The 109269-nt window shown below is 54.5% G+C and carries 123 protein-coding genes and 6 tRNA genes (2 of these 129 only partly in view); 55 read left to right on the top strand and 74 right to left on the bottom strand.

The features are described 5' to 3' along the window. Nucleotides 1–958: the 5' portion of an MFS transporter gene (locus tag NUS69_RS06000; RefSeq protein ID WP_258084987.1), read on the bottom strand. 287 nt of this gene lie to the left of the window's left edge; the window shows 958 of its 1245 coding nt (coding positions 1–958); it begins with the start codon at nt 956–958; the stop codon falls past the left edge of the window. A 186-nt stretch (nt 959–1144) separates the two neighbouring features. Between NUS69_RS06000 and NUS69_RS05995 the strand changes: the two genes are divergently transcribed. Genes NUS69_RS05995 through NUS69_RS05985 form a run of 3 tightly spaced genes read left to right on the top strand, consistent with a single transcriptional unit; the run spans nt 1145 to nt 4682 of the window. Next, nucleotides 1145–2587 (top strand): potassium channel family protein, encoded by a 1443-nt coding sequence (locus NUS69_RS05995; RefSeq protein ID WP_258083002.1) that lies wholly within the window; start codon nt 1145–1147, stop codon nt 2585–2587. A gap of 4 nt (nt 2588–2591) precedes the next feature. Next, the gene (locus NUS69_RS05990; RefSeq protein ID WP_258083001.1) at nt 2592–3725 is read left to right on the top strand and encodes an ATP-NAD kinase family protein; all 1134 of its coding nucleotides are present in this window, start codon (nt 2592–2594) and stop codon (nt 3723–3725) included. 57 nt (nt 3726–3782) lie between these two features. Further along, nucleotides 3783–4682 (top strand): hypothetical protein, encoded by a 900-nt coding sequence (locus NUS69_RS05985; RefSeq protein ID WP_258083000.1) that lies wholly within the window; start codon nt 3783–3785, stop codon nt 4680–4682. On the opposite strand, the gene NUS69_RS05980 is transcribed toward NUS69_RS05985, so the two are convergent. From NUS69_RS05980 to NUS69_RS05945, 8 genes are all read right to left on the bottom strand, one after another. Then, nucleotides 4679–5878 carry a cysteine desulfurase gene (locus NUS69_RS05980; protein ID WP_258082999.1) on the bottom strand — a complete coding sequence of 400 codons (1200 nt, stop codon included), beginning with the start codon at nt 5876–5878 and terminating at the stop codon, nt 4679–4681. The two genes, NUS69_RS05985 and NUS69_RS05980, sit on opposite strands and share 4 nt — an antisense overlap. Continuing rightward, a complete protein-coding gene (locus NUS69_RS05975; RefSeq protein WP_055429101.1) occupies nt 5875–6168 on the bottom strand; it encodes a hypothetical protein in 294 nt (97 codons plus the stop codon). Before NUS69_RS05975 ends, NUS69_RS05980 begins: the two co-directional genes overlap by 4 nt. Nucleotides 6169–6246: 78 nt before the next feature. Continuing rightward, nucleotides 6247–7263, bottom strand: a complete 1017-nt coding sequence (gene hypE / locus NUS69_RS05970; RefSeq protein ID WP_258082998.1) for a hydrogenase expression/formation protein HypE — start codon at nt 7261–7263, stop codon at nt 6247–6249. Nucleotides 7264–7265: 2 nt separating this feature from the next. Then, nucleotides 7266–7658 carry a HEPN domain-containing protein gene (locus tag NUS69_RS05965; RefSeq protein ID WP_258082997.1) on the bottom strand — a complete coding sequence of 131 codons (393 nt, stop codon included), beginning with the start codon at nt 7656–7658 and terminating at the stop codon, nt 7266–7268. Further along, the gene (locus NUS69_RS05960; RefSeq protein WP_258082996.1) at nt 7655–7981 is read right to left on the bottom strand and encodes a nucleotidyltransferase domain-containing protein; all 327 of its coding nucleotides are present in this window, start codon (nt 7979–7981) and stop codon (nt 7655–7657) included. Before NUS69_RS05960 ends, NUS69_RS05965 begins: the two co-directional genes overlap by 4 nt. Before the next feature lie 49 nt (nt 7982–8030). Next, complete coding sequence (gene hypF, locus NUS69_RS05955) at nt 8031–10349, bottom strand: carbamoyltransferase HypF (RefSeq protein ID WP_258084986.1); 2319 nt, start codon at nt 10347–10349, stop codon at nt 8031–8033. Between the two features lie 92 nt (nt 10350–10441). After that, nucleotides 10442–11545: a hydrogenase formation protein HypD gene (gene hypD / locus NUS69_RS05950; RefSeq protein WP_258084835.1), complete on the bottom strand. Its 1104-nt coding sequence runs from the start codon at nt 11543–11545 to the stop codon at nt 10442–10444. Between the two features lies 1 nt (nt 11546). Then, the gene (locus NUS69_RS05945) at nt 11547–11792 is read right to left on the bottom strand and encodes a HypC/HybG/HupF family hydrogenase formation chaperone (protein ID WP_055429095.1); all 246 of its coding nucleotides are present in this window, start codon (nt 11790–11792) and stop codon (nt 11547–11549) included. A 231-nt stretch (nt 11793–12023) separates the two neighbouring features. Here NUS69_RS05945 and NUS69_RS05940 point away from each other — a divergent pair, with 231 nt between their 5' ends. The 19 genes from NUS69_RS05940 to mobA all read left to right on the top strand — a co-directional run bounded on the left by NUS69_RS05940 (nt 12024) and on the right by mobA (nt 28506). Further along, complete coding sequence (locus NUS69_RS05940; RefSeq protein WP_258084834.1) at nt 12024–12593, top strand: TetR/AcrR family transcriptional regulator; 570 nt, start codon at nt 12024–12026, stop codon at nt 12591–12593. Between the two features lie 409 nt (nt 12594–13002). Further along, a complete protein-coding gene (gene fdhF / locus NUS69_RS05935) occupies nt 13003–15066 on the top strand; it encodes a formate dehydrogenase subunit alpha (RefSeq protein WP_258084833.1) in 2064 nt (687 codons plus the stop codon). Between the two features lie 5 nt (nt 15067–15071). Beyond that, entirely contained in the window at nt 15072–15569 is a 498-nt protein-coding gene (locus tag NUS69_RS05930) for a 4Fe-4S dicluster domain-containing protein (protein ID WP_258084832.1), read from the top strand. Nucleotides 15570–15582: 13 nt separating this feature from the next. After that, complete coding sequence (locus NUS69_RS05925) at nt 15583–17034, top strand: hydrogenase 4 subunit D (protein ID WP_258084831.1); 1452 nt, start codon at nt 15583–15585, stop codon at nt 17032–17034. A 6-nt stretch (nt 17035–17040) separates the two neighbouring features. Then, complete coding sequence (locus tag NUS69_RS05920) at nt 17041–19020, top strand: complex I subunit 5 family protein (RefSeq protein WP_258084830.1); 1980 nt, start codon at nt 17041–17043, stop codon at nt 19018–19020. Nucleotides 19021–19030: 10 nt separating this feature from the next. Next, entirely contained in the window at nt 19031–19933 is a 903-nt protein-coding gene (locus NUS69_RS05915; protein ID WP_258084985.1) for a respiratory chain complex I subunit 1 family protein, read from the top strand. Between the two features lie 2 nt (nt 19934–19935). Next, nucleotides 19936–21687, top strand: coding sequence for a hydrogenase large subunit (locus NUS69_RS05910; RefSeq protein WP_258084984.1), 1752 nt, complete (start codon nt 19936–19938; stop codon nt 21685–21687). Continuing rightward, the gene (locus NUS69_RS05905; protein ID WP_258084829.1) at nt 21687–22304 is read left to right on the top strand and encodes an NADH-quinone oxidoreductase subunit I; all 618 of its coding nucleotides are present in this window, start codon (nt 21687–21689) and stop codon (nt 22302–22304) included. The genes NUS69_RS05910 and NUS69_RS05905 overlap by 1 nt, the downstream gene beginning before the upstream one ends. Then, a complete protein-coding gene (locus NUS69_RS05900) occupies nt 22301–23101 on the top strand; it encodes an NADH-quinone oxidoreductase subunit B family protein (protein WP_258084828.1) in 801 nt (266 codons plus the stop codon). The genes NUS69_RS05905 and NUS69_RS05900 overlap by 4 nt, the downstream gene beginning before the upstream one ends. Then, complete coding sequence (locus tag NUS69_RS05895; protein WP_258084827.1) at nt 23091–23357, top strand: hypothetical protein; 267 nt, start codon at nt 23091–23093, stop codon at nt 23355–23357. Before NUS69_RS05900 ends, NUS69_RS05895 begins: the two co-directional genes overlap by 11 nt. Before the next feature lie 5 nt (nt 23358–23362). Next, complete coding sequence (locus tag NUS69_RS05890; protein WP_258084826.1) at nt 23363–23647, top strand: monovalent cation/H+ antiporter complex subunit F; 285 nt, start codon at nt 23363–23365, stop codon at nt 23645–23647. After that, nucleotides 23644–24000: a monovalent cation/H(+) antiporter subunit G gene (mnhG, locus tag NUS69_RS05885; protein ID WP_258084825.1), complete on the top strand. Its 357-nt coding sequence runs from the start codon at nt 23644–23646 to the stop codon at nt 23998–24000. The genes NUS69_RS05890 and mnhG overlap by 4 nt, the downstream gene beginning before the upstream one ends. After that, nucleotides 23993–24247 carry a hydrogenase subunit MbhD domain-containing protein gene (locus tag NUS69_RS05880; protein WP_258084824.1) on the top strand — a complete coding sequence of 85 codons (255 nt, stop codon included), beginning with the start codon at nt 23993–23995 and terminating at the stop codon, nt 24245–24247. Before mnhG ends, NUS69_RS05880 begins: the two co-directional genes overlap by 8 nt. Nucleotides 24248–24301: 54 nt before the next feature. Next, the gene (locus tag NUS69_RS05875) at nt 24302–25021 is read left to right on the top strand and encodes an MnhB domain-containing protein (RefSeq protein WP_258084983.1); all 720 of its coding nucleotides are present in this window, start codon (nt 24302–24304) and stop codon (nt 25019–25021) included. Continuing rightward, nucleotides 25018–25410: a sodium:proton antiporter gene (locus NUS69_RS05870; RefSeq protein WP_167895113.1), complete on the top strand. Its 393-nt coding sequence runs from the start codon at nt 25018–25020 to the stop codon at nt 25408–25410. The genes NUS69_RS05875 and NUS69_RS05870 overlap by 4 nt, the downstream gene beginning before the upstream one ends. After that, on the top strand, nt 25407–25892 hold the full coding sequence (locus NUS69_RS05865) for a Na+/H+ antiporter subunit E (protein WP_258084823.1): 486 nt from the start codon (nt 25407–25409) through the stop codon (nt 25890–25892). Before NUS69_RS05870 ends, NUS69_RS05865 begins: the two co-directional genes overlap by 4 nt. Nucleotides 25893–25901: 9 nt before the next feature. Beyond that, nucleotides 25902–27464, top strand: coding sequence for a proton-conducting transporter transmembrane domain-containing protein (locus NUS69_RS05860; protein ID WP_258084822.1), 1563 nt, complete (start codon nt 25902–25904; stop codon nt 27462–27464). Nucleotides 27465–27487: 23 nt separating this feature from the next. Next, on the top strand, nt 27488–27928 hold the full coding sequence (locus tag NUS69_RS05855) for a nucleotidyltransferase (RefSeq protein ID WP_258084821.1): 441 nt from the start codon (nt 27488–27490) through the stop codon (nt 27926–27928). Beyond that, nucleotides 27925–28506 carry a molybdenum cofactor guanylyltransferase MobA gene (gene mobA / locus NUS69_RS05850; RefSeq protein WP_258084820.1) on the top strand — a complete coding sequence of 194 codons (582 nt, stop codon included), beginning with the start codon at nt 27925–27927 and terminating at the stop codon, nt 28504–28506. The genes NUS69_RS05855 and mobA overlap by 4 nt, the downstream gene beginning before the upstream one ends. 142 nt (nt 28507–28648) lie before the next feature. Here the strand turns inward: mobA and NUS69_RS05845 are convergent, their stop codons facing one another. The 6 genes from NUS69_RS05845 to NUS69_RS05820 all read right to left on the bottom strand — a co-directional run bounded on the left by NUS69_RS05845 (nt 28649) and on the right by NUS69_RS05820 (nt 32305). Then, nucleotides 28649–29128 (bottom strand): hydrogenase 3 maturation endopeptidase HyCI, encoded by a 480-nt coding sequence (locus NUS69_RS05845; protein WP_258084819.1) that lies wholly within the window; start codon nt 29126–29128, stop codon nt 28649–28651. A gap of 57 nt (nt 29129–29185) precedes the next feature. Beyond that, on the bottom strand, nt 29186–29911 hold the full coding sequence (locus tag NUS69_RS05840; protein ID WP_407704654.1) for an Mrp/NBP35 family ATP-binding protein: 726 nt from the start codon (nt 29909–29911) through the stop codon (nt 29186–29188). Then, on the bottom strand, nt 29911–30330 hold the full coding sequence (hypA, locus tag NUS69_RS05835; RefSeq protein WP_258084817.1) for a hydrogenase nickel incorporation protein HypA: 420 nt from the start codon (nt 30328–30330) through the stop codon (nt 29911–29913). The genes NUS69_RS05840 and hypA overlap by 1 nt, the downstream gene beginning before the upstream one ends. Nucleotides 30331–30382: 52 nt before the next feature. Further along, nucleotides 30383–30937, bottom strand: a complete 555-nt coding sequence (locus NUS69_RS05830) for a hypothetical protein (RefSeq protein ID WP_258084816.1) — start codon at nt 30935–30937, stop codon at nt 30383–30385. A 69-nt stretch (nt 30938–31006) separates the two neighbouring features. Then, nucleotides 31007–31315, bottom strand: a complete 309-nt coding sequence (locus NUS69_RS05825; RefSeq protein WP_258084815.1) for a hypothetical protein — start codon at nt 31313–31315, stop codon at nt 31007–31009. 30 nt (nt 31316–31345) lie between these two features. Further along, nucleotides 31346–32305, bottom strand: a complete 960-nt coding sequence (locus NUS69_RS05820; RefSeq protein WP_258084814.1) for a tetratricopeptide repeat protein — start codon at nt 32303–32305, stop codon at nt 31346–31348. Nucleotides 32306–32393: 88 nt separating this feature from the next. On the opposite strand from NUS69_RS05820, the gene NUS69_RS05815 reads away from it, so the two are divergent. The 12 genes from NUS69_RS05815 (at nt 32394) to glmM (ending at nt 42328) form a co-directional block, all read left to right on the top strand. Further along, complete coding sequence (locus NUS69_RS05815; protein ID WP_258084813.1) at nt 32394–33338, top strand: ribonuclease Z; 945 nt, start codon at nt 32394–32396, stop codon at nt 33336–33338. After that, nucleotides 33335–34036, top strand: coding sequence for a TraB domain-containing protein (locus tag NUS69_RS05810; RefSeq protein ID WP_258084812.1), 702 nt, complete (start codon nt 33335–33337; stop codon nt 34034–34036). Before NUS69_RS05815 ends, NUS69_RS05810 begins: the two co-directional genes overlap by 4 nt. Beyond that, entirely contained in the window at nt 34036–34212 is a 177-nt protein-coding gene (locus tag NUS69_RS05805; protein ID WP_258084982.1) for a Lar family restriction alleviation protein, read from the top strand. The genes NUS69_RS05810 and NUS69_RS05805 overlap by 1 nt, the downstream gene beginning before the upstream one ends. 49 nt (nt 34213–34261) lie before the next feature. Beyond that, nucleotides 34262–34441 (top strand): KH domain-containing protein, encoded by a 180-nt coding sequence (locus NUS69_RS05800; protein ID WP_139680288.1) that lies wholly within the window; start codon nt 34262–34264, stop codon nt 34439–34441. Between the two features lie 21 nt (nt 34442–34462). Next, nucleotides 34463–35074, top strand: a complete 612-nt coding sequence (locus NUS69_RS05795; RefSeq protein ID WP_258084811.1) for a site-2 protease family protein — start codon at nt 34463–34465, stop codon at nt 35072–35074. 67 nt (nt 35075–35141) lie between these two features. Beyond that, nucleotides 35142–35711, top strand: coding sequence for a glucose-6-phosphate isomerase (pgiA, locus tag NUS69_RS05790; RefSeq protein WP_258084810.1), 570 nt, complete (start codon nt 35142–35144; stop codon nt 35709–35711). A 70-nt stretch (nt 35712–35781) separates the two neighbouring features. Continuing rightward, complete coding sequence (locus NUS69_RS05785; protein WP_258084809.1) at nt 35782–37146, top strand: ADP-specific glucokinase; 1365 nt, start codon at nt 35782–35784, stop codon at nt 37144–37146. Between the two features lie 81 nt (nt 37147–37227). Next, the gene (mpgS, locus tag NUS69_RS05780; protein ID WP_258084808.1) at nt 37228–38409 is read left to right on the top strand and encodes a mannosyl-3-phosphoglycerate synthase; all 1182 of its coding nucleotides are present in this window, start codon (nt 37228–37230) and stop codon (nt 38407–38409) included. Nucleotides 38410–38411: 2 nt separating this feature from the next. Next, nucleotides 38412–39143 (top strand): mannosyl-3-phosphoglycerate phosphatase, encoded by a 732-nt coding sequence (gene mpgP, locus NUS69_RS05775; RefSeq protein ID WP_258084807.1) that lies wholly within the window; start codon nt 38412–38414, stop codon nt 39141–39143. Further along, nucleotides 39140–40522, top strand: a complete 1383-nt coding sequence (locus NUS69_RS05770) for a mannose-1-phosphate guanylyltransferase/mannose-6-phosphate isomerase (RefSeq protein WP_258084806.1) — start codon at nt 39140–39142, stop codon at nt 40520–40522. Before mpgP ends, NUS69_RS05770 begins: the two co-directional genes overlap by 4 nt. Continuing rightward, nucleotides 40522–40947: a hypothetical protein gene (locus NUS69_RS05765; RefSeq protein ID WP_258084805.1), complete on the top strand. Its 426-nt coding sequence runs from the start codon at nt 40522–40524 to the stop codon at nt 40945–40947. The genes NUS69_RS05770 and NUS69_RS05765 overlap by 1 nt, the downstream gene beginning before the upstream one ends. A 10-nt stretch (nt 40948–40957) precedes the next feature. After that, a complete protein-coding gene (glmM, locus tag NUS69_RS05760; protein ID WP_258084804.1) occupies nt 40958–42328 on the top strand; it encodes a phosphoglucosamine mutase in 1371 nt (456 codons plus the stop codon). 72 nt (nt 42329–42400) lie between these two features. Here glmM and NUS69_RS05755 read toward each other — a convergent pair whose 3' ends face one another. The 10 genes from NUS69_RS05755 to NUS69_RS05710 form a co-directional block, all read right to left on the bottom strand. After that, complete coding sequence (locus NUS69_RS05755; RefSeq protein WP_258084981.1) at nt 42401–43726, bottom strand: hypothetical protein; 1326 nt, start codon at nt 43724–43726, stop codon at nt 42401–42403. A gap of 131 nt (nt 43727–43857) precedes the next feature. Beyond that, the gene (locus NUS69_RS05750; RefSeq protein WP_258084803.1) at nt 43858–44652 is read right to left on the bottom strand and encodes an energy-coupling factor ABC transporter ATP-binding protein; all 795 of its coding nucleotides are present in this window, start codon (nt 44650–44652) and stop codon (nt 43858–43860) included. After that, nucleotides 44649–45308, bottom strand: coding sequence for an energy-coupling factor transporter transmembrane component T family protein (locus tag NUS69_RS05745; RefSeq protein WP_258084802.1), 660 nt, complete (start codon nt 45306–45308; stop codon nt 44649–44651). The genes NUS69_RS05750 and NUS69_RS05745 overlap by 4 nt, the downstream gene beginning before the upstream one ends. Before the next feature lies 1 nt (nt 45309). Then, nucleotides 45310–45558, bottom strand: a complete 249-nt coding sequence (locus NUS69_RS05740) for a PDGLE domain-containing protein (protein WP_258084801.1) — start codon at nt 45556–45558, stop codon at nt 45310–45312. Then, entirely contained in the window at nt 45555–46169 is a 615-nt protein-coding gene (locus tag NUS69_RS05735; protein ID WP_258084800.1) for an energy-coupling factor ABC transporter permease, read from the bottom strand. The genes NUS69_RS05740 and NUS69_RS05735 overlap by 4 nt, the downstream gene beginning before the upstream one ends. Nucleotides 46170–46359: 190 nt before the next feature. Next, nucleotides 46360–47160: a proteasome assembly chaperone family protein gene (locus tag NUS69_RS05730; RefSeq protein ID WP_258084799.1), complete on the bottom strand. Its 801-nt coding sequence runs from the start codon at nt 47158–47160 to the stop codon at nt 46360–46362. 1 nt (nt 47161) lies between these two features. Further along, entirely contained in the window at nt 47162–47341 is a 180-nt protein-coding gene (locus tag NUS69_RS05725) for an RNA-protein complex protein Nop10 (RefSeq protein ID WP_258084798.1), read from the bottom strand. Continuing rightward, nucleotides 47338–48165, bottom strand: a complete 828-nt coding sequence (locus NUS69_RS05720) for a translation initiation factor IF-2 subunit alpha (protein WP_258084797.1) — start codon at nt 48163–48165, stop codon at nt 47338–47340. Before NUS69_RS05720 ends, NUS69_RS05725 begins: the two co-directional genes overlap by 4 nt. 92 nt (nt 48166–48257) lie before the next feature. Continuing rightward, entirely contained in the window at nt 48258–48455 is a 198-nt protein-coding gene (locus NUS69_RS05715; protein WP_012571194.1) for a 30S ribosomal protein S27e, read from the bottom strand. 3 nt (nt 48456–48458) lie between these two features. Next, the gene (locus tag NUS69_RS05710; RefSeq protein WP_014012391.1) at nt 48459–48743 is read right to left on the bottom strand and encodes a 50S ribosomal protein L44e; all 285 of its coding nucleotides are present in this window, start codon (nt 48741–48743) and stop codon (nt 48459–48461) included. A gap of 184 nt (nt 48744–48927) precedes the next feature. On the opposite strand from NUS69_RS05710, the gene NUS69_RS05705 reads away from it, so the two are divergent. Then, on the top strand, nt 48928–49503 hold the full coding sequence (locus NUS69_RS05705; RefSeq protein ID WP_258084796.1) for a hypothetical protein: 576 nt from the start codon (nt 48928–48930) through the stop codon (nt 49501–49503). On the opposite strand, the gene NUS69_RS05700 is transcribed toward NUS69_RS05705, so the two are convergent. The 3 genes from NUS69_RS05700 to NUS69_RS05690 form a co-directional block, all read right to left on the bottom strand. Continuing rightward, on the bottom strand, nt 49485–49664 hold the full coding sequence (locus NUS69_RS05700; RefSeq protein WP_167891690.1) for an HTH domain-containing protein: 180 nt from the start codon (nt 49662–49664) through the stop codon (nt 49485–49487). The two genes, NUS69_RS05705 and NUS69_RS05700, sit on opposite strands and share 19 nt — an antisense overlap. Nucleotides 49665–49725: 61 nt before the next feature. Beyond that, on the bottom strand, nt 49726–50307 hold the full coding sequence (locus NUS69_RS05695) for a lysine exporter LysO family protein (protein WP_258084795.1): 582 nt from the start codon (nt 50305–50307) through the stop codon (nt 49726–49728). After that, nucleotides 50304–50549: a LysO family transporter gene (locus NUS69_RS05690; protein ID WP_258084794.1), complete on the bottom strand. Its 246-nt coding sequence runs from the start codon at nt 50547–50549 to the stop codon at nt 50304–50306. Before NUS69_RS05690 ends, NUS69_RS05695 begins: the two co-directional genes overlap by 4 nt. Nucleotides 50550–50737: 188 nt before the next feature. On the opposite strand from NUS69_RS05690, the gene NUS69_RS05685 reads away from it, so the two are divergent. Then, on the top strand, nt 50738–51937 hold the full coding sequence (locus tag NUS69_RS05685) for a pyridoxal phosphate-dependent aminotransferase (protein ID WP_258084980.1): 1200 nt from the start codon (nt 50738–50740) through the stop codon (nt 51935–51937). Between the two features lie 86 nt (nt 51938–52023). Here NUS69_RS05685 and NUS69_RS05680 read toward each other — a convergent pair whose 3' ends face one another. The 3 genes from NUS69_RS05680 to NUS69_RS05670 form a co-directional block, all read right to left on the bottom strand. After that, nucleotides 52024–52227: a MoaD/ThiS family protein gene (locus NUS69_RS05680; protein WP_258084793.1), complete on the bottom strand. Its 204-nt coding sequence runs from the start codon at nt 52225–52227 to the stop codon at nt 52024–52026. A gap of 725 nt (nt 52228–52952) precedes the next feature. Next, nucleotides 52953–53027 (bottom strand) — tRNA-Cys (locus tag NUS69_RS05675). A gap of 21 nt (nt 53028–53048) precedes the next feature. Further along, a tRNA-Ser gene (locus tag NUS69_RS05670) sits at nt 53049–53134 on the bottom strand. 102 nt (nt 53135–53236) lie between these two features. On the opposite strand from NUS69_RS05670, the gene NUS69_RS05665 reads away from it, so the two are divergent. The 4 genes from NUS69_RS05665 to NUS69_RS05650 all read left to right on the top strand — a co-directional run bounded on the left by NUS69_RS05665 (nt 53237) and on the right by NUS69_RS05650 (nt 56219). Continuing rightward, nucleotides 53237–54505 (top strand): Nre family DNA repair protein, encoded by a 1269-nt coding sequence (locus NUS69_RS05665; protein ID WP_258084792.1) that lies wholly within the window; start codon nt 53237–53239, stop codon nt 54503–54505. Between the two features lie 66 nt (nt 54506–54571). Continuing rightward, the gene (locus NUS69_RS05660; RefSeq protein WP_258084791.1) at nt 54572–54769 is read left to right on the top strand and encodes a hypothetical protein; all 198 of its coding nucleotides are present in this window, start codon (nt 54572–54574) and stop codon (nt 54767–54769) included. Next, entirely contained in the window at nt 54766–55101 is a 336-nt protein-coding gene (locus tag NUS69_RS05655) for a type II toxin-antitoxin system PemK/MazF family toxin (protein WP_258084790.1), read from the top strand. Before NUS69_RS05660 ends, NUS69_RS05655 begins: the two co-directional genes overlap by 4 nt. Then, nucleotides 55098–56219, top strand: coding sequence for an alkaline phosphatase family protein (locus NUS69_RS05650; protein WP_258084789.1), 1122 nt, complete (start codon nt 55098–55100; stop codon nt 56217–56219). Before NUS69_RS05655 ends, NUS69_RS05650 begins: the two co-directional genes overlap by 4 nt. On the opposite strand, the gene NUS69_RS05645 is transcribed toward NUS69_RS05650, so the two are convergent. From NUS69_RS05645 to NUS69_RS05580, 14 genes are all read right to left on the bottom strand, one after another. Next, nucleotides 56216–56581 carry a type II toxin-antitoxin system VapC family toxin gene (locus NUS69_RS05645; protein WP_258084788.1) on the bottom strand — a complete coding sequence of 122 codons (366 nt, stop codon included), beginning with the start codon at nt 56579–56581 and terminating at the stop codon, nt 56216–56218. The genes NUS69_RS05650 and NUS69_RS05645 overlap by 4 nt on opposite strands. Beyond that, a complete protein-coding gene (locus tag NUS69_RS05640; RefSeq protein WP_258084787.1) occupies nt 56578–56820 on the bottom strand; it encodes an AbrB/MazE/SpoVT family DNA-binding domain-containing protein in 243 nt (80 codons plus the stop codon). Before NUS69_RS05640 ends, NUS69_RS05645 begins: the two co-directional genes overlap by 4 nt. A gap of 104 nt (nt 56821–56924) precedes the next feature. Beyond that, nucleotides 56925–57329, bottom strand: coding sequence for a type II toxin-antitoxin system VapC family toxin (locus tag NUS69_RS05635; protein ID WP_258084786.1), 405 nt, complete (start codon nt 57327–57329; stop codon nt 56925–56927). Continuing rightward, on the bottom strand, nt 57311–57562 hold the full coding sequence (locus NUS69_RS05630) for an AbrB/MazE/SpoVT family DNA-binding domain-containing protein (protein WP_258084785.1): 252 nt from the start codon (nt 57560–57562) through the stop codon (nt 57311–57313). The genes NUS69_RS05635 and NUS69_RS05630 overlap by 19 nt, the downstream gene beginning before the upstream one ends. 107 nt (nt 57563–57669) lie before the next feature. Next, nucleotides 57670–58317, bottom strand: a complete 648-nt coding sequence (gene rpsG / locus NUS69_RS05625) for a 30S ribosomal protein S7 (RefSeq protein WP_258084784.1) — start codon at nt 58315–58317, stop codon at nt 57670–57672. Nucleotides 58318–58322: 5 nt separating this feature from the next. Beyond that, a complete protein-coding gene (locus tag NUS69_RS05620) occupies nt 58323–58766 on the bottom strand; it encodes a 30S ribosomal protein S12 (protein ID WP_014788295.1) in 444 nt (147 codons plus the stop codon). Between the two features lie 10 nt (nt 58767–58776). Continuing rightward, nucleotides 58777–59214 carry a NusA-like transcription termination signal-binding factor gene (locus NUS69_RS05615; RefSeq protein ID WP_258084783.1) on the bottom strand — a complete coding sequence of 146 codons (438 nt, stop codon included), beginning with the start codon at nt 59212–59214 and terminating at the stop codon, nt 58777–58779. Then, a complete protein-coding gene (locus NUS69_RS05610) occupies nt 59214–59519 on the bottom strand; it encodes a 50S ribosomal protein L30e (RefSeq protein ID WP_055429056.1) in 306 nt (101 codons plus the stop codon). Before NUS69_RS05610 ends, NUS69_RS05615 begins: the two co-directional genes overlap by 1 nt. 13 nt (nt 59520–59532) lie before the next feature. Continuing rightward, the gene (gene rpoA2, locus NUS69_RS05605; protein WP_258084782.1) at nt 59533–60708 is read right to left on the bottom strand and encodes a DNA-directed RNA polymerase subunit A''; all 1176 of its coding nucleotides are present in this window, start codon (nt 60706–60708) and stop codon (nt 59533–59535) included. 5 nt (nt 60709–60713) lie between these two features. Further along, nucleotides 60714–63431: a DNA-directed RNA polymerase subunit A' gene (locus NUS69_RS05600; RefSeq protein WP_258084781.1), complete on the bottom strand. Its 2718-nt coding sequence runs from the start codon at nt 63429–63431 to the stop codon at nt 60714–60716. 5 nt (nt 63432–63436) lie between these two features. Next, nucleotides 63437–66805, bottom strand: coding sequence for a DNA-directed RNA polymerase subunit B (locus NUS69_RS05595; protein ID WP_258084780.1), 3369 nt, complete (start codon nt 66803–66805; stop codon nt 63437–63439). 17 nt (nt 66806–66822) lie between these two features. Then, nucleotides 66823–67071 carry a DNA-directed RNA polymerase subunit H gene (locus NUS69_RS05590; protein ID WP_055429124.1) on the bottom strand — a complete coding sequence of 83 codons (249 nt, stop codon included), beginning with the start codon at nt 67069–67071 and terminating at the stop codon, nt 66823–66825. 601 nt (nt 67072–67672) lie between these two features. Continuing rightward, nucleotides 67673–67750, bottom strand: a tRNA-Ile gene (locus NUS69_RS05585). 5 nt (nt 67751–67755) lie between these two features. Next, a tRNA-Asn gene (locus NUS69_RS05580) sits at nt 67756–67831 on the bottom strand. Between the two features lie 100 nt (nt 67832–67931). Between NUS69_RS05580 and NUS69_RS05575 the strand changes: the two genes are divergently transcribed. After that, nucleotides 67932–68008: transfer RNA gene (locus tag NUS69_RS05575), tRNA-Thr, on the top strand. Nucleotides 68009–68020: 12 nt separating this feature from the next. On the opposite strand, the gene NUS69_RS05570 is transcribed toward NUS69_RS05575, so the two are convergent. The 4 genes from NUS69_RS05570 to NUS69_RS05555 form a co-directional block, all read right to left on the bottom strand. Continuing rightward, nucleotides 68021–68335: a hypothetical protein gene (locus tag NUS69_RS05570; protein ID WP_258084779.1), complete on the bottom strand. Its 315-nt coding sequence runs from the start codon at nt 68333–68335 to the stop codon at nt 68021–68023. Nucleotides 68336–68468: 133 nt separating this feature from the next. Then, the gene (gene gcvPB / locus NUS69_RS05565) at nt 68469–69977 is read right to left on the bottom strand and encodes an aminomethyl-transferring glycine dehydrogenase subunit GcvPB (RefSeq protein WP_258084778.1); all 1509 of its coding nucleotides are present in this window, start codon (nt 69975–69977) and stop codon (nt 68469–68471) included. Then, on the bottom strand, nt 69978–71318 hold the full coding sequence (gene gcvPA / locus NUS69_RS05560) for an aminomethyl-transferring glycine dehydrogenase subunit GcvPA (RefSeq protein WP_258084777.1): 1341 nt from the start codon (nt 71316–71318) through the stop codon (nt 69978–69980). A 134-nt stretch (nt 71319–71452) separates the two neighbouring features. After that, nucleotides 71453–72742 carry a phospholipase C/P1 nuclease family protein gene (locus tag NUS69_RS05555; RefSeq protein ID WP_258084776.1) on the bottom strand — a complete coding sequence of 430 codons (1290 nt, stop codon included), beginning with the start codon at nt 72740–72742 and terminating at the stop codon, nt 71453–71455. A gap of 219 nt (nt 72743–72961) precedes the next feature. Here NUS69_RS05555 and NUS69_RS05550 point away from each other — a divergent pair, with 219 nt between their 5' ends. Beyond that, nucleotides 72962–73639: an HAD family hydrolase gene (locus NUS69_RS05550; RefSeq protein ID WP_258084775.1), complete on the top strand. Its 678-nt coding sequence runs from the start codon at nt 72962–72964 to the stop codon at nt 73637–73639. Here NUS69_RS05550 and NUS69_RS05545 read toward each other — a convergent pair. Then, on the bottom strand, nt 73631–73915 hold the full coding sequence (locus tag NUS69_RS05545; RefSeq protein WP_055429049.1) for a hypothetical protein: 285 nt from the start codon (nt 73913–73915) through the stop codon (nt 73631–73633). The two genes, NUS69_RS05550 and NUS69_RS05545, sit on opposite strands and share 9 nt — an antisense overlap. A gap of 91 nt (nt 73916–74006) precedes the next feature. On the opposite strand from NUS69_RS05545, the gene NUS69_RS05540 reads away from it, so the two are divergent. The 5 genes from NUS69_RS05540 (at nt 74007) to NUS69_RS05520 (ending at nt 77347) form a co-directional block, all read left to right on the top strand. Then, nucleotides 74007–74687 (top strand): metallophosphoesterase, encoded by a 681-nt coding sequence (locus tag NUS69_RS05540; RefSeq protein WP_258084774.1) that lies wholly within the window; start codon nt 74007–74009, stop codon nt 74685–74687. 46 nt (nt 74688–74733) lie between these two features. Next, nucleotides 74734–75486 carry a hypothetical protein gene (locus NUS69_RS05535; RefSeq protein WP_258084773.1) on the top strand — a complete coding sequence of 251 codons (753 nt, stop codon included), beginning with the start codon at nt 74734–74736 and terminating at the stop codon, nt 75484–75486. Between the two features lie 46 nt (nt 75487–75532). Next, entirely contained in the window at nt 75533–76240 is a 708-nt protein-coding gene (locus NUS69_RS05530) for a PrsW family intramembrane metalloprotease (protein WP_258084772.1), read from the top strand. After that, the gene (locus tag NUS69_RS05525; protein WP_258084771.1) at nt 76237–76437 is read left to right on the top strand and encodes a hypothetical protein; all 201 of its coding nucleotides are present in this window, start codon (nt 76237–76239) and stop codon (nt 76435–76437) included. The genes NUS69_RS05530 and NUS69_RS05525 overlap by 4 nt, the downstream gene beginning before the upstream one ends. Before the next feature lie 106 nt (nt 76438–76543). Further along, the gene (locus NUS69_RS05520) at nt 76544–77347 is read left to right on the top strand and encodes a hypothetical protein (RefSeq protein ID WP_258084770.1); all 804 of its coding nucleotides are present in this window, start codon (nt 76544–76546) and stop codon (nt 77345–77347) included. Between the two features lie 12 nt (nt 77348–77359). Here NUS69_RS05520 and NUS69_RS05515 read toward each other — a convergent pair whose 3' ends face one another. The 4 genes from NUS69_RS05515 to NUS69_RS05500 are packed head-to-tail and all read right to left on the bottom strand — an operon-like array spanning nt 77360 to nt 80226. Then, a complete protein-coding gene (locus NUS69_RS05515) occupies nt 77360–78061 on the bottom strand; it encodes a hypothetical protein (RefSeq protein ID WP_258084769.1) in 702 nt (233 codons plus the stop codon). After that, entirely contained in the window at nt 78040–78711 is a 672-nt protein-coding gene (locus tag NUS69_RS05510) for a hypothetical protein (RefSeq protein ID WP_258084768.1), read from the bottom strand. Before NUS69_RS05510 ends, NUS69_RS05515 begins: the two co-directional genes overlap by 22 nt. Before the next feature lie 41 nt (nt 78712–78752). Beyond that, a complete protein-coding gene (locus NUS69_RS05505) occupies nt 78753–79499 on the bottom strand; it encodes a glycerophosphodiester phosphodiesterase family protein (RefSeq protein WP_258084767.1) in 747 nt (248 codons plus the stop codon). Next, on the bottom strand, nt 79483–80226 hold the full coding sequence (locus NUS69_RS05500) for a glycerophosphodiester phosphodiesterase family protein (protein WP_258084766.1): 744 nt from the start codon (nt 80224–80226) through the stop codon (nt 79483–79485). Before NUS69_RS05500 ends, NUS69_RS05505 begins: the two co-directional genes overlap by 17 nt. Before the next feature lie 101 nt (nt 80227–80327). Here NUS69_RS05500 and NUS69_RS05495 point away from each other — a divergent pair, with 101 nt between their 5' ends. From NUS69_RS05495 to NUS69_RS05485, 3 genes are all read left to right on the top strand, one after another. Continuing rightward, complete coding sequence (locus NUS69_RS05495; protein ID WP_258084765.1) at nt 80328–81650, top strand: SLC45 family MFS transporter; 1323 nt, start codon at nt 80328–80330, stop codon at nt 81648–81650. A 92-nt stretch (nt 81651–81742) separates the two neighbouring features. Beyond that, the gene (locus NUS69_RS05490; RefSeq protein ID WP_258084764.1) at nt 81743–83047 is read left to right on the top strand and encodes an MFS transporter; all 1305 of its coding nucleotides are present in this window, start codon (nt 81743–81745) and stop codon (nt 83045–83047) included. Between the two features lie 2 nt (nt 83048–83049). Then, nucleotides 83050–83919, top strand: coding sequence for an alpha/beta hydrolase (locus tag NUS69_RS05485; protein ID WP_258084763.1), 870 nt, complete (start codon nt 83050–83052; stop codon nt 83917–83919). A 13-nt stretch (nt 83920–83932) separates the two neighbouring features. Here NUS69_RS05485 and NUS69_RS05480 read toward each other — a convergent pair whose 3' ends face one another. The 5 genes from NUS69_RS05480 to NUS69_RS05460 all read right to left on the bottom strand — a co-directional run bounded on the left by NUS69_RS05480 (nt 83933) and on the right by NUS69_RS05460 (nt 88816). Beyond that, nucleotides 83933–85162 carry an ABC transporter permease gene (locus tag NUS69_RS05480; protein ID WP_258084762.1) on the bottom strand — a complete coding sequence of 410 codons (1230 nt, stop codon included), beginning with the start codon at nt 85160–85162 and terminating at the stop codon, nt 83933–83935. Then, complete coding sequence (locus NUS69_RS05475) at nt 85159–86049, bottom strand: ABC transporter ATP-binding protein (RefSeq protein WP_258084979.1); 891 nt, start codon at nt 86047–86049, stop codon at nt 85159–85161. Before NUS69_RS05475 ends, NUS69_RS05480 begins: the two co-directional genes overlap by 4 nt. A 238-nt stretch (nt 86050–86287) precedes the next feature. Beyond that, nucleotides 86288–86911, bottom strand: a complete 624-nt coding sequence (tmk, locus tag NUS69_RS05470; protein WP_258084761.1) for a dTMP kinase — start codon at nt 86909–86911, stop codon at nt 86288–86290. 101 nt (nt 86912–87012) lie between these two features. After that, nucleotides 87013–87720, bottom strand: coding sequence for a phosphohexomutase domain-containing protein (locus NUS69_RS05465; RefSeq protein ID WP_258084978.1), 708 nt, complete (start codon nt 87718–87720; stop codon nt 87013–87015). Between the two features lie 10 nt (nt 87721–87730). After that, on the bottom strand, nt 87731–88816 hold the full coding sequence (locus tag NUS69_RS05460) for an NDP-sugar synthase (RefSeq protein ID WP_258084760.1): 1086 nt from the start codon (nt 88814–88816) through the stop codon (nt 87731–87733). Between the two features lie 224 nt (nt 88817–89040). Here NUS69_RS05460 and NUS69_RS05455 point away from each other — a divergent pair, with 224 nt between their 5' ends. The 3 genes from NUS69_RS05455 to NUS69_RS05445 all read left to right on the top strand — a co-directional run bounded on the left by NUS69_RS05455 (nt 89041) and on the right by NUS69_RS05445 (nt 94971). Next, entirely contained in the window at nt 89041–90918 is a 1878-nt protein-coding gene (locus NUS69_RS05455) for a phosphoenolpyruvate carboxykinase (GTP) (protein WP_258084759.1), read from the top strand. Between the two features lie 102 nt (nt 90919–91020). Further along, on the top strand, nt 91021–93519 hold the full coding sequence (malP, locus tag NUS69_RS05450) for a maltodextrin phosphorylase (RefSeq protein ID WP_258084758.1): 2499 nt from the start codon (nt 91021–91023) through the stop codon (nt 93517–93519). Between the two features lie 159 nt (nt 93520–93678). Next, entirely contained in the window at nt 93679–94971 is a 1293-nt protein-coding gene (locus NUS69_RS05445) for a sodium-dependent transporter (RefSeq protein WP_258084757.1), read from the top strand. 73 nt (nt 94972–95044) lie between these two features. On the opposite strand, the gene NUS69_RS05440 is transcribed toward NUS69_RS05445, so the two are convergent. The 6 genes from NUS69_RS05440 to dcd all read right to left on the bottom strand — a co-directional run bounded on the left by NUS69_RS05440 (nt 95045) and on the right by dcd (nt 101045). After that, nucleotides 95045–96760, bottom strand: coding sequence for a glutamate--tRNA ligase (locus NUS69_RS05440; RefSeq protein WP_258084977.1), 1716 nt, complete (start codon nt 96758–96760; stop codon nt 95045–95047). Between the two features lie 76 nt (nt 96761–96836). Next, the gene (gene dnaG, locus NUS69_RS05435) at nt 96837–98222 is read right to left on the bottom strand and encodes a DNA primase DnaG (RefSeq protein WP_258084756.1); all 1386 of its coding nucleotides are present in this window, start codon (nt 98220–98222) and stop codon (nt 96837–96839) included. Further along, complete coding sequence (locus NUS69_RS05430; protein ID WP_258084755.1) at nt 98219–98620, bottom strand: toprim domain-containing protein; 402 nt, start codon at nt 98618–98620, stop codon at nt 98219–98221. The genes dnaG and NUS69_RS05430 overlap by 4 nt, the downstream gene beginning before the upstream one ends. Before the next feature lie 74 nt (nt 98621–98694). Next, complete coding sequence (locus NUS69_RS05425) at nt 98695–99969, bottom strand: TIGR04013 family B12-binding domain/radical SAM domain-containing protein (protein WP_258084754.1); 1275 nt, start codon at nt 99967–99969, stop codon at nt 98695–98697. A 65-nt stretch (nt 99970–100034) separates the two neighbouring features. Next, nucleotides 100035–100238: an archaeal histone HpkA gene (gene hpkA, locus NUS69_RS05420; protein ID WP_258084753.1), complete on the bottom strand. Its 204-nt coding sequence runs from the start codon at nt 100236–100238 to the stop codon at nt 100035–100037. A 336-nt stretch (nt 100239–100574) separates the two neighbouring features. Continuing rightward, the gene (gene dcd / locus NUS69_RS05415) at nt 100575–101045 is read right to left on the bottom strand and encodes a dCTP deaminase (RefSeq protein WP_258084752.1); all 471 of its coding nucleotides are present in this window, start codon (nt 101043–101045) and stop codon (nt 100575–100577) included. A gap of 48 nt (nt 101046–101093) precedes the next feature. Between dcd and NUS69_RS05410 the strand changes: the two genes are divergently transcribed. Beyond that, nucleotides 101094–101169 (top strand) — tRNA-Arg (locus NUS69_RS05410). 711 nt (nt 101170–101880) lie between these two features. On the opposite strand, the gene NUS69_RS05405 is transcribed toward NUS69_RS05410, so the two are convergent. From NUS69_RS05405 to NUS69_RS05365, 9 genes are all read right to left on the bottom strand, one after another. After that, on the bottom strand, nt 101881–102177 hold the full coding sequence (locus tag NUS69_RS05405; RefSeq protein ID WP_258084751.1) for a hypothetical protein: 297 nt from the start codon (nt 102175–102177) through the stop codon (nt 101881–101883). Between the two features lie 97 nt (nt 102178–102274). Continuing rightward, entirely contained in the window at nt 102275–102592 is a 318-nt protein-coding gene (gene rpl12p, locus NUS69_RS05400) for a 50S ribosomal protein P1 (protein ID WP_258084750.1), read from the bottom strand. Nucleotides 102593–102670: 78 nt separating this feature from the next. Then, complete coding sequence (locus NUS69_RS05395) at nt 102671–103690, bottom strand: 50S ribosomal protein L10 (RefSeq protein ID WP_258084749.1); 1020 nt, start codon at nt 103688–103690, stop codon at nt 102671–102673. 5 nt (nt 103691–103695) lie between these two features. Then, the gene (locus NUS69_RS05390; protein ID WP_055429024.1) at nt 103696–104346 is read right to left on the bottom strand and encodes a 50S ribosomal protein L1; all 651 of its coding nucleotides are present in this window, start codon (nt 104344–104346) and stop codon (nt 103696–103698) included. A gap of 79 nt (nt 104347–104425) precedes the next feature. Further along, nucleotides 104426–104917 (bottom strand): 50S ribosomal protein L11, encoded by a 492-nt coding sequence (locus NUS69_RS05385; RefSeq protein WP_258084748.1) that lies wholly within the window; start codon nt 104915–104917, stop codon nt 104426–104428. A gap of 26 nt (nt 104918–104943) precedes the next feature. Further along, nucleotides 104944–105402 carry a transcription elongation factor Spt5 gene (locus NUS69_RS05380; RefSeq protein ID WP_258084747.1) on the bottom strand — a complete coding sequence of 153 codons (459 nt, stop codon included), beginning with the start codon at nt 105400–105402 and terminating at the stop codon, nt 104944–104946. 20 nt (nt 105403–105422) lie between these two features. Next, on the bottom strand, nt 105423–105608 hold the full coding sequence (locus tag NUS69_RS05375) for a protein translocase SEC61 complex subunit gamma (protein WP_088180035.1): 186 nt from the start codon (nt 105606–105608) through the stop codon (nt 105423–105425). 38 nt (nt 105609–105646) lie between these two features. Further along, nucleotides 105647–106768: a cell division protein FtsZ gene (gene ftsZ / locus NUS69_RS05370; RefSeq protein WP_055429021.1), complete on the bottom strand. Its 1122-nt coding sequence runs from the start codon at nt 106766–106768 to the stop codon at nt 105647–105649. A gap of 121 nt (nt 106769–106889) precedes the next feature. Continuing rightward, a complete protein-coding gene (locus NUS69_RS05365; RefSeq protein WP_258084746.1) occupies nt 106890–107708 on the bottom strand; it encodes a D-aminoacyl-tRNA deacylase in 819 nt (272 codons plus the stop codon). Nucleotides 107709–108126: 418 nt separating this feature from the next. Here NUS69_RS05365 and NUS69_RS05360 point away from each other — a divergent pair, with 418 nt between their 5' ends. Then, nucleotides 108127–109269 carry the 5' portion of a KamA family radical SAM protein gene (locus tag NUS69_RS05360; RefSeq protein WP_258084745.1) on the top strand. 771 nt of this gene lie beyond the right edge of the window, so only the first 1143 of its 1914 coding nucleotides appear in the window; the start codon lies at nt 108127–108129; the stop codon falls past the right edge of the window.

Below are 109269 nucleotides of genomic sequence, written 5' to 3'. Positions count from 1 at the left end.
CCATTACCGCAATAAATGCCCCTGTCCGGAGCATGAGGCCTTTCCTCAGGGTGCCTTCCTTGTTCCTCCCCATGCCCGCACCCACGCGGGTATAGTTAAGGGCCGCTATCGCCGAGTTGGCTATCAGAGCCAGGTAAATTATCTCGCGGGAATAACCACTGTCCGAGAGGAGCACGGGCATCTGGGGGAAGTAGAGACCCGCCGCTATCCAGAACAGCAGGAACGCCAGATAGAACCTCCTCAGGCCCTCCGGAAGACTGAAGTTTGTGTGGAGTATAAAGGACGGCATGTATCTGGCCTTTTCGACAACGTAGTTTCCAAACGCCCTGATGGATCTTCTGTTGATGTAGATGGGCACCTCGCGTATCATGCGCTCCCCCATAACGATCGATGGAACTCCCATCAGACCGAAGGTCAGGAACAGCTGGGGTATCGTCATAAACCTGGACAGCCCGAACCCTAGTACAAGGCCGAGAACCCATCCCCATCCGCTTACCTCGTTAAACTTTCCTATGCCGTAGTCCCAGTTGTGCTTTCTGACGCTTCTAAGAACCAGGGCTATCGGTACCGAAAGGGTCGATGCAAGGAAGAACGCGTAGGCAGTGTTTACCGCAATGAGCTGAGCGGGTGTTTTCGCCAGCGACATGAGGGTGAGGAATACCGGAACACTGGCAAAACCCAGCAGTATGAAGGGCTTTCTCCTGAGGGTTCTGTCGCTCAGCCTGCCCCAGAATAAAGCGCCAAGCATAGAAGCTAAGCTCGCAAGGGCAAAGGTCAGGCCAACGGTTGATGCACTGCCACCGAGTTCAAGAAGGTACAGACTAACCAGGGCAGAGCTTCCACCCGTGGCTACCTTGAAGGGTACGAAGGAGTAAAACCACCTCGGCATCTTCGGAATATAGCGGTAGCGGTTTGCCACTGACGCGTTTCTCACAGCGACGGCTACCCTCTGGCTCATTTTTCTCACCTTGAGGCCTTCGGGAGTCGCTTTCGGTTTAAAAAGGTTCCCGATTCAAAAGCGGCTTTAATGTATTTATGTGTCCATTTGACTTGTTCAGAGGCTTTCCCTGCCGGCTGGGGGTTGGTGGAATCCGCAAAGTAGAAAACCTTAATTATTCGGGAAACGAGTTTACCTGGGAGAGCCATGTGTGAGTACACCTACGAGAACGGGCAGAAGTGCAGGCTGAAGGCCCTCGAGGGTTCAAAGTACTGTCCCCTCCATACCCCCTACGATGAGGGGGAGCGGCTTTTGGGTGAGGAGATAAAGAAGGTCAAGGAAGAGGCTTTCCTCAGAAGACTAAAGGCGGGGCAGACTTATTTTGAAGGAGTTTACCTGTACGACGTTAAAATCAGCGATTTCCGTGCCGAAAAGTCCATAGTCTTCAAGAACTCCCGCGTGAAGACGATACTCTTTGACTCGGTGAACGTCCCGGGAATAACCTTCTACAACTCCCGGGTGGGCAGACTCGTTGTCTTCAGGAGTGAGCTGGGGACGTTCCTCCTCCACGGCTCCCACGTCTTTGGCCTGAACCTGCTGAGGGTGAGGTTCTCCAACTCCGTATACGTCAGAAATTCGAGCGTCCGCTACCTCATGATAAATTCCACAGAGTACATCGGCCAGGGTGGGAAAGGGGAGGAGGAATACGGTGAGAAAAGGGCCGTGGGCAGGATAGAGTTGAGCGGCCTGGAGAACGTGAGAAGGATTGGAATTAACGTCCGCTATCCCCTTATGAGGCGCATCCTTGAGGAGCATGGAATAAAGCCCTCGGCATCCTCCGAGAGGAGCGTCAAGGCCACCTCCCTTGTTATGCGCGACGTTCAATTTGACAGGGCGGCCAGGTTCAAGAGGCAGGTGAGGTTGAGCATAAGGCGGTTCCACGGCAACCTCGTCCTTGAGAACCTTGACATCTTCGGGCACGCGGAGATCCTTGCCAGCTGGCTTAAGAATCCGGAGTTCGTTCATACGAGGGTCATGGGCAACATGATATTCCGCAGAGTGTCGTTCAACGGAGACTTCGCTTGGAACTCGACTGTTCTGCCCAACATCCCGGTTGAACTCAACGTCGAGGGATTCGTTGAGGTCGAGGAGTGCAGGTTCAACAGCCACCGCACGGCGGAGGTGCTCTACCGCTTAGCGAGGATAAGCTGGGAGAGGAACGGGGACTTTGAGAGGGCCGACAGGTACTATTACCTGGAGATGGTGGAGAAAAGGCAGTCCCGCCTGGCCGGAAGGAGGAGGGGCATTAAAAAGCTTTTCCTCAAGATGGAGGCACTCTTTGAGTGGCTTTTCGCGGACCTGACCTGCAAATACGGCACTGACTGGAAGAGGCCCATACTGATATGGCTGGCCGCCGTCAACGTCTTCTTCCCCCTGCTCTTCTTCCTGACCAAAAGCGTCGAGGGGCTGTCGGGGAGTATGAGCTTCCTCGACTACGAGTACTTCAGCGTCGTTACCGCAACCACCCTGGGCTACGGTGACTACCACCCGATAGGTGTCGGCAGGGTCATTGCCTCGGTGGAGGCCCTGTTCGGAATGTTCATGTGGGCGGTGTTCCTGACGGTATTCGCGAGGAGGTACATGAGGTGAGAGGATGATAGGCCTTATAATCAACCCCATAGCCGGAATGGGCGGCAAGGTTGCACTCAAAGGCACCGATGGGGTCGTCGAGGAGGCCGTGAGGAGAGGAGCTAAGCCTATTGCCCAGGATCTCGTTAGGCTCTTTCTCTCGGAGCTCTCCCACTATCCGGAGGCCCAGGGGATCAGATTTCTAACAGGGCCGGGTCCTTTGGGGGAGGACGTTCTTAGGGAGTTTGACTTTGAGTTTGAGGTGATACGACACAGGGAAATCGGCTACCGGGAGATCGAGGGAGTCAGGATACCGGACACAACATCAGAAGATACCAGGGAGCTTGCGAGAAGGATGCGTGGGAAGGTTGACCTCCTCCTCTTTGCTGGTGGCGATGGGACGGCCAGGGATGTGGTCGAGGCAATCGATGAGAATCTCCCGATCCTTGGAATCCCAACGGGCGTTAAGATGTACTCGGGGGTTTTTGCATATTCCCCGGAGGACGCCGCGAGGGTTCTGGTGGATTTTCTCCACGGGCGCACTAAGCTGGAGGAGCGTGAGGTAAGGGATATAGATGAAGACGCCTACCGCCACGACGAGGTTAAGGCAAGAACCTACGGGAAGGCCATCGTCCCTGTTGTCGAGACCCTTGTGCAGGGCAGCAAGGAGAGGATTCCCCTCAGCGAGGAAGACGAGCTTGAGGCGATCGCTGAAGCCATCGCCGAGGAAATCCTGGAGAACGATGGAATATACTTCCTTGGCTCCGGTTCGACGGTGAAGAGGATAAAGGAGGGACTGGGAATAGAGGGAACCCTTCTCGGGGTGGACGTTGTTGAGGTGAGGGACGGCAAGGCCAGGCTCGTTGTCAAAGACGCCACCGAGGAGGACCTGCTCCGTTTTGCCGATAGAGAACCCAGGGTGGTTGTCACGGTTATAGGCGGCCTCGGGTTCCTTTTCGGGAGGGGCAATCAGCAGTTCTCGGCCGAGGTGTTGAGGAGGATTCCCCGGGAGAACATAATTGTCGTGGCAACGCCTTCCAAGCTTGAAAACGGCCCGCTCAGGGTTTATACTGGGGATAGGGAGGTAGATAAAAAGCTCAGGGGGTATATCCGTGTTCGCGTTAGCCCCTGGATGGAGAGACTTGTCAAGGTTGTTTAGGCGTTTAAACCAGAAGCCGTTTATAGGGGCATTCCCTATTCTCCACCGGTGGATCCCATGAAGTACAGCCGTATAGCGGTTAGGCTCTTTGAGCGGGAGGGTGAGGACACCTTCTACGACCCCGCTTACCACGGGAGAACCCTCAAGATATTCGGCATGGATGAGTGGCCGGGAAAGGCGCTGAAGTACTTTGCGGACAGATACAGGGAAATTGATTACAGGGTTGTTATCTTTGACACCGAGGGAGACTTCCCTGAGGAAGGATTCGATACCATCATCCGGGTAAGAGACGGCCAGGGAACGGGTCTCGACCCCATAGTTCTAGCTGAGAAAGGCCTTCTCGACGGCTACACCGCGGCAACGATAGTCCAGACGATTTACGGGCTCGACAGAACCCTGACGGAAAGGCTCTACTCAGATTTCCTTGCTGGGAAGGTGAAGAGCGTTCCAGAGGCAGTTAAGTCAGACGGAAAATACGCCGAGGTTATCCGGGAAAGTTACACACCTCTGGACGAGGCCTTCTACTCCGGAAAACCTCCCGAGTTCGGAAAGAACATCCTGGTGGAGCTTGGGGAAACCTACAGCATAACCCTCGCGGGCATAGCTTTCCTAGTGGTGAGTGCGGTGGTCAGGCACAGGAGGAAGACGATGATAGGGGTCAACGACGCAGCGGTCTTAGCCTACACCACAGCCGGCGGTGCCGCAATACCGCTCATAACGAGACCCCTTCGGGCGAGGGTGACGGTTCTCGCGACGCAGTACGCGATAGACTCGATAATGAATCTGGCCGGTCCAAGCTTGGTACTCTATCATGACCCGGACACCCAGAGCGTCATCTACGAGACGAACGGCGTCCCGCCGGGCCCGATGAGGAAGCATGTCCACAAGGGGGAGGCGGCCTTCATCTACCGCACTCCAGAAACGATAAACGTGGAGTGGGGGGAGTTCCTCCCCTAACTCCTCAAACTTTTCATCAGCTCTTCCATGACGCCGAGGAAAGTCTCGACCTCTTCGAGGCTGTTGTAGACGTGGAATGACGCTCTTACGGTGCCGTTTATTCCGAGCCTCTTCATGACGGGCAGAGCACAGTGGTGGCCGGAGCGGACCATGATGTTGTGGTTGTCGAGAACCGCGGCAACGTCGTGGGGGTGAAGGCCGGGGACGTTGAAGCTCACCACACCGGCGTGTTTCTTCAGGTTCCTCGGCCCGTACCACGGGACTTCAAGCTCATCAAGCCCCTCTGTTATCCTCTTGACCAGCTTGTGCTCCTGTCTTTCGATCTTGTCTATCCCTATTTTCTCGATGTACCTTATTCCAGCGGCGAGACCTATCGCACCGCCTATGTTGGGCGTTCCGGCCTCGAACCTTTCCGGAGGCTCGGTCAGCTTGTAACAGCACAGGTCAACATCCTCTATCGTTCCTCCACCTATCAGTGGAGGCTCGAAAGTATCAAAGAACTCCTCGTTGATGTAGAGAACGCCTATGCCAGTTGGTCCCATCGGCCCCTTGTGGCCGGAAAGTCCGAGGAAGTCGGCGTTCATCTTTCTTACATCGACTTCCATGTGGCCAGCGCTCTGGGCGGCATCGACGACGAATATCGCTCCAGCTTCCTTGGCCATCTTGCCAAGCTCCTCGACCTCGTGGATAACTCCGAGGGCATTGGAGACATGCTGAACTGCTACAAGCTTCGCCCCTTTAATCTTCTTCTCGGCGTCGCTCAAATCCAGGTTGCCCTCGTCGTCGCCTTCTATGTACTCAAGCTTGAGGCCGAGCTTTTTCGCTAACCTCTGCCAGGGGAGCAGATCGGAGTGGTGCTCGTAGGGAGTCGTCACTATCCTGTCGCCGGGCTTGAAGAGGTGTTCGAGCCCCAAAGCAACGAGGTTGAGGCTCTCGCTCGTGTTCTTGGTGAAGACTATCTCCTCGAACTTGGCGTTGAGGAAGTCGGCAACCACCTTCCTGCTCTCCTCGTATTTGTGGGTCGCCATCTGGGAGAGCCTGTGTATTCCCCTGTGGACGTTGGCGCGGTACCTGAGGTAGTACTCGTCCATCGCCTCTATAACCGGCTTCGGCGTGAGCGAAGTGGCCGTGTTGTCAAAGTATATTACCTCAGAAGTCAGGGGTATGTCCTTCCTAACATCCTCCGGAATCCTCATGAAACCACCTCCAGAACTCCAGCACAGTCGTATATCACACGGGCGATGGATTCGCCCGTCTTCGAGTCCTCCAGCAGTTTGATTATTATCTTGCCGCTTGGGTAGACGCTGACTTCGTAGCCTTCCATTTCAAGGATCAGCATCATCCCTGGCAGGAGCTTCTTTACCGTGTACCCCCTCTCCCTGAGACACTGTGCGGTTCTGGTCAGATCGACCTTCACCTGGCGCTCCCATGAATAGCCGCTTATGACGATGCCCTTCATCGTTACGCAGGGTTTTGCGATTATCATGCTCTCACCGAGTAGAACTCAGGAGAAGACGATTTATAGCTTTCCCTAACCCAAGGTTAAGGACAAAAATGGGAAAACTCAGCAGACCCTTGGAACCGGGTCTCCCGCGGGAGGCTCAAGGAAGCGTTTTCCTCCTATGCCTGTCTCGACCAGAACTTTGCCCCTGTAGCGGTCTATGACCTCGCCTATTATGGCCGCGTTCTTACCCTTCTCGGTGCGCCTCATAGCTTCCAGCGCTTCCTCCGCGTGCTCCCTTGGGACGACCATGACGACCTTGCCCTCGTTGGCTACATCGAAGGGGCTTATTCCGAGCATGTCGCTCGCTGCCCTGACCTCCGGTCTGACGGGGACATCGTTCTCCCTTATGAGTATGCCGACGTCCGCTTTTCTGGCCATCTCGTTGAGGGCGTTGCTCAGCCCGCCCCTCGTCGGATCCTTCATGGCGTGGATGTTCTCCCAGCCTATTGCTTTGGCTACCGCCTCAACGACCTCCCATATCGGCGCAACGTCGCTCTCCAGCTCGGTCTCGAAAGCTATTCCCTCGCGGTGGCTCATCAGCGCTATCCCGTGGTCGCCAACGGTGCCGCTAACGAGGACGACATCGCCGACCTTCGCCCCCGAATCGGTTACCGGCCTCTCAGCGATTCCGATTCCAGCCGTTATGACGAAGATTCCTATCTCATCCTCGACGACCTTTGTGTCGCCGGTAACGATGGGAACGGGCACCTCTCTGGCGGTTTCGTCCATCGAGTTCAGGATTTTCTTCAGGTCTTCGCCGTCGAACCCCTCGCCGATTATCATGGAGTTGGCCAGAGCGAGGGGCTTTGCTCCCATAACTGCTAGATCGTTCACCGTCCCGCTGACTGAAAGACGGCCGATGTCTCCCCCCGGAAAGAAGAGCGGCCTCACTGTGTGTCCGTCTATTGTAAAGACGAGGTGTTTGTCGCCGAGGGGTATCGTCGCCCCATCGTCGAGGGCATCCAGTCCGATTCCTCCTGCGCTCTTGAGGGTTAGTGTCCTCAGTACGACGTCCCTCAAGAGCTCCTCCATTATTTCTCCACCTGCTCCGTGTTCGAGCTTTATTTTCTTCACCATGCTCATTCCTCCAAAAAGCCTTTAGATGAGAGGTAAGTCCTAGTGAATTCAAGGAACTCCTTGGCACGCCTTATGTTCTCGCGCGCCTCTTCCTCGGTTATCCCGACGACAAAGGAATAATCAGCCGTCTGCCGCAGGTTAAATGCCGTCCGCAGGTGTGTGAAAAACTTATGAGGAACTTCGCCTGTCTTAATGAACTCCTTGCCAAAAAGGGCTATTAGAGTGGAGTGTTTTGAGACGCTTATGCCCTTCGTCAGCAGAATGGCCTCGGTACAGTAGAACATTGTGTAGTAAGCTCTTGAGAGGGCGAACCCATAGAAACCTCTCTCCAGTAGGGTTTTTGCTGCCTCAAGGCTCTCCTGAGCTTTCTTAAGCATCCCTTCATATCTACTCATACCCTAATACCCTCCACTTGGACGTTCTGAATCAAGGGGTCGTGCTCCATTTTTATGTTGAGTGGATAAATGATGAGCGAGATTACTATTCCATTCTCCATGATGTACTTCTCCGTGACCTCGTTAAGCCTGTCGTGTTCTTCAATCGTGGGCCTCCTCTTAACCACAACCAGCACATCAACGTCGCTGTCTTCTCTCGCTTCTCCCCTCGCGTAGGAGCCAAAGAGGATAACCTCCACCAAGTCATCACCGAGGATTTCTTGCAAACGGAACTTCACCTCTCGCAGGATCTTTTCCAGTTCTTCTCTCTGGATTATAGGCATCAGCCACACCCATCTAATGGTTGTCTCTTTCTGGTTAAATCCTTTCCCTTTACAGCATCAGATCCTCCCTCGTGAGGTATCCCTCAAGGTACAGGCCGCCGAGGAAAGCCTGTCCCACGTGTATCCCGTTGTCGCCGCGCGGCACCTCGTGGGTCGTGTGGAATTTGAGTCCGTTGCTTTCGACGATTTTCCTGACTGTCTTGACTATGAGCTCATTGAAGGCGACTCCACCGCTTATTCCAATGTTCTTCACACCGAACTCCCGCGCTCTTTCTATTGCCGTTTCGGCGAATGCCCTTCCAAGGGCCAGGTGAACCGAGTAGGCTATGTCCGCTGGGGCGGCCCTGTCCAGAACCTCCAAAGCGTCCCTGAACAGCTCATCAACCTTTATCAGCTCTCCCTCAACCAGAACCTCGAACTTGAGGTCGTTCTTGCCACGCATCGCGAAGCTCTCAAGTTTCATGGCCGGCTCGCCCTCGTAGTGCCTTCTGTATGCTACGTTGAGAAGCACAGCGAAAGCGTCGAGGACTCTTCCCGTTGAGGACGCATAGCCAGTGTTTATTCCCTTCGCGAGCTGGTTCAGAATCACTTTGAACTCGACCTTTCCATAGCGGAGGCTCTCTACAGCCCTGGGACAGCACCTCTCTATTATTCCCTCCAGCTCATCTATACTGTAGATCCTGCTCAGTATCCCCATAAGCGCCCTCAGCGGGTAGTAGCTTGCCAGGTCTCCGCCGGGGAGCGGGTAGTAGTCTATGTGGGCCAGTCTCTCGACGTCCTCGTAGCTCAGGTATATCACCTCACCGCCCCATGTGTGGCTGTCTGTACCGTATCCGACGCCATCAATGGCTATGCCTATTATCTCATCCAGGCTGTTCTCGGCCATAATGCTCGCTATGTGGGCGTAGTGGTGCTGCACCTGGAGGAACTCTATATCGAGCTGGTTAGCCATCTCCATGGCCAGCTTTGTGGTGTTGTAGCTCGGGTGAAGGTCAGCTATGATTAAGTCGAAGTCCTTAACGCGAAGGAGTCTCTTGAAGTGCCCTATGGCTTTTTCCATGAACTCAAGAACCTCAACTTTGGATGTGTTGCCTATGTACTGGCTCGGGTAGACCTTCCCATTCTTTGCCACACCGAAGGCGTTCATCAGCTCGGCCCCAACGGCCAGACCGCTGTATTCAAAGGGTATCCCTATCGGCAGAGGTACGAAGCCCCTGCTCCTTCTTATAACCGCCCTCCTTCCGTCCACGAAGCGCACAACGCTGTCGTCGGCCCTGTTGAGTATCTTCCTGTTGTGGAGCAGGAAGTAGTCCGCAACGTCCTTCAGCTCCTCGAAGGCCCGGTCGTTGTCCTTGACCATAGGCATGCCCGGGTAGTTGGCTGAGGTCATGACGTAAACCCTGCTCCTGCTCCAGTGGAAGAGTATGTAATGAGTTCCCGCGTAGGGCAGCATGACGCCTATGGTATGAAGCCCCGGTGCGAGGTTCTCCGGCAGGGGGAACGGCTCCTTCTTGCGGAGGGTTATTATCGGTCTCCGGTAAGAGGTCAGTTCCTCAAGTTCCTCTCTGCTTAAGAAGGCGAACTCCTCGACGGTTTCGACGTCCTTCGCCATTATTGCGAAGGGCTTCTGGGGCCTGTGGGTTCTCCTCCTCAGCTCTGCAACAGCTTCCTCGTTGGTGGCGTCACAGGCGAGGTGAATCCCGCCGATACCCTTTATCGCCACTATGTATCCCTTATCGATGAGCTCCGCCGCCTTTTTCAGCGGGTCTCCAATGATTTCCTCCCCGTCGTTGGTGTAGAGACGGTAGCTCGGCCCGCAGACAGGACAGCAGACGGGTTCGGCATGATAGCGTCTGTTGAGCGGGTCTCTGTACTCGCTCTCGCAGTAGTCGCACATCGGGAACTCTCTCATCGTGGTGTTGATTCTGTCGTATGGCAGATCTTCTATGATCGTGAACCTCGGCCCGCAGTTGGTGCAGACTATGAATGGGTACATGTAGCGCTTGTCGGTCGGGTCAAAAAGCTCCCTCAAACAGTCGTCGCATATCGCTATGTCCGGCGGGATTATCGAGTCCCCACCGCCCCCACCCTGGGAGCTCTTTTCGATGTAGAACCGGTCGAATCCCTGGAGGGGTATCTCTTTTTTGTCCACACTCTCTATCCTTGCGAGGGGAGGTTTCTTTGCGTAGAGGTCACGGATAAAGGCCTCTATGTTTCCCTCATCGCCCTCGACCACTATCTCGACGCCTGCATCGCCGAGGTTCTTAACGTAGCCCCTCAACCCATGCTCGTGTGCTATCCTGTAAACGAAGGGACGGAAGCCGACGGCCTGAACGATACCCTGAACATGAAGCCTGTAAGCTTTCATTCCTCTCACCGGTTCCTTCTTGGTAATCTGGGCCTTTATAGGTTTCTAAAACCAAAAGTTGAAAACGGGAGGGGAGTTTTTAACCTTTGGTGTTAGAATAAAGCCCCGTACTTGTAGAAAATGCTGCAGGTTCCTTCGTAAGAGACCATACATGGCCCTATTGGACTCCTCGGCGTGCACGTCTTGCCGAAGTGTGGGCACTGGGGGGGCAGAGCCAAGCCCCGCAGTATCGCACCGCAGAGGCATCCCTTTTCGAGGTCGGGCAGCTTTGGAACCTCGGGGTCGTAGTATGTCCTTATCTCCAGGTCTTTCCACTCCTTCCTCAGCTCAAGACCGCTCCTGGGCATGACGCCGAGTGCGCGCCACCTGGCGTCTTTAACTTCAAAGAACTTGTCTATGAGCTTTTGAGCGACAACGTTGCCCTCGTATTTGACAACCCTCGTGTACTCGTTTATTATCTTGACCTCCCCGTTCTTGACCATCCTGACCAGGAGAAGTATGGCCAACAGCATGTCAACCGGCTCGAAGCCGGCTATGACCTGGGGTATGCCGTAGTCGGTCGTTATGTACTCCCATCCCTTCACGCCGATTATTGTGGAGACGTGGCCGGGGTCGATGAGGCCGTGGAATCTTGTCCCCTGCTTTACAAGCACCTCAACGGCCGGGGGAGTTAAGCGGTGGACAGAGTATATTTTGAAGTTTTCCAGCCCTTCCTCGGCAACGGCGTTGAGCATTCCCGCGGCCGGGGCTGTGGTCGTCTCGAAGCCCGGTGAGAAGTGCACGACCGTCCTGTCGGGGTTTTCCTTGGCTATTTTGTATGCATCGAAGATCGAATAGACGACCCTGACATCGTAGCCCTCGCTCCTTAAGTCAGCGAAGCTACCCCTTGGGGTCGGGATCTTATACATGTCTCCAAAGGTGGTGAGGATTATCCTGTCTCCCTCGGCGTAGGCCTGCCTCATTATCTCCTGCATCTTCACTATGTCCTCGACAGGGGTTATACAGACGGGACAGCCCGGACCGCTGACTATCTTGATGTTCTCGGGTAAAAGCGAGCGGATTCCGGAGCGGGTCACCGTGTCTTCGTGGGTTCCGCAGACGTGCATGAAGCGGAGCTCGTCGAGGCCCTTCGCCTCTTCGTGTATCTGTCTGACTATCCTCTGGGCGAGCTCCCTGTCCTTGAACTTCTCCAGCATCTCAGTTCCCTCCCGGGAGCTCCTCACCCCTGGTTATCCTGAAGACCTCGTCCCACGCTTCGAGTATCTCCCTCGCCCTTTCCTCGTCCAGCTTTTCTATCGCAAATCCCGTGTGCACTATGACGTAATCGCCAACTTCAACGTCAGGGAGCAGGTCAAGGCGCGCTTCTCTCTTAACGCCGCCGAAATCGACTATCGCGACGTTTCCCTTTATTTCGAGTACCTTCGCCGGAACAGCCAAGCACATTTTGTGTCACCTACCCTTACCTCTACCCGGGTCTTTTTAAATGTTGCATGACACTGGATTCTTTCATTTCGTTTGGTTTAAGGAATTAACTGGACAAAAATGATAACCACAAGTGCAACAGGGTGGAGACAGCTAAAGCGGCTCCACGGGTCGGCCATCCAGAGGATGTTCTTTTTTGTTCTATCGCGCCGTAACCTTTTTAATTACGCTGTATAAACCGCGTCCAGTGGTGTGTGGAGAGTGCGGGCTATGGACACCAGGGAGAAGATTTTAAAGGCCTCAGAAAAGCTTTTTGCTGAAAAGGGATACGATGAGACCACCGTGGACGAGATAGTTGAGAAGGCAGGTGTCGCAAAGGGTACATTCTACAACCACTTCCGGAGCAAAGAGGAGCTCATAAAAATCGTGGCCCTTGAGTCCCTCCCGTACTCTGCCATAAGGGAGGAGCTTGAGAAGGATCACGGCAGTCTGAGGGAGTTCCTTGAGAGCATCGCCAACGCGTACATACGATACTACTGCGATCCGGTGCTTAGGTCGCTCTTTTTCTATACCCTCGCGGCCAAAAACAGGATCAGGGAGGTTGAGGAGATACACAGGACGTTCTGCACAGAGGCCATCTCAAAGGGTGCAAAGAAAATAGCGGAGCTTGCTGGGGTTGATGAGCGTACTGCTGTGGTCGTGTTCAAGGCTTTTTACGGGGCCCTGCTCTCCAGGCTTATCTTTGCGGGTTATTCTTGCGCACCAGATGTCGATTATGTTTCGGAAATTATCCGCTTGATAGAGAGAAGCTTGAGAAACTAATTGTTTTCATGTTTGATATTTCGTATTTTCAAATTTTTTCGAAATTTTTTTGCTAGGATGTGAAAAGCCCGGGGCAGTGTATACTATTGTATTTACATCTCGAACTTTTGTTTAGAGGTTTAATTTACTGAACTATGTCCACTGTTGTCCTTCGATATGGAAGGTTCGGATTGTACATGAATATTCGTGTGATATTACGGATTTTAGCATTATCACGGTCGTCTGAACACTATGATTTCCCGGATTTGGGAAAATGTGTAATTTTTGTTATTAATTGACCAAATGGTCATAAAATTACATTAAAAATCAAATCTCCCGCCGGACATAAGGTTAGGGAAAATTATTTAAATGATTCATGCTGAAACCGTTCGAATAAACTGACTAGTCAGTCATCGGGCTGGTGGTGGGTATGGCAGAGAAGCTCGTGCCAGTGGTCTGCCCGTGGTGTTCCGTCGGCTGTAGGTTCTACATAGTGAACGTCAACGGGTATCCAAAGAAGATTGAGTTTGACTACGACCACGAGACTAGAAACCACGGCAAGCTCTGTCCGAAAGGTGTCGCTGCCTTCCAGTACCTCAGGCACCCAGACAGGCTTAAGAGGCCCCTTAAAAGAGTTGGCGAGAGGGGCGAGGGCAAGTTTGTGGAGATAAGCTGGGAGGAAGCTATTAAAGAAATCGCCGGAAAGCTCAGGGAGCTCAAGGAGAAGTACGGCCCGGAGGCTCTCGCTTTTCTTGGAAGTGAAAGGTGCTCCATAGAGGAGAACTACGTTCTCCAGAAGCTGGCGAGGGCTCTGGGAACCAACAACGTCGAGTATGTATGCAGGATGTGTCAGTCAACTTCAGTTGCAGGTAAGGGGATGGTTCTTGGACACCCTGGACTCACGAATCCCTTCGAGGACATCCTCAAGGCCAAGGTTATCGTTCTTTGGGGATACAATCCGGCTGCGACCAACCCGGTCTTCTTCGGCCAGTACATTGAGAAGGCAATCCTCGACAACGGTGCCAAGCTAATCGTCGTTGACCCGAGGAAGACAAAGACCGCGAAGTACGCGGACATACACATACAACCCTATCCAGGAACTGACCTTGCCGTTGCCTTGGCTATGCTCAACGTCATAATCACCGAGGAGCTCTACGATAAGGACTTCGTGGCGGAGCGCACGGAAGGCTTTGAGGAGCTCGCCAAGACCATCAAAAAGTACACCCCCGAGTGGGCTGAAAAGGTCAGCGGTGTTCCGGCCGAGCTCATAAGGAAGGCCGCAATCACTTTTGCAACGGCTGGAACCGCCGCCCTGCTGACGAACGAGGGTGTGAACCAGCACGCCAACGGAACGAGGACCGTCATGGCCATTACCGAGATGATGGTTCTCTGCGGCTACTTTGGAAAGGAGGGCGTTATGTCTGGAGCTATACCCGGTGCCCACAACGGTATGGGCGCTGGCCTCATGGGCGTTGGGCCACACGAACTGCCAGGAAGATTCCCGCTCCACGCCGAGGAGCACAAGAGGAGAATCGAGGAGGCATGGGGCTTCAAGATCCCGGAGAAGCCTGGAATCACCTACGTTGAGATGATTGACGCAATCCTTGAGGGCAAGCTCAAGGCCCTCTACGTCATGGGAACCAACCCTGCCAGGGCCCTTCCGAACCTCAAGAAGGCTGAGGAAGCCTTTAAGAACATCGAGTTCCTCGTCGTCCAGGATATCTTCCTTACTGAGACCGCGAAATACGCCGACATAGTACTTCCAGCGGCTGCATGGTTTGAGAAGGATGGAACCGCTATAAGCTTCGAGAGAAGGGTGCAGAGGAGCTTTAAGGCTGCTGACGCACCGGGAGAGGCAAAGCCTGACTGGGAGATCCTTGTTATGCTCGCGAGGGAGCTGGGTCTCGGTGAGTACTTCAATTACTCAGACGTTGACGACGTCTTGAGGGAGATCAACAGAACCATACCCTTCCTCACGGGTGCGACCCCCGAGAGGCTCAAGAACAAGCTCTCCGGCTGTATGATACCATGTCCCGACGAGGAGACAGAGACCCCGAGGCTCTTTGTTGACGGGTTCCTCACGCCCAGCGGGAAGGCCCAACTCATACCTGTTGAGTACAAGGAGCCCGGAGAGGTTCCCGATGAGGAGTATCCCTTCTGGCTCACCAACTACAGGCTCGTTGGCCACTTCCACACCGGAACCATGAGCCACAGGAGCAAGAGCCTGAGCAAGAGGTGGCCGGAGGAGTACATTGAGATCAACGAGAACGACGCGAAGAGGCTCGGCATAAAGGACGGCGACCTCGTGAGGGTCGAGACCAGGCGCGGGGCGCTCGTCTTCAAGGCTAGAGTCACACCGCACATCAGGGAGGGCGTCGTTGCCGCACCGTGGCACTGGGACTTCAACTACCTCACCAAGGACGCGCTGGACGAGTACGCGAAGATGCCCGAACTGAAGGCGGCCGCCTGTAGGATCTCCAAGGTTGAGGGGTGATTTAGATGAGCAAGAAGATATTTATCGATTTTAAGCGCTGCATTGCCTGTAAGGCCTGTGAAGTCGCCTGTGAGATGGAGCACGGCGAAGCAAGGATAAGGGTGTTTGAGTTCCCCGACCTCACCAGCGTCGCCTTCAACTGCCGCCACTGTGAAAAGGCACCGTGTATGGAGGCCTGTCCGGTCAATGCCCTCTCCAAGGACGAGGACGGTGCTGTTGTTCTCGACCCCCTCAAGTGTATCGGCTGTCTCATGTGCGGCCTGGCGTGTCCGTTCGGCATTCCAAAGATCGACGAGTACAACAAGATCATGGACAAGTGCGACCTCTGCGCCCACAGGAGAGCCGACGGCAGGATGCCGGCATGTGTCTCCGCCTGTCCGACCGAGGCCCTCAAGTACGGTGATATAAACGACGTGCTGTGGGCAAGGGAAGGAAAGATAGTCGCCGAGCTTAAGGACATCGGGGACAGAACAAACGTCCTTGAGGCGTACATCATCAGATGAGGGGGGTGCTGAAATGGAGGTCCTTCCGTTTGTACTCTCTTTTCTTATACCCCTGGTTCTCGGCCCGTTCCTCTTCCTGCTGGACGGCAGGAAGGCCGACGCCTTTATGATCATCACCGTCATCGCGTCCTTCCTTGCCAACCTCGCCGGGACCATCGGATACCTGTCATCCGGCGGTTCATACCATGTGGTTTACCTGGATACGGCTTCCCTCGGCGAGGTCTACGGCGTTATAATCGACCCCATGAGTGTCCTCGTCGGGTTCGTAGTGAGTCTGGCCGGCGTGCTGTTCCTGGCGTACGCTATAGATTACATGAGCGAGAACAACAAACAGCACCCTGTTTACTCAGACAAAGGGCGCTTCTATGCTTGGATGGTCATATTCGTTGGTGCCACGCTGGCGTTCATATACTCCTCCACGACGCTTCAACTGCTTATATTCTTCGAGATAATGGGTTTAGCGTGTTGGGGTGTCGTTGGGTACTATAAGAGCCCGAAAGCCGAGAGGGCCGCATACAAGGCCCTGCTCGTGCCGAACTTCGGTGCCATGGTGGGTCTCTACACCGCTGTGGGTGTGGGCATCCTGAAGCTCCACGACCTCAGCCTGTATGCGCTGGGAGGCCTTGAGGGAGGTATGAAACTCCTCGTGTTCGTGGGTATCATGATAGCGGCCTTCACCAAGAGCGCCCAGTTCCCCCTCTACTCGTGGCTTCCAGATGCGATGGCCGCCCCAACGCCTGCTTCGGCCTTCCTCCACGGAGCGGCAATGGTCGAGATGGGCGTTTACCTGCTCGCCAGAGTCTCCCAGTTCATGCAGCCTCTCCCAAAGGAGGCGTTCTACATCATGCTGGTTTTCGTGTCCCTCACCCTGCTCGTGGCGATGTTATACTATCCCCTCCAGAGGGATGCCAAGAGGCTTTTGGCGTACTCAACGATAGCCGAGGCGGGGGTAATGTACGTCGGCGTGCTCTACGCCGTGCTCGGTTCGGCTTACGGCCTCCAGGCGGCCATGTTCCAGCTGGCCAATCACGCTTTCGTCAAGGGTCTTGCCTTCCTCACCGCAGGAACGTTCAGCTACGCCTTCGGGACGCTTGACATGGAGAAGATTAAGGGCCTCAGTAAGCTCGCTCCCGTCGTTGGAGCCAGCTGGTTCCTTGCACTCCTTGGCCTGGCAGGGGTTCCTCCGCTCGGCCTATTCTTCAGCAAGGCGTACCTCTTCATGAACGCCTCTTCAATAACCGGCTGGGTCGGCTGGATTCCACTCCTCCTCGTCCTCGCCGATGCCACGGTTTTCCTCGCCGTTTCCCTGGGGTGGATAAAGAAGATGGTGTTCAGTGAGTCCCTCCAGGAGAGTGCAGAAGTTTCTCCTCTGATGCGCTTTGTCCTCGTAGTCCTAATAGTCTTGTCCATCGTTGCCCCGTTCCTCAGCGTGAAGCTCGTGACTCAGATAGGGTTCATGGGGTGATGTGCCATGATGGAAATTCCCATAGCGCTCTACTCCCTCTCCGCGGTTTCGGGTCTGTTTGGGGAGTTTAAGAGGGGCGTTAAGGCCTCTGGGGTGCTCTCCGCACTGGCGTCGGTTTCCCTCATCGGCGTCGCGGTTGGTGCCCTCTCCAGTGGGCTCCCGGTTCGGGAGAGCATTCTGGGGGTGCCGGTGGTTATAGACAGCCTCTCCCTCCCGTTCCTGTTCATAATAGCGTTCCTGAGCCTCGTTGTGTCGATCTATTCTATCCCTTACATGGGACTCCATAAGGATAGGGATAGGCCCTTTGCGTACACGCTGGCCTACGGTTTCTTCATTATTTCGATGGTCTTCGTTGCACTCGCCTCCGACCTGCTCTGGTTCGTGTTCTTCTGGGAGTTGATGACTCTGACTTCCTTTGTCTTCGTGAGCTGGAGAAGGCAGGACGCCGGAATAAAGTACCTCCTCACCATGCAGGTTTTCAACACCGTGCCCCTCTTCATAGCCCTCGGCATAATCTACTCCGCCACTGGAAGCTTCAGCGTTGATTACGCCACGCTTAAAGAAGTCGCAGCGTCACTCTCCCCCACCCAGCTCAAGCTGCTCTACGCGATGTTCCTCGTGACCTTCCTGGCCAAGTCTGGGAGCGTCCCATTCCAGTTCTGGGTGGCGGATGCCTATGACTCCGCCCCGAGCAACGTTGCTTCGCTGATGGCCGGCGCCATGGAGAAAATGGCCGTTTACGGCCTGGTCAGACTCCTCTGCAACGCCCTTCCGTGCAGTGGGAGCGTGGGGTACATCTTGGCCGCTCTTGGAATAATCACCATGGTGTCGGGAACCCTCTATGCCCTGAGGGAGAACCGGGCAAAGAGGCTCCTTGCATATTCGAGCGTCGGCCAGATGGGGTACATATGGTTCGCTGTGGGCATGGGGATGGTCTTCCTGACAAGGGGCATGGAAAACCTGGCCTACTTGGCCTTCCTCGCTGGAGTCTTCCACTCCTTCAACCACACTCTGTTCAAGGGGCTCCTCTTCCTTATATCCGGCAACTTCGAGTACGCCGCGGGGACATCTGACCTCAACGAGCTCGGTGGTTTGAGGAGGGCAATGCCATACTCGTCGCTCTTCACGGTTGTGGGGGCACTCTCCCTCGCAGGAGTTCCACTCTTCAGCGGCTTCCTCTCGAAGTGGATGATTTACCAGGCCGGCTACTACTCTGGAGTCGGCCTCTTTGTCTTTGGCTCCGTGATTGCGGTTTTCATGAGCGCAGTGACCCTTGCCTACTCACTCAAGTTCTACACTTCGGCCTTCGGCGGCAAATCCAGGGTCAGAACAGAGAAAGTGGCAGAAGTTCCCCCGGGAATGCTTCTTGCTGAGGGCATCCTCGCGCTGACATCCTTCGCCGTTGGTGTGTTCCCGGTCCTCGTTTATCCCGTGCTGACAATATCGCTGAACGGAGGGGGCATAACCGTTACACCCGGCTCCGTATCAACGGGCTTTGGGTACTTCTCCCCCATTGCCCTGCTTCTTGCGCTTTCGTTTGCCGCAGTCGCAGTATACTTCGTCCTCAGGCCCGAGAAAGCTAATGCAGAGCCCTGGAACGCAGGCGCGCTCTTCCTACCCGAAGAGAGATACGGGGCCAGGTCAGAAGACTACTACAAGCAGTACTTCGAGGAGATGGGGGAGGTTTACAGGCTCGGAAGTGCAGTGGGGAACGCAGGAAGGGCAGTTCTTTCGGCCTTCGTATCTGTCTACCTGTTCCTTGCCAGGGGTCTTGTTTATACAGGCAGGGAGAAAAAGCGCTCCTTTACACTCGACGAGCTCCGCAGCCACGCCAGCAGGTACCTGGACGAGGCATTCTTCGCGCCCCTGATGGGCCTGGTCAGGAACATCACCGTCCTGTCCTCGGGAGTGTCCCTCTCAATGGACGACCTCTTCCTCGTTTCGATGATAACGGCAGTGGTGGTGCTTGCCCTGCTAGTGCTGTGAGGTGGTGAAGATGAACGCGGTGAGTGTTGTCTCTGCCTTCCTCGTGCTCCTCGTCCTCCCTCCCCTCCTTGATGGAATCGGGAGGAGGGTAAAGGCAAGGATACAGTACCGCAGGGGGCCGCCCCTGCTCCAGACGTTCTACGACCTCGAAAAGCTCTTCAGGCTCCCATCCGTGGTTCCGACGGAGAATCCCATGTTCCGGCTGGCCCCCTACCTGGCCTTCGCAGCTGCCCTCGCTGGGGGGCTTATGCTGCCCTTTGGAAGCGAACCCGTGCTGGAGTTCGGAAAGGGCCTGATAGTGTTCTTCTATGTCGTGGCCATGGTCAGTGTGGTTACCGTACTCGCCGCATTTTCGGTTCAGAACGCGTTCTCCCACATAGGTGGGCACAGGGAAGTAATGATGGTGCTCTCGATAGAGCCCCTCCTTGCTGTTGTCCTTGGCGTCCTGGCCTTCAAGGCGGGAACCCTCAACATCGCGGAGCTGGCCTCCGGTGTCAGCCCCTCTCCCTCGGTGCTCCTCGCCTACATCCTACTCGCCTACGCCGCCTACGCCGAGGGAGGGTTTGTCCCCTTCGATATCGCAGAGGCCGAGACGGAGGTAATCGGGGGCCCGTTCACCGAGTACAGCGGCAGGCTCCTCGGTGTTTTCAGGTACGCACTGCTCATAAAGAGGGTCGTGCTTCTGTGGCTCCTCGCCACACTCATCGCCGTGCCGGCCGCCCGTGCCGCCGGAATCTCGGGAGGGATGGCTCTGGTGCTCGTTCAAGTTGCTGTGCTGTCCATACTCTACATAGCGGCGGTCGCGGTTGAGGCCGCGAACGCACGGCTCAGGATAGACCAGGCGGTTTCCCTGAACAAGAAGGTTTTCGCGGTGGCCGTTGGTGTCCTGTTCATAGCTCTGGTGGGGTGGTGAAAATGGAGTGTGCAGTCTGCAGTGGTGGATGCAGGAGTGCCGACGCTGTAGAAGTCCTTGAGGACGTTCACCTGAGGGAGTTTGTTGAGAGGTTCGGGAAGGATATCCTGGAGTGCCGGAGGCTGGTGAGAAACCAGTACATGTTCGTTGTTAACAGGGACGCCCTTCCGGCAATGGTTGACTACTGGCACAACAACAGGGAAATTCCAGAGACCCACTTTTCAATGGGCATAGGGACGGACGAGAGGAGCATAGCGGGGAAGTTCGTCTACGCTCCGGTGATAAACGTCCAGGTGGTTCCGGGGGATGGCACCAGGAACTACTGGGTCGTTCTCAAGGCCTACCTCGACGAGGACAACCCCGAGTTCCCATCCATAGCCTCGGAGCTTCCGGCCGCCATGTGGGCGGAGAGGGAAGTCTACGACCTGCTCGGCTTCAATCCCAAGGGCCACCCCGACCTGAGGAGACTCGTCCTGCCGGAGGACTGGCCGGAAGGGGTCTACCCTCTCAGGAAGGATCATGACTACAAGGCCTCGCCGATGGACACGCCAAAGTGCTACTACAAGCCCGGGCCGCCCGACACGATGACGGTTCCGATTGGTCCGTACCACCTGGCGCTCGACGAGCCGGCCCACTTCAGGATATTCGTCAAGGGAGAGACGGTGGTTGACGTTGACTACCGCGGCTTCTACTCCCACAGGGGAATCGAGAAGATAGGGGAAGGAAGGCTGACCTACAACCAGGTGCTCTTCATAGCCGAGAGGATCTGCGGAATCTGTGGCTTCCAGCACTCAACGAGCTACGCTCAGGCTGTTGAAAACATAGCGGGCGTTGAAATCCCTGAGAGGGCCATGTACATAAGGACAATAATGCTTGAGATAGAGAGGCTCCACTCCCACCTGCTCTGGGCGGGAGTTGCCGCCCACCTTACCGGCTTTGACACTGGCTTCATGCACGCCTGGCGCATAAGGGAGCCCGTCATGTGGCTCGCAGAGAGGCTTACCGGGAACAGGAAGACCTACGGAATCAACATCGTTGGGGGAGTTAGGAGGGACTTCCTCGACTACCGCAAGGAGATGATAATGGAGAAGATCAGGGAGCTCAGGAAGCAGGTCGAAGAGTTCATCGAGATAGCGACCGGTACGGCAACCTTCGTCAAGAGGGCAGAGGGCGTTGGAATTCTGCCGTACAAAGTTGCCAAGGCATACTCTGTTCTCGGTCCGAACGGCAGGGCCAGCGGAAGGAACATTGACGTCAGGAGAGACCAGCCCTTCGCGGCCTACAAGGATCTGGACTTCAAGGTGCCGGTTTACAAGGAGGGCGACGTCTTGGCAAGGTTCCTCATCAGGATGGACGAGGTGTTCGAGAGCATATGGATAATCGAGCAGGCCATCGACCAAATGCCCGGAGGAGACGTCTTCGTGCCGATAGGGGAGCTTCCGGAGTATGAAGAGGCCCTTGGCTACAGCGAGGCTCCAAGGGGTGAGGTCGTCCACTACGTCATGACCGACAGAAAGAACAAGGTCTACCGCTGGAAGGTCAGGGCGCCGACTTACAACAACCTTCCGGCTGTTCCGGAGATGCTCAAGGGCTACAGCGTCGCCGATGCTCCGCTCATCATAGCGAGCATAGATCCGTGCTACTCCTGTACGGAGAGGGTCCAGATAGTGGACGTTGAGACCGGAAAGGCCCAGACTCTGAACGAGCAGCAGTTCAACATGCTCTCAATACAGAAGGGCAAGGGGGTGGCCTGATGGCCCAGGCGATTTCATTCACCGACAGGCTCAAGTTCTGGAGACGGCCTGAGGAGGAGGTTAAGAAAGCTCCTGTTACCACCCCCTATCCCTTCATTGAGATTGAGAAGCCGCCGGAATATAGGGGCATACCTCACATAGACCCCAACCTCTGCATTGGCTGTGGCGCCTGTGTTAGGGCCTGTCCACCAGACGCGCTCACGATAGAGTGGGACTTCGAGAACGGGAGGAAGAGAATCGTCTTCAACGCCGCGCGCTGCATAAGGTGCCACCGCTGCGTCGAGGTCTGTCCAACCGGTGCGATGCAGGGCACAACGAGGTTCGAGATAGCGACGCCGAACAAGGAAGACCTCATCGAGGTCGTTGACCACAAGCTCTACAGATGCCCGCGCTGTGGGCGGTACGAGGAGTTCACCGAGAGGCAGATAGAGAAGATGTTCCAGATTCTTCCGAAGGAAGTCATTGACCAGCACGGCATAGCCGAGAGGGCTTTTCTCTGCAGGGAGTGCAGGATGGAGGAGAGCGCCAAGACCCTAGCGGTTCAAGGGCCCTATGCGGATAGCCTTCTCCTTTCCCTATATCCGAGAGGCTCAAAGGTGATGGGTGAGAGGAGATGAGCGGGTTGAAGTCCGTTTGGGTCTTCCACGTTGACAGTGGGAGCTGCAACGGCTGCGACATAGAGATACTCGACGTGCTCACGCCCTACTACGACGCCGAGAGGCTCGGAATAAAGCTCGTGCCGAGTCCAAGACATGCCGATGCCCTCCTCGTTTCAGGCCCACTCACGAGGCAGACTTACTACGCTGTCAAGGCCGCTTACGAGGCGATGCCGCCGAAGCCTAGGATAGTTGTTGCCATAGGCACCTGCGCGTCCAGCGGCGGTATATTCTACAATGGTTACCCAATCTACAACCCGAACCCGGAGAGGGGAAGCGACAGGCTCAGGACTGGTGGAATAGAGGTTCTTTTGGCGGAGTACGGGAAAAAGCCCGACATGTACATACCAGGATGCCCACCGAGTCCGGAGGAGATACTCTATGGACTGGCCCAGCTTCTCGGCCTGAAGGAGAAGAAGATGAAGGGCGAGTACTACTATGCAGACGAGATTGAGTTCGTCCTGCCCGACAGGCCGATTGAGGAGAGGATTTACCTGACGCTCAGAGAATCCCTGAGGCGCGTCGTGGGATACTTTGACAGGGAGAAGGTTCTCGAGGACTTCATGGCCCTCGTGGAGAAGGCCCAGGAGAGCGAGAACCCGAGGGAGAGGCTCCACGAGCTGGTCATCGGCTACTTCCTGAGGGAGAAGGACTCCCGTGTGAAGTTCGCGATAAGGTTCCTCGAAAACGAGTACTGGAGGTTGAAGGATGCCTACGAAAAGAGGCACCTGGCACTTGTTAAAGCTGGTGTACGTTAATCCACCTTACGTCTCGAAGGCGATGGCGCACTTTGCCGGCGACATGGCGGTGCTGGAAGAACTGGGAACGCTGAAGGAAGCGACGGTTGACGTGATAAAGGAGAGCCTGGGTGCAAGGGGAAATGAGATAGACCTGTCCCTGAGCGACTTCGTGCTGATCCCCATGGGGAAGATTCCAGACGCCGACAGAGAACTGCTGCTGAAGGTCGCCCAGGCCCTTGAACCCGATGCCAAGCTGAAAATAGTTAGGAGGTGATTCGTATGGGCCTCGAATCCCAGTTCATGCTGCTCATGAAGTTTGTCATGCCCATATACCTCCTGGCCTTCGTCCTTTACGCAGTCAGGGCATTCAAAGGCCCGACCATAGCCGACATAATCCTCGCCGTTGACTGCCTTTCCTTCGACGTTGCCGCTTTCATGGCCATCCTCGCGGTTTACTTCAGGAGCGTTTACCTCGTCAGCGGGGCGATGGTTCTCGCACTCTGGGGCTACCTGCTGGACATATACGTCGCCAAGCACATAGCCGAAGGGGAGGTGGGAGCGTGAGCCTGCTGTTCTATATTGGCGCCCTTTTAATAGTCATAGGCGCACTGTGTGACTTCTTTGGGGCGCTGGGACTGCTGAGGTTCCCCAACTTCTACGTTAGACTGCACGCCGCGACCGTGGGGATAATCGGCGGTGCGGCGGTGCCCCTCTTTGGAGTCGCCCTTCTGGCGCTCGGGGCGGACTTCCTTCCCCACAGGTACGCAATAGCCGGTGCAAGCTTCGTTACGGGGATAGTGGTTCTCATTGTTTCTCCCGCGGGAAGCCATGCGCTGGCCTACGCCGCCCATAAGGCCGGACTCGTGGATTGGGAGCCGGAAGTGGATCACCTGGCGGGGGTGGAGGGGGATGGTTGAGCTCCACCTCGTTATCCTGGTGCTTGCACTGATGCTCGGCTTCGTTGCCAGCTACCTTGCGGTGACTGAGAGGGACCTGCTGAAGGCGGTGGGGTTCTCGTCGGTTCAGGCGATAGCTTACGCCATAGCCTTCTACATCCTGATGGCCCCGGACATAGTGCTGGCCTACGTTGCCATAGCGGTCGGCATATACTCCGCCCTCCTGGTTTTCGCCATCAGCAAGACCGAGAGGTACGAGGTGGTGTGAATGGCCGGCAGGTCGATCCTCACGGCAGTCGCTATCCTCTCCTTTGCGGCCCTCATGACCTACGCCGTCCTCTCCGCGGGGCTCCTTGGAACGGGTTCCGGGCTCAGATCCCTGGGGGAGTTCTACCTCGGCAACAGCTACTTTGGGGACTACTCTGCGAAGAGCCCGGAGGTGGTGACTTCGATTCTCTGGGACTACCGTGGCGTTGACACGCTCTTCGAGACGGCGGTGTTCTTCCTCGCGATAATAGGCAGCCTGACCGTCTTCAGGCTCACGAAGGAGCAGGAGGAGGAAGTCAAGAGGCCCGAAAGGCCTCCGGCCGAAATGACCTCCATAGTCAGGGACGTGACGAGGGTCATAGTTGTGATGATCCTCGCGGTCTCGGCGTCCATAGCGCTCCATGGCCACCTGACCCCCGGAGGCGGGTTCCAGGGCGGTTCAGCCCTCGCGGTTGCCCCGCTCCTGATAATAGCCGCCTATTCAAAGTACGCCCTTGAAAAGAGCGGGTTCGACAAGACGAGGGCACTTATACTCCGTTCAGTCGGCCTCCTGGGAATAGCCCTGGTTGCGGTGATCCCGCTCCTCTACGGCGGATACGTAATGCAGAACCAGCCGGTTTTTCCGGCCGAGTTTGGAGGCCAGCCCCTCGGCGGCTCGCTGATTTACTATAACCTGTTCGAGTTCCTCGCCGTGGGTGCCGGATTTACCGCGGTCTTCCTCCTGCTGGCCATTCCCGAAGAGAAGTTCAAGAAGATCCTGGGGGTGGACGAATGAGCGTTCAGGAGTTCCTCTGGGCATACATGTGGGCAGTCCTCCTGCTGACGCTGGGCGTCGCGCTCTACGGAGTCATTGCCAGGCCGAACCTTCTGAAGAAGATAATAGCCCTCACGGTTCTTGGCGATGCCGTCAACGTCATGGTTGTCCTGATCGGCTACCGTTTCACCTACCCAGTAGCGCCCCCGATACTGCCGTCCCTATCGAGGGACGCCCTGGGAGCGTTCCTGAGTTCGGCAGTTGATCCGCTCCCGCAGGCCCTGGTGATAACGGCCGTCGTCATAGGTATGGCCGTCAACATGCTCCTGGCGATCCTGACGGTGCAGCTGTACCGCCTGTACGGGACCCTTGACGTCAGGGAGATAGCGAGAAGGGGTGGTGGTGAATGAGGGGCGTACTCCCGACGGCACTCATGGCGTTCCTCACCTACATCGTGTTCACGGGTTCCCTCACTCCCTACGACCTGGCCACTGGAGCGGTAGTTGCGGTTGTGGTGGGCCTTTTGATGGGCCCCCACACCGTCAGGGACGACTCAAAGGCCCTGAACCCGATAAGGTGGCTGTGGATGGCCGTTTACTTCCTGTGGTACATGCTGGTGGCGGAGACCAAGAGCCACATTGACGTCATAATACGCACGCTGACCGGGAACTACCGGCCCGGCATAGTGAGGGTTCCCATTGACGTCAGCACGGACTACGCGAGAACCCTCGTGGCCAACTCAATAACCAACACCCCCGGAACGGTTGTGGTGGACATGGACGAGAGGTACGTCTACGTTAACTGGATAGACGTCACCACGAGGGATCCTGAGGAGGCAAGGAAAGAGATCTCAGCCGACTTTGAGAAGTTTGCGAGAAAAATCTTTGAGTGAGGTGGTAGAATGGACGCGGTAGGGCTGACTCCAATCATACCCCTGCTCTTTGCCTTTGCCCTCCCCCTGACGTCGATACTGATAAAGGGGAACAGGAGGGTCGTCCAGGCCTACGCCCTCCTGGGCACGGGGCTCACCCTGATAAGCTCGTTCGCGTTATTCCAGAGAGCGTACTCCTCAGACAGCCCCTTGATTTACACCTTCGGCAAGTGGGTCGCCCCCATCGGCATAATATATGAGGTGGACAGGCTTGGGGCACTGATGGCACTGGTAACGGCCTTCCTGATGTTCGTCATAGCCGTGTACAGCTACAGGTACCTTGAGGGCGAAAGCGGGCTGGAGTGGTACTACACGCTCTACCTCGGCCTTGAGGCCGGTCTGCTTGGGGTTGTACTCACGGGAGACGCATTCAACCTCTTTGTCATGATAGAGGTTACCAGCATAGCCTCCTACGCGCTGGTCGCGTTCTACAGGGGCAGGCGGGACGCGGTTCATGCGGCACTAAAGTACGCTTTCATAGGCGCCATCGGCACGACGATGTACTTCCTGGCCCTTGGAATCCTCTATGGAGCATTTGGGACGGTCAACTTTGCCGACCTGAGCGCAAAGATCCATGATATTCCTTTCCCCGTGAGCGGGAACCCCGTCGGAGAGGTTGTTCTTGCCTCCGGAATAGTGCTGGCCCTTGCCACGTGGGCGTTCCTCATTAAGGCCGCCATCTTCCCCAACCACTTCTGGCTTCCGGAGGCCCACCCCGCAGCTCCAAGCCCCATCTCCGCTGTCCTGTCGGGCCTCGTGGTTAACGTCGGCATATACTCACTCATGAGGTTCCTGTACACCGTCTATGGCGGTGAGCTTGTGCCGGGCCTTGAGAGGGTCGTCGGCGGAGTGGCGGCCGTTCTAGTGGCGCTCGGTGCGGTTTCGGCGCTTTTCGGGGCCCTCATGATGAACGCCCAGAGGGACGTCAAGAAGATGATAGCGTATTCAACGATAATGCACATGGGCTACCTGGCAATGGTCGTTGGTGCCGGAACCCAGCTGGCCATGCAGGCGGCGATATTCCACATGATCAACCACGCAATTGCTAAGGTCCTGCTCTTCCTCGCTGCCGGGGCCTTCATTCATGCAGCCGGCTCAAGGGACATCGGGGACTTAACGGGCCTCGGAAGGAGGATGCCCGTGGCTACCTTTGGGCTCTCTGTGGCTACCCTAAGCCTCGTAGGAATACCCCCGTTCAACGTCTTCTTCAGCAAGGTTCTGCTGTTCGATGCAATGATGGAAAGGAGCCTGGCGCTTGCGATGGTCATCGTGCTCAGTTCGGTGATAGCGCTGGTGGCCTACATGAGGGTCCTTTACAGGATATGGCTTGGAAAGCCGAGGGAGGACATCACGGTGGGTGAGCACGCAAGCATGGCCTTTGTGCTGCTTCTCCTCTCTGCGGCCGTCGTGCTGATGGGCCTCGCCGCACCGCTCCTGCTCCAGCACTACGTTGATCCCGCTGCGGCGCAGATGATGGACTACAGGGCCTACATAAAGGCCGCCGTTGAGTACGCTTCCGCCCTCTTTTCCTGATTTAACTTTTTGGAGGTGATGGAATGAGCATAGAAGCGGCAAAGGAGAGCCTCCTCCGGAGGATAATGGAGTTCTACGGAGACAACCTGCTCTCGGTCATATTCTACGGTGCCCACCTCAAGGGGGAACTTAATGAAATCGACGTTCTGGTTATAATAGACGAGCCGTACGACCCGGTCAAGATAAACAGGGTCGCGGACTTCATCGAGAACATAAAAGAGCCCGTTGAGAGGGAGTTTGGATACTTCGTCGCCTTCGAGCTTTACGTCCGTGAGGAGGCGGAGAACTTTCATTCGTCATTTATGGACGTGGTGAAGGCGTACGAGGTCGCCTATGACAGGGAGGACTACTTCCAGAACCTGATTCGAGACATGTTCAATCCAGAGAGGACAATCGAGTACGTCAAATACATAAGCACGATAGAGTACATATCCCTCGACGAGGAGGAAAGTGGTGGCCGATGATAGGGGCGGTGCTGGCCGGCGGCAGGGGCAGGCGCTTCGGCGGGGATAAGCTACTCTTCAGGGTAAATGGAGCTCCCCTCATACAGCACGCCCTCGAGCGCCTCTCCCTTGCGGAGGGCATTGACGAGGTGGTGGTTGTTGCCTCCCCCGAAAACGCCCGCGCGCTGGAGGAGCTGGGCTACCGGGTGGTGGTTGACAGGATGCTCCTGGGCCCAATAAGCGGCGTCTACACGGCGCTGGGGCTGGGAGATGCCTTCATAGTCGCCGGCGACATGCCCCTAATAGTTCCCGAATTCGTTGATTACATAATCGCCCGGTTCGAGAGAAGCGGGAGAAGAATATGCGTCCCAAGGTGGGAAAACGGCTACCTTGAACCGCTCCATGCGGTGTATCCGGCTGAATTCCAATCAGTGCTTGAGCAAAGGATTGAAGACGGCGACTACGCCCTGAACAGGGCTATCCGGTCTACGGACGCCTGCTACCTCGGCCTTGAGTCCGTTCCGGAGGAGTGGATTCTCAGCCTCTTCAACGTCAACAGGAAGGAAGACCTGAAAAAGCTCAGCAACACCTTCCTTTGAGTTATTAACCGCCTTTTTAGTCTCGCTGCACTTTTCTCCCGTCTTCGGGCCGGGGAGGGACAAAGGAGGATGAACCGGCCGCCTGCAGGGACACCAAGCTTTACATTTTCTTTTGAAAGCCTCGCCCTCATCTGAGAGGAGGTCAGTGGGTCACACCGTTGAGGAGGCCTGCCAGGGACTCCGCCAAGACCTCCGCCCTTTCGATGATTACCTTGCTCGGCTCCTGGAAGAGGCCCAGAACCTTTGGCTGACATCCTATAAGGACAAACCCTGCACCCGTTCTGGACTTCAGGTATCCCACGAGCACCCTCAGCGGCAGGCTGTGCGTTGAGACGGCATCTCCCAGCGTCCCCTCCGGGTCGGCTATAATGAGCTCCCCGTGCTCACCGCCGAAGTCAACTGCATCAACGAAGACCACCAGATCGGGTTTGAACTCCACTATCTTTCCGGTGTAGCTTTCCGGAACCTCTCCGCAGTTCAGGACGAGGACGTTCGGGTTTTTTACGAGCTCTTTCAGCCTCTCTGCGACGATTACTCCGAAGGCATCGTCGCCCCTAACGTCGTTCCCTATGCCGCAGATTACCACCCTTTCGGCGTTTTTGAGGAGGTCAGAGAGTTCCATCTCAACACCCCACCACGCAGAATTTTGAATTTAATAAAAGAAAAACCCTTGGTCGGCTCAGATCTTCTGAGCAACCTCCCTTATCCCCTCCGCGAACTCCGTCTTCAGCAGCTCCTCCGGTTTCCCTATCTTCTCCTCCAAGTCCCTGTACATGGGTACGCCTGTTAGGTAGGGCACGTTGAACCTTTTCGCCAGTTCCTCTATGCCCTTCTCATCGTCCAGCCTGAGGTTCTCGACGATTCCGAGTATTCTGTATCCCCTTTCCCTGAGCAGGGTCAAAAGCTTCTCAACGACGTTAATGGAGAGCTTCGATGGCGTTGCAACGACGAGGAACTCGCCCCTCTTGAGGAAGCGCAACACGTCGAGGAACTGGTCGCCGAGGCCGGGAGGCATGTCTATGATGAGGTAGTCCAGCTCGTCCCAGCGCGTTATGGCGAGGAGCTCGATGAGGGCGTCGCTTATCTCCATGCCCCTCATGGGGGTGGGTTTGTCCTCGGAGTAGTAGACGATGCTCATGAACTTTATTCCATGAACTGTCGGAGGGATTACGCCGTACTCCTCCTCCGGGAACTCCTTCGGCTCGAAGCCCAGAATCACGTGGTCGCTCGCGCCGTGGAAGTCGAGGTCAAGGAGGCCGACCTTGTAACCCTTCTCGGCCAGGACGAGGGCCAGCGTGGTGGAGACAAGGGACTTTCCTACACCACCCTTCCCGCTGACGACGGGGATTATGCGCTTCACCTTCTCAAGCCTTCCCTCGATGCCCTTGACGCGCGGGTCAACGATCATGCCTCACCCTCCTTTTCCACCCTTATGCCGCTTATGTAGACTCCTCTCCCCTGGAGAACCTCAAAGTCCCTGCTCCCGCACTTCGGACAGGCGAGGAAGGCGTGGACGACCTCCGGGATGAAGTGTATGTCCTCCTTTATGCGCTCATCGAAGCTTTCTTTGACGTCCTTCAGCTTCCACTCGTGACCGCAGTCACGGCACTTAAAAAGGGCTTCCTCCTCGACGAACTCTATCTCCGCTCCCTCTCCTATCGTCCCCTTTAGGAGCTCCTTCATTGCGAACTCGACTATTTCGGCGTTGACGTCCTGGAGCTCTCCGAGGACGACTCTTATTGCGAGGAGCTTTGTTGCCCCTTCCTTCTGGGCGTAATCAAGGGCTGTTCTAACTATACCATCTGCCAGTGCCCACTCGTGCATTTTCAATCCCTCCTCTAGGTTTTAGAGTCACGCTCTTAAAAATGAACTGGTTTCAAACCTCGGGTTCACTGGCTCTCATTTTCTTCAGCTTCCACGCAAGAAGGGCGAAGGTACCAACGCCCAGAAGGGCCTCACCCCTCATGCCGTTGAGCTCAAGGATTATGTCGTAGGGCACGAACCAGAATGCCAGAAAGCCAATGGCTAGGGCGTACTTCCCCCTTTCGTCCAGGTGGGAAGGCATTGAGTAGAAGTGTAGCGTCACGAGCAGTCCCAGGAGGGACGTTATGGCCGGGGGCATTAGGGAGTGCGGGAGGGCGATGAATATCAAAAACAGGATAACGGACACCGAGAGGCCGTAGAGGAACGGGTGTCTCCCAGGAAATGCTCCATCAAAGAGGGCCTCTCGTTTTATCTTCCTGGCCAGCAGGAGCAGGGCCATCATGAGGATTACCGTGAGGATGTACTGGAGTGCCGGCGCCCTGTAGGAGCCCAGGACTGCGAAGAACACTGCACCGGACAGCAGAAACGACGCTGATGTAAGCAGGATTCCCCGCTTTCCGAGAAGACTCTCGTTCCGGAACTCCGGATAGAGGGCATCAATCACCATTATTGGAACCGCTATGCTCATCAGGGAGTGGAATATAGTCAGCCACACGGCCCAGACGGTGTTGACCCCTCAGGCTCTTCCATAACTACCCAGTATTCCTAGGTCGGGCCACTTCGGGTTGAACCAGGACTTTATGACGAGTCCCTCTTCGATGATTCCATAGGCAAAGCCGAGGAGCATGAGCCTCAGGTAGTTCCTCCCCCACCGAACCCAGGCTTCTCTGATAAGGAGAACGCCAGCACCGTAGTAGGCCCACAGGAGCGGGAATGCTAGGGGGTTTAGGAGGGCCTCCAGAGGAGGGGTAGAACCGCTCAGCACCTCTGCGAAGAACGGGGATAGAAATGAAAGGAGAACGGCGGTTTTGGTTTTCCGTTCCATGGGGACCATCGGTCTTCTTTTGAACCGGGGTCACATCTCGGCCTCTCCGAGGAACTCAAGAAGGTCCAGCAGGCGCGGATCCTTGACCTTTTCTATGGCCTTTCCGGCCTCCTCGGCCTCAATCTTTCCATCCTTGTACAGGGCTATCGCCTTCACGGCCTCGAAGAAGTCCGCCAGCTTAGGAAGGGCTCTTGCGAACATGTCCATGTGCAGGTAGACCGTCTCGAAGTCGTCCTCAAGGAACAGCTGCCAGAGGACGTCCATCAGCGAGCCGAAGGCGATATCCTCGTAATCCGTTCCCTTTGCATGGATGAGCGCGTAGAGGCACTCCTGAAGTGCCGCGTCGTAGTTCTCGTCCTCCTCGAATATCTCCTCGAAGCTGAGGTGTATCTCAACGAGAAGGTCGCTCTTGTTCAGGACCTTCGGCAGAATACCCGCGAGCATGGCCTTTGCCTCGTAGGTTTCCCCGGATTCGAAGAGAACGTAGGCCTTGTGGATGGCTATCCTCAGAACCTCGTCCTCGTTTTTGAGTTCGCGGTATATCTCCTCCGCCTTTTCCATGAGCCCTATGGCCTTCTCATACTCCTGGAGTTCTTCGTGGATGAGCGCCATGGCGTAGTAGATTTTCGCTATGTTCTCCTTGTTCCCCTTCTCTGTCTCCTCTTCAAGCAGTGCCCTGTAGAGTTCGAGGCTCTTCTCCAGCTCACCTATGAGATAGTAGAGGTCGGCCAGCTCGAACTTTACCTCAAAGGTGTCCCTCTCCTCAGCCATCTTTTCAAACTCGCTCAGCTTGTTCACACCGAGAAGCTCGTGGAAGTAGTAAACGGTGAGCTTGTATAGTTCGAAATCACCACACTCCAGGGCGAGCTTTTCGGCCTTTTCGAGGGCTTCTTTAAGCTCCTCGTCGCCCAGCTCGTCAACCCTGTGGTACAGAAGGGTTGCAACTTTTTTGCAGTCCTTTTCCTCGATTGCCTTCAGAATCTCCTCCATGCCCAACACCTCAGAATAATTAGCCCTCTGGGGGTATTTAACGATTTGGTGGGATTAGGTTTTTAATCAGTGCGCGTGAACTAAGAACATGCTTGAAGTGGTTTTCCTCGGCACGGGCGGCATAATGCCCACCCGGGAGAGAAACGTCCCGGCCATAGCGCTTAGATACCAGGGGGAAATCATGCTCTTCGACGTCGGAGAGGGCACGATGAGGCAGATGAACACGGCGAAGCTCAGTCCCATGAAGGTGGAAAAGATCTTCATCACCCACTTCCACGGCGACCACTACCTCGGTTTAGCCGCGCTGATCCAGACGATGAACCTGTGGGACAGGGAAAAGCCCCTCCACATCTACGGCCCCAAATACACCTTCGAGTTCGTCCAGCACTTCCTCAACAGCGGCTTCTTCAGGCCGGGCTTCGATATACACGTCCACGAGCTCGGGGAAACCCGCCTAAAGTTTGGTGACTATGAAATCTGGAGCTTCAAGGTCGAGCACGGGGTTCCGGCTCTTGGCTACGTATTTAAGGAAAAAGACCGGCGCGGGAAGTTCCTGCCGGAGAAGTTAAGGGAATACGGCCTGAGCGAGGGGCCGATACTCGGGAAGCTTGAGCGTGAAGGTAAAATAGAGTGGAACGGGAAAACTATTTACCTTGAGGACGTCACAGGGCCGAGGAGAAAGGGGGTTAAGGTCGTCTACACCGGCGACACCGAGCCCGCTGAAAGGGTCAGGCTCTTCGCTGAGAGGGCTGACCTTCTAATCCATGAGGCCACCTATCTGGATCCAGCCCACAGGGGCGACAGCTACCACTCGACGGTGGAGGAGGCCTGTGAGGTCGCTAAAAAGGCCAAGGTCAAGCTCCTTGCCCTCTTTCACAGGGCCTTCCGCTACACCTACGGCGAATACCTGAACGAGGCCTCGCGGATATGCAGGGATTTTGGGGTGGATTTCATCGTCCCGAGGGACTTCGACGTTATAACCTTCAAATCCGGCTCCTGGGAGCTGGGGAACCTCCTGGAGGAGAGAGGATGAGCTACCTGCGCTACGTTAAGCTTATAGGCACAATGCACGTTTCGCCGAAGAGCAGGGAGGAGGTAATCAGGACTATACTCACTGAAAAGCCCCATGCTGTCGCTATAGAGCTCGACAGAGCCCGCTTCCTAGCCATGAACGAAAACCGGCGGTTAACTTTGGAGGAATCACTGCGCTTCGGCAGGAAGGGATTGATAAACTACGTTTTGGCCAAGGTCGAGGAGAAGCTCGGAGAGGAGTTTGGGATGAAGCCGGGGGAGGAAATGAAAGCCGCTATAAACGCCGCCCAGAGTTTGGGTGTTCCCCTCTACCTCATAGACGAGGACATAAACCTCATACTCTCAAAGATTCTCGCCGCACCGGGAAGGGAGAAGCTCCTCATGGCCCTGGAAGCGCTGGGCCTTTTCCTCCCGGTTAAAAGCGGTCAGGCTTCAGACCCCATGGCCGAATACAGGGTCATGATGGTTCAATTCCGGAGGAGATACCCCTACCTCTATCGCGTTCTGGTGGAGGAACGCAACGAGGTCATGGCGAGAAACCTCATTTCAATAGTCGAAAACCTCAAGCTCCAGGGGGTTAAGAGGCCGAAGGTCATAGCCGTTGTCGGCCTCGGCCACAAGCCGGGAATTGAGCATCTTCTCGATAGAGTCGGGGAAAGGGGATTCCTCTCGCCCTACTGGACTGCGGGGGTGGTATGATGGAAAGGAGGCATCTGGTCTGCCCGCTCTGCGGGGGAACGGACTTCAAGGTTGAGGAGGGTAAGATAGACAGCAAATGGGGCTTTACCGCCCACAAGGTGAAGATCGTCATCTGCATGAACTGCGGGTACGTCATGATGTTCTATAAGGGCAGAACCATCTGGGACTTCGACTGATTCGTTACTTTTATATTTGAAAGAGTCCCAGCATTCTTGGGGATCCACCATGAAGGACAGACTCGAAAAGATGCTCAACGTCAAGATTCTTGAAATCGAGGAGCTTGAGGACAAGATAGTCGTTTACGTCCCGGAGGATCAGGTGAGGATAGCCGTCGGGAGCGGCGGCGCGGCCGTTAAGGCGGCAGAGCTCGTAATCGGTAAGAAGATTGAAGTAAAGGGCAGGTGAACCTCCCCGCGGGGCGTTCTGATGAACTACGAACTCTGGCGCACCGTGAATAAACCCCGGGATGCTCGGAGGAGGGAGATCGAAGACCTGCTGATTTCTTTTCTAGTCCTCACTCTGCTGTTTTCCAACTTTGATCCTTACTCCCTCCCTTACGCGGCCGTGGCGGTTCTGACGGCTTTCCTCTTTCATGAACTCGCCCACAGGCAGGTGGCGCGGCACTACGGCTACAGGGCATACTACAAACGCTGGGAGACGGGTATACTCCTCGCCCTCCTTGTTGGCATAGCGACCCGGCTCCTTACAGGAACGGCGTGGATATTTGCCGCCCTCGGTGCTGTTCAGGTCTATGCCCCCTACGCCGTTGATTCCAGGGAGGCCTTCGGAAGGATAGCCCTCGCCGGCCCGCTGACCAACATAGCCGTTGGTGCAGTTGCACTGGTTTTTTTGAGAACCTCCCACCCGTTTACGGCCCTCTGGTGGGTTTTCAGGACGACGGCAACCGTCAACCTGTGGCTGGCGTTCTTCAACCTGCTCCCGTTCCCACCGCTGGACGGCTCGAAGGTCGTCCGCTGGAACGCTGGAGCTTGGGCTGTATCTATCGGAGTCGCCTACCTACTCTTCAGGCTGGTGTAACACTCCCGGTGATATAGAAGGGAAAGGTTAAATAGGCCCACCCTCACTTTTATCACGGTGGTTCCCCATGGAGTACAAGAATCCGCTCGGTGTTGATATTGACCTCGAAACCGGGGTTATACCCGGCGCCAAAAGGCTCGTCAGAAGGCTGAGCGATTTGAAGGGTTACTTCATCGATGAAGATGCCTACAGCGAGCTCCTCAAGGAAAACCCGGTCGTCTACGAGGTTTATGCGATTGAGCAGGAAGAGAAAGACGGAGACCTGAACTTCGCCACGACGGTTCTCTACCCGGGCAAAGTTGGCAAGGAGTTCTTCTTCACCAAGGGACACTATCACTCCAAGGCGGACAGGGCAGAGATATATTACGGCATCAAGGGGAAGGGCGGAATGCTCCTCCAGACCCCGGAAGGAAAGGCAGAATGGATAGAGATGAAGCCCGGAACGGTTGTCTACGTTCCCCCCTACTGGGCACACAGAACCGTCAACACGGGCGATGAACCGTTCATCTTCCTGGCAATTTATCCCGCCGATGCGGGCCACGACTACGGGAGCATAGCCGAGAAAGGCTTCTCCAAGCTGGTCATCGGGGAGAACGGCGAAGTCAAGGTTGTGGACAACCCGAGATGGAAGGGGTGAACTCTTAATTTTCCTTTTCTCACCGCAACCCTTATTAACTTTCAACGGTTACATCACTCCCGGTGATACAATGTCCTGGGACGCTCTCTACTCATCGGCCTTCGATAAAGTTCGCGGGAACATCGGGAATGTTGGAGGTGTTCTTCTCGCATACAACACGAACATCGACGCCATAAAGTACCTTGACTCCAGAGACCTTGAGCGCCGGATAAATAGTGTGGGGAAAGATGAAGTCATGAGGTACTCTGACGAGATCCCCGAGAAGATAACCTCCCTTGAGCACCTCCTCGGCGGAATCCTCTGGAGCGTCCGCCGGGGCAAGGCCGCGGAACTCTTCGTGGAGAGCTGCACCGTCAGGTTCTACATGAAGCGCTGGGGCTGGGACGAGCTGAGGATGGGCGGCCAGGTTGGAATAATGGCCAACCTCCTCGGTGGAGTCTACGGTGTTCCGGTTATAGCTCACGTTCCCCAGCTGTCAAGGCTCCAGGCGGAGCTCTTCAAGGACGGGCCGATTTATGTCCCCAAGACCGAAGATGGAAAGCTCAGGCTCGTCCACCCGAAGGACTTCGTCGGGGACGAGGAGAACTGCATCCACTACATCTACGAGTTCCCGCGCGGGTTCAGGGCCTTTGACTTCGAGGCACCGAGGGAGAACCGCTTCATAGGCTCGGCTGACGACTACAACCCGAACGTGTACATAAGACCCGAGTTCACCGAGCATTTTGAGGAGATAGCCTCAAACGCCCGGCTCGCCATCATCAGCGGCCTTCAGGCGCTCACGAAGAAGAACTACCGAGAGCCTTTTGAAGAGATGAAGCGGCATCTGGATGTTCTGGAAAGAAGAAACATCCCCGTCCACCTTGAGTTCGCCTTCACAGCAGATGAAACGGTCAGAAAAGCCCTCGTTGATGTGCTCGGCTCATTCCACAGCATCGGCCTCAATGAGGTGGAGCTTGCGTCCATAATGGAGGTTGTGGGAGAAAAGCCCCTAGCGAAAAAGCTCCTCGCCCACGACCCTGTTGATCCGCTCGCTGTGACTGAGGCGATGCTCAAACTTGCCGAGAGAACTGGGGTGAAGAGGGTACACTTCCACACCTACGGCTACTACCTGGCACTGACTGCCTATAAGGGCGAGTTCGTTAGAGATGCGCTGCTCTTTGCGGCTTTAGCGGCCGCCGCCAAGGCAAAGCTCGGGGATGTTCGTTCCATAGGCGATGTGGTTAAGGCCATGAACGTCCCGGTGAACGAGAAGGCAAAGACAGTGGAGGCAGTTCTTGAAGAGAAGTACGGCATGAAGAACGGCATTGCCGACGTCGATGGTTACCAGCTTTCGTTCGTCCCAACGAGGATAGTGAAAAAGCCAAAGTCCACCGTGGGAATCGGCGATACAATATCGAGCTCGGCCTTCGTCGGTGAGTTTGCACTGCGTCCGTAAAACAAACCTTTTTATTTTGTGTTCCCAAAATTTTTACGGGATTTCCTTTTCATCTTCGAAAATTATCGCGGGGTGGTTGGTTTGCTTTTGGAGGCTCCGGTTTACAAGGAGCTGTTCGGGGCCGTTGAGATTTACGAGGTTCAGAAGGTCATTAAGCTGGACACGCAGACGCGGGACGTGGGGAGCTTTACCGTCACCAACGTGCCGAGGGAGGACATCTACGGTATACTTGAGGACATGGCCATAGTGATTCCTATGAAGAACGAAAAGCTTCAGCTGGTGGACGGAGTTCTGAAGGCGATACCCCATCAGTGCCCGATAATAATAGTCTCCAACAGCAAGAGGGAGGGACCAAATCTCTTCAAGCAGGAGGTTGACCTGGTCAAGCACTTCTACAACCTGACCCGGTCGCGCATAATAATGATCCATCAGAAAGACAGCGGCATTGCCGCGGCATTCAGGGAGGCTGGATACACCGAGGTGCTCGATGAAAAAGGCGCCGTTAGGAGCGGCAAGGGGGAGGGAATGCTCATAGGGATACTCATTGCCAAGGCAATCGGGGCCAAATACGTGGGCTTTGTTGATGCAGACAACTACATTCCCGGTTCGGTCAACGAGTACGTGAAGGACTACGCGGCTGGCTTTCTGATGAGCGAGAGCGAATATGCGATGGTTCGCCTGAGCTGGAGGCACAAGCCAAAGGTCAGCACCAAGGGGCTCTACTTCAAGAAGTGGGGGCGCGTGAGCGAGATAACCAACAGGTATATGAACGCCCTCTTCGGCGTGGCAACCAACTTTGAGACCAATATCATAGTCACGGGAAACGCCGGGGAGCATGCGATGACACTGAAACTGGCGGAAATCATGCCGTTCTCGACCGGGTACTCGATAGAGCCCTTCGAACTGGTGTACCTCTTCGAGACCTTTGGCAGGTGGGGCAGAGACCCCCACACGGACGTCTATGACCAGGGAGTCGAGGTCTTCCAGATAGAAACCCTCAACCCCCACCTCCATGAGGACAAGGGGAAAGAGCACGTCAGGAACATGATCCTGAGCTCCCTCGGGGCGATTTATCACTCCGAACTTGCCACGGAGAGCCTCAGGCAGAGAATCCTTCAGGAGCTACGCCTTCACGGCCTCATCAGCGAGAATGAAGAGCCGCCGAAACCCAGAATCATGCCCCCAATCGAGAACATAAACGTGAACCAGTGGATGAAAACCCTCGAAGACAATGCCGAAACGCTCCTGCGCTTCGAGGTGTGAGGATGAGGGTGATCTTCCTAGACCTCGACAGAACCCTGCTCGGTGACGACTACTCGCCTGAGCCGGCTGAGTCAGTTCTCCAATCCCTCATCAACGCGGGCTTTGAGGTTGTGCTCAACTCATCGAAGACGCTCGCGGAGCAGGAGTACTACAGGGAAGCCTGGGGGCTGGAGGGTCCGTTCATAGTCGAGAACGGAAGTGCCATCGTGATTCCGAAGGGCTACTTCCCATTTGACGTTTCCGGAAGGAGGCGGGGCAAGTACATCCTCATTGAACTGGGAGAGAAGTACGGCCGTATAAAACGCATCCTTGACTCCCTAGCGCCCGAATACGGCCTCAGGTATTACGGAAACTGCACGCTTGAAGAAGTCATGGCATTTACAGGGTTGCCAGAGAATCTGGCGAGGCTTGCAATGAGGCGGGACTACAGCGAGACGATATTTGCATGGGAAAGACCGGGTTTCGAGGAGTTGCTTTCCGGGAGGGGTCTCAGGGTATCGCAGGGCAGCAGGTTCACAGGTGTAACAGGGAGCACCGATAAGGGGCGCGCCGCCGTGGAACTGCTGAAGCTGTACTCCCGCCTTGACAGGGTCGAAAGCTACGCCGTGGGCGATGGGGAGAACGATTTCCCTCTCCTCGACGTTGTCGACCATGCCTTTCTCATTGGAACCCGCAGGCATGGAGGGGCTAAAAATATAAGCTCGATCGACGAACTACTGGAGGTGGTGTTATGAAGACTCTGATTCTGGCTGGAGGGAAGGGAACGAGGCTGTGGCCCCTCAGCAGGGAGCTGATGCCCAAACAGTTCATAAGGATGTTCGATGAGTACTCTCTCTTTCAGAAGACCGTCCAGAGGGCTCTTGCGTTTTCCAAATCGGACGAGATTTTTGTGGTCACCAACGATATGTACCGGTTCCGCGTTCTCGATGACCTGAGGGAGCTGGGACTTGAATTGCCAGAGGACAACATTCTCCTTGAGCCAAAAGGAAAGAACACCCTGCCGGCCATATTCTGGGGAATACGAAGAATCGAGGAGGCCTTTGGTGACTCAGTAGTGGCCGTGCTTCCATCGGACCACCTGATAGACGCCAACGAGAACTATGTAAAAGCCTTCAGAAACGCGGAGAAGCTCGCCAGGGACTACCTCGTGACCTTTGGGGTAAAGCCGACCAAGCCGCACACCGGCTACGGGTACATAAAACCGGGGGAGAAGCTTGAGGGTGGCTACCTTGTGGCGGAGTTCAAGGAAAAGCCGGATCTTGAGACGGCGAAGCGCTACGTTGAGAACGGCTACTACTGGAACAGCGGCATGTTCATGTTCGACACACGGATTTTCATTGAAGAGGTTAAGAAGCATGCCCCAGATGTCTACGAGGCCTTTGAAAAGGCCGAGAGCGTTGAGAAGGCCTACGAGCTGGTTCCCGAGGTCTCGGTGGACTACGGCGTCATGGAGAAGACGGACAGAGCAGCAGTGGTTCCCCTCAACGTCTACTGGAACGATCTGGGTAGCTTCGACGCCATCTACGAGGTAATGGAGAAGGACGAGAGCGGGAACGCCGTCAAGGTCGGTGGCAGAAAGGGCTACCACGTTGGCGTTAACTCCCGCAACAACCTTGTGATGACGAGCCGTCTAACGGCGACGGTAGGGGTGGAAGACCTCATTATCATAGACACCGACGATGCCCTACTCGTTGCCCATCGCGGCGAAGGGCAGAGGGTGAAGGAGGTCTACAAACGCCTTAAGGAGATGAACGATGAGCGCGTAATGGTCCACAGGACGGCCTACAGGCCCTGGGGAAGCTACACCGTTCTGGAGGAGGGAGACAGATACAAGATAAAGCGCCTGACGGTTCTGCCGGGCAAGAAGCTCTCCCTTCAGATGCACTACCACCGCTCGGAGCACTGGGTCGTCGTCAGGGGCACCGCAAAGGTTCGCGTCGGGGAGAAGGAAATTCTCCTCCGGCCAGGAGAGAGCACCTTCATACCCGCGGGTGTCGTTCACAGGCTTGAGAACCCGGGCAAGGTCGTTCTTGAGGTCATCGAGACCCAGATCGGGGAGTATCTGGATGAGGATGATATAGTTCGTTTTGAAGACGATTTCGGGAGGGAGTGATGATGGCTGAGGATGAGAAGGAGCAGAAGAAGGAGAGGGTCAAGAACTGTGGGGATGAGTGGGAGCGGTTCAGTAGCTCTATATCTTCCCTTTCGCTCAGCCTTCTGCCAACTCTGCTATTTGTGCTCATAATGTCCTACATAATCGTCGTTGGCCTACAGAACGCGGATATAACCTTCACAGTCCAGGGACAGGAGGTCACCATAACCTACCCGCAGATAAACATACCGGTGGACTATTCAGCTATAAAGAACGCTGTGGTTTACCTGTTCGCCGCGATACTGATAGGCATGCCCGTGCCCCTGCTCTCAGGCAGGTGGAAGCCTCTGAAGATACTCGTCTCTCTGATTCAGGCCGGGGCGTTCGTCTACGGACTCTACATCTTCGTGATGATGGTAATCAACTTCGCCAGTGCTCTAATGTGAGGTGATTGCAATGGGGAGGCTGTTCGGTACCTTCGGTGTCCGCGGAATTGCCAACGAGGATATAACCCCGGAGTTTGCCCTAAAGATGGGCATGGCCTTCGGGACGATGCTCAAACGGGAGGGGAGGGAAAGACCCCTGGTAGTGGTTGGCATGGACACCCGCGTCAGCGGGGAGATGCTCAAGGGCGCGCTTATAAGCGGCCTTCTCAGCGTCGGTTGCGACGTTATAGATGTCGGCTTCGCCCCCACACCCGCAATCCAGTGGGCCACCAACCACTTCAACGCCGACGGCGGGGCAGTTATAACTGCCAGTCACAATCCGCCGGAGTACAACGGCATAAAGCTGCTTGAACCCAACGGTATGGGGCTGAAAAAGGAGAGGGAAGCGGTAGTTGAGGAAGTTTTCTTCAATGAGGATTTTGAGAGGGCAAGATGGGACGGGATAGGTAAAGTCAGGGAGGAAGACATCATCAGGCCCTACATCGAGGCGATAAAGGCTCGCGTGGACGTCGAGGCAATAAAGAAGCGCCGCCCGTTCGTCGTCGTTGACACCTCCAACGGTGCCGGAAGCCTTACCCTCCCGTACCTTCTGCGCGAGCTTGGATGCAGGGTCGTCAGCGTCAACGCCCATCCGGACGGCCACTTCCCGGCCAGAAACCCGGAGCCGAACGAGGAGAACCTGAAGGGTTTCATGGAAATTGTAAAGGCCCTCGGTGCCGACTTTGGGGTTGCCCAGGACGGCGACGCCGACAGGGCTGTGTTCATAGACGAGAACGGCAGGCTCATACAGGGCGACAAGACCTTTGCGCTTGTTGCAGACGCGGTTCTGAAGGAAAACGGGGGAGGCCTTCTAGTTACCACCATCGCGACCTCGAACCTCCTCGACGATATAGCCAAGAGAAACAACGCGGAAGTCATGAGAACCAAAGTTGGAGACCTCATCGTGGCGAGGGCTCTCCTTGAGCAGGACGGGACTATCGGTGGCGAGGAGAACGGCGGCGTTATCTTCCCGGACTTCGTCCTCGGCAGGGACGGGGCGATGACGACGGCAAAGATAGTCGAGATCTTCGCAAAATCAGGCAAGAAGTTCAGCGAGCTGATAGATGAGCTGCCGAAGTACTACCAGTTCAAGACGAAGAGAAAGGTGGATGGAGACAGGAAGGCTATAGTTGCCAAGGTCGCCGAGCTTGCCAAAGCGAGGGGCCACACCGTGGACACCACGGACGGAACCAAGGTGCTATTCCCCGACGGCTGGGTTCTTGTAAGGGCAAGCGGAACGGAGCCGATAATCAGAGTCTTCAGTGAGGCGAAGAGCGAGGAGAAGGCCGAGGAGTACCTCAACCTGGGACTTGAGCTCCTAGAGAAGGTAATTGAGGGTTGATTTCCTTCTTAATTTTCTCTTAAAACCCGATAGAAGCCAAATGAAAAGATGAAAAGTAAAGAAGAAACCAACTCAGCCGCTCTTTACGTAGAACCCCATTGGAATCTCCGTGGAACATGAGCTGAACCAGCCCGTCTTGAACTTGTACTTCTGGGAACTCTTGAAGGCGTGAATCATCACCGACGGGCCACTCTCTTTTATGGTTCCGTCTATTGACACGCTTCCAGCCTTCTCATACTGGATCGATGCCGCTAACCCCGCAACGGGTGTGGGTGCACCAAAAGCAACGGCAATTGCACCTACTGGTATTCCTATTCCAAACTTGACACCGCAGTTTCCACCGGTACTCCTTAGCAGATACTTCAGAGTTATGCCTTTGTTCGCTGCAAGTGGATACTGTAAGCCCTCTTTAGTAAATCTAAAGAACGTCCAGTCAAAATCCGGACTCCCAAGAGAGGTTCCACCATCCATTATGTATCCGTTGACGCCTTTACTTGCCTTTACGTCATATATCCCGATGTCTATCCTCTCCCTGCCAGTCTCACTGCAGCCGTACGCCCCTATTCCCCCGGCACAGATGTATTCCTTTTCATGCCGGTAGTATGGTTTGGCCAGGATGTATATGTATCCCATTTTGCCCGTTGGAACGTCCACGATATCTCCAAAGTAATAGTGGCCCTCAACCGGGACCCATTTCTTTCCGTATATCGTCACGGATGAGGAGAGTACCTTGACGGGGTCGCCACTCCTGAACTTTGCCCCCAGATCTGTTCCATACGCCAAGGTCGCCGAGAACTCTGTTTTGTAAGTGGCCTCCAGTGAGATTGAACCCTGAAGCTTCCCTTTTCCGTTCCTGTTATCAATAATCAGCAGAGGAACCTTAATGTAGTTCTTTGCTTCCCAGGAGTCCTTTGTGGGTCTCCATTCATAATAATATCCCCCTTCGCGGAGGGGCTTTGGGAGGGGGTCTTTCTCAAGAATTGTGACTGGAACCCTCTTAGTGGTTCCCTTCAAATCTTCCGCCGAGAGAAGGGTTGAACCAATGCCCCTGTGGAGGATTCCCTTTTCCCTGTCTATGATCCACACGGAAACCCTAACCCCATAACGTTTTTCTTGGCTTATTCGGGGAAGGAGTTTCCGCAGGTTCGCTACCTTCACGATGCTTCTCGTTGTGTCGAGCTTCCATATCCCGGTGCGCTTGATTCTGTAGTGGCCGAGGGTTTTAATACCCGAGGGCGTGGCCACGTCAACCTGGACCTGAATCTCGTAGTTCCCCGAAAAGCCCCTGAGAACTCTGCCCTTCTCATCTGTCAGAACTATGGCCATTCCGTCCTTCGGCGGTACCCATTCTGCCGATACCGACGTTGCCATTAGAAGTGTTATTATTATCAACACCATGAAGGTTCTTATTTGTTTTATCATTGGGCATCATCATAATGACTTATACTAATAGTATTTTTAAAGTTTGCGGCAAATTAATCGGTCGGAGACCCAATTTTTAACATAGAAACGTCAAAAAACTTGGTGGACTATCGGCCTTTCCACTCTTCCAGCAGTTTTCTTCCTTCCTCAACACTCCTCGGAACCGGCAGGCCAAGGCTAAGGAAGAGCTCTGCCAACGGGGGCACGTCAAGGTTGTGTTCCCTCAGAAGCTCCGGATTCCCGAGTATCTCCTCGGGCGTTCCGACGGTGACTATTCTCCCCCCATCCATCAGTGCTATCCTGTCGCACAGGGCTAAGTAGTCCGCCTCGTGGGAGGCCAGTATTACCGTCTTCCCCTCAGCCCTAAGCTCCGTTATCAGTTTCCTCATGATCTTCTTGCCTTTAAAGTCGAGGTTGGCGAATGGCTCATCGAAGGCTATCACCTCTGGCTCCATAGCCAGAACCGTGGCTATCGCTATTCTCTTCTTCTCGCCGAAGCTCAGCTCCTTGGTTTCCCTCTCAGCGTATTCGAGCATCCCCACCTTTTCAAGCGCCCACATGACGCGCTCCCTCAGCTCCTCTCCCCTTAGACCCAGGTTGTATGGGCCGAAGGCCACGTCCTCGAACACGGTCGGTGAGAAAAGCTGGTCGTTGGGATCCTGAAAGACTATCCCGACCTTTCTCCGTACTTCCTTCGGCTTTTTTGAAGGGTCAAGGCCGTCCACAATGACTCTGCCCTTCTTCGGCCTGAGTATGCCGTTGAGGTGCAGCATGAGGGTGCTCTTTCCCGCTCCGTTCGGCCCGAGGAAGCCGAACAGTTCTCCCCTCTCAATCGTGAGGGTTATCCCCCTAAGCACTTCTCGGCCTGAGTAGGAGAAGTGGATATCCTTCAGTTCTATCATATCAGCAGACCTCCTAACGCGAGCAGGGCCAGGGTTGCGGTCTTTGCATTGGGTCTCGGCTCTTCCAGGCTGGGAAACTCCCCGAAGCCCCTGGCGAGCATGGCTCTGTATATCCTTCCGTTTCTGAGGTACGCCCGGACGAACACTTCACCGATGAGGGAGCCGAGTTTCCTGTAGTACTCCCCCTTTCCCACACCAAACGCCCTTGAGTCCAGGGCGCGCTTCATTCTCGTTGCCTCGTCCGTGAAGAGGTCAAGGTAGCGGTAGGTGAACGCCAGGGTTAGCGTGAGTATCCGCGGGAACCTCAGCGCTTCCATCTCGGCAAGAATCCTCGAAAAACCAACGGAGTTAGTCACGACGAGGGCCGTTCCCGCGGAGAGAAAGGCTTTTCCGAGGAGCATGAAGAATGAGTATATCCCTTCGTGGGTTATCGGGCCGATTGGTGTTTCCAGGAGTGGCTCTCCGGGGTTGAATAGCGCCATGAGGAACAGAAGCCCCTCAAAGCCGAGGAGGAAGCCGAGCTTTTTGAAAAGGCTCCTCTTTGGTCTCATGATGAGGATAACCGCCAGGAAAAGGAGTCCAAAATAGGCCAGCTCCGTTGGGCTCTTTCTCGTCACAACCCCAATTGCATAAAGGAAAATGAAGGGCAGATACACCTCAGGCACCCTTGGCGAGCTTTGCCAGTCCGTAGCCAACCACAAAGGTCAGTCCAATGCCAAGCAGGCCCATGACCACGCTCTGGCCCCAGGTTTCACCGTAATCGAGGGGCGCTTGATAGACCGGGTTCTCCTCAAGGCCGACCTTTTCCATCGTTGCTTCCAGTCCATCGGGGTTGCTCGATGCGAGGGGCAGCACTATGGCCAGCACGACGGCTATGATTATCAGACCTTTAAAAATCGTCCTCATGCGGGCACCCCCTCAATTGATGGAAGCTTTGCCCTTACGGCGTAGACTATCAGGACGGTGAGTATCGCCTCGCCGATTCCGATTATCGAGTGGTAGCCTGCCATCAGGGTGAGGACCTTGAGGAAGGGGAGACTGTGGCTGAGACCTATTTCAACCGCCGCTAGGGTTGCCCCTAAGACAACGGAGAGCCATGAGGCGAGGGCTATAGCAAAGGTCTCGCTGATGCTCTTGAGCTTCGTGTAAACTGTGTAGCCTATGAAGGCTCCAATAAGCCCCATGTTGAGGATGTTGGCCCCTATCGCGGTTATTCCGCCGTCGCCGAAGAGTAGCGTCTGTATGAGCAGAACCGCGGTCATGACTATTACCGCCGCGTATGGCCCGAGCACTATGGCAACCAGCGTAGCCCCGAGCAGGTGGCCGCTTACCCCTCCTATTATCGGGAAGTTGACCATCTGCGCCGCGAAGATCCCGGCCGCGAAGAGGCCCAGGAGGGGTATCTTCTCCTCCGGGAAGTTCCTGAGCTTTTTAGCTGCATAGGCTATCCCGGCTATCGTTATTGCGTAGGTAATCACTATTACCGGCGTGCTCAGCAGTCCGTCGGGGATATGCAAATTGGACACCTCCGTCTCTGGTTGGTGTTATCAATATCGAAAATTGTAGCATCAAATAAAAGCATTTCCCCAACTCAGTATTACTAACCTTAGGTTTTAAATTGTAGTGTCCGTTTAATGTCCCCACTATCCGCTTTAATCTCGGCTCCGAAAATACGCCGCGGTGGCATAAAAATTGGAGAGTATAGGCTCAGAGGTAGCCCCTATCCTCTTCCTCCGGGGTGGGGGGCATCTGCTGCTCCAGCATGGCCCTCTGCATCTCCTGGACCTTCCTGAGTATCTCCTCCGTCTCCTTGGCGCGCTCTTCCAGGGCGGTCATGTCGAGCTCAAGACCAAGGATTTTGGTCACAGCTAAGAGGACGGACTTTGCGGCTTTGGCATCCACAATGTAGCCAAGGCTCTCTCCGAGAAGACTTATACCGTACATCGAACGGAGCTTGCCCATGCCAAGGAGCAAACCGGCGGCACCGACTATGGCTCCCCCCTCGTCCTCGCGCCAGATGACGTCAACGCTGCATCCCTCAAGCCTTCTCTGATAGTGCTCAACCAGCTCCTCGTGGGTCACGGCAGCGAGAACCCTCGGCTCCCTCTGGAGCTCGGGCACCTGGTAGCCACCCATTGTGATTATCTCGCGGACGCCGAACTCGTTGACAAAGTCCAGCATCTTTCCAACGACCTCGAAGTGGCCGGGGCTGTCGGTGGGCGGAACCTGCTGGTCGCCGGTGATGATTATGATGTCCCTGCCATTCTCGTCAGGGTTCTTCCAGTAGTAGAATTCGTTCTTCATGAGCTCGACGACGGAGTTCTTCTTGATGAGAACCTGGTGCATGAAGTGCGGTGAGTAAAGGTCTGCGAACTTGACCGCGTTGAGTTCCTGGATGAGGTGCTCCGCGGCTAGCTTTCCGACCAGGCCTATCCCGGGGAGGCCCTCTATGAAGACCGGGTCCCTGAGTTCGGGCCTCTCATAGACATGGATAACTGACTCCTTCATATCAATCCCTCCCTGCTATGCCCAGCTGCTCGCGCTTGAGCCTTCTCCGGTACTCGCCGTACGGGTCTTCCGGCGAGAAGCGCGGCGGGTGGGCCACCTTGGTTTTAGCCCCACAGACGGGACAGGTTTCCCTGAGGGTGTAGCGCCCGCACTCGGGGCATTTCCTTATGCGGAACCTCATGCCCCTCTCCTCTTTATCTTCTTGATGCGCTTCTCCTTCCTGATGAGGGTCGCCTCGCCGCCGGCTTCCTTTATAACGCGCAGTATCTCCTCGGCGATGTCTTCAAGGACCTCTTCGGCCTTGTAGTAGTCCGGGGCGGTTATGTCAATCCTGTACCTCGGCGCCCCCTGGTAGGAGAACTTGACGTCTATCTCCTTCTCCTCGTTGGCTCTGTCTCTTGCTCGAATAAGGGCCTCTTTGATGATCTCTATCCCGTTTGGTGTCGGGACGGTTATCTCGAACTCGGCATCGATGGTAACCGTGGGTATCTCGACGTAGGCCTCTATGATCGGTTTAAGAGCTTCAATCCATTCCTCACTTATGAGCTCTTCGAGGACTTCCATTCCATTTTGAGCGGCATCCTCAAAGGCGGCATATACTTCTCCGTACTCCTCCTCGAGCGGGACCCAGACCTCGCGCCAGGCGGTTTCGAAGTCCTTACCAAGCTTCTCGGCCGCCATCTTGAGCAGGTTTTCGGCCTTCTGGGCGCGCTTGTACTCCTGGAGCTTGGCCTTCCTCTGCTGCTGATTCACCCTCTTGAGGCTCAGGTCTATGTGCCCCTTGCTCGGGTCAACGCGTATAACCTTGGCGACTATCTTCTGCCCTTCCTTGACGAAGTCCCTTATGTTCTTGACCCACGTTGAGGCGACCTCGCTTATGTGCATGAACCCCTCCTTGCCCGGATACTCGTCGAGCTTGAGAAATGCACCGTAAGGGTGAATGCTCTTGACCGTCGCGACCACAAACTCTCCCTCTTCGGGATACTCTTTGGCTTTCCTTGGCATTTTAACCACCTCAAAATTTTCTCTGCCTGAGTAACTTACGAAAAGATGTTTTTAAAGTTTAGCAGAAGGCGAAATTAAGGGAAAGGGAGGGTTCACTCAAGAACCTCAAGTATCTTGGCCTTGATGACACCCTTTCCACCGGTCGGCTCGACGAGCGTTGCACCGCAGACGAGACACCTAACGGTGGTCGCAGGGTTGCTAAAGACTATCTGCTCGTTGCCGCAGTCGATGCACTTGACGCGGAGAAACCTGCTCCTCGGCATCGGGATGAGGTTCTTCGGGAGCGCCATGCTTCACACCTCCACCAGCTCAAACTTCTTAACGCGGAAGCCCTGTCCCCTGGTGTGGGCCTTGCCGCAGACGGTGCACCTAAAGCGGAGGTCGAGCTTCTTGACAGGCTTCTCCCTTCCGGCCGGGTTTGGCCTCGGGAAACCGCGGTAACCCTTCATGATCCTGCGGAAGCGCCTCTGGCCCTGGCTGAGCTCGCTCCTCGGTCTCTTCTTGACCTTCTCGACCTTGTGGATAGTGTGCTTCTTACAGTAGGGGCAGTAAGTCCTTATCTGCTTCGGATACTTCATTCTCTCACCTCCACACAGAGGCCCGGTGGGTTCCTACTCGCCCCAGCCTCGGAGACCCCCGAGCCGTGAGGCATGATAGTGCCTGCAGGCATCGGTAGGGGTGAGGCTTTAAAAAAGTTTTTGCGGGTTGAACCAAAATTTTTAAATAACCAAATGTTAATAAATTGCTTCGGGGGTGAGGGCCATGGAGAGGATGATAACCACTGTTGAGGAGCTGAAAAGGCTGGAGGAGAAGGCCGAACGGGAGTACAGGAGGCTTCTTAAGAAGCTCAAAGACCCGGAGTATGCCGACCTGAGGGCCCTCATAATGAGAATGGCCATAGATGCGGCCTTCCACAGACACCTGATGGAGGCGCTTGAGAGGGCATACCACGATTCGGTGAGACTGGTGGAGGAGTACGGAAGTGGCGAGAGCACCGGTGAAGTGGCCCTCATCCCGGGCCTGCCCACTGTTGTGATGCCGCTGGGATTCGGCGCAATGGGAGCCAGGGTGCCCCCGGAGGAGATAATTGAGGAGTACCTGAAAGACTTCCCAACGGAGATCGTACTGCCCGAGAACGGTGACGGAAAGGTGGAGGAGCTCCTTGGGCGATACCTTGAGCTGGAGAGGGGGATGGTGGAGCTCTACGACAGGCTGTCAAGGAGGGCCTTCCATCCGGTTGTTAGGGAGCTTGTCAAGGAGATAAAGAGAAACGAGGAACAGCACGAGGCAATCCTCAAAAAGCTCAGCGAGAAGTATTCTCACTCCGCCGGGGCATAGTAGCAGCGCTTTGGAGATATTATCTTGCCTTCCTTTTTGAGGATTTTGATAGCCTTGTCAACCTCTTTCTTATCGATTCCGGCGAGCTCGGCTATCTCCTTGCTCTTGAGGGGCTTTCCGGCCTCCTTCAAAACCTTGAAAACGAGTTCAACCTCAGCCATCTTCGTCACCCCGTAGGTTTGTCAATAGAACCTGAAACGTTTGAACTTAAAAGGTTATTGGTCAGAACTGTAGTATGAATGGAACCACGAACGGCACCAGCGCGGTGAGCACGAAGCCGTGAACGAAGGCTATCAGCGCAACCTCACTGCCCCCGAACTTCGTCATAATCGGGAGCGTCGTGTCCATGGTTGTGGCACCACCCATGGAGACCGCAAGCTCCTTTCGTATTCTTCCGATAGCGATGGGGTACAAGAGGACTGTGAATATCTCCCTTGTCAGGTTGGCAAGGAAGCCGAGGGTGCCGTAGACGGCTGAATACTGGGCTATCAAAGGCCCGGTGAGACTATACCAGCCACAGCCGGCCGCTATTGCCAGCCCCCACTTAAGCTCTATTCCCAGGAGCAGGGAAGCGACGAGGCCGCCCAGGAGCGAGCCCAGGAGGGTGCCTAGGGGCAGTTTTATGGCCAGCCTTCCGAGTTTTCTAATCTCCTTCAGGCGAAAGCTCTGGCCCAGGTCAATTCCGATTATCAGTATCAGCAGGTATAGCATGATTTCATAGAGGTTGCCAAATTCCGGGGCATAGAAGTGTCCGGTGAGTATGCCGGCAACCAGCGCGAGCAGGACGTAAATCAGAAACCTCATCCCCTTCCCCCCACGATGAGAGCGATTCCGACGCTTCCCGCAATTGTCAGGGCCGCGAATACTACGGATGAACTTAGGAGCCACAGGGCGTCTATCCTCACTTTCCCGGCCTCGACCCCCATGAAGAATATCAGGAGCAGCAGTGCGACGCTCATGGGATAGTCCACGTTCACTTTGCGATCTTTCTTTCGGAGAAGGTAGCCTATGAGAACGCCCGCGATCAGTGGGATAAAGATGTTCATGTAAAAACCTTCCTCTAAAGGTTAATAAACGTATCGAGGGGCTCGGTGGGTGTTCACGTCATCATTCGTGAGCGTTCAGCATGCTTGCTAGTCGTCATCGCCCGTAACCCGTTAAAATCACTCCCTTTTAAACCTATGCGGGCAAAGGTTTTTTACGACAACCATTCATCATCCAAATGGTGGTTCACATGATTCGCGCATCCGAACGGGCCATGGGCATCGAATACGCCATAAGGGACGTTGTTCTCCCGGCGAGGGAACTTGAAAAGAAGGGAATAAAGGTAATAAGGCTCAACATAGGCGATCCGGGCAAGTTTGATTTTCAGCCGCCCAAACACATGAGGGACGCGTACTGCAAGGCCATCCAGGATGGGCACAACTACTACGGACCGAGCGAGGGAATACCCGAGCTGAGGGAAGCGATAGTGGAGCGCGAGAGGAAGAAGAACGGCGTTGACATAACTCCCGACGACGTCCGCGTTACGGCGGCTGTTACCGAGGCGTTGCAGTTCATATTCGGCGCCCTTCTCAACCCCGGCGACAACATCCTTGTCCCGAGTCCAAGCTATCCGCCTTACACGGGCCTCGTCAGGTTCTACGGCGGCATTGCCAACGAGTACCTCACGGTGGAGGAGAACGGCTGGCAGCCGGATATCGACGACATGAGGAAGAAGATAGACGAGAGGACAAAGGCCATAGCGGTCATCAACCCGAACAACCCAACGGGAGCGCTCTACGAGAAGAAGACGATTAAGGAGATACTCGACCTCGCCGGTGAATACGACCTGCCCGTGATAAGCGACGAGATATACGACCTCATGACATATGAGGGGAAGCACGTCTCCCCGGGTTCGCTCACGAAGGACGTCCCGGTCATAGTAATGAACGGTATGTCAAAGGTTTACTTCGCCACCGGCTGGCGTCTCGGCTATTTCTACTACGTTGACCCCGAGAACAGGCTCGCCGAGGTCAGGGAGGCTATAGACAAGATGGCCAGGATAAGGCTGTGCCCCAACACCCCGGCCCAGTTCGCCGCTATAGCGGGCCTGACGGGCCCGATGGATTACCTTGAGGAGTATATGGCCAAGCTCAAGGAGAGGAGGGACTACATCTACAAGCGCCTAAGTGAGATTCCAGGGATAAGCACCACCAAGCCTCAGGGAGCATTCTACATCTTCCCGAGGATAGAGGAGCGCTCCAAGTGGAAGAGCGACAAGGACTTCGTTCTGGATGCCCTCCATGAGGCCCACGTGCTCTTCGTCCACGGCTCCGGCTTTGGCTACGCCGGCGAGTGGCACTTCAGGGCAGTCTTCCTGCCGCCGGTTGAGATACTTGAGGAGGCTATGAACAATTTCGAGGCATTTATGAGGAGGAGGCTTTCTGAGTGAACTCTTGTCTTTTCTCTCCTGGCTTTTTTCTTCTCCAAGCCTCGCCCTTCAGGGCTGGGGGAGATCAGAACCATTAAAAAGAGAGATCAGCCGCCGGAAACGACCGGAATAACCTCAACGTAGTCGCCGTCATTCACGTTCTCGTCTTCAAGTGCTACCCTTCCGTTGAGCTTTGCTATAGCGCTTTCGGTGTTGAATCCGACCTCACGGAGAACGTCTGCGACCCTCATGCCCTTCTGCCACTCGATTTCCTTCTCTATTCCCCTTCCAAGGACCTTTACCCTGATCATCTCTCACCACCGAAAGGTGATACTTTCAGGTCTTTATAAAATCTCCCGGCCAATGCGCTTATGCTCCCTTCGGGCTGAGCGGTTGGCCCGGCACTGAGCGGTGTGGAGGGCCACCACTCCTGAGGCCAGCAAGCTTTGCTTGTGCAAAGCTTGACCAAAACGACTTAACTGTTTAAAAAGGAGTAGTCAAAAGTCGGCATGCTTCTTCAGGAGTTGCCTTTGAAAGGGGTTTGCACTCACGCCGGGCGATTTACGGAGTGTTTGCTTTAAAACAGCGCCCGAAGGGCGCTCAAGCATAGAAAACACGCTTGAAATTGCCAGTTGGAAGTCAAACCCCTCCAAAGAGCCCAGCACAAAAAGCATGCCAAACTTTGATGCATCTCTATCGATCAACTTTGCCCAGCAAAGTTTCCCAACGCAGGGTGAAAACCCCGCATCGGAGGGTTTGAGAGTACGGAGCAAGCTTTAACAAAGCTTGACTAAAAAAGTTCCTTTTCTATTGAACGGTTGTAGGATAAAGCGTGCACTCTAAAACTTGCCTATGGGGGTTTAACTTTAAAACAGGTCACCAATTAGGTCCCACGCTTATTCTGGCGTCCTTCGGACGCCTTGAGAGGGTGAAACGCGGTAGAACGGCTAATTAGAGAGTAAACCACTTGAAAAACAAGTACTTTTAGAAAAGCACGCCATCTTTCCGTCAACGCTTTCGTTAGAAAGGGTTGATGTGGAGCCGGGACCGGGATTTGAACCCGGGTGGAAGGGATCTGCAGTCCCTCGCCTCGCCTCTAGGCTATCCCGGCATTTGACCCGAAGAAAGATGCTGGCGCCGCGGAGGGGATTTGAACCCCTGTGGGCAACGCCCACCGGCTTAGCAGGCCGGCGCCCTACCAGGCTAGGCTACCGCGGCACTTCAATGTCCGAGTTATATGAGCCGGAGAGGGTTTTTAAGTTTTTTGGAACTTCCCCGCCATCGGCAAACCATAAATACCTTCCCGCGTACCTATTCCCAATGAGTGCCCCACCCTTTAACTCAAAACTATGTGCGGTATGCAAGGGGAGGAAGCTCCTCTGCGGCAGGCCGACCTGTCCCATTCTTGAGCGTTTCAGGGTAGCCCGCACCGTCGAACAGAGGCTGAACAAACGCCACCTCTTTGGCTCTTCTCCTCCAAGCATCTTTGTCGGCGAGTACGGCTATCCTAAGGTTCGCATAGGGCCGCTCGTGCCTCCGATTGAGGGCAACACCAGCCACCTCGACAGCCCCATGAAGTGGGAGGATAAAACGATAAAGGACATCCTCTACTACCGCTCGCTTCTCGTCATGGGTGAGACTAAGGCCGATGTCCACGTGAGGAGGAGCGGGAGAATCCTCGGCGAGGTTCAGGAGCTGGCGATGTCGATAAGGCCAGTTGATAGTGAGATTCTCCTCAAGAGGAAGCCCGTCCTCAAAGTCCTTCCCAGTGAATTTGCGCCTCCCATCGGACCGAAGGCCGAACTCCTCGATTTTGAGCTCACCGAGAACCCCAGAATACCGAGAAGAACCGACTACGTGGTGAGCGATGAGCTGAAGGCGGAAGCGGCGATAATGAGCCTCTACAACTGGGGCTTCGACGAGTACTACATCATAAGACTTCTCTCGGCTGGACTTCTCGGGGTAGACAAAAAGCTCGTCCCAACGAGGTGGAGCATCACTGCCGTTCAGGACACCATAGGTAAAAACCTGAGGCGCGAGATTCTCCGCTATCCAGAGATTAACGACTACGAGGTCTACTTCTACCGATTCCTTGGAAACCGTTACGCTGTTCTCCTGATGCCGGAGAGCTATGCCTTCGAGCTTCTGGAGGTATGGCTGAAGGGCTCCCTCTTTGGGGCTGGCGAGCCCAGCGTTATTCATGACTACGAGGACTTCCGGGGAAGAAAGGAGTACGTGAAAGAAACAGCCGGAGCTTATCACGCCGCAAGGCTGAGCGTCCTTGAGGCACTCCGCGTGAGAAGGAGACAGGCGAGGATAGTGGTTTTCCGCGAGGTCACGCCGGAGTACTACGCCCCTGTTGGGGTCTGGCAGATAAGACTGGGCGTTAAAAAGGCTATGAACAACCTGACAGGCCGCTTTGAGACGCTTAACGAGGCTTTAGAAGTCGTTAGGAGGCGTCTTGAACACCCCTTCGAGAGATGGCTGGAGAGGAGCTACATCCTCGGAAGCCTCGCGAGGCAGAAAACCCTGGACGAGTGGCTCGGAAAGAATATATACCGCCTCGGCGGAGAGAATCCAGGTGGATGACGAGCACTCCATCCCACTGAGAGATGATGACTGCACGTCAGGCCGACACCGGTTGGAGGTGATAACGTGGAAGGGGTTGACGTTGTTAGGGAACTCATGAGGATTGAGAAAAAGCTTGAGCATATAGAGCAACTCCTGAACGAGTTGCTTGAGCGGGGGGAGAGCTACGCTCTAATGAAACTCTCGGAGGAATCGCTAAAGGAGTTCCTTGAGGACGAACCTGACCTTTATTCTGAGAGAGACCTAAAGGTGAGATACAGATGAAAGGAAATATAGTTCTCGTACCGTTCCCATTTACAAGCCTAAAGGGCACTAAACTTCGCCCTGCCCTTGTGCTGTTTGAAGACAGAAACGATGTTACACTTGCCTTTATCTCCTCAAGGGTTGAGCACTATAATCCCAAAACTGATGTTCTGATTGAACAGGTTCATCCTGAGTTCCACCTAACTGGTCTTAAGGTCTCATCTTTTGTTCGGCTCACAAAGATAACGACAGTTCAGAAGGATATCCTTATCGGAGAGCTCGGAGAACTTGGGCCGCTCCTCAGAAAAGAGATAAGCCAAAAGATATGTTCGCTTTTGGGGTTTAAACCATGAGAAAGAAGCTCGCCCTCATAAGTCTCGACGGGAACGGGGTTTACAATCTGAAGCACATGCCATTCCTGAGCGAGTTAGCTGAGAGCGGGAGCTTTACCGTGGTCGATTCCATCTTCCCGACGCTCACAGACTTAGTTCACACCAGCGTGATAACTGGCGTCTGGCCCAAAGACCACGGCGTCGTCGAGAACGGCTACTATGACCGCCTCACTGACAGGAAGGTCAACTTCTACGACTACGAAATAGCGTTCAATCCGCACAAAGTCATCAAGGCTCCAACAATCGTTGATATCCTCCGGCAGAAAGGTATCAGAACCGCCAGCGTTTCAGGTTATACTATGCCCCCCTTCAGCGGAACCGACGTGAGGATTTTTCCCCCGTTCTTCGCGAGCGACAAGATGTACAGGCAGCACGGCCGGGACTGGAGGAAGGACGTCTGGGTTCTCAACTCGGCCCTCTACCTCTACGAGGAATGTAAGCCGGATTTGCTCCTCGTCCACTTCGCCTCGATTGACGGGATGAGTCATGACCACGGGCCTTTGAGCGAAGGTGCACTTAAAGCTGTCGAAACCGTTGATACTGCCGTGAGAACCCTCTGGGAGAGACTGAAGAACGAGTACGCCTTCATAATCTTCTCCGACCACGGGCAGGAAAGCGTGCACACCTGGGTGAACCTGAAGGTTTACCTGAGAAAGCACGGCATCGAGACGCTGAGGGTTTCTTCAGGCGGTGGAGTTCACGTCTACCTGAGAAACCCGAACGAGGCAGAGGAGGCCTTTGAAATCCTCAGAAAGGCACCCGGCGTTGGTGCGGTTTTCTTCCGGGAGGATTTGGAGCACCTCAACAGCCCGAACAGCGGTGAGCTGATAGTCTCGGCCAGGCCAGGCTACTGGTTCTGCTCGCATAGAATGTGCAAGGGAGTAAAGGGAGTAAGCCACTGGGTTAAAGGCATGCACGGCTCGATGAACGAGCCCGTCCTCAAGGTTCCGCTGATCCTCTGGGGATTCGAAAAGGCAGACGATTTTGACGAGCCGAGTCTCATGGACATCGCGCCGACTGTGCTTAGGTTCTTCGGGATAGAAAAACCGGGGAACATGGTGGGGAGGAGTTTGGTTTAGAAAATCCTTTTCACATCCATCCTATCAAAGTCCCTATCGCTTGAGAGAATTGTCCTTACCCCATGGACTTTCATGGTGGTGTAATGAATAGCATCGTCAAAATCAAGCTTCTCGCATCTTTCAGCCTCTCTCAATATGTCGAAGGTTAGAGGAACTACCTCGATTCCAAGGTTTGGGAGTATATCTGCTATATCGACCTTTGCTTTCTGTCTTCGAAACAATATGTGAAGTTGCCAGACCGTCAGTGCCGAAGTTATTAATCTTCCGCTGTATCTCTCAAGCAGTTCCTTCGCTCGTTCTCCAAATTCTCCGTTGGCGGTGAGGAAATAATAAAGGACGTTCACGTCAACGTAGGCCTTCACAGCTCATCCCTCAGAAGCTTTTCCGTTTCCTCTTCAATCAGCCGGTCAATCTCTTCCGGGCTAAGATTCTCACCCCTGAATATTCCATAGTACTTCCCAATCCTTTTGCGAACGGGAATAAGGACTATCTCGTCTCCCCTTTCCTCAACGTAGAATGAAGTCACTCCGAATTTCTTCCTGAGTGAGGCGGGAAGGTATATCCTGCCGTTCTTATCCACTTTGACGATTTCGGCTGTCATGTTAAATTGTTTAAATTTGGAAAATAAATAGTTTTTGGTATGTATGAATAGTCCCGGAGCTCCATTTCCCTCCTCCCGGAGGGTATAATATTGGGGAGAAAAGCTCAGAGCCACTCAACCCTAATCCTGTCCTCGACGCTTCTGAATTCGTCATCGCCTGTTAAAAGAATCGCGTTGAGGTCTATTGCGGTGGCAGCGGCAAAAGCATCCGCATAGCTCAATTTATGAAAGGCCTTTATCCTAGCTGCAATGAGGGAAAGACGCTCATCAACATGAACAAATAGAATCGGACTTTTCAGCAAATTGGCTACAACAAAATCAGCGATATCGACCCCTTTTCTGCGTGCTATGGTGTAATAGACCTCGCCGAGGTTTACAACGTTCATATAGACCTCTACCTCCCCCATTTTGGCTTTTCTTAGTAGGTCCCTGACGCGTTCTGCACCCTCTTCGCGAAGAAGATAAGCAAGGAGAGCATAGCTGTCGAGCACTACTCTGTCCACTTCCATTTTCTGGCCTCCAGCTCTTCTTCCTCTGCCCTTACTTCCTTCATGACCTCCTTAAGTGGCTTGTCAAACTTCAGTATTCCCATGAGTTCAATGTCCTTTTTCACCGGAACTATTACTATTTCGTCCCCAAAGTCGAGAACCTCAAGCTCGTCGCCTTCTTTGATGCCGAACTTCTCGCGAATGGCCTTGGGTAAGACTATCTGACCCTTTGAGGAAACTTTTACAGTAGTCATCTTACACTCACCGAAATAGTCTTACTCAAGAATCCTAAAAACCTTCCGAAAAACCTTCCGATAAACGAGACCAGAAAAGCAGAAGGGTAGAAGAAAGCTTCCAGCCCTCAGCGTGAGGACTGGGCGATCCTCTCGATCTCTTCCTTCTTGCTGTAGGCGAAGCTCTTCGGGTCTTTGTTTGCTGCAGCGATTATCTCCTCAGCCAAAGCCTGCGCGTAGCTGGTCTTGTTCCTGTAGCACTTGGCGCTCGCACCGAGGGCGAGGTTCTTGAGGGCTATGTCGAGCCTCCTGAGAGGGGAGACATCAACCGCCATGTGGTAGCGGATTCCACCGAAGGCTATAGTGGTGGTGTCCTCCCTCGGGGCGGAGTTCTCTATAGCTTTTACGAGAACCTGTATCGGGTTCTGCTTGGTTCTCCTCTCGATGATCATAAAGGCTTCCTTGACGACCTCGTAGGCCTTCATCTTCTTGCTCATGAGGGAGCGGTGCTCCCTTCTCATGAAGTGGCCGCCGACCTTGTGACTGCTGGCACCGCTGCGCATGACCTTGTTTATTAGGCGCTCAACGATGTGAACCTGGGCCTTACCGAAGGGCTTCTTGGCGTGTCTGCCATGGCTGTGGGGAAGGATTCTCGCATCGAGGTTGATGTACGGCCTGAGTGAAGGGTCTTCAACGGTAACGTCCTCAACGCTCCATCTACCCATGACCTTGAGCTCCTTGGGCTGGTAAAAGCGCTCGGTAAGTGGCTTGGCCATTCACTTCACCTCCTCGGCTTCTCCTTCCTTCCCTTGACGAGCTCCTTGAGGGAAACCCTGTTCACCTTGACGACCTTGTACCTGATTCCCGGGATATCACCCATGGAACCGCCCTTGGGACCGCCGATTCCCTCGATGATGACCTCGTCGTGCTCGTCGATGTGGTTGATGGCACCGTCACCGGGTGTGAAGGCGGTAACGACCTTACCGTTCTTGATGAGCTGGACACGGACAGCCTTACGCATAGCCGAGTTCGGCTGCTTTGCCTCAACCGCGATCTTCTCAAGGACTATCCCCTTGGCCTGCGGAGCACCCTCGAGCGGGTCGCTCTTCTCCTTGAGGCGGAGGACTCTCCTCTTGTACCTTATGTCGCTCCAGCGGAACTTCTTTCTCTTGAGCTTGAGCTTCCTACCGGCAAACTCTCCATACGGGGCCTTCTTTCCAGGCATGAGCATCACCTCAAATTATGATCACATCGTGGATGCCGTGGTGTCTCTCCATCAACTCTTTCACGAGGTTGATGTTCTGGCCGCCCCTTCCTATCGCGCGCGGCTTCTCGCGCGGGCCTATATCCAGGAGGGCGACCTTCTTACCATCACGCTTCTCAGTGATGTGAACCTTTTTAACCTTAACCCCGAGGCTCTTATAAATGTTCCTCAGGAACTCTTCAGGGTTCTCGGAGTGCTCTATGAGTTCAATGTCCTTTCCGAGCATGTTCTGGACGCGCTTGACATTGGCGCCCTTCTTTCCGAGTGCCAGTCCCATCTCACCCTTCTTGATGACGTAGATCAGCCTGTTCCTTTTGCTGTCTATGAGGCAGTCCATCACTGTCGCTCCGGTCATGCTCTCAAAGAGCGCTATGAACTTTATCTGGTCGGTGTTGAGCTTCAGCGGCATTACTCCTTACCCCCAAGGGCCAGTATTCTGCTCTCGCCGGGGTCTATCACGGCGAGGGCCGAGACGGTGTGCGGCCTTCCTAGGAGGGTTCCGAGCTCAACGCTGGTTCCCTCAAACTCGTAAACCGGTATGCCACTGAGCTTGGCGTAATACTCGATGTCCTCCTTGATGTCGGGCCTGGCGTTCCTCGCGACTATAATCAGCTTGGCCCCACCAATCTTGGCGTACTGGATGCTCTTTTTGGCACCCATTACTATTTTTCCGGTGTCCTGTGCTTTCCTAAGCTCGAATGCAAAGTCAACCATTAACTACACCTCCCTACTCCCTTTTCGGTCTCAGGGGGAGATTCATTGCCAGCTTAACGATTCCCGTACCGACGGGCACGGGCTGTCCGATAAGGACGTTCTCGACGACACCGTTGAGGGGGTCGACCTCGCCCCTCTCAGCAGCCTCAAAGAGGTGCTGGGTGGTGATCTCGAAAGCGGCCCTGGCAAGCACGCTGGCCTTCTCCCCAACTATACCGTGCCTGCCTATGGGCAGTATAACACCGTCGAGCGTCATCATATCGGCGACGAGCATGATGTGCCTGACATCAACTTCAAGACCCTGCTCACGCATGGTGTTGACGATTTCCTCGATGATGGCGTTTCTTGCCGCCTCGATACCGAGCACCTCTGCTATTTCGTGGATGTTGTTCGTCCTGGTTCTCGTCGGATCAACGCCCGGAACCTTGAGGATTTGCTTGAAGTTGGAACCTTCGGTGTAGATGACGTACTCGTCGCCTTCCTTCCTTATGATGGTCTTCCCGACGCCCGAGAGACCCTTAAGGCGGTGCTTTTTAACCTTTTCGGCAAGTCTTCTCAGGTCGGAGAGCTTGCCAACCTTCTTGGGGCGCATTATGACCGTGTAACCGTCGACTTCAAATTCGGCACTCTTGAAGGAGCTTTCCAGCTTCCTCTGGATTCTCTCCATGTCCAGACCGGCCTTTTCGAGCCTCTCCGGGTCGATGTCGACTATGAATTCGAAGTTGAGAATGTCTATGCTGGTCTCCCTCGCGAGGTTCTCAAGGGTGGTTCCCTCAATGCGCCTCGCAACTTCTAAGGCCTTCTCCCTGTCGTAGCGGTGCTTCTCGTCAAGGTAGACTGTCATAATTGGCGTTGACGGGTTCTTTCTGGCATCGACGATCTCGATGATTCTCGGCAGACCGAGGGTGACGTTAATCTCAGCGACACCCGCATAGTGGAAGGTGTTAAGGGTCATCTGCGTTGACGGCTCACCGATGGACTGGGCCGCAACCGTTCCTATCGCCTCGCCCGGCTCGATGAGGGCCCTCTGGTACTCCTTGACGGTCTCGTCTATGATGGCCTGAACCTCGGCCTTCTTAAGCTTGTACTTCTTGTTGTATTCGATGAGCTTGAGGTAAAGCTCTTCCTTGATGTTGTCGGGAAGCTCGGCCTTGTCAACCATGCTCTTGATGGTTTTTGCGGCGACCATTTACCTCACCCCTTCCCCCTCACTTTGAGCAGGGTTTTCACAATGACCCTATCAACGTCCACGGTCTTGCCTCCCCAGCTTTTCATGGGGTCTATTCCGTCCTCACCATACTTGAACTGGACGATGATTCCGGTGGGATCCCTGACCGTTCCGTCGTAGTCAACCTTGAGGTCCTGGAGCGCGTTGATGAGTCTGCGTTGCATGTAACCGCTCTGCGCCGTCCTGACCGCGGTATCAACCAGTCCCTCTCTACCACCCATGGCGTGGAAGAAGTATTCCTGCGGGGTTAGGCCGCTCTTGTAGGAGTTGGTGACGAATCCCCTGGCTCTAGCCCCCAAGTCGTCAGGCTTGAAGTGGGTAAGAACCCTTCCGCGGTAGCCGCGGTAGAGCCTCTTACCACGGATGGACTGCTGGCCGAGCATGGCAGCCATCTGGGTGATGTTGAGCATCTTGCCCCTCGCTCCGGTCTTGGCCATGATGACCGCGTGGTTGTTCATACCGAGGTAGCGCTCGGCGACCTTACCTGCGTTGTCACGCGCCTCTGCCAGAACGGCCATTATGTTGCTCTCCAGAGTCTCTTCAAGGGTCTTACCGGGCAACGGTTCAAGCTCTCCGTTCTTGTACGCCTCGATGAGCCTGTTGACCCTTTCCTCAGCCTCGCGGATTATCTCCTTAATTCTGTCGAGGGCCTCGCTCGGGAGGTCTTCGTCGTCTATTGCAGTGGTAAAGCCCTTGTGGGTTATGACCCATATGGCAAGCTTGGTGACCTGGTCAAGGAACTGCCTCGCCCTCTCGACGCCGTACTCCCTCACTATTAGGTCGAGGAGCTTTCCGTCCTCCCTTCCGTAGGCCTTCTTGTCTATGGCACCGCTGAGGAGTTTGCCGTTGAGTATGTAGGTGAAGCCGTCGTAGGCGAGCTTTCTGACCTCTTCCTCATCGGGAATGAGCTTCTCCTCTATGAGCTTCTCAATAGCCTCGCACCTCTCGGGGTCGTCGCAGAGCTTGTTGCGGTACCATATGGTGAGGTCTTCAGGCAGGAGGAGCGAGAATATTGTCTTTCCGCTCCAGAGCTCAACGCCGTTCTCGACCTTGTCCGGCTTGGGAAGCTCCTCCACGTCAACGCCGGCGAACATGAGCATCTGCTCGACCTCTGAGCGGGTGAAGTAAGCCCCCTCGCGGGTGAGGAGGTATCCACCCGAGATGTGATCCTGGATTCCCGCGATGAGCGGGCCACCGTAACGCGGCGAGATGATGTGGTTCTGAACCTCCATGAGTATCTTGGCCTCTGCCTGCGCCTCCTCCGTCTGAGGCACGTGGAGGTTCATCTCGTCACCGTCGAAGTCAGCGTTATACGGCGGGCAGACGGCGAGGTTGAGCCTGAAGGTCTTGTAGGGCATGACTCTGACGCGGTGGGCCATGATGGACATCCTGTGAAGCGAGGGCTGTCTGTTGAAGAGAACTATGTCGCCGTCGAGGAGGTGCCTCTCGACGGTCCAGCCGAGGTCGAGCTTTTCTGCTATTATCTCAAGGTTGTTCTCCATGAGGCGGATTCTCCTTCCCTCTGGGTCGATAACGTAGTTGGCACCCGGATACTTCTCGGGACCGTTGAGGACCATCTTCTTGAGCTTCTCAAAGTTGAACTCGGTGACCTTCTCGGGAACGGTGAGCTCCATGGCCACTGCTATCGGAACGCCGACCTCGTTGATGCTTATCATCGGGTCGGGACTGATAACGGTACGGGCAGAGAAGTTGACACGCTTACCGCTGAGGTTTCCTCTGAATCTTCCCTCCTTGCCCTTGAGCCTCTGAGCGAGGGTCTTCAGCGGCCTTCCGCTCTTGTGCTTGGCCGGCGGGATTCCGGAGGTCTCGTTGTTGATGTAGGTGGTAACGTGGTACTGGAGGAGGTCCCAGAGGTCCTCGATAATAAGCTGTGGCGCGCCTGCCTCGATGTTGGACTTGAGGCGGTTGTTGATACGGATTATGTCGACGAGCTTGTGAGTGAGGTCGTCCTCCGCTCTGATACCGCTCTCAAGGGTGATGGACGGTCTCATGGTGACCGGCGGGACAGGCAGAACTGTGAGAACCATCCACTCCGGACGGGCCTTCTCCGGGTGCAGACCGAGGAGATGGAGGTCTTTGTCGGGTATCTTCTCAAGCCTGTCTCTAACTTCACTCGGCATCATCCTGTGCTTGTACTCGTTGCCCTCCTCGTCCTTCCTGAGTTCCCAGTAGATGGTCGGCCTCTCGAACTTAATCGGGAACTGAGGAGCTCCACAGTGCGGGCAGACCATTCTTTCCTTGGCCTTCTTGTGTATCTCCTTGATGAGCCTGTCCTTGGCTTTCTTCCTGTCGCCCATGACCTCGAACTTGTGGGTGTACTCCTCTATCTCCTCGTCGGTGAGCTTTATCCTCCCGCACTCCCTGCAGGTGCTCTCCAGAACGCGGTGGATTGTTTTCGCAAATCCGACGTGGATTATCGGTCTGGCGAGTTCAACGTGACCGAAGTGGCCGGGACAGTCCCCGGCACGGGCTCCACAGGTCTCACAGCGCAGTCCGGGGTCGATGACACCAAGCCTCTTGTCCATGAGGCCGCCCTCGATGGGGTAACCGTCATCGTCGTACGTGTCGGGGACGCTTATCTCGGCCGCGCTCATCTTTCTGATTTCCTGGGGTGAGAGGATTCCGAACTCAATACTCCCGATGACCTTTTTCATCGACTGCATGGCGATCACACCCTATCAACTATGTTGAGAGACGGCCTTATTCCCATCGCCTTCAGCTCGTCCAGCAGCAACTTGAAGGCGTAGCTCATCTCAACCTTGCTTATCTTCTCTTCCTCTCCGCAGACCGGGCAGTAGACCTTTCCTCTGCGCTTGTCTTCGAGTGCCAGATGTCCACAGCTCTCGCAGACCCATACCTCGGTCTTGTCGCTCTCTTCAAGGAGACGCTCAATGAGCAGCATCGCAGCACCGTGGCCGATGAGGACGTCACGCTCCATCTCACCGAACCTGAGACCACCTTCCCTGGCCCTACCCTCGGTCGGCTGCTTGGTGAGAACCTGCACCGGACCTCTCGAGCGCGCGTGCATCTTGTCGGCGACCATGTGGTGGAGCCTCTGGTAGTAGATGACGCCAACGAATATATCCGCCTCTAATCTTCTTCCGGTTATGCCGTCGTACATGACTTCCCTTCCGCTGTGCTTGAACCCAAGCTCCTCAAGCTCCTTCCTGAGTCTCTCCTCGGGCTCGCCGATGAATGCTGTGCCGTCAACCCTCCTTCCCTTGAGCGAGGCAACCTTTCCGCCTATGGCCTCAATGAGCTGTCCGACGGTCATACGGCTCGGGATACCGTGCGGGTTGACTATGAGGTCGGGAACGATACCGCTCTCGGTCCAGGGCATGTCCTCCTGCGGGACTATGAGGCCTATGACGCCCTTCTGTCCATGCCTTGATGCGAACTTGTCTCCGAACTCGGGGATGCGCAGGTCTCTCACGGTTATCTTGACGAGCTTGGTTCCGTCACCTGTTTCGGTGATGATGACCTTGTCCACTATGCCCCTCTCGCTCGGCCTGACGGCAACGCTGGTTTCACGCCTCTCCTGGAGGATTATTCCACCGAGACCGCTCTGCTCCTCAAGGAACCTCGGCGGTGAGGTCCTTCCAACGAGGACGTCCTTCCCCTCGACCTTTGACTCCGGGAAGATTATGCCGTCCTCATCGAGGTGCCTGTAGTACTTCTCGCCGAGATAGCCCTGTATCGTCGGGTCGGGAACCTCGAAGCGGTCAGTCTGACCTCCGAGGTACCTCTTCTCCTCCGCCTCGTAGGTTCTGAAGAAGGTTGAGCGAGCGAGACCGCGCTCTATCGAGGCCTTGTTCATGATAACCGCATCTTCCATGTTGTATCCCGAGTAGCTGAGCACAGCCACCACGAAGTTCTGACCGGCCGGCCTCTCCTCAAAACCGACGGCCTTCATTATGCGTGAGTTGACGAGCGGAACCTGCGGGTAGTGCATGAGGTGACCGCGGGTGTCAACGCGGATCCTGAAGTTTGCCCAGCCGAGACCGAGGCTCTGCTTGGCCATACCGGCACCGTAGGTGTTACGCGGAGCAGCGTTGTGCTCAGGATACGGAACGAGTGAAGCGGGGATACCGAGTATCGCGGCGGGCATGAGCTCAAGGTGAGTGTGCTCCTCGGTAACTTCCCACGGCCAGGTTGCAACGTAGGCGTTCTCCTCCTCTTCGGCGTCGAGGTACTCGATGACGCCCATCTTGACGAGGTCGCTCCAGGTTAGGGTGCCGTTCTTTATTCCCTCGATGTGCTCCTTAGTGAGCTTGGGCTGGCCGTTTTCGACTATGATGAGGGGCCTTCTAACGCGGCCATCGTCACTGTTTATGTATATTTCCTTGACCTCCTCGTCCTGGTAGAGGGCAACGTTGATTGCGTCGCTTATCCTTCCGCTTCTCCTGTCGGTTCTTATTCTGTTCACGAGGCTTTCTCCGTCCTCAACGGTTCCGATGAGAACACCGTTTAGGTAGACACGCCAGAGGTTTGGATTCGGCCTCTGTTCCTCTATCGGAATAACCCCGAGCCTGTTGAGATACTCCCTGGCCTCTTCCTCAGGGATTCCGGTGGTTATTTGGGCCATCAGGGCGAGGTTCTTAACGAGACCACAGTTCGGACCCTCTGGAGTCTCGGTGGGACATATCCTGCCCCAGTGGGTACCGTGAAGGTCACGCGCCTCGAAGTGGGGCTGGTCCCTGCTAAGCGGTGAGGTAACACGCCTAAGGTGAGAGAGGGTTGACATGTAGTTGGTTCTGTCGAGAAGCTGGCTCACACCTGTTCTTCCACCGGGCCAGGCGCCGGTCGCTAAAGCGTGCTCAATCCTCTCGCTGAGGACGTCGGGTCTTATCGAGTTTCTCACAAACCTCTGGATGTTCTCGAAGGTGTACCGCTCGCCCTTCCTCTGGTAGGTCTTGGTCATCTGATACTGCATGTCCTTAACGAGCTGGCCGAAGGCCACCCTAAAGAGATCCCTGAGGAGGTCTCCAGCGAGCTTGAGCCTTTTGTTTGCGTAGTGGTCCTTGTCGTCCTCACCGCGGAGGCCGAGGGAGAGCTCCAGAACCTTGAGGGCCATCATGCCGAGGTAGTATGCCTTGGCGCGCCTGTCCTTCTCTTCAACGCCCATGTGGGGCAGGAGGTTGTTGTCTATGATGTGCTGGGCCCTCCTGAGCCTGTATTCCTTCGGCTGGCCTGGGAGGGCGAGCTTGCCTATGTAGTCGAGAGCGTCCTCCTGGCTGGTTATGTCGCTCGCGTCCTCAAGGTTGTCGAAGAGAACCTGCTGTATGCGCGGGTCGTCGCTCACAGCCTCGACTATCTCCTTATCGCTGAGAATACCAAGAGCGCGCATGACGTAGACGAATTTAACCGGCCTGGGAACGTTTGGAATGTTGACGTAGAGAATCCCGTCCTTTCTCCTCTCGACGGTGATTAGAGCCCTGTACCCGTGCCTGTAGGAGAAGCACTTGGCTATCACCCTGTTCTGTCTCTGGTCCCTCTCAACAAGGGTCTTGTTCGGGGCGAGGTCTTCGATAGAGACGATGACCCTCTCGGAACCGTTGATGATAAAGTATCCTCCAGGATCTTTCGGGTCCTCGCCGAGTTTTATAAGCTCCTCGTCGCTGAGGCCGTAAAGCCTGCACGCCTTGGACTTGAGCATTATCGGGAGCTCACCTATGCGCACCTCAACGGCTTCCTGGGCTATGCCGTTAACGACGGGGATGAGCTCAAGATACAGCGGAGCAGAATAGGTCAGATTTCTGATCCTCGCGTCCATCGGGTAGAGGGGCTTTCTCTGCCCCTGGGCTTCCTGGAATTCGGGCTCGCCGAGGCGAACCTTTCCAAACCTGACCTCAAAATCGGGGATGTCTGGCTTGATGCCACCGAACTCGTCTATGACCTTCTGCATCCCGTAGTCGATGAAGGCGTTGTAAGAGTCAAGGTGCTGTCTGACGAGTCCTTTCTCCTTCCAGTACGCTTCCATAACGAGCCAGAGGTCGTCAGGAGTAACATCCACAACGGTCGGTCCTCTCGATGCCATAATCTCACCTCGCAGAATCAGTCCTCAACCACCAGACGGTAGTAGTAATAGTAGCCCGCTGTCGGGCTCTTCCTTTTGATCTCAAGAACGTCCCCGGGCTTTGCGCCGAGAGCAACAACAGCAGGGTCTGAAGCCTTGATCTGCGGAAGCTGGGAAATGCGGATTCTGTACTTCTTGAGGAGTTCCTCTTTCTCCTCCTCGCTGAGTATCCTGTGTTCAGGAACCAGCTCGTGAGTGAATATATCAAATTCTTTTTTCGCCGCCACCGAGAATTGCCCCCTTAACATTTTTTAAGAACGATTATCACTACCTCCAACCTGCGGGTTTCGGTATATAAGCTTTTCGAGTGATAACTCGCCCGTAGGGGTTTATATCGGTTACGAAAAGTTTAAGAACCGTTTTCCATGCCGAAAAGCTACGCTGATGCACTTTTATGTTCACCTTTACTGGGAAAGCCTTATAAAGGCTCGGCACGGGTTCGATGTTCAAACCCATCAGGAAATGGCCAAATGCCCAAAATCCGTTGAAGTTTTGACATTATTTACGTGGTAATTTTGTCATAATGCTCTCTTTTGTGAAATCTACTGTCGTATTCAGCCAGAATATGGACAAAATTTGGTCGATTTTTTGTAAAAAATGAAGGGAAATAGGGGCTTTAAACCTAAAATACGGAGTTGTTATGGCTTATCTGGGCCATTAGTCAGACCTAACTCTCCAATTGTGGAACATTCTAACACTCCAAGAATTGGCCCGGTATTGCGGTCTGGAAACCGGCATTGAATCCAATGTAGGGGCAACCCAAAATGAACCCGCGTAAAAACTTGCTCGACTAGGAATGAATACAAACTTTGCCAGAAGAGTTTCTTATGGTGGGCCCGGGGGGCTTTGAACCCCCGACCACGCGGTTATGAGCCGCGCGCTCTGACCAGGCTGAGCTACGGGCCCACGGATGGCGCCGCCGCCCGGACTCGAACCGGGGACCGCCGGATTAACAGTCCGGCGCTCTACCGACTAAGCTACGGCGGCACGACCCAATGTAGGGAATACAGGGGGGATTTATAAAACTTACGGTGATGCCGGGCTGGAGAGAAAACTTTATATTCTACGCCAGCCCTCATAAAACCGTGCCCCGGTAGCCTAGCCTGGCGGGGCGGCGGACTTGTAATCCGCCGGTCGCGGGTTCAAATCCCGCCCGGGGCTCCACATTGCACTTCTTCAGCTATCGTCTGGGAGCTGGCTTACATAGACCGGCCATGTTCTGTAACCGTCCTGGATGTAGACCTCAAGGACTTCCGCTCCGGCGTACCTCACTTCCCTCACGATTAACTTCTTGCCGCTCCTTCCCCTGAGGATATCCTCGTGAACGTCCCTTGGAAGCTCCTCCGTGACCGGGAGGATTCCCCCTTTTACGTACACCCCCTCAAGCCGGCCGTCTTTGAAGAGAAACCCCCTCACGGGCACCTCATATTCCTCAATGACCTCCTCATAATGGACGGCCCCATACTTCCCAAGGATTTTGTCCATCTTCATCACCCATATGTAATTTTTCTATTACATATTGATCCGGGCGAGTCTTTATTAACTTTTTGGTGCATATATGGATAATAGTGATCAAAAAGTGGCAGAAAAGAATTGTTAAGAAGGGATATACGGGCCGCGTCCCTTAGATATCGACCTCTCCCTTCTCCTTCAGCTCTCTGTACATGCGCCAGGTTATTATCGGCTTCTTTGCCGCCAGAACGTCGTCCACCCTCTTCACCGCTGTGTTGTGGGGCGCGTTCTTGACGACCTCCGGGTTGCTGTAGGCTTCCTCACTTATCCTCTTCAGAGCCTCGACGTACGCGTCGAGTTCCTCCTTGCTGACAGTCTCGGTGGGCTCTATCATGAGTGCCTCGTGGACTATCAGCGGGAAGTAGATGGTCGGAGCGTGCAGTCCGAAGTCGAGGAGCCTCTTCGCCACGTCAAGGGCCTTAACTCCCGTTTCCTTCTTCATGGGCTCAGCGCTGAACACCACCTCATGCTTCCTGAGCTCCTTGTGGGGCAGCTCATAGCCGCGCGTGCCCTTCAGCTTCTGGGTGAGGTAGTTGGCATTGAGAACGGCTATCTCGCTGACCTCTTTAAGGCCGTCCCTTCCCATTATCTTGAGGTATGTGAGGGCCCTAACCATGACCGCGAAGTTGCCGTAGAGTTCCTTCACCTTGCCTATGCTCTTGGGCACGTTGTAGTCAAGGTAGTAACGGTCGTTCTCCTCGTCGTATCCCACCAGTGGAACCGGCAGGTATTCCTTCAGGAAGTCCTTGACTCCAACGGGACCGCTTCCAGGACCGCCTCCGCCGTGCGGTGTCGAGAAGGTCTTGTGGAGGTTGAGGTGAACCACGTCAAAGCCCATGTCGCCCGGCCTGACCTTTCCGAGAACCGCGTTGAGGTTGGCACCGTCGTAGTAGAGCAGACCACCAGCCTTGTGAACTATCTTCGCTATCTCAAGTATCTCGTCCTCGAAGATGCCGAGGGTGTTGGGGTTGGTCAGCATCAGTCCCGCTGTCCTTTCGCTCACGGCGTTCTCCAGAGCCTCAAGATCAACGGTTCCGTTCTCGTTGGAGGGTATCTCAATGACCTTGAAGCCCGCCATCGCTGCACTGGCCGGATTCGTTCCGTGAGCGGAATCCGGCACGAGCATCTCCGTTCTCTGGGTGTCTCCCCTGTCGAGGTGGTAGGCGCGGATTATCATGACTCCGGTGAACTCGCCGTTGGCTCCCGCGGCCGGCTGAAGGGTGAAGCGGTCCATTCCGGTTATCTCCTTGAGCCACTGTTCAAGCTCCCACATTATCCTTAGCGCTCCTTGGACGGTTCTCTCGTCTTGGTAGGGGTGCACGTAGGCAACTCCGGGGTGGCCGGCTATCTCCTCGTTTATCTTGGGGTTGTACTTCATGGTGCACGAGCCGAGGGGGTAGATGCCGTTGTCGACGCCGTAGTTCATCTCGCTCAGGCGCGTGTAGTGCTTCACGACCTCTGGCTCGCTCAGCTGGGGAAGGTTGAGGGGGCTCTTCCTTCTCAGCTTCTGGGGAATCTCGACGCTCACATCTTCAATCGGCTTTGGCATGGTGTAACCTATTCTCCCCTCACGGGAGAGTTCGAAGATGAGCGGTTCGCTCCACTTAGCCTGGCGGAACATTCAGGCCACCTCCTTGAGGGCCTCTATTAGTGCATCGACCCATTCTTTTCTCGTCGTTTCTGTTGCGGCAAAGAGGGCGCTCTCTCCCAGCTCCGGGAAGCGCTCCCCTATGTAGTAGCCGCCGTGGATGTTCTTCTCAAGAAGGGCTTCGTGTATCTCCCTGTAGGGCTTTTCGAACCTCACAAGAACGTCCTTGAAGTTAATTCCCTCGAAGGGAATCTCAGCGACCTCTGAAAGCCTCTTCTTGAGGTATGCGGTGTTCTTGAGAATGACCTCTCCGAGTTCGGTTAAGCCCTTCGGCCCAAGGGTCGCGAGGTGTATCGCCGCTGCAACCGCCACCAACGCTTCGTTAGAACAGATGTTTGAGGTGGCCTTTGCGCGCCTTATGTGCTGCTCCCTCGTCTGGAGCGTCATGACGAAGGCCCTCCTTCCCTCGGCGTCCTTGGTCATTCCGATTATCCTTCCGGGCATCTGACGGATAAGCTTTCTGTCGTTCCTTGTCGCAAAGATGCCGGCCCTCGGTCCGCCAAAGTTCATCGGGCTGCCGAAGTAAGCGGCCTCTCCGACGACTATGTCAGCACCGAGCTCTCCGGGAGCCTCCACAATCCCGAGTATCGTTGGGTCAACCCCCACCACGAAGAGCGCCCCTGCCTCGTGGGCAATCTCCCCGACTTCCTCGATGTTTTCCTCAAGTATGCCGAAGAAGTTTGGAACCTCGATGTACACTCCGGCGGCTCCGTCTACTGCTTCCCTGAGCTTCTCAAGGTCGAGCTGGCCGTTTTCGTCCCAGGGTATCTCCACTATCTCAAGGCCCGGGCCGGCGGCGTAGGTTTCGAGGACTCTCTTCCTCTCCGGGCTGAGGTGCTTCGGCACCACGAACTTGTTTTTCCGGGTTACCCTTGCGCTCATCAAAGCCGCCTCTGCCATAGCCGTCCCCCAGTCGTACATTGAGGCGTTTACTATTGGTAGCCCGACGAGTTCCGCGATTAGGCTCTGGTACTCAAAGAGCGCCTGGAGCATTCCCTGGCTTATCTCCGGCTGGTAGGGTGTGTAGGACGTAAGGAACTCACTCCTCTCTATTAGGTACTTGACGTGCGCCGGAATGTAGTGGAAATAGGTTCCGGCACCGAGGAAGCTGGGCATCTCAAGGATGGTTTTATTCTTGGAGAGGGCTTCGCTGAGCTCAAGAAAGACTTCGTACTCGCTCTTTCCCTCGGGGAGATTGAACTCTTTGACCATCCCTTGGGGAACATCCGAGAACAGGCTTTCGATGGAGGACAGTCCAATTTCCTTCAGCATCTCCTCCCTACTTGCGGAGTTAGGGATGTAGTGCTTACCCATACTTATCACCCTCTGAACTTTAAAATGCTCGTTGAAATTTAGGCCCCCGGTAATATATGCTTTGTGCCCGGGAATACTCAAAAAAGACGTTCTCATGACAATAGCTGAATCATAAATAAGGAAATGGAAAAGGATCAGCCTGAGACGCCAACGTCCTCGAAGAACTTCTCCATAAGGCCGGCGAGCAGTCTGATGTCATACTGCATGGTCTCATAAACCGCCCACTGAACCTTGCTGTACTCCCTGCCGTCGAGGGTTCTGAAACCGCTCGGTGAGTTAACGTCGAAGTTCGCATGGAGCTCGATGTTCCTTATCGCCCATCCGTCCACGTCGCTGTCAAGCCAGGCAGTGCTGTCAACGTGAGTGTAGATGTAAACCGTATCCCCTGGAACGGTGACCCTTGTATCAACGAGCGGGTTCGGGTCCTGGTCATAGCGAGCGATGAGGTTCCAGTTCTTATCGTATATCTCGACGTAGCCGAGGGTCTTGAAGTAGGCGTTCTGCATGTCTATATCCTTGAAGACTATGGTTATCGAGCTGGCACCCTTGAACTCAAGCTTGAGGACACTCCAGTCTCCCTTCCTGAGGGTTCTCGTCCAGAAGTAGCTTCCGAGGTGCCCCCATTCGCTCCAGAGGTTGATGTCCTTCCCGGTCGAATATAGCATGTACCTCCAGGAGTTGTGTGCAGCGAGATCGGCGTACGCCCAGGCGACGCCGTTGGAGAGGCTCATGTGCCCGTTCTCGTTGTCCGTGAGGTATATGTCGTAGCCCTGGATAAATCTGGACTTCTCCTGAGGTATCTGCCACCACTTTATGGGGGTTAGGTCGAGCGGGACGCGGTTGTTCAGAATGTCATCCGCAACTGTCGGTGAGATTTGGTTTTCAACGAAGTCGTGGGCGTTCTCAACGTACTTCTCCTGCTCAAGGTCTTCAAAGAGGTGCGGCGTCTGGTGCCCTATGAGCATGCCCTGGTCTTCGATTATGTGGAGCGCCCTGCCGAGGTAATACATCGCTCCTGCCCTGTCGCCCTGCTTCCAGAGCTGTACCGCCTTTTCATAGAGCCTCTGGGCCATGTCAGCCGCAGATGTGTCCGGATCTCCAAGGAGGGCCACGGTAAACAGCTCGGCGTGGTCCATGGGGTCAAGGAAGTGGTACTGGCTCTGTATGGTGTACGTCTTGCCCCCGATGTCTATGCTCCCACCGGTCCAGTCCTCGTCGTACGCACCGTAAAGGAGCTGATCCTTGTACTGCATCAGTATGCTTCCGAGGGCCGGGTTGTCCTGATAGACAGCCTCGATCGCTTTGTATGTCAGCCTCTGGTGGACGTTCATCGGATCGTCCATCGTTGGACCATTTGTCGGCCATGCTGAGACCAGTCCAGACACGGCCAAAAGCGCTATTATCAGGGACAGAACCTTCTTCATTTTATCCCCCTCCAAACAGATGGCAGATTTCTCTGAGGTTAAAAGAAGTTAAAACTCTTTCGAGTTACCGAAGTTACAAAGTATACTCCATTTGAGTCGGAAGGTGTCGTCTGAAGCTGTGGTATTTGGCCCGATGTGGTGTTTGTGGTTCAAGAAAAGAGAGAGTCATAAAGGCAAAGCTTAAAGGCCACACCATCCACCACGCTGGAGGGGGACATCATGATAATAGCCTTCGACTTCGATGGGACGCTGGCCGACACGTACTCGTGCATAGAGGAGGCATTCGTGAAAGCTTTGGAGAGACGCTATCCATGGTTGCCGTTCAAGGGCATCTGGGCCAAGGTGCTCACCAAAATTGAGAACTACTTTGAGAGGCCGACCTTTGGAAGCCATAGGAAGAAGTCAAAGCCCCCCTTCTTTCTGAGGACAAAGTTTTTTGAAACATGGTTTGAGGAGAGGGCAAAGCTAACCAAACCACTCGACGATGCCCCCGAACTTCTCAAACGGCTCAAAGAGGGGGGCCACATAGTAATTTCTTTCTCGGCGGAGGACTTCATAGATGGTATGAAGGTTAGAAGGCTCAAGGAGATGGGGATCTACGACCTCTTTGACGACGTTATAGTTTTCGGGCGCGAGATGACGATAGACGAGGCCTTCAGGCTCGTCCGCGAGAAGTACGGGGACGAGGTATTCGTGTGGGTTGACGATAAGCCCTGGCGCTTTATAGGGCACGGCGACGAGAACACCGAATACGTCTGGTACTACTTCCCCTTCAGCGCCAAGTTCGTTGAGAAGAACCGCGAGAGGCTAGCCTTAATACCGCACCTCCATGTGATACGCGACCTGTGGAGCATATTCGACGTGATAGAGAGAATAAGACAGGAGCGCTCACCCTGAATCCGCGTTGGTGTACTCAAGCGTGTCCTCAATGAACTCGTCGTATGTCTCTCCATCCACCTCTTCAAGCTCTACCGTAAACTCCCTACCCAGCGCCCATCTTATGGCGACTTCTCCCCTGTCCGTTTCGGCCACTATCAGACCGAATGGCAGGTCGCCGGCCCAGTGATGTTTTGAAAACCCGATGGAAAATCCCCGCTTTTCAAGCTCGCCGAGCACGAGCTGATAAGTTTTAGCCGGCCCGTGAGGACTCCTTGCGAAACCAATATAGGGCATTCTTACTCACCACTGTCCACTTAATGGACAGATTTAAAACCTTTTCGGTTGCCCTAACAAAGTTTAAAAGCCAGAGGTCAAACTCCAGCACATGAGGCCCACACCGCTTCCGGGAAAGGCACTGAAACTCGGAAATACCCTGGTCATAGCCGACCTTCATCTGGGTTACGAGGTCAGCATGGCAAGGGAGGGCTTTTATCTCCCCCGGGTGTTCAGAGAGGTTGTTGGGAAGCTGAAATCCCTCATAGAGCGGGAAAAACCGAAGGTTCTTGTTGTGGACGGCGATCTGAAGCACTCCTTTGTGCCCGAATGGAGGGAGAGGGAAGAGCTGAAGGCATTCGTTGGTGAGGCATTGCCTCTGGTAAGTGAACTAGTCCTGGTGAGGGGAAACCACGACGTCGGAACGCTCTGGCTCAGGGAGCTGGGTGTTGAGGTGGTTGATGAACTTGAATTGGGAAAGTGGAAGCTAGTTCATGGCCATAAACTCGTCGAGGGGGAGCGCTTCATCATAGGTCATGAACACCCCTCAATACGGCTTCGGGATGAGGTGGGGGCGCTGGTTAAGGTTCCCGCCTTTCTGATGGGTGAGGAGCTTATAGTACTTCCCGCATTCAGTCCCTGGGCGTACGGAAACGATGTGCTCAGGGAGATAGTCTCCCCTTTCCTCCGCGAGTATGACCTGTTTGATGCCAAGGTTCTTGTTCCTGTGGAGGACGAACTCCTGGACTTCGGCCGGCTGGGTGATCTGAGCAGGGTTTTGAGTTCACTTTGATGCCAACCTTTTAATACCGGGAGCTGAACTATTCTCGGGTGATAGAATGAGAAAGGAATACCTAGGAATCATCGGTGTGCTGCTCGTTCTCACGGTTCTTGTGTCTGGGTGCATCTCCTCGGGGGGTAACACTCCGACAACAACCACAACCCAAAACCTACCTTTTACAAAGGAGCAGCTTGAAAGCGCAGTTGCTGGAATAAAAAGCTATGAATACGTTATGTACGTTAAAACGTACAACGGAACTAAACTTGTAGCAACGCTCTATTCCAGGGTCTCCTTGGACAAAGAGACTGGTATGAAATCCTCGATTACCATAGCAAACAAGACTGGAAAGCTGGCCTATGCCCTCTACTACTACACAACTAAAGCTGGCTTTGTAACACTGACCAACAGAAGTGGTCTGGTAGACTGGCAGTTTTCGTGCTATGAGAATGGAAATGGACCCAAAGTGAACTCAACCCTTCTTGATAACCTCTGGAAGGACTTTCCCCTTGAAAATGCAACGCTCACAACTGAGGGGGACTATTATATCCTCACAGTTAATCACACCATCTGGAGCGAAGCGGGGAATGAAAAGGACTACAGCGGTACCGTGACAATAAAGCTGGCCAAAAACCTCATCCCCGTTGAGATACTCCAGAAGGCATACTACAGGAAAGACAACGAACGCTGGGTTGATGAGATTAAAATAGAGATAACCAGCGTTAATTCGGCCTCTGTAAAGCCTCCCCAGCCTCTCGTGGATTACCTGCAAGCTCAGGGACTCGACATAGGGGAGCTTCTTGGCAAATGCTAAACCTTTAAATTTTCAAGCCCCCAATTTTCTTTTGGTGAAGTGACATATGGACTTCCTAAGCGCAATAGTGTTCTTTGCATACGCTCCCGCTCTGGTGATACTCTGGTACTTCTATCACGCCGATAAGTACGAGCCGGAACCGAGAAAGTACGTGGTAGGGACGTTCATACTCGGGGGGACACTCTCCGTTGGAATCGCCTACATCTTGGAGAGTGTTCTTACCATCGGAGGCATCGTGAAGCCGGTTCTTCCGCTGACCGCGTTTTACGTTGCCCTTGTGGCGGGAATCGTTGAGGAGCCCGCCAAGGCGCTGGCAATAAGGTGGCCCTTTAAAGCGGGCCAGATGGACGGCATAATGGACGGCCTTGTTTACGGTGTCGCGGCTGGTCTGGGATTTGCAGCAACTGAGAACTTTCTCTACGGCCTGGGATACGGTATTTCGGTAACCATTGTTAGGGCTTTCCTGACCCCATTCGCCCACGGTGCATGGAGTGCGGTCATAGGCGTCGGCTACGGGATGAAGGCTGAGGGCAAAGTAACCTCCGTCAGGCCCTATTTCCTCCTCGCGATGCTCCTTCACTTCATCTGGGACTACTACGCCTTCCTGAGCCGAGAAGTGCCTGCGTACAACATAATCCTGATATTGCTGATACTCGTGAACCTCGCGATACTCCGATACTTCATGATAATGGGGCAGGCAGAGGACGTTGGCAGGCTGTGGTACTACTGGTTCAAGAGGAGGGATGGGATGTGAAACTGAAAGAGGCTCTGTTTGAGGCAAGGCCCTACGTGGAGTACTATGAGAGGCTGGAAAATCTCGTAAAACGCCTATGGGAGGAATCCACGGATGAGACAAATTTTCTTCGGCTCCTTAACGAGGAGATAGAGCGCGCGGAAGAGCCGTTTAGGACAGACCTCAGGATATTCCTCCAGAAGTTCGAGGCACTTTGAGCTTTCCACTTTTTGCTAACTTTTCTCAGTAGTTTGCAAAATCTGAATAGAAAAAGTATTTAAACCTATTCGTGGATATTCTGGCGAGACTATGGGAGGTAGTACCATGAGGCGGGTCATGGCGCTTTTGCTGGTTGGTCTAATAGTACTGGCAAGCGGATGTATAGGGGAAAACGCTGGTCTGACCAAGGATAAGGTTCTGAATGCCCTGAACGACATTGAGACTGCCAGGTACGACCAGAACTTCTCTATGACCATGCACTTTACGGAGCCGATAACCAACAGGACGGTCAACATAACGATGTCCGGCCGTGTTATCGGGATGTTCAACAAAACCAGTGGCCTCGAAACAGGAAACATGACCATGAACATGCACACGATGGGGATGAACATAACCTTCAACTGGCCGTACTTTGTCAACGGAACCCTTGTGTACCTCAAAGTTGATGGAAAATGGTACAACGTCCCCAGCAATAATGACATCTCCACCCAGGCGAGGGGCTCGCTTAACGTCGACTACATCGAGAACCTCCTGAAGAGGAAGAACGTGACCATCAAGAAGCTGACCGATGGCTACGCCTTCCGCGTCAACGTCACCTTCTGGGAATTCGTTAACGCCACCAATCAGACCGACTACCTCAATGAGGCCTGGGGCAACCTCCCCGGCAACGTCACCGTGGACACGAAATCCGGTTGGGTCGAGGTTCACCTCAGGGACGATGGGACTCCCGTATTCATAGAGACGTACATGGACGTCGTGATGAGGATGACGGGGATCTCTGAGAAACCTGTGGAAGTCCACATGACGGTTCATGATGAGGTCAAGCTCTCGGACGTAAACAAGCCGGTACACATAGTGGCTCCCAATGGAATAGAGAACGCCAGCGACTTTGATGAAATGTTCTGGTGAGGAATTCCACCGCTAGTTCTCTCCTTTTTTATGTTTGTCCTTGAAAACCCACCACATAAGGAACGGGACTCCCAGAACAACACCCCACGTTGCCAGAGAGCCCGAGAGGTCGTGGAAACTTTCGGACGTGTAGGAAGGCCCCGCCTGCACCATGATGTTCAGCTCCGCCCACAGCCTCGTCTCGTTTTCAATTTCCTTAATTCTCTTCCTGTTGCTCTCCATGATTCCTGTGAGGGTTTCCCTACTATCGGGGGAGAGTTCATCCAGATGGGAGGATATTATCCAGTTCTCCATTTCGAACCTGGAAATCCACTTGGCGCAGAAATCGGAGTTATTGTGGTACACAGTCGCCCATCCGTTCTTTTTACCCTTTTCCACAATCCTGTCAACATCCTTCAGTGCAACCCTGCCCATCATGGATATGAACCTCTCCCCGTGTCTTGAAACGGTGACCCTTATTCTCTCCTCCCTGAGGAACTCCTCCAGCCTTGCGGCGTCCTCACGGTCCCTCACCGTGACATATATGTTCACAATGTTGCAGAGCCCGCTCCAGGGGGCATTTTCTTCCCCGATCCCCTCAAGTTCGTCTATACCGGCGACCTGTTCCCTTGCTAGGGACGTCTCCCGGTAGTAGGTGCCGAGGAATATTGAGCCCAAGAGTATGAAAATCACGAATGGAGCCATCGCGAGCATCAGGTCCTTCTTTCCCTCCATACCATCACCAGCCCGGCCACTCCTGTGAGGATGACGCCCGTCCACAGGGCCGCCATCAGGGGTGCATTGCTCTCAGTCTTTACCGGGTACATTAGGATGACATGGGCGAACGTTGCGTTGTAGATCGGCTCCTTCTGCCTCAACCCGAGGAGTTCCTCCAACTCGATGGTGCGGTTGTGGATGAACTCCCTCTCCGTGGGATCGTCAATCAGGCCTTCCAGCTCCCTGTAGGCTTCCAGCTCCTTCTCCAGTCGGTCCTGATCCAGTTTGACAGGTTTCGGTTCAACCTTTCCCCAGGGACGGCATGTGTTCGGAAGGGCCGAGTAAAACTCGCTCTTGTTGAAAACCACGACATCGGTTTCGTCGTAGCCGTTGGTGAGCTCTATCGAGAAGTGTGGAAACCTATCGAGAGCCGTTATGGTTCTGTTCAGCTCCCAATCGGAGCGAATGTGGCACGTGACGATAACCCTTTCGGCCGGCTCGCAGAGGTATGGCTTTGCCACGTTGTGCCTCTCAAGCTCCTCCGTGAACTCCCCAAGGTTGGAATCTATGGTCAGCCGTGGAGGGGGAACGTACCTGGCCGGTGGTACCATTGCAGATGCCAGCATTAGGGCAATGGCTATGAGAATGAGAAGCGGACCCCACCGCATATCCCCACCATATGGAGTAAAGGAAAGAACCTTAAAAGGGTTTACCTGAGTCCAAGGGTTTTAAGATACTCAATCATTCTTTCCACATCGTTCGCTATGACAACGTCAAACAGCCCCTTTAGCCTGGCCAGGTTGTCGTCTTTGTAGAACAGGACGTCGTTCTCGGTCCAGAGCGCCACCCTGAGGCCGAGGGAGCGCGCCCAGTGAAGGGCCTGCACGGTCTTCTCAAAGCCGATTATAGGTATCGCCTCCATGGGCACGTTTATCGACCACAGGTTGAGTTCCCCCTTCAGCTTTGGAATCAGCGGGACGACCTCTTCACGGTCTATAAGAAGGCCCATCACGGTGTCTCTATCGTGCTTCCTGTACTCCCTGAGAGCATCTATGATGAACGAGGATACCATGACCCTATCCGGGTTGTTTTCGGCCACGATTTTTGCGACCTCTCCCGCGGTATCGGGGTCTTTGAGTTCGATGTTGAGGAGGGCATCCCGGGGAAGAACTTCAAAAACCTCCTCAAGCGTCGGTATTCTCTCCCCCATGCCGATATCGGCCCTTTTGAGCTCTTCGAGGGTCATCTCCTTCTGCCTTCCGTTCATGTTGCTCGTCCTGTCTATGGTCTCGTCGTGCATGACGATGACCTCTCCATCCTTGGTCAGCCACACGTCCAGCTCGATTCCATCCGCACCGGCTTCGATAGCCTTCCTGAAGGCCAGGAGGCTGTTCTCCGGGTATGCGCTCATGTATCCCCTGTGTCCGAGGACGACAACCCTATCGCGTTCCCACATATGAATCGCCCCGAAAGACTACACCTTCAGCGTAAAAACTTTTCCTAAGCCTTGCCGGGTTATCTGATATAATGACATCAACCAGGGACAGTAGCCTTGGAACCCAGACCCTCTCGTCCATCCGGTAGTTCCAGAGGTAAACCTTCAGCCCGCGCCGCCTGAGGCTCCTCAAAAGAACCACCAGCGGCCGATAGCCGATGTATGAGACTGCATCTATCGGCACATGGACTGAGGTAATTCCCCTGAGGCGGGATATCCATGGAACCGAGGAGTATCCGACTATCGAGAGTCCCACCCTGCATTCCGGACACTCCATGAGTATGGCCCGGACTACCGCGGGGTTCTCCGATGAGAACACTGTGTTTTCGGTGGCCCTATATCGTTCGAGGAGCTTCGTTATGCCATTAACGGCGTCCATTTCTTTTACGTCCACGTTCAGAAGAGCCTCCGGGAAGGAGCGGAGAACTTCTTCCACTGTGGGAACAAGTTTCCCCAGCGGGTGCAGTCTCCTCAGCTCCCTCAGGGTCAGCGCCTTCAGTCTGTACCGCGAGCCGTTCGCGTAAAATGAATCGTCGTGGTGGACCACGAGCTTTCCATCACCCGTTAGTCTGACGTCGAACTCGATTCCATCCGCATACCTGAGCGCCCTCCTGAACGCTGGCAGAGTGTTTTCGAGCCTTCCCCTGAAGCCTCTGTGGCCCAGTATTGGAGGTTCCCCACTGTCCATAAGTGTCATCTCTGCTACCGTTCAAAGATGGACTCACAACCCTTAAAAGCTTCATCGGTGTATTTTCCCTGTTGTCACGACCCACAGCGGGGGTGAGTATCTTGGAGTTCAAATATTCGAGAATATTCCTCCTTGGGTTTGGCTTCTTCGGAATAAGTATAATATGGGCGCTCTACAACGCCTACGTGCCGATATTCCTGCAGGACACATTCCATCTCAGCAAAACAGTGACTGGCTTCATAATGACCATCGACAACCTGTTCGCGGTTCTCCTCCTCCCGTTCCTTGGGGCATTAAGCGACATGACGCGAACAAGACTGGGGCGCAGAAAGCCCTACATACTCCTTGGTGCCCCCTCCGCCGCAATAATGTTTGCGCTCATACCGGTTTCAAGGATGTATGAGAACCTTGCCCTCTTCATGGGGACGATAGTCTTTATGAACTTCTTCATGGCACTGTTCCGCTCCCCGGTTGTTGCCTTCATGCCTGACATAACCCCCAGTGAAAAGAGAAGCCAGGCCAACGGGATAATCAACTTTATGGGCGGCCTTGGGGCACTGCTGGCGTACTTCGGCGGCAAGGCCCTCTACGACATGAACTACGCCTACCCGTTCTACTTCGGTGCCGCGATAATGCTCCTCGCCAACCTCCTAGTTGTCCTCTTCGTCCCCGAGCCGGAGGAGTACCGCGTTCCCGGGAAGAAGGTCAGCATCAGGAAGCTCCTGTCGGAGACATCACACAAGAGCTTCGGTGAGCTCAAGGAGAACCTCAAGGATGTATTCGCCAGCCACGAGAGGAGCCTGCTCGCCATACTTTTGGCCATATTCCTCTGGTTCATAGCCTTCAACTCCCTGGAAACCTTCTTCACGAGCTACGCCAAGTACTACCTCGGTATCGAGGAGAGCACCGGCGCGTTCATGCTCGGCCTGTTCTCCCTCAGCTTCATGATATTTGCAATTCCAGCAGGCTTTATCGGGGCAAGGCTTGGCAGGAGACAGACCATAACGCTCGGGCTGATAGTGATAGTTGCCATACTCATAGCGGCCTATCTCGTTGGCGAGGGCCAGAAGCCAGAATCCAGCTCCTTAACGGATCCGGTTGTGATGACCTTCATGGGGCTCTTCTTCGTCGGAGGCATGGGCTGGGCCATGGTGAACGTCAACTCCCTGCCCATGGTAGTTGACATGACCACCGAGGAGAAGCTTGGCGGCTACACAGGGCTCTACTATTTCTTCAGCCAGGCGGCGAACCTCGTTGCACCTCCGCTGGCGGGAGCTTTCCTCGACCTCATCGGCTACAGGACGCTGATACCGTTCTCAATAACCTTCTTCGTACTCTCGGCGATAGCGATGCAGTTCGTCAGGCGTGGGGACATCGTCCGGCGCAGGGGCGACATACTGGACTACGTTCCGGATATGGACTAAAATCCTTTCATTTTTTGTCCTATTTAGCCCGTTGAACCGAAAACGTAAAAACTTCCTTTTGACATAGGTGTGTAAAATAAGGGGGTGAAACCATGGAACGAAAGGGTTTCAGCTGGGGGGTTGTTCTGGGTCTTGCCCTGCTGGGCTTCAGCAGGAGCACGGGATGGGCTCTCAACAAGGGACTCTCGTTTCCACTGCTCTCAAGCTACACCGGTTCGGCATTTGTAAAGGGAACCATCCTTGCCGCTGAGGGCTTTATTGGCCTTTTCATACCGGTTCTCCTCGGCTATTACAGCGATACACTCAAATCAAAGCACGGGAGAAGAAGGCCATTTATAATGGCGGGTGGCCTTCTGGCAGGAATCGCGGCACTGATGGTATACACCGGCTACGCGATGGGCGTTCCGCTGTGGGGCTTTGCGCTCACCCTTGGCTTCTTCTACCTCTCGATGCACCTCTACACCGCACAGTACCGTGCCCTGATGCCGGATACAATCGAAAGCGGTCAGAGAGGAAAGGCGAGTGGAGTTATCACACTCCTCGAATGGGCGGGCAACCTCTTCCTGTTTGGCCTCGCCGGATTCCTGATAGCGAAGGCCGTGGCTGAAACCGGAGAGAACGAAGGAATAAAGGCGCTGGCACAGACACCCTATCTGAAGATCCCCTTCCTTGTGACCGCGGCCTTTCTCATAGGCGCGGCCCTCTTCGTGTACTTCATCGTCAAGGAGCCAGAAGCCCCTGAGATCGAGGAGGACGAAAGCCTCTGGGAGTACCTCAGGAGCATCGTTGAGAACCGCGATTTTCTCAAGTTCTACGCGGCGCAGACACTCTGGTGGATGAGCTTCGAGTTCATAGCCATATTCCTCTATGGAATCCTGGCCTACATCCTCTACGGCTCCGCGACCGAGGAAAACATCAAAGCGGTAACCTCGCTCGGCCTCTACCTTATGGCGCTCTTCAACATAACGGTCCTCCTCGGTGCCCTTCCGGGAGGTATAATCTACGATAAACTCGGGAGGAGGTTAAGCATAATCCTCGGGGGACTTATATTCGCCCTCCCCCAGCTCTGGGGATGGTTCATAAAGACTCAGACCGAGATAGTGATTGCCCTGGGAGTGGCGGGACTTGGCTGGGGAGTGCTCATGGCCGCCTCATACCCGGTAATCGGTGACCTGCTCACAAAATTCGAGAGGGAAGCCTTTACCGGCAGGTATTACGGCTTCTTTGAGGCCACACGCTCCCTTCCGGTTCTGCTCGCTGGGATCATTGGCGGTGCGATAGTTGACCTCGCAGGGGAGAACTACAGGGTGCTCTTCCCGATCGGGGCCCTGCTCGTCCTCCTGGCAATGCCGATGATATGGTACATGAGGAACCTCGATGTCGCGAAGGAGGGTTGAGCATGGTATGGCTTGGTGTTTTAATCTTTATTCTTCTGGCTTTCCTGGCCTTTTCAGCTTTTGTTGCCTACAAAATGGCCAAACCACCGCGCTTTGTCGGGAACTGGACGCCTGAAGACTTCGGCTTTGATTACGAGGACGTTGAGTTCACAACCGAGGACGGCCTGAAACTCAGCGGCTGGTGGATAGACAGGGGGAGCGATAAGACCGTTCTTCCGCTCCACGGATACACCCGAAGCAGGTGGGACGAGGTTTACATGAAGGACACAATTGAGTTTCTGCTCAAAGAGGGTTACAACGTTCTGGCCTTTGACTTCAGGGCCCACGGAAAGAGCGAGGGGAAGTACACAACGGTTGGCGACAGGGAACTGCTCGATGTTAGGGCGGCAGTAGCGTGGCTGAGGGAGAACCACCCCGAACGGGCGCAGAGGATCGCACTGGTTGGGTTCTCGATGGGTGGAATCGTTACGATACGTGCACTCTCCGAGCTTGAGGAGGTCTGCTGCGGCGTGGCAGACAGCCCACCAATATATCTTGACAGAACCGGTGCCAGAGGTCTCAAATACTTTGCAAAGCTCCCCGAATGGCTCTACACTTTTGTCAAACCGTTTACAAAGCTCTTTAGTGGGGCGAAGGAGCTCAACATGCTGGAATATGCTGAAAGGATTAAAAAACCCCTCCTTCTAATAGCCGGTGAGGGCGACCCTCTAGTGAATGTCGAGGAGGTAAGAGAGTTCTACGAAAAAAACAGGGAGTTGAATCCCCACTCCGAGCTGTGGATAACCGACGCACCCCATGTAAGAACACTTAAGCTCCATCCGGAGGAGTGGAAGAGAAAAGTTGGGGAGTTCCTGGGGAAGTTTCTGGCGTAGTCTCTTTTTTGTTTTATTTCAGCCTCTTTATCGCCCAGTTGTAGAGAACCACCGCCATCAGGAGCATTCCAAAGGCACTCGCGGCCAGCCATACAAGGCCCGGCAGTATTTCACTTGCAGGTCTGTGGTAGAGCTCCAGCAGGCGGAGGCTCTTCAGTGCAGTTCCGAGGGGGAAGTAGTTCGCTATGGGCTTGGCCCACCCGGGGAGTATGCTCGCCGGGATGACGATTCCTGCCAAGAAAAGCAGGGGCATCGAGATGAGGTTGACTATTGCGTTGGTGGCCTTTATGCTCCTCGTGCCCATGGCTATCGCCAGTCCGAGGCTCATTGAGAAGACCGCCGCGAGGAATATTATGAGCCAGCCCAGGGCGCTTGGAAAGACCGTCTCCCCGAAGACAATCTTTGCGTAAACTATCCCGATGAGTATGCTCACGGTTATGACGATGAAGGTCGAGAGCATCTTTCCGGCCAGGAAATCCCACGCCGTCGCTGGTGAGGCAGATATACGCCTCAAAGTCCCGTGTTCTATCTCTTCAAGCGTTCCGGAGCCTATCATAAGCATCGTGGCGAAGAGGAACTGAATCCCGATGAAGCTCGTGACGTAGAACTGAATGGCGGAGGGCGCTTCTCCCCTCACTTCCCTCTCCTCAAGCTCAAGTGGGTTCGTAAGACCAATGAGGTATCCCCTGAAATCCTCGATGGTGAAGTTTCCTGCGATGTTTGCCGGAACGTACTTTTCCATGTAGCTCAGGGTGATGTTCAACCTTCTTTTGGCCATCTCCTTCTCGAACTCCGAGAAGAAGCCCTTGATGACGCCGCTCACTATCTGGTAGTTCTGGGGGTCGCTCCTGTCGAAGTATGCGTAGACTTTTGCCTGAAGGCCGCTCGAAACGTTCTCTCCGAAGCCCTTTGGAAAGACCAGGAGAACATCGATTCTTCCGTTTCTAACCGCGTCAACCCCAGCGCTCTCGTTGGGATACTTTTCGATGTTAAAAACGTGGACACCATCCATTGTCACGTTTTCCATGACGTTAACGACGTCCGCCGCTGTGAAGGGGGTGCTCTCGTTGAAGTAGACGACGCCGACGTCAACGGTTATCGGCGGGTTGTGACCACCCCAGATGCCTCCGAGCAGGGTGATCCACATGAGCGGAAAGACGAATATCCAGAAGAGGGCCATTTTTTCCCTTCTGGTTTCTCTCAAGTCCTTGCCGATTATGGCCTTGATTGCTCTCGCCTTCATTCCAGTCCCCTCCCCGTGAGCTTCAGGAAAACGTCCTCAAGGGTCGGCTCTTCAACCCTTATCGTCCTTATTTCGCTTCCCGCTTCGACTAGCAGTTCGACGATCTTGGGCAGGGCGGTCTTTGATTCTTCCACGCCAATCCTGAGCGTGCCCTCACGCTCTATTGTCCTTGGAAACTCCTTTTTCACGAGTTCGGTGCCCTTCAGAATGCCTTCAACGTGTATCACGCTCCCCTCTCCAGCGAGCGATTTCAGCTCGTCCGGGGTTCCGACGGCTATCACGTTCCCTTCGTTCATTATCGCCACTCTGTCTGCCAGTGCCTCTGCCTCCTCCATGTAGTGGGTCGCCAGGAGTATCGTTCGCCCTTCCTCTCGGAGCCTTCTTATAAGGTTCCAGAGCTCCCTCCTCGACGGCACGTCTAGCCCGGCTGAAGGCTCGTCGAGAATTAAGAGCTTCGGTTCGTAGAGGAGCGCTATCGCCAGATTCAGGCGTCTCTTAAAGCCGCCGCTCAGTTCCCTGGCTTTCTTCTTTGCGGGCAGAGAAAACTCCGAAATGAGCTTCCTCACCCGTTCTCTCGGTGCGTCGTAGAGGTCGGCGTAGAATCGCAGGTTCTCCTCCACAGTTAGGAGGTCGTAGGCGACGCTCTCCTGGGGGGCGTAGCCGATCAGTCTCGCGGTTCTCTTTGATAGAGGTTTTCCGAAGACCAGTATCTCACCGGAGTCGTAGCCCAATCCCTCGGCCAGAATCCTTATGAGCGTCGTCTTTCCGGCACCGTTGGGCCCGAGGAGTGCGAAAACCTCGCCCTCTTCAACCTCAAGGTCTATCCCCTTCAGTGCCAGAAAATCCCCGTAGCTCTTTTTCAGTTTTCTAATCTCAAGGGCCTTCATTGGCTCACCTGTTATCCATTTGAACGTCATTAGATATAAAACTTGGAGAAACTCTGGGATTCAGAACGGCCTCGGCTAACCCTCTTCTCCTCACCGCTCAGCGTGGCTAACGCTCGTCATCGGCCTGAGGGAGTTGATGCCAAGGTTTTAAAAAGAATCCGTCGAGGAAAGAAGGGGGATGAAGAGCGTTTACCGGTCTGATTCGCTACGGATGAAGAGACTGGCACTGGCCGACCCCTTACCTCTTGAAGAGCTCGTGCTCAACCAGCGCCACTATGTCGTTGTGGATGTCCTCAACGCTCGCGAGGGCGTTCACTATCCTGATCTCTGGGAAGCGCTCGGCTAACTTGAGGTAGTTCTCGCGCACCTTTTTCTGAAGCTCCGCTATCTTGTCGAACTCGGTCTTTATGCTCCGCCCGTTGATGCGTTTCATGCTCTCCTTGACGGGCAGATCGAGGAGGATTACAAGGTCTGGCCGTATCGCGAAGCGGTTCAGGTCGATTAACCACTCAAGGTCGAGTCCCCTTGCCCACTGGTAGGCGAGGGACGAGTAGAAGTAGCGGTCTGATATTACCACCTTTCCCGCCTCAACGGCGGGTTTTATCAGTTTGCTTACGTGCTCCGCCCTGTCGGCGGCGAAGAGAAGCGCCTCGGCCTCGTGACTTATCCTGGCGCCGTCGATTATACCCTCACGTCCTCCGGTGAGAACCAGCTTCCTTATCAGTTTTCCAAATGCAGTATCCGTTGGCTCTTTGGTTAGAATTACATCATAGCCTTTTTCCTCAAACCACTTTGCCAGAAGTTTTGCCTGGGTTGATTTACCTGCGCCATCGATGCCTTCCATGACTATAAATGCTCCCACAGATGTCACCCCCAAAATGAACGGGAGATTATAATGAACCCGTCCCTTTTAACGCTTTTCTCTTAAAGATTTTTAGGAGATTTAAAAGGAAGGGCAAAAATTCAAAGGTTTTTCCTCATGTGGTCGAGGAGCTTCCACATGCTGCCGAATTCGAGCTCCTCACCGTCTTTGTAGAACTCCACGATGCCCTCCGGCCTAAAGCGCAATCCAAAGTCGTATTCGCCCTTTTGGAGCTTGTGCATGAAGACCTCCTTGGGCTTCGGCGGAAGGTAGCTCGTCATCATGTCGTTTATCAGCTCGACCTCAAAGCCGAAGTGGTCGCTCATGCGTGGGAAGAACAGCACGGCGGGAGTGTTCATGGCATCAACCAGGGCTTTGCCCTCCACCCTGAAGTTGTAGTACTTGAAGACCTCGTGGAGGAAGTCATCCAGGGCATTTGGATAGTACACGGTAGCCCCGATGTCGTTCGGCTGGGCCTCGATGAAGCTTTTGCTCTCCATTATGGCCCCTATCTCGTCGCTGTCAATGCCGCTGACATAAACGCGGACACCGCCGTAATAGTAGACGTAAGCCAGCGGAAGCCCCTTTCTGTGGGCAAAGTCCTTCAGGGCTATCAGCGGAATAAGGCGGACGTCCATTATGGTCGAGCCTGTGCTGACGATTCCAACCACCATGGCCCGCTTTCCGTACCTGGATATTGCCCTGCCGTCCCTTCCGACTATTATCGTGCCGTGGGATATCGTCCCTATGGCCCTTCCGAGAAGGGCGAGTTCCTCGGGGTTGAACCTCTGGGAGTAGTACACTTCCACTTCCACCACCTCAGTCCGGGAGTATTATACTTTCCTTACCAATCCTCGACTCCACCCAAATCTTGACGTTGGAGCCTATCTTGCTGAAGTCCTCGATGAGCGTGTTGTCGCCTATAACGCTGCCGGGCTGTATAAGGACACCCTTGCCCACGCGGACGTTCTCTCCTATTATAGCCTCCTTAATCTCGGCGCCCTCCTCTATGACGGCCCCTGAAAATATCACCGAACGCTCTATTTTAACGTTTCTGCCGATTTCCACGTCGTCTCCCAGCACGGCAAAGCCCCTCACCTCCGGCCGCCTCAGTATGCATCTCCTGCCCGTTATGAGGGCACCGCCGTGCTCAAGGTTGCCCTTGAGGCTCTCGGTTCTGAGGCCGGGAAGGAGCAGTCTGCCGAGAAAAACATCTTCAGTGGCCTGAAGGTAGCTCGATGGCCTTCCAACGTCGTTCCAGTACTCATTGAACGGGAACCCATAGAGGGCCAGGTCGTTTTCAAGCATCCTCGGAAAGAGGTCCTTGGAGAAGTCGAAGTTCTTCCCCTTGGGAACGAGGTCAAAGGCCTCCGGTTCGAAGACGTAGATTCCTGCGTTAACGAGGTTGCTGAACGCCTCCTCTGGCCTCGGCTTTTCCTTGAATCGGATTATCCTCCCGTCCTCGTTGATTATTGCAATGCCGTACTGGCTGGGGTCATCCACCCTGGAGAGGGCTATGGTTGCGAGGGCCTTCTTTTTGCGGTGGTACTCGTACAGGGCCTTAAGGTTGAGGTTGGTCAGCACATCGCTTGAGACGACGAAGAACGTTTCATCGATTTCCTTAACGACCTTCTTTGTGGCTCCCGCTGTTCCAAGCTTCACGTTGTCCCTGTTGGAGTAGTGTATTTGTACCCCCCACTGGCTTCCGTCTCCGAAGTAGTCCATTATGCGCTCCTTGAGGTATCCGACGAGGACATATATCTCGTCAACGCCGGCGTTTACAAGACTTTGAACGGCATATTCCATCAGCGGTCTGTTGAAGAAGGGTATCATGGGCTTTGGTCTGTAGACTGTCAGCGGTAATAACCTTGTGCCCTTGCCTCCGGCCAGGATCACTGCCTTCATTACGCGCACCAATGGAGTATATCACCGTCGGTTAATATACTTTGCGCTGAAGGTAGGGATATGGACATCAATCACTAACTATGAACATTACATGCTGTCTTTGTGACGATCAGCGACCTTATTCTAAAAGATTGGGACGACAAAGGCTTCAGATTTCGTTTCACGCCAGTCACAACGACGAAGAATTTTTAAGCATGAATCCAACTCCAATCGGAGGCGATATTATGAACGCCTTGGAGAGGCTTGAAAAGCTCCTTGATAAAGAGCAGTTTGAAAAAATCAGGGCGATAGACAATCCCGAACTCCACGAGTTTCTGGCGGACTGGATTGAATGGCTTGAGCCGGATAAGGTTTTTGTGTGCACTGACAGCGAGGAGGACGAGAACTACGTCCGCTGGAAGGCACTCTATTACGGGGAGGAAAAGCTCCTCGAAACGCCGAACCACACCGTCCACTACGACAACTACTACGACCAGGCCAGGGACAAGGCCAACACCAAGCTCCTCGTTCCTGAAGGTAAGGAGATTCCCTTCCTGAACACCAAGGACAGGGACGAGGGCCTGAGGGAGATACGGGAACTCATGAGGGGCATCATGAAGGGTAAGGAGCTCTTCGTGTGCTTCTTCGTCCTCGGGCCGAAGAACTCGGTTTTCACGATCCCGGCAGTCCAGCTCACCGATTCGGCCTACGTAGCCCACTCCGAGTTCATTCTTTACCGGAAGGGCTACGAAGAGTTCAAACGCCTCGGAAGGCAGGCCAGATTCTTCCGCTTCGTCCATTCCGCCGGTGAGCTCGATGAGAGAAAGACCAGCAAGAACCTCGATAAGAGGCGCATCTACATAGACCTCGTTGGGGAGACTGTTTACTCCGTCAACACCCAGTACGGAGGAAACACGATAGGCCTCAAGAAGCTCGCCTTCAGGCTCACCATCCAGCGTGCCGTCAGGGAGGGCTGGCTCAGCGAGCATATGTTCCTGATGCGCGTCAATGGCCCCAACGGGAGGAAGACCTACTTCACCGGCGCCTATCCGAGCATGTGTGGAAAAACATCCACCGCCATGATAAGCTGGGAGAATATAGTTGGCGACGATCTGACCTTTATAATGCCTTTCAACGGCGTCGCAAGGGGAGCTAACGTCGAGAAGGGGGTCTTCGGCATAATCCAGGGTGTCAACCCCGAGGACGACCCGATAATATGGCAGGTTCTCTACTCCCCTGTCGAGATAATATTCTCCAACGTCCTTGTCAAGGACGGAAAGCCCTACTGGAACGAGATGGGCATAGAGATTCCGGAGGAAGGCGAGAACCACAGCGGAAAGTGGTGGAAGGGCAAGAAGGATAAAGAGGGCAACGAGATACCGCCGAGCCACAAGAACGCCCGCTTCACAGTTTCACTTGAGCACTTCCCGAACGTCGACATGGATGCACTCGAAGCACCGTGCGGCGTCGAGATAGGTGGAATGATCTTCGGCGGCAGGGACAAGGACACGTGGCCCCCGGTGAGAGAGGCCTTCGACTGGAAGCACGGCGTCGTTACGATGGGAGCTTCGCTTGAGAGCGAGACCACCGCGGCAACGCTCGGCAAAGAAGGTGTTAGGGCCTTCAACCCGATGGCGATACTCGACTTCATGAGCGTTCCCCTGGGGGAATACATCGAAAACTACCTGAGGTTCGGGGAGAAGCTTAGGAAGGCCCCCAAGATATTTGCGGTGAACTACTTCCTCCGCGACGAGAACGGCAACTGGCTCAACCACAAGCTCGACAAGGCCGTCTGGCTCAAGTGGATGGAGCTTCGCGTCCACGGCGACGTCGATGCCATAGAGACGCCGATAGGCTACATTCCAAGGTACGAGGACTTGGCGAGGCTTTTCAGGGAGGTCCTGAACAAGGAATACAGCAGGGAGGACTACGAGAGGCAGTTCACGGTAAGGGTTCCGGAGCTTTTAGAGAAGATAGAGCGCATTGAGAGGATATACCGCGAGCAGGCTGGGGACGTCCCCGAGGAACTGTTCAGGATCCTCGAAGAGGAGCGGAGCAGGCTTCTCCAGGCCAGAGAGAAGTATGGGGACTACATCAGCCCGTTCCAGCTTGAGGGCCCCTGAGCCTTCCTTTTTTCTGCCCATCTTCGGCATCTGCCGAGTGGCAAGACTTTTTAAGGTTGTCCCCAAATATTTATCACCCATGATGATACACGGGTGGTTGCCATGATGGAACTTGACACCCCTACCCAGGATGTAATCAGAGAGAAGCTTCCCCATCCTTTGAAGGACCTGGCGGAGCTTGCCTACAACTACTGGTGGAGCTGGAACAGAAGGGCAACAAAGCTCTGGGAGTACATCGATCCAGAGCTGTGGCAGGAGCACAAGAACCCTGTCAAACTCCTTCTTGACGTTCCCCAGAGCCGCCTCCGCGAGCTTCTCAAAGATGACGATTTTATGAACCTCTACGACCTCGTAACCGAGCAGTTCGAGGACTACATGAACCCCTCCTCGACCTGGTTCTCGACCAACTACCCCAAGTGGGACAAACCGATAGTGTACCTCTGCATGGAATACGGAATAAGCAGGAGCCTGCCCATCTACTCTGGCGGCCTGGGAATTCTAGCCGGCGACCATGTGAAGACCGCGAGCGACCTCGGACTTCCGTTCATAGCTATAGGCCTCCTCTACAAGCACGGTTATTTCAGGCAGGAGATAGGCAAGGACGGCAGGCAGAGGGAGGTCTTCCCGGAATATAGGCCAGAGGAGATGCCCATCAAGCCGGTTCTCGGCAGGGACGGAAAGCCCCTGCTGATAGAGGTTCCCATAGGGGAGGGAATCGTCTACGCGAGGGCCTTTGAGGTCACGGTCGGCAGGGTGAAGATATACCTCCTCGACACGGACGTGCCCGAGAACAGCGCCGACGACAGGACGATATGCGACTATCTCTACAACGCGGAGATAGACAAGAGGATAAAGCAGGAGATACTCCTCGGAATTGGTGGGATGAGATTGCTTAAAGCCCTCGGAATAGAGCCCGGCGTGGTTCACCTCAACGAGGGACACCCCGCCTTTGCTAACCTCCAGAGAATGGCCTGGTACATGGAGGAGGGCCTTACCTTTACCGAGGCCCTCAGCATAGTGCGCGGGACTACCATATTCACAACACACACCCCAGTACCGGCGGGCCACGACAGGTTTCCGATAGAGGAGGTCAGGAAGAGGCTTGCAAAGTTCCTTGAGGGCAGGGAAGAACTGCTGGAGCTCGGGAGGGAGGGCGACCAGCTGAACATGACCCTGCTCGCGATAAGAACGTCGAGCTACGTCAACGGCGTAAGCCAGCTCCACGCGGAGGTCAGCAAGCGCATGTGGAAGGATCTCTGGCCAGACGTTCCCATAGACGAGATACCCATCGAGGGCATCACGAACGGAATCCACACCATGACGTGGGTTCACAACGAGATGAGGAAGCTCTTTGACCGCTATCTGGGCAAAATCTGGCGCGAGCACACAAATCTCGAAGGCCTCTGGTACGCCGTTGAGATGATTCCCGATGAGGAGCTCTGGGAGGCGCACCTCGAAGCCAAGCGGCAGTTCATAGAGTTCCTCCGGAGAAAGGTCATGAGGCGGAACGAGCGCCTTGGAACGGACGATCCCCTGCCGGACATGGACGAGAACGCACTCATAATCGGCTTTGCCAGACGCTTCGCAACATACAAGCGCGCGACCCTCCTGTTCACTGACCTTGAGAGGCTAAAGAGAATTCTCAACAACCCCGAAAGACCGGTCTACATAGTCTTCGGTGGCAAGGCCCACCCAATGGACGAGGCCGGTAAGGCGTTCCTCAAACGCGTTTATGAAGTCAGTCAGATGCCCGAGTTCAGGGGTAAGATATTCGTGCTGGAGAACTATGACATGGGCAGTGCCAGACTCATGGTCGCTGGCGTCGACGTCTGGCTCAACACACCCCGCAGGCCGATGGAGGCGAGCGGGACGAGCGGCATGAAAGCCGGACTGAACGGCGTCCTCAACGCGAGCATCTACGACGGCTGGTGGGTCGAGGGCTACAACGGCAAGAACGGCTGGGTTGTTGGGGAGGAGACAACGGAGCCTGAAACAGAGGCGGACGATGTGAAGGATGCGCAGGCCCTCTACGACCTCCTTGAGAGGGAAATAATCCCGACATACTACACCAACCGCGAGAAGTGGATATACATGATGAAGGAGAGCATAAAGAGCATAGCGCCGCGCTTCAGTACCCATAGGATGGTCAAGGAGTACGTCGGCAGATTCTATGCGAAGGCCATGAGCAACCACATCTGGCTGACCCGCGAGAACTACAGGGGCACCAAGGAGATAGCCGCATGGAAGGAGCGCGTCATGGCATCCTGGGACAAGGTGGTCGTGGAGCACATCAAGGTCAGGGACGACCGGAGCGGCTTTGAGGTTGCTGTGTACCTGGACGGTCTTAAACCTGAGGACGTCAGGGTCGAACTCTACTATGGCGTCAGGGTGGAGGGCTACCATGTGGAGCGGCCCTACATCGTAGAGCTGAGGCGCCCGAAGAAGCTCGGCCGAGACATGTGGCTCTACACCTATGAGGGGACGGCACTGAGGCACCTCGGTGACCCCTGCTGGCACTACGCACTCCGTGTTTATCCTCACCACGAGAAGCTGCCTCACAGGTTCCTGCTTGGGTTGGTTAAATGGAAGGGCTTCGAGTAAAATTTTGCCCCCCTTATTTTTTAACCCTGTGTTATCCAAGATGTCTTTGATGTCCTGAAAGGATACCGATGGCCTACTCATTGACAAATTCTGCAAAGTTATGTTTTTAACCTTAAATATCTCGAATGGAGATTTGATAAAATCTTCGGGGGTGAAGTTATGGACGATGTCAAAAAGTGGACGCTCTATATGATGTTTCTGGTAGCCGGTTTCGCCACGGGTATAGGAACCCTTGGGCTCTTCCCGCAGTTCTGGCTCCAGTATGGAATTACGGGGCTTGCGGTGCACGTGGCGTTCCTGGCACTGTTTGCGTACGTGGCCATACTGGAGGCGGAGACTGTAATGAGGTCGAGGTACTACTTCGTGGAACTCTACCAGAAGGTCGTCAGAAAACCTGCTATGATAGTGGTGGTTCTGGCCGCCGTTGTGATGTTCCTCTCCTATTATTCGGCAAATGTAATGCTCGGCCTTCTGGCGCCTCTGCTTGGTACGGGGACAGTGGGGAGGCTTGTGGCCAAACTGCTGATGCTGGGGATAGTGTTCGTCATACTAACCCGCGCAAAGGAAAAGACGTTTGCCATCATGGCTATTGGTTCACTGGTCTTCGTAATCTCGATTTTCATAACTGCAATTGCGTTTAAAACCCAAATACCCGAAAATGCAACATTTCTCGGACTGGCAAAGCACATGCTTGTGGCCAGTGTGCCCCTGAGCCTCGACATGGTAAGGGATGCCGCCCTCAGGGCCATCTACGGTGTCGGTCTGGGTTTTGCCTTTTACCTGATGCTTGGGAGCTTCCTCAACGAGCGCTTCAACGCAAAGCTGATTATAGGTGCGGGAATCCTTATACAGCTCGTGGTCAGTCTGCTCTCCACCCTCATAGTCGTCTATGCAATAGCGCCCACGACCCCGGAGAGACTTCTAAGCTATGTCTACGGGGGAGATGAGGGTGCAATAGCGCTCATGGGGGACCTCCCGAACATACTCTCGGGATACCCAACACTCCTTGGGCTCATAGCACTCTCGCTGTTCTTTGCGGGCATAACCAGCCTCCTCCCGACGGCTGAGGTTGGTCTCCAGATCATTGAATCCCTACAGAAAGCCGGGCGTAACAGGGCGGCAATGTACCTTATAGGGGCCTCCGCTCTGATAGGACTCGTGGACTCGCCGCCGGCAGTTGCGGATATGGTTCTCAAAACCGTCACCATCGTGACGTTCTTTACGGCGATATACGAACTCTATCCAGTGATGGTTTCCAGAAAGGAAATCGGGGCGGCAACGGTACTTGCTGGAATTGCCCTGGTGATGTTCCTAGTGGCGGGCTTCCATGCCCTCATAACTGAGTTCCGTGCAGGGGGACTTTACATCGCCTCAGGTCTTTTGGCAGCCCTGCTGATACTTTTGGGTGCCTTCGGGGATAGAGTATTCCCGCCTTCTGAGGAGGCGCTCTGAGGCGTTTCCTTTTTTTATCCCTTTGAGAAAAATTAAGAAGATCTGATTTTGGACCGTAGGCAATGGAAAAGGGTCATTTGTGGGCAAATATTGCCACAACTTTCTCCCCAACCTTATCGATCCTGACGAAGCCGAAGCGCTCGAACTGAACGATATCATCAACTTTAACGTCCGCATCGCTCTCCAGAAGGCCCTTCCTGACAATCAGCTCGTCTCCATCCGGCACCAGAACCTCACAGGGCTTACCTTCCGTGACCCAGTGAACCATCCTCCAGCGGTTTTCCCTTGCCACCTCGTACTCGACGCTATGGAACTTCGCCCTAATTCCATCTTCGCCAACATCGACTATCTCGACGTTGAAGAGGTCCTTCAGGCGGACGAAGTTACCAGGCTTGAAGAGCTCCATGTCGTCCCTTGAGACATAAACGGGCTCTCCCGGCTTGAACTTGAGCTTTCTAGTCCCCCGCTCGGGATAGTCGGGGTGAAGCGGTATCTCGGCGGTGAACTCCTTTGCTCCTTCGATGTACATGGGTATCGGATCGGCCACGAAGAAGTACCTGTTGGCTATCGGCTCGATGATGTGCCTGTTTATCGCCGCGAGATTGTCCCAGCTTATTGTGGTGTCGCTCCTCTTGAGGCCAACCTCGATGATGAGCTGTCTTATGGCCTCCGGTCTTATACCGCGCCTCTTGAGTGCCCTTATGGTTCCGAGCCTCGGGTCGTCCCAGCCGAGGTACTTGCCCTCTTGGATTCCCTTCCGGGTCTTGGACTTGCTGAGGATTACTCCCTCTATGCTGAGTCTTCCGTGGTGGACGGTGACCGGATACTCCCAGCCGAAATAGTCGTAGATATAGCGCTGTCTAGTCTCGTTTTCGGCATGTTCCTGGCCGCGGAAGATGTGAGTGACGCCGAGCTCGTAGTCGTCTATGGCCGAGGCGAAGTTGTAGAGGGGCCAGACATGGTATTTGTCCCCAACGCGCGGGTGGTCGGGGTTGTCGATTATCCTCAGCGCCGGCCAGTCTCTGACAGCGGGATTGGGGTGCTTGAGGTCGGTCTTAATCCTGACGACGGCTTCGCCTTCTTTGTACTCGCCGTTCAGCATCTTCCTCCAGCGTTCGAGCTGAACCTCCACCGGCTCCTCTCTGTGCGGGCAGGCGATGCCCTTATCTCTCAGCTCCCTGAACTTCTCCGGCGGGCAGGTGCAGACGTAGGCTTTTCCACCCTTTATGAGCTTTTCAGCGTAGTCGTAGTAGATTTCCAGTCTGTCGCTGGCGATGTGTATTTCGTCTATCTTGAATCCGAGCCATTTGAGGTCCTCGATTATCCAGTCGTAGAAGATAGGCTCGGGCCTCTTGACCTTCGGGTCGGTGTCGTCGAAGCGGAGGATGAACTTCCCGCCGTAGAGCCTCGCGTACTCGTGGCTGAGAATAGCGGCCCTCGCGTTTCCAAGATGGAACGCACCGTCCGGGTTCGGGGCGAAGCGGGTAACCACCTTGCCCTTCTCGGCCTTCGGTAGGGGTGGAAGGCCCTTCTTTTCCTCCTTTTTGGTCTTCTTTGCCTCGAAAAACTCGGGATAAATCTCCCTCAGCTTGGTCTCCTGCTCTTCGAGTCCCATACCGTTGACTCTCTCAACGATTTCGTTCACGAGAGGGATTATCTCCTTCGCCTTGGGTCTCAATTCAGGGTTCTCACCCAGAACCTTTCCGATAACGGCCTTGGCGTTTGCCTTCCCCTTGTGGGTGTAAGCGTTTATGAGCGCGTACTTCAGTATAAGCTCCTCCACGTTCATTCTCCTCACCGGGGGGAGAAAGGCGGGAGTGGTTATAAAGTTAGTCCTTAAGAATGGGGAGAAAAGATGGCGGAGCTCACTCCGCGAAGGTAACTATCTTGAGGTTTATCGGCCTTCTAACGACGTTGTACTTCCTAGCGCCGACGAGGTACTTGACACCGCTCTCGCTCACCGTGTCAATGAGGCGCTGGGTGATGACGCCGTTGAAGACCACAGCGTAAACATCCTTGCGCTCCTTGAGCTGGTTGGTGAGTTCCCTAACCGGTATCTCTGCGACGGTGTTCTTGTCCTTGTCGAGGAGAAGTGCCATGGACTCCTTGGAGGCTTTGACCTTCTCTATGAACTCCCCGAACTCATCGAGCTCGCTCGGCTTTGGTTGCTGAATGGGCTTTATTATGCGCTCCTCCTTTCTGGGCTCCGGCTGTGGCTTCCTCTCCTCGGCCCTTACGACCTGTGGGGCAGGGGCCGGGGGCTTGGCCTCCCTCTTTTCTTCCCTTGACTTGGCCTTCTCCTTTTCCTTTATGACGTCGTAGAAGTTCCTGCCCTTGTAGAATATCTCCGTTATGACCTGCTCGGCCGGAACCTTGCTCCTGAGGGACTTGACTATCTCCTTCTTGGTCAGCTCCTCGACTTCCTTGCCCTCCGGTGCCCTTGCCACGTAGTCAACATCCGCCACCTGCAGGAGCTCCTTGAGGATGAGCTCACCGCCGCGGTCGCCATCCGTGAAGGCGGTAACGATTCTCTCCTTGCTGAGCTTTATGATTGTCTCGGGAACGGAGGTGCCCTCCACGGCTATCGCGTTCTTTATGCCGTGCTTGAGCAGGTTGAGAACATCTGCCCTGCCCTCAACGACGATGATTGAGTCTGAGAACGGCACGTGGGGTCCAGCGGGAAGCTTCTCTGGACCGTACTCGATGAGCTCCTTAGCCCTAACCGCCTTCTTAACCTCCTCCGTCAGCTCCTGCGTCTCGGGAATCTCCTGCTCCATGAGGCTTTCGAGTATCTCCTTGGCCCTCTCGATTATGTACTTCCTCTTGGTCGCGCGGACGTCCTCAATGCGGAGAACCTTTATCTTGGCCTCAGCAGGACCAACGCGGTCGATAGTCTCCAGAGCAGCAGCCAAAATCGCCGTTTCGACTCTGTCAAGGCTTGATGGGACTGTTATCGTTCCGTAGGTCTTTCCGGCCTTCGTGTGAACTTCAACCCTTATCCTTCCAATCCTTCCAGTTTTCTGGAGTTCCCTTAAATCGAGATCGTCACCCAGAAGGCCCTCAGTTTGACCAAAAATAGCACCAACGACGTCGGGCCTTTCAACAATTCCGTTCGCCTCAAACTCGGCATAGATTACGTACTTCGTGGTTCCAAATTCGTCTTTGGCTGACATACCACCACCCTCTTTCCGTTTTTCAAACTTCTGCTTTTCAGCCAAAATGTGGTGAAGCACTGTCTTCTTCCTCTTCATCGAATCCCCTCCATCAGGGGGTCAGAAACGGAGACGACCTTAAGGTACAGGCCGTAGAGGTCCTCAATCCCTTTGATGTCCTTCTTTGCTATTTTCTTGAGCTCTCTGCGCGTTTCTGAATCGACCCTGCAGGGATACCCCTCCAAGTACCGGAGGAGCTTCCTTGCGAGCTCTTCGCCCTTTCTGTCGAAGTCAGTAAGTATCATGACCTCTTTATACGATGACGCGATGAGCGCGACTTCCGTTAGCGGGAGGCGTGAGAGCCTTATTATCTCCGCCCTGACCCCCAGATTCCTCAGAGCCACCTCGTCTCGCGGGCCCTCCACGATGAGGGCTCCTTCAAACTCTCGCAGTTTATCTATAAGCTCCAGGAATCTTTTATAGTTTTCGGCGTACATGTTGCCGTCGGTTAGGTAACGAAAGAATGAGGTTATAAGCTTATTGGATGATTTTTGACGCCTTTTTGTCTACATCAGCACACGTTGCGCACGGGAACCGTGTGGCTCATGGGCTCCTCATAGAACTCCTCAATGAGTTTCTGGAGCTTTCTAGAAAGTTCAATCTGCTTGCCCCACGAGCCTTCTATCTTGCCCTTCGCGGCCATTCTTCCCAAAAAGCGTTTCATTTCCTCGCTCAGCGGGGAAGGCCTACATTTTGCCCAGGGCGTTCCCGGGAGCGGCATGAAGTAGTGTGCCCTGACCTTGCCTCCTTTTCTCATAATCCACCTCATCAGTTCGATGCTTTTGCGCTGGCTCTCCTCGCTCTCGTTCGGCAGGCCGACGATGAAGTCAACGACAGGTTCAAAACCGTACTCAAGCATGTGTTCCACCGCCCGCTGGACATGTTCGACCCTGTGAATCCTGTGCATTGCTCTCAGCATCGCGTCGTCACCGCTCTGGGCACCTATCGCCAAACGTTTGTTGTCGGCATAATCAATAAGGAGCTCTAAAGTTTCTGGGAGGACGAACTCCGGCCTGACCTCACTGGGAAACGTGCCGTAGAAAAGCCTCCGGCCTTCCTTCCTTAGGGGTTGGAGGGCCTTGAGAAGGGCCTCAAGCTTGTTGATTTTGAGTATCACCCCAGGGCTTCCATAAGCAAATGCATTTGGCGTTATGTAGCGTATGTCCTTCATCCTGCGGGAGTATTTTACAATCTGGTCTATCGGCCTGTGCCTCATCCGGAGCCCCTTTATGTAAGGTGTCTGGCAGTAGTAACAGCCGAAAGGGCAGCCGCGGGTTATCTCTATGGGGGATATCAGACGGACGCTTTCCGGGTACGGTGGAAATCGCCAGAAGTCCTCGACTCTCGCAAAACCTGTAAAGATGAACTCACCGTTGAGGTAGAAGGCCAGTCCCCTGATATCAAGGAACTCCCTTGTAATCCTATATCCTGTCCTTTTCAGCACCGTGAGTAACTGATAGAGAACCTCCTCTCCCTCTCCTATGGCGGCTATGTCAAAGCCAAGCTGGTTGAGCGTATGTTTGGGCATCGCTATGGCATGGTAGCCCCCGGCAACGAGAAGCGTTCCACGTTCCTTCAAAAGTCGGACTTTTCTCGGGAGGCCTCCCCAGATTTCCTCGGTGAAGAATGAGTACAGGACCACCTTTGGCTTGGCATTGAGTATCTCTTGGAAATCCTTGGTTATCAGGATCTCGTCCAGGTCAAAGCCCTGGCTCTCCAGGGCGCCGAGGAGGTGAACGAAGGCGTTGTGATTGCGCTTGGTCATTCTGATGGCTATCTCTGGCATGATGAAACCATAAGAAGAGCCTTTTAAAAATCTGATGACTGCAAAAATCAAGAAGGAAAAGGCCTTCAGGCCTTGATGGCGAGCTTGATGTCCTCGGCCTTGACGGTCTTCCTGCCAGCGTGCCTGGCGTACTCAGCGGACCTCTTGGCAAGCTCGATGGCGTACTCCTCAAGGTACTCGGCGAGAACCTTGGCGGCCTCCTCGCTGACCCTCTCGGCGCCAGCCTTCCTAATCAGCCTGTCAATCGGGGCAATCGGCAACTCAGCCATTCGCAACACCTCCAGGAAGGGTTTTTCGGTATTTTTTAAGGAATTGGAGATATATAAACCTTTCGGTAAACGGAGCCGTCTACGTCGATTAGACGGCCGGTGCGCCGTTGAATACAATCGGCTTGTCAAGAGGGATATTTTCATTGGCATTCAGGGAGATAGACAACCGATCAAGAGTCCAGCATGTCAGGGAAGGCCCCACCCAGATGGTGCCTCCTGCCGACTATAACCCGGTGATACCGGGGGCAACGTAGCCGGCAATCTTTGAAAAATCCTAATTCACCGCACTTTGCCATGATATAGCTTAAGAAATAGAATGGGGTTAACGGAAAGCGGTTATTTTTTCCGCCTCTTTGAGAGTGCCAGGTGTTGGCTTCCCTGATAGTTTCCCCGGTAGGGGTTTCTGGCCGGGCCTTCCAGCCTTATGAAGGCTATCTGCACGAAGCGCTCTCCGTAGGCGAGCTCAATCGGTTCGCTTGATGCGTTGTAGATTCCAAGGGTGAGGTTGCCGTCCCAGCCAGGGTCAACCCACGCGAACGACCCAAGGAGGCCCTCCCTGGCGAGGCTGCTCCTGAGCTTCATGTCGCCCATTACATCGTCGGGGAGCCTAACTCTCTCAAGGGTCAGGATGAGCGCATACGTCTTGGGGGGAATTGCTACTTTTCCGGCCTCTTCGACGTCTATCAGTTTTCCATTTATGTACGCTTCCCTCCCAACGCGCAGGTCGTAACCTGCCGGCTGAAGGGACTTCTCGCTGAAGGGTTCGATTAGAATTTCCTTTCTGATTTTCCAGTCCGGGAGCATCATTAGTGACCACCGCAAGCTTTATTTTGCCGCCCCTTAAAACACTTCCGAGGGCCCGTGGCCTAGGGGATATGGCGCCGGCCTTCGGAGCCGGTAGTCGCGGGTTCGAATCCCGCCGGGCCCGCCAGTAATACAAACTTTTGCTCCGCAAAAGTTTGATCAAAAGATCGTGATTCATCCTCAAAGTTAGTTCTTTAACAGCGATTTTACGTTTAAAACTCGCCATTTGAATTTGGATTGTTCCCACAGACTTCCCTTCAGAAGGGTTCAACTTCAATCCACGCTCCTCCGGAGCGCTAAAAGCTTGAACCCTCTTCTCAAACGAACCACCGAGAACAGAATCCAACTGACTAAAATGGTGACATCCAAAGAAAAAACCTTCAAACAGGAGGTACGAAAGAATCACAAACTTTGATAAACTCTGTCGAGCAACTTTGCCGGGCAAAGTTTCTTTGGTCAAGCTTTGTTAAAGCTTGCTCTGTACTCTCAAACCCCCGAAGTGGGGCTACGCCCGACCCCGTTTCTATTTAAACTACTGGGGGGCTAACGTCCCCACACCCCCCAGAGACTTTGCTCTAGCTCCTTTGAAAGCTTAAATTTTAAACGGCCGATTCAAATAGCAATCACAAACTTTGGTTAAGCTTTGTTAGAGCTTGCTCCGTACTCCCGAACTTCCAACGTTTGTTAACGCCCATACTTCTCGAACAACCCTGTGACTGGCGTGGAGTTCAGCGTTAACGGAAAATCGAATGTTTTTAATAGGTGCCTTCTTTCAGGGTGATCATTCCTTATGGGCAATGAGGTTAAGACAGAAAAAGGCCATTAAAACATGAAAACCTCACTCTTGCGTCAGACCGCGTATCAGGTCGTCAAGAGCTTTGTAGGCCTCGCCGGTGGAGTATACCTTTTCCATTGTCTTCATAATCTTATAGTGGGCATCAACGCGGTATGTGCTGACGTTCTTTCTGACTCCGTACGGGCCGACAAGAACCTCGCTCACCATGCTTACCCATTCGGTATAAATCGCCATGAGCTCTTCCAGAACCATGATCTTCGATGCCATTCCCATTTCTTTAAGGGCTTCATCGAGGGGCTTATCCCCTGTCTTTTCAAGGACTATGGGCATGGAAACCACCAGAGAATTATGGGGCTCATGTTATTTAACGGTGGCGAATGGTTGCAAAGAAAAGTGGTTGGGTGTCCGCCCGGGGGCGGACAAAAGGGAAAGGATTTCAGCCGAAGAGGGCACCGAGACCGGCGAGGGCCTCCTCCTCGCTGGCCTCCTCTTCCTCTTCTTCCTCCTCTTCCTCAGCGGCCTCGGCCGAAGCCTCGGCAGCCGGGGCAGCGGCAACTGCCACCGGAGCGGCAACCGGCATGGCGGCCTTCTCGATGACCTCGTCGATGTTGACGCCCTCAAGGGCGGCAACGAGAGCCTTTATCCTAGCCTCGTCCGGGCTGACACCAGCGGCCTCAAGGATGGCCTTGATGTTCTCCTCGGTTATCTCCTTACCAGCGGCGTGGAGCAGCAGAGCGGCATACACGTACTCCATTTTTCGCACCTCCAATCATCTTCATTTTTTCATTCATTTCACACGGATTTGTTCAGGGATACGAGGGAAATGGAAAGTTCAGCCGAAGAGCGCGCCCAGTCCCGCGAGCGCGTCCTCCTCGGAGGCTTCCTCTTCTTCCTCCTCTTCTTCCTCAGCCTCCTCGATCTTCTCCTCCTGAGGCTGAGCGGCAACGGCTATTTGTGCCTGTTGGTTTAAAAGCTCTTTGGTCTTCTCGTCGAGCAGGTCCTCAGGCAACTCCTGGGCTATGAGCAGGACTGCACGCAGAGCCCTGCCAAAGATGTCCTCGACGGTCTCTGGGGTGATGTAGCCAGCTTCCACAGCGACGTTCTTCGCCCCGAGGAAGGCCTTCTGGATGATGGCCTCGATGGTCTGGCCCGTCGGGTAGGCGGTGTTGACTGACAGGTTGAATGCGTGCATGTAGGCCTGCTGGAGCAGGTTGATGTACTCGCTCTCATCGATAGCCAGGACCTCAGGGGTGTAGACGATTCCGTCCTCGTAAGCTGCGAGCAGGTTGAGACCGACCTCAAGGGGCTCGATTCCAAGGGCGTTGAGGATTCTCGCGAGCTGGTCGGTTATTACTTCACCTGCCTTGAGAACGGTGTAGTCCTTCTGGATGCTGACCTTACCCTTCTCGATTCTCGCGGGTATGCCAAGAGCCTGCATCTCACCGACGAGCGGACCCGGTGAGATTGAAGTGGGGCCTGCTGGAATCACGACGTCCTTGGGAACCGCAACGCCTGGCTTCGCCGGGGCCGGAGTCTTGCTCTCCTCAAGGAGCTTGTAGAGCTTGAATGGATTCATCTCGGTGGCGAGGATCCCTGCTCCTCCCTGGATGTAGTCGATGAGCTTTTCGAGGTCCGGGTTGTTGAGCTCCTGGGCGGCCCTCTTTATAGCAAGCTCTATGAGGGTGTTCCTGCTGACCCTGAGAAGGGCCTTGCCTCTGAGCTTCTCACGCATCTTGCTGAGCGGGTAGGCTGGAACGTTGGCGACGTCAACGAGTGCTATCACTGGGTAGCTCTTGATGATGTTGGCGAGCTCTTCAACTTCCTTCTTCTTCCACTCGGCTACGTGGGCCATCTCCCTCACCTCTCCACCTTAACTGCCGGTCCCATGGTGGTCTTGACGTATACTGACTTCACTTGGTTCTCACCGCGCTCCAGCTTGTTGATAATGGCGTTGAGAACCGCCTCGGCGTTTTCAGCCAGCTTCTCGTCGTCCATGTCCTCGGTTCCTATCCTGGCGTGCACAACAGGGTTGTTCTTGAGCTGTATCCTGACTGTCCTCTTGAGCCTTGCCACTATCGGTTCGAGGTTGGTCATGGTCGGCGGAACTACCTGCGGCATCTTGTTCCTCGGACCGAGGTACCTACCGAGGTACCTACCGATCTTCGGCATCAGCGGTGCCGCAGCGATAAAGAAGTCGTAGTTCTTCGCCAGCTTCCTTGCCTGCCTTGGGCTCTTGGCAAGTTCCTCAAGCTGCTCTCCACTAATCACATCAAGCCCGAGCTTTTTAGCCGCCTCGGCAACGGCACCATCAGCGATGACCGCGATCTTTGGTTCTTTCCCACGACCGTGGGGCAGCACAACCTCAAGCTTGAACCTGTTCTCCGGCTTGCGGAGGTCTATATCCTTGAGGTTGACTGCCATTTCGACGGTCTGTGTGAAGTTGCGCGGCTTAGCCCGGGCCTTCGCCTCCTTCACCGCTTCCACGAATTTCTGCCTGTCAAAGGCCATTTACAGCCCTCCTTTCGTTTTTGATTTAAGCAGCGAAAAGTCAAAAATGCGTAAAAAGAGGGATTTTTAAACTTTTCCCTCACTCCTCGGCGTTGGCGAAAATCTCGTCGTAAACGCCTTCGTCAATCTCCTTCTGGACTTCCCTGGGGTCCTTGCCCTCAACGGTGACGCCCATGCTGAGCGCGGTACCGATGACCTCCTTCGCTGCGGCCTTGAGGTCCGCTGCAAGCATCTGCTCCATCTTGGCCTTCGCTATCCTGATGACCTGCTCCATGGTCAGGTTCCCGACCGGGCTGTGGCCGGGCTCGCTGGAGCCTTTTGGCGCGCCAATCTCCTTCTTGATGAGCTGGCTGACCGGGGGAACACCGACCTCGATCTCGAAGGTCTTCTTCTTGGGATCGGTGACTATGATCTTGACGGGAACCTGCATCCCCTCGAAGTCCTTGGTGGCCTTGTTTATCTCGTCAACGACCTGCTTGACGTTGAGTCCAAGCGGACCGATAGCGGGACCGAGCGGGGGTCCGGGTGAAGCCTTTCCTCCCTCAACGAGCACCTCAACAATCTGCGGCATCTTTCTCACCTCTGTCCTTTGACCGTTCACTCCTTCTGGCGTTTGCTTATAAGTCTAACGTATTCGCCCCTTACCGTGACCGGAATCGGGACGATTGAACCGATGAGTTCAACGACTATCTCATCCTTGGCTTCGTCAACCCTTACGACCTTTGCCTTCTCTCCCTTGAACGGTCCGGCAATGAGCTCGACTATGTCGCCGGGTTCGAAGCCGCTCACCGCTGGCTTCTCCTCCAAGAAGTGCTCTATTTCCTCAAACTTGACCTCGCCCGGAAGGGTGCCCTTTGCGTGCCTTATACCCTTTATAGATTCGTCAACGGCGCTCTTACTGGGTGCCTCGACGAAAATGTAACCCTTCACCTTTGACGGGGCGAGTATCGCGTACACGGGCAGGTTGTACGTTTTAATCTTGCTGTATATCAGCTTGGCCGTGGTCTCTTCCTGGCCGACAGTGACACGTACTGTAAATATCCTGCTGTCGCTCATTTCTATCACCCGTTGCTGGCTCAAGAGCCAGTGATGAGGTAGCCGAACAGGCGAATCACGAGGCCAATAAGGCCGATTAGTATCATTCCGATGCCGGTAATCTTCGCTGCCATCTTAAACTCCTTCATACCCGGCTTTCTCGTAACCATCAAAACCCTCCGCGACTCCGCGAAGAAGCTTTTAAGCTTTTCCGTGGTTGTTGCCACCCTCGTCACCTCACTAAATTTTGAAAATGAAAGGGTTGTCAAAGCTCCTCAAGGTCGAGCTTAATAACTTTTCTCTCCGACTCCTCCGGATAGTAGAGGGTCTCCTCTTCTGCCACCGCGTAGGGTGAGCTGACACCGGTGACGACTATGAGGATCCTTATCATCTTGCCGAGCTCTTCATCGAGCTGGATTCCCCAGATGACCTGCGCCTCCGGGTCGAGCTTGCTCGTGACGAGCTCGATAATCTGCTGGGCCTCCTCAAGCTTGACGTCGCTTCCGCTGATGCTTATCAAAGCACCCTTGGCACCGCTTATGTCGACGTCGAGGAGCGGGCTGTTGAGGGCCTGTTGCGCTGCCTCCAGAGCCCTCTTCTCGCTGTCGCTCTCGCCGATACCTATCATGGCGACGCCGCCGTCCTTCATGACGGCGCGAACGTCGTTGAAGTCGAGGTTGACTAGACCCGGCTTTGTGATGAGCTCGGTTATGCCCTTAACGGCCTGGACGAGTATCTCGTCCGCGACCTTGAAGGCCATGTGTATGGGCAGGTTGGGAGCGACCTCCATGAGCTTGTCGTTCGGGATGACTATGACTGTGTCGCTGTTCTTCCTGAGCTTTTCAAGGCCGTACTCGGCGTTCTTTATGCGCCTTATGCCCTCGACGGTGAACGGTAGGGTTACCACCGAGACGGTCAGGGCGCCCATCTTCTTGGCTATCTCAGCGACCACCGGAGCGGCACCGGTACCGGTTCCTCCACCGAGACCGCAGGTGATGAAGACCATGTCAGCACCTTCGAGGGCATCGCGTATGTCCCTCTCGTTTTCCTTGGCAGCCTCCTCACCCATCTTGGGATTGTTCCCGGCTCCGAGACCGCGGGTGAGCTCCTTACCGATGAGTATCTTCTTGTGAGCGCGAACCTTGAGAAGATCCTGGGCATCGGTGTTGATGGCGATAACCTTAGCGCCCTGTATACCAACCTGCATCATCCTGTTAATGGTGTTACAGCCGGCACCGCCGACACCAACGACATAAATCTTAGCCTGTATCTGCTCAAGAATCCTCTTGAGCTCCTCATCAATGTCGGTCTGAGGAACTTGGGCCTCCGGGGCCTTGTTAAGGTCGGCAGAGGTTCTTTCGATAGCGTCTTCAATCAGCTTCAGCATCTTTTCACCCTCCGGGCAATTTAACATCTGTTTCACTTTGTAGGCAGGTAGTATATAAATTTAGCTAAGGGCGAGTGCTGATTTTAAAATCCCGCTCAACATCTTTAAAGATTTCGATTATTCAGTCCCGTATGAACTCCAAGCCCAGTTCTTCGGCGAGAGCCCTAGCCATCTGCCGTGTTTCGCCTTTACTCCCCTTCCAATCAACGTATATTGCCTCCACCTTTTCCGCAGTCCTTTCAATTGCCTTGAGCACGAGCTCTTTCCTGAGTGGGTGGGCGTACTTCGCCGCTATGTGGCTGAAAGCTATGTCCGTTTCAAGTGCCCTCTTGGTCTGCTTCGGCGCGTAGTGTCCGCCGCCTATTCCAATAGCGACAGGGAACTTGGCCTTCTTGTAGTTGTCAAGCACATGGATTATCGTCTCGGCTATTATCTCACCGGCCCTGTCGATCACCCATTCCTCCTCGCTGGAACCAATCTCAATAAAAAAGCTCGGCACTTCAAGCTCGCTCGGGCCGTGATGGGTTGCTTCGTAGCAGACCGTCCAGCCGAGGTCGTTGAGCTCGTTCATTTTCATGAGGGCAAGCTTCATGGCGCTTGGCTGAGCTATGGCGAGGCTCTCATCTTTTCCGCCGTATATTCCCTTGCCCCAGTTTCCGGTCACGTGGACGGTGAGTGCGGGCAGTTTCTGCTTGCTTGAGTGCCTGGAGGCAAAGGCTATGATTTCGGGTACAAAGCCGAGCTGTTTCTCAATGGCTCTGTCAAGGCCATCGTAGTATATCATCTCGTCGTTGGTGGTCAGTATGAGCGTGTCCCCGTTTGAGTATACTGGGTTTCCATCGAATGATTTATCCGTCTCGGTGAAGCCGAAGTTATCGATCAGCTTGTCTCTGATGTTCATCGATGCGAGGTCGATTTTGGTCGTCATTATCACCCTCATTTTACTTCCCCGCACGCAGTATGGGGCTTTGGGTTATAATGCTTTTGTTTTTCACTCCTGCCATGCCTGCAGTGGGGACGAGACGAACGATGTGGGGGTGTTTACCTTTTTTGAATAAAGTCGAATTACATACCCCGAATTGTTGAAATTATATAAAATTTAGAATTTATTAATGTAAAGATGCTGGCGGGACTTTGACATAAGTTAAATTATGTTTTATCAATTTTTCAATAATTTGGCCGAAAATATGTAAAATATTCGTAATTATTAGCAAAAAATTTTAATAATGTCGGGTTTTACTGGCATGAAAAAGTAAAATATATATAGCCATGGGAGCTCACTAGGAACGATAACCGGACACCCGTGAAGGGACAGGAACACTGATGTCCCGGAGGGCCGTATCGAAGGGGGTGAAAATATGGAAAAACAGATGGAAAGCGCCGTCTCCACATTTAACGTGGAGGAGTCCCCCTGGGGTCTCAGGCAGGGAGTTGATCACGAGGTTTTTATGGAGATTTTTGAACCCCTGCCTGAAATCAAAGAGATACTGCTCACCAGCGACACTATAGAGGATGCCCGTGAAAGACTTTCCAAATTTGGAGAGGAATTGCTTTGGAAATACAAGAACGGAGAATTTAACGTTGATCCCATAGACAGATGGCTCGGGATCGAAGCCACCAGCGTCTTCCTGAACATAATCTCCGAATACGGGGAGAAAGCGGCGGGCTTCAGCACGCTGGAATACCTGTGGAAAGCCGCTAGGGGAGACAAGCACGTTCTGAGCATTATTACGGAGGGTTTCGTCGAGGAGTTCAGGCACCTCTTCAAAGCTATGGCCGGTGTCAGCGGCTACTCCAAAGGCTGGCTCGGACCAAAGCTTGAAGCGGCAGGTATTAAATTCGTGGACTTCAGCAAGATAAAGGGGAGAAAAGCCGCTCTCGCCCGTTCGGACTACCTTGACAAGGAATGGGACTACATAAGGGGCTACCTCAAGAAATACCCGAGCGGCCTCGACAGGGAGATTATCGAGAAGAGGAAGAAGCAGAGAGAACAGCTCATGGAGTACTTTGGTATAACCGAGGACGAGTGGTTCGACTACCGCTGGCAGTTCTCCCACGTCCTCAAGAGGGAGAAGGGTCTCGAAACCCTGAGGGAGCTCAACGAACTCGGCATAGTCAAGGTTCCGGAGGACGACCTCAGGCAGGTCGAGTTGGCCGTTAAATACCGCATCCCTTGGGGAATAACGCCCCACTACCTCCACCTGTGGGACTTTCAGGAGCCTTACAAATACGACAGGCACGTGAGGAGGCAGGTAATGCCGCCGGAGTGGTACATGGACAACATGATAATCCACCGTGAGGACAGGGAGTATTATTTCGACTTCATGGGTGAGCATGATACCTCCCCGATAGACCTTGTCACCAGGAGGTACGTCACCATTGCCATCCTCAAGGCCTATGACACCTGCCCGCAGATATGTGTCTACTGTCAGAGGAACTGGGAGGTTCTTGAGCCATTCATGGCCGGCTCCTTCCCGGGATGGGACAAGATAGAGAAAGCC

The organism is Thermococcus thermotolerans (assembly GCF_024707485.1).
In the GTDB taxonomy this organism is placed as follows: Archaea; Methanobacteriota_B; Thermococci; order Thermococcales; family Thermococcaceae; genus Thermococcus; species Thermococcus thermotolerans.
The sequence above is the reverse complement of the archived record's forward strand: the minus strand, read 5'-3'. Positions and strand labels throughout refer to the sequence as shown.

Bases quoted from the DNA above. Each gene is read 5' to 3' on its own strand.
- NUS69_RS05545 (WP_055429049.1), bottom strand. From the start codon at position 73,915: ATGCCCTATATTGGTTTCGCAAGGAGTCCTCACGGGCCGGCTAAAACT.
- NUS69_RS05710 (WP_014012391.1), bottom strand. From the start codon at position 48,743: ATGAAGTATCCGAAGCAGATAAGGACTTACTGCCCCTACTGTAAGAAG.
- NUS69_RS05715 (WP_012571194.1), bottom strand. From the start codon at position 48,455: ATGGCGCTCCCGAAGAACCTCATCCCGATGCCGAGGAGCAGGTTTCTC.
- NUS69_RS05500 (WP_258084766.1), bottom strand. From the start codon at position 80,226: ATGGACAGTGGGGAACCTCCAATACTGGGCCACAGAGGCTTCAGGGGA.
- NUS69_RS05515 (WP_258084769.1), bottom strand. From the start codon at position 78,061: ATGGAGGGAAAGAAGGACCTGATGCTCGCGATGGCTCCATTCGTGATT.
- mpgP (WP_258084807.1), top strand. From the start codon at position 38,412: ATGAGGGTGATCTTCCTAGACCTCGACAGAACCCTGCTCGGTGACGAC.
- NUS69_RS05965 (WP_258082997.1), bottom strand. From the start codon at position 7,658: ATGAGTAGATATGAAGGGATGCTTAAGAAAGCTCAGGAGAGCCTTGAG.
- mobA (WP_258084820.1), top strand. From the start codon at position 27,925: ATGATAGGGGCGGTGCTGGCCGGCGGCAGGGGCAGGCGCTTCGGCGGG.
- NUS69_RS05365 (WP_258084746.1), bottom strand. From the start codon at position 107,708: ATGAGGGTGATAATGACGACCAAAATCGACCTCGCATCGATGAACATC.
- NUS69_RS05975 (WP_055429101.1), bottom strand. From the start codon at position 6,168: ATGATAATCGCAAAACCCTGCGTAACGATGAAGGGCATCGTCATAAGC.
- NUS69_RS05510 (WP_258084768.1), bottom strand. From the start codon at position 78,711: ATGCGGTGGGGTCCGCTTCTCATTCTCATAGCCATTGCCCTAATGCTG.
- NUS69_RS05630 (WP_258084785.1), bottom strand. From the start codon at position 57,562: ATGACTACTGTAAAAGTTTCCTCAAAGGGTCAGATAGTCTTACCCAAG.
- NUS69_RS05475 (WP_258084979.1), bottom strand. From the start codon at position 86,049: ATGAAGGCCCTTGAGATTAGAAAACTGAAAAAGAGCTACGGGGATTTT.
- fdhF (WP_258084833.1), top strand. From the start codon at position 13,003: ATGGCAGAGAAGCTCGTGCCAGTGGTCTGCCCGTGGTGTTCCGTCGGC.
- NUS69_RS05855 (WP_258084821.1), top strand. From the start codon at position 27,488: ATGAGCATAGAAGCGGCAAAGGAGAGCCTCCTCCGGAGGATAATGGAG.
- NUS69_RS05650 (WP_258084789.1), top strand. From the start codon at position 55,098: ATGAGAAAGAAGCTCGCCCTCATAAGTCTCGACGGGAACGGGGTTTAC.
- NUS69_RS05550 (WP_258084775.1), top strand. From the start codon at position 72,962: ATGATAATAGCCTTCGACTTCGATGGGACGCTGGCCGACACGTACTCG.
- NUS69_RS05805 (WP_258084982.1), top strand. From the start codon at position 34,036: ATGGAAAGGAGGCATCTGGTCTGCCCGCTCTGCGGGGGAACGGACTTC.
- NUS69_RS05570 (WP_258084779.1), bottom strand. From the start codon at position 68,335: ATGAAGATGGACAAAATCCTTGGGAAGTATGGGGCCGTCCATTATGAG.
- NUS69_RS05865 (WP_258084823.1), top strand. From the start codon at position 25,407: ATGAGGGGCGTACTCCCGACGGCACTCATGGCGTTCCTCACCTACATC.
- NUS69_RS05490 (WP_258084764.1), top strand. From the start codon at position 81,743: ATGGAACGAAAGGGTTTCAGCTGGGGGGTTGTTCTGGGTCTTGCCCTG.
- NUS69_RS05740 (WP_258084801.1), bottom strand. From the start codon at position 45,558: ATGAGGACGATTTTTAAAGGTCTGATAATCATAGCCGTCGTGCTGGCC.
- NUS69_RS05820 (WP_258084814.1), bottom strand. From the start codon at position 32,305: ATGGAGGAGATTCTGAAGGCAATCGAGGAAAAGGACTGCAAAAAAGTT.
- hypE (WP_258082998.1), bottom strand. From the start codon at position 7,263: ATGGTGAAGAAAATAAAGCTCGAACACGGAGCAGGTGGAGAAATAATG.
- NUS69_RS05815 (WP_258084813.1), top strand. From the start codon at position 32,394: ATGCTTGAAGTGGTTTTCCTCGGCACGGGCGGCATAATGCCCACCCGG.
- glmM (WP_258084804.1), top strand. From the start codon at position 40,958: ATGGGGAGGCTGTTCGGTACCTTCGGTGTCCGCGGAATTGCCAACGAG.
- NUS69_RS05705 (WP_258084796.1), top strand. From the start codon at position 48,928: ATGGAGAGGATGATAACCACTGTTGAGGAGCTGAAAAGGCTGGAGGAG.
- NUS69_RS05540 (WP_258084774.1), top strand. From the start codon at position 74,007: ATGAGGCCCACACCGCTTCCGGGAAAGGCACTGAAACTCGGAAATACC.
- NUS69_RS05520 (WP_258084770.1), top strand. From the start codon at position 76,544: ATGAGGCGGGTCATGGCGCTTTTGCTGGTTGGTCTAATAGTACTGGCA.
- NUS69_RS05750 (WP_258084803.1), bottom strand. From the start codon at position 44,652: ATGATAGAACTGAAGGATATCCACTTCTCCTACTCAGGCCGAGAAGTG.
- NUS69_RS05620 (WP_014788295.1), bottom strand. From the start codon at position 58,766: ATGCCTGGAAAGAAGGCCCCGTATGGAGAGTTTGCCGGTAGGAAGCTC.
- NUS69_RS05995 (WP_258083002.1), top strand. From the start codon at position 1,145: ATGTGTGAGTACACCTACGAGAACGGGCAGAAGTGCAGGCTGAAGGCC.
- NUS69_RS05730 (WP_258084799.1), bottom strand. From the start codon at position 47,160: ATGAAGGAGTCAGTTATCCATGTCTATGAGAGGCCCGAACTCAGGGAC.
- NUS69_RS05535 (WP_258084773.1), top strand. From the start codon at position 74,734: ATGAGAAAGGAATACCTAGGAATCATCGGTGTGCTGCTCGTTCTCACG.
- hypA (WP_258084817.1), bottom strand. From the start codon at position 30,330: ATGCACGAGTGGGCACTGGCAGATGGTATAGTTAGAACAGCCCTTGAT.
- NUS69_RS05810 (WP_258084812.1), top strand. From the start codon at position 33,335: ATGAGCTACCTGCGCTACGTTAAGCTTATAGGCACAATGCACGTTTCG.
- NUS69_RS05720 (WP_258084797.1), bottom strand. From the start codon at position 48,165: ATGCCAAGGAAAGCCAAAGAGTATCCCGAAGAGGGAGAGTTTGTGGTC.
- gcvPB (WP_258084778.1), bottom strand. From the start codon at position 69,977: ATGTTCCGCCAGGCTAAGTGGAGCGAACCGCTCATCTTCGAACTCTCC.
- NUS69_RS05910 (WP_258084984.1), top strand. From the start codon at position 19,936: ATGGAGTGTGCAGTCTGCAGTGGTGGATGCAGGAGTGCCGACGCTGTA.
- gcvPA (WP_258084777.1), bottom strand. From the start codon at position 71,318: ATGGGTAAGCACTACATCCCTAACTCCGCAAGTAGGGAGGAGATGCTG.
- NUS69_RS05725 (WP_258084798.1), bottom strand. From the start codon at position 47,341: ATGAGGTTCCGCATAAGGAAATGCCCCGAGTGCGGGCGCTACACCCTC.
- NUS69_RS05690 (WP_258084794.1), bottom strand. From the start codon at position 50,549: ATGAACATCTTTATCCCACTGATCGCGGGCGTTCTCATAGGCTACCTT.
- NUS69_RS05870 (WP_167895113.1), top strand. From the start codon at position 25,018: ATGAGCGTTCAGGAGTTCCTCTGGGCATACATGTGGGCAGTCCTCCTG.
- NUS69_RS05555 (WP_258084776.1), bottom strand. From the start codon at position 72,742: ATGAAGAAGGTTCTGTCCCTGATAATAGCGCTTTTGGCCGTGTCTGGA.
- NUS69_RS05385 (WP_258084748.1), bottom strand. From the start codon at position 104,917: ATGCCGCAGATTGTTGAGGTGCTCGTTGAGGGAGGAAAGGCTTCACCC.
- NUS69_RS05985 (WP_258083000.1), top strand. From the start codon at position 3,783: ATGAAGTACAGCCGTATAGCGGTTAGGCTCTTTGAGCGGGAGGGTGAG.
- dcd (WP_258084752.1), bottom strand. From the start codon at position 101,045: ATGATGCTCCCGGACTGGAAAATCAGAAAGGAAATTCTAATCGAACCC.
- NUS69_RS05390 (WP_055429024.1), bottom strand. From the start codon at position 104,346: ATGGCCTTTGACAGGCAGAAATTCGTGGAAGCGGTGAAGGAGGCGAAG.
- NUS69_RS05785 (WP_258084809.1), top strand. From the start codon at position 35,782: ATGTCCTGGGACGCTCTCTACTCATCGGCCTTCGATAAAGTTCGCGGG.
- NUS69_RS05900 (WP_258084828.1), top strand. From the start codon at position 22,301: ATGAGCGGGTTGAAGTCCGTTTGGGTCTTCCACGTTGACAGTGGGAGC.
- rpl12p (WP_258084750.1), bottom strand. From the start codon at position 102,592: ATGGAGTACGTGTATGCCGCTCTGCTGCTCCACGCCGCTGGTAAGGAG.
- malP (WP_258084758.1), top strand. From the start codon at position 91,021: ATGATGGAACTTGACACCCCTACCCAGGATGTAATCAGAGAGAAGCTT.
- NUS69_RS05460 (WP_258084760.1), bottom strand. From the start codon at position 88,816: ATGAAGGCAGTGATCCTGGCCGGAGGCAAGGGCACAAGGTTATTACCG.
- NUS69_RS05770 (WP_258084806.1), top strand. From the start codon at position 39,140: ATGAAGACTCTGATTCTGGCTGGAGGGAAGGGAACGAGGCTGTGGCCC.
- NUS69_RS05635 (WP_258084786.1), bottom strand. From the start codon at position 57,329: ATGGAAGTGGACAGAGTAGTGCTCGACAGCTATGCTCTCCTTGCTTAT.
- NUS69_RS05485 (WP_258084763.1), top strand. From the start codon at position 83,050: ATGGTATGGCTTGGTGTTTTAATCTTTATTCTTCTGGCTTTCCTGGCC.
- hypF (WP_258084986.1), bottom strand. From the start codon at position 10,349: ATGAAAGCTTACAGGCTTCATGTTCAGGGTATCGTTCAGGCCGTCGGC.
- NUS69_RS05505 (WP_258084767.1), bottom strand. From the start codon at position 79,499: ATGTGGGAACGCGATAGGGTTGTCGTCCTCGGACACAGGGGATACATG.
- NUS69_RS05925 (WP_258084831.1), top strand. From the start codon at position 15,583: ATGGAGGTCCTTCCGTTTGTACTCTCTTTTCTTATACCCCTGGTTCTC.
- NUS69_RS05425 (WP_258084754.1), bottom strand. From the start codon at position 99,969: ATGCCAGAGATAGCCATCAGAATGACCAAGCGCAATCACAACGCCTTC.
- NUS69_RS05800 (WP_139680288.1), top strand. From the start codon at position 34,262: ATGAAGGACAGACTCGAAAAGATGCTCAACGTCAAGATTCTTGAAATC.
- NUS69_RS05595 (WP_258084780.1), bottom strand. From the start codon at position 66,805: ATGGCATCGAGAGGACCGACCGTTGTGGATGTTACTCCTGACGACCTC.
- NUS69_RS05875 (WP_258084983.1), top strand. From the start codon at position 24,302: ATGACCTACGCCGTCCTCTCCGCGGGGCTCCTTGGAACGGGTTCCGGG.
- NUS69_RS05455 (WP_258084759.1), top strand. From the start codon at position 89,041: ATGAACGCCTTGGAGAGGCTTGAAAAGCTCCTTGATAAAGAGCAGTTT.
- NUS69_RS05825 (WP_258084815.1), bottom strand. From the start codon at position 31,315: ATGGAACGGAAAACCAAAACCGCCGTTCTCCTTTCATTTCTATCCCCG.
- NUS69_RS05700 (WP_167891690.1), bottom strand. From the start codon at position 49,664: ATGGCTGAGGTTGAACTCGTTTTCAAGGTTTTGAAGGAGGCCGGAAAG.
- NUS69_RS05685 (WP_258084980.1), top strand. From the start codon at position 50,738: ATGATTCGCGCATCCGAACGGGCCATGGGCATCGAATACGCCATAAGG.
- NUS69_RS05640 (WP_258084787.1), bottom strand. From the start codon at position 56,820: ATGACAGCCGAAATCGTCAAAGTGGATAAGAACGGCAGGATATACCTT.
- NUS69_RS05930 (WP_258084832.1), top strand. From the start codon at position 15,072: ATGAGCAAGAAGATATTTATCGATTTTAAGCGCTGCATTGCCTGTAAG.
- rpsG (WP_258084784.1), bottom strand. From the start codon at position 58,317: ATGGCCAAGCCACTTACCGAGCGCTTTTACCAGCCCAAGGAGCTCAAG.
- NUS69_RS05830 (WP_258084816.1), bottom strand. From the start codon at position 30,937: ATGGTGATTGATGCCCTCTATCCGGAGTTCCGGAACGAGAGTCTTCTC.
- dnaG (WP_258084756.1), bottom strand. From the start codon at position 98,222: ATGAAGAGGAAGAAGACAGTGCTTCACCACATTTTGGCTGAAAAGCAG.
- hpkA (WP_258084753.1), bottom strand. From the start codon at position 100,238: ATGGCTGAGTTGCCGATTGCCCCGATTGACAGGCTGATTAGGAAGGCT.
- NUS69_RS05430 (WP_258084755.1), bottom strand. From the start codon at position 98,620: ATGTACGCCGAAAACTATAAAAGATTCCTGGAGCTTATAGATAAACTG.
- NUS69_RS05945 (WP_055429095.1), bottom strand. From the start codon at position 11,792: ATGTGCTTGGCTGTTCCGGCGAAGGTACTCGAAATAAAGGGAAACGTC.
- NUS69_RS05845 (WP_258084819.1), bottom strand. From the start codon at position 29,128: ATGGAACTCTCTGACCTCCTCAAAAACGCCGAAAGGGTGGTAATCTGC.
- rpoA2 (WP_258084782.1), bottom strand. From the start codon at position 60,708: ATGGTCGCCGCAAAAACCATCAAGAGCATGGTTGACAAGGCCGAGCTT.
- NUS69_RS05380 (WP_258084747.1), bottom strand. From the start codon at position 105,402: ATGAGCGACAGCAGGATATTTACAGTACGTGTCACTGTCGGCCAGGAA.
- NUS69_RS05600 (WP_258084781.1), bottom strand. From the start codon at position 63,431: ATGCAGTCGATGAAAAAGGTCATCGGGAGTATTGAGTTCGGAATCCTC.
- NUS69_RS05445 (WP_258084757.1), top strand. From the start codon at position 93,679: ATGGACGATGTCAAAAAGTGGACGCTCTATATGATGTTTCTGGTAGCC.
- NUS69_RS05480 (WP_258084762.1), bottom strand. From the start codon at position 85,162: ATGAAGGCGAGAGCAATCAAGGCCATAATCGGCAAGGACTTGAGAGAA.
- NUS69_RS05755 (WP_258084981.1), bottom strand. From the start codon at position 43,726: ATGGTGTTGATAATAATAACACTTCTAATGGCAACGTCGGTATCGGCA.
- NUS69_RS05880 (WP_258084824.1), top strand. From the start codon at position 23,993: ATGGTTGAGCTCCACCTCGTTATCCTGGTGCTTGCACTGATGCTCGGC.
- NUS69_RS05795 (WP_258084811.1), top strand. From the start codon at position 34,463: ATGAACTACGAACTCTGGCGCACCGTGAATAAACCCCGGGATGCTCGG.
- NUS69_RS05980 (WP_258082999.1), bottom strand. From the start codon at position 5,878: ATGAGGATTCCGGAGGATGTTAGGAAGGACATACCCCTGACTTCTGAG.
- NUS69_RS05610 (WP_055429056.1), bottom strand. From the start codon at position 59,519: ATGGTTGACTTTGCATTCGAGCTTAGGAAAGCACAGGACACCGGAAAA.
- NUS69_RS05530 (WP_258084772.1), top strand. From the start codon at position 75,533: ATGGACTTCCTAAGCGCAATAGTGTTCTTTGCATACGCTCCCGCTCTG.
- NUS69_RS05860 (WP_258084822.1), top strand. From the start codon at position 25,902: ATGGACGCGGTAGGGCTGACTCCAATCATACCCCTGCTCTTTGCCTTT.
- NUS69_RS05395 (WP_258084749.1), bottom strand. From the start codon at position 103,690: ATGGCCCACGTAGCCGAGTGGAAGAAGAAGGAAGTTGAAGAGCTCGCC.
- NUS69_RS05990 (WP_258083001.1), top strand. From the start codon at position 2,592: ATGATAGGCCTTATAATCAACCCCATAGCCGGAATGGGCGGCAAGGTT.
- NUS69_RS05960 (WP_258082996.1), bottom strand. From the start codon at position 7,981: ATGCCTATAATCCAGAGAGAAGAACTGGAAAAGATCCTGCGAGAGGTG.
- pgiA (WP_258084810.1), top strand. From the start codon at position 35,142: ATGGAGTACAAGAATCCGCTCGGTGTTGATATTGACCTCGAAACCGGG.
- NUS69_RS05765 (WP_258084805.1), top strand. From the start codon at position 40,522: ATGATGGCTGAGGATGAGAAGGAGCAGAAGAAGGAGAGGGTCAAGAAC.
- NUS69_RS05695 (WP_258084795.1), bottom strand. From the start codon at position 50,307: ATGAGGTTTCTGATTTACGTCCTGCTCGCGCTGGTTGCCGGCATACTC.
- NUS69_RS05665 (WP_258084792.1), top strand. From the start codon at position 53,237: ATGAGTGCCCCACCCTTTAACTCAAAACTATGTGCGGTATGCAAGGGG.
- NUS69_RS05905 (WP_258084829.1), top strand. From the start codon at position 21,687: ATGGCCCAGGCGATTTCATTCACCGACAGGCTCAAGTTCTGGAGACGG.
- NUS69_RS05440 (WP_258084977.1), bottom strand. From the start codon at position 96,760: ATGAACGTGGAGGAGCTTATACTGAAGTACGCGCTCATAAACGCTTAC.
- ftsZ (WP_055429021.1), bottom strand. From the start codon at position 106,768: ATGCTGAAGCTGATTGAAGACGCTATCGAAAGAACCTCTGCCGACCTT.
- hypD (WP_258084835.1), bottom strand. From the start codon at position 11,545: ATGCTGGAGAAGTTCAAGGACAGGGAGCTCGCCCAGAGGATAGTCAGA.
- NUS69_RS05615 (WP_258084783.1), bottom strand. From the start codon at position 59,214: ATGCCGCTGAAGCTCAACACCGACCAGATAAAGTTCATAGCGCTCTTT.
- NUS69_RS05890 (WP_258084826.1), top strand. From the start codon at position 23,363: ATGGGCCTCGAATCCCAGTTCATGCTGCTCATGAAGTTTGTCATGCCC.
- NUS69_RS05655 (WP_258084790.1), top strand. From the start codon at position 54,766: ATGAAAGGAAATATAGTTCTCGTACCGTTCCCATTTACAAGCCTAAAG.
- NUS69_RS05920 (WP_258084830.1), top strand. From the start codon at position 17,041: ATGATGGAAATTCCCATAGCGCTCTACTCCCTCTCCGCGGTTTCGGGT.
- NUS69_RS05915 (WP_258084985.1), top strand. From the start codon at position 19,031: ATGAACGCGGTGAGTGTTGTCTCTGCCTTCCTCGTGCTCCTCGTCCTC.
- NUS69_RS05680 (WP_258084793.1), bottom strand. From the start codon at position 52,227: ATGATCAGGGTAAAGGTCCTTGGAAGGGGAATAGAGAAGGAAATCGAG.